This is a genomic window from Ruegeria sp. YTSA144, assembly GCF_059610125.1.
In genome coordinates, this window is sequence record NZ_JBXWNA010000006.1 from 1 (window position 1) to 111,625 (window position 111,625).

Genomic DNA, 111,625 nt, shown 5'->3' on the forward strand with positions numbered 1-111,625 from the left:
CCACCTGACCCACGGTGCGCGGCCCAACCAGTCGGGCAAGTGGTTCAACGCGGTGCAATACGGCGTGCGCCAGCAGGACAACATGCTGGACTATGATCAGGTCGAGGCGCTGGCGAAAGAGCACCAGCCCAAGCTGATCATCGCCGGTGGCTCGGCCATCCCGCGCCAGATCGACTTTGCCCGCATGCGTCAGATCGCCGATATGGTGGGCGCCTATCTGCACGTGGACATGGCGCATTTCGCCGGTCTGGTCGCGGCGGGTGAACATCCCAGCCCGTTCCCCCATGCGCATGTGGCGACCACGACGACCCACAAGACCCTGCGCGGCCCGCGCGGCGGCATGATCCTGACCAATGATGAAGATATCGCCAAGAAAGTGAACTCGGCCATCTTCCCCGGCATTCAGGGCGGCCCGCTGATGCATGTGATCGCGGCCAAGGCCGTGGCCTTTGGCGAGGCCCTGCGGCCCGAGTTCAAGGACTATGCCAAGCAGGTGATCGCCAACGCCCAAGCGCTGTCGGATCAGCTGATCAAGGGCGGTCTGGACACGGTGACCCACGGCACCGACACCCATGTGGTGCTGGTCGACCTGCGCCCCAAAGGGGTGAAAGGCAACGCCACCGAGAAGGCTCTGGGCCGGGCGCATATCACCTGCAACAAGAACGGCGTGCCGTTTGATCCCGAAAAGCCGACCATCACGTCGGGCATCCGTCTGGGGTCGCCCGCCGGCACCACCCGCGGCTTCGGCGAGGTCGAATTCCGCCAGATCGCCGACTGGATCATCGAAGTGGTCGACGGCCTGGCTGCCAATGGCGAAGACGGCAACGGCGCCGTCGAAGCCAAGGTCAAGGCCGAAGTCGCAGACCTCTGCGCCAAATTCCCGATCTATCCGAACCTGTAACTGGTCCACCTTCCAACACAGAACGGCGCCATGAGGCGCCGTTTTATTGCGTAAGATCTCTGAAAACGTTCTGGATCTCGCCCAGCGCAAATCCGGTGTTTTGGGCAAGGTCCCGGCCCCCAAAGTCGCCCGGGCCATTCTGGTCAATACGCGCTTTTTCCGCCTTGATCCGTTTTTCGTACAGCTGTTCACACCGGATCCGTGCATTCGATGTCATGACACCCACGGATTTGCGCCATGTTCAGACCTTGGCGCGTTGTCCAGAATCCATGGTCAGATCAAGCCGCGCCACCACAGAAAAACCAGCAAAAGTGTCGTCAGAGCCAGCATGTTGAAGGCCAGCCCCCCCAGCAGGCCAAGGAACCACCCCCATCTGCGATCCGCAAGATTGATGGACCCCAGATGTTCCTGCACCACGTCGGATGCCTTGATCAACCTGGGGTTATCCAGAACCAGCCTCAGTTTGGGATGAGACGCCATCGCCTCGGCCCGGGCCAGAATCAAGGCTTGGTTGTAGACGCGCCGCGGCAGTCGGCGCTTGGCCTTGCGGATCGATGCCTCGAGCGTCGTGTCGCGCACCCCGAGCTTTGCGCGCAGCAACACAACCGTTTCGGCGATCCGGGTCTGAATGTCTGGGTCCTGCGACATTGGTGGCCTCCTGCCGTGGCAATCTAACGGCAGCGTCAATGACCTACAATGGGGCTGGCCGTTTCCGGCGGTGACTTGTATCACGCGGTACATGCTGAACACCATCATACATGGCGAACCAACCGCCCGACCGCCCCTTGTCATTGCCCACGGCCTGTATGGATCGGCCCGAAATTGGGGCGTGATTGCCAGACGGTTGTCGGACGAGCGGCAAGTTGTGGCCGTCGACATGCGTAACCACGCCTACAGTGCGTGGGATTCTTGCCATGATTATCCTCACCTGGCGCAGGATATCGCCGAGGTCATCGAACGGATTGGCCGGACGGCGGACGTACTTGGGCATTCAATGGGCGGCAAGGCCGCGATGACACTTGCGCTGCAACACGGCGCGCTGGTGAACAAACTGGTGGTCGCAGATATTGCGCCGGTGAAATACACGCACAGCCAAATTCAGTTCATCGAGGCCATGCGTGCCGTGGATTTCTCGCGCATAGCGCGCCGCTCGGATGCCGAGCAGCAATTGGCCGAGCAAGGCGTTGAAAAAGCATTGCAAAGCTTCTTCACCCAATCGCTGGACATCAAGGGAAAGCGTTGGTTGCTGAACCTGGACGTGTTGGCGGACCAGATGCCAAATATCATGGGCTTTCCCGAGTTGGACGCCCAGTGGCAAGGCCCCGCGCTGTTCCTGTCAGGGGGCGAGTCAGATTATGTCTTGCCGGAACATCGAGCCAAAATCCGCGCACTGTTCCCCGGCGCGCGATTTGCCAAGATCCCCGGTGCCGGTCACTGGCTGCACGCCGAAAAACCGCGCGAGTTCGAAGCTGCCGTCAGGACCTTCCTGAACGCCTGATCAAGCGCCTTGATACAGCCGCTTGGCCACCATCCAAGATGCCGGGGCGGCGATTACGGCCCCCGCGGCCGCAGCGCCCACAATTGCGCTGACGGACATCATTCCAGCCGAAAGCACGGCGATTACGGCCGAACCGGACAGAGCAGTTGCAATCAGTGAATACAGCATAGCAGCAAGGCGAAACATGGCCGGGCTTTCCTTTTGATGGCTTCCGGCCAAATATTTCACGATTCGAATATGTTGCGCTTTGATTTGTGTCAGATGCAGACGGTTCCGAAGCTAGGATTTGGCGATTTCACCGCCCCCATTCACCCAGTCCGTCAATCCCCCAAGATTGTACACCCTCTGGTATCCCATATCCTTCAGAAGTTTTCCGGCCAAGGCCGCGCGCCCACCCGATGCGCAGTACAACACTATGGGGCGATCCTTGCGCAGTTCAGGGTCATGTGATTGCAATGTATCATCTGCCCGAAACTCCAGCATGCCACGAGGTATGTGATGCGCCCCGGCGGCGCGGCCCGTCTGTTCCAGCTCATTCGCATCGCGTATGTCCAACAGCAGCCCCCCCTGTTCGGTCATCGTCTTTGCCTGGGCTGCATCGACACGTTCGACCACAGCGTTGGCCGCCTCCATCATCTCTTTGACCGTCACCGTCATACGAGTTCTCCTTTACGTCACCGCGCAGAGGTTAACATGCGAATTCCGGAAGGTCCCGACATGGAGGGGAACGCAGGTGTTACTGCTCGCGAAACGCGCGCGACATGCTGTCTGATACCGGTTTGGCGATATAGGCCGCAAAGGTGCGTTCTTCGGTTTGGATCATGATTTCAGCGGGCATGCCCGGTGTCGGAACAAAGCCGCGCACGCGCTGCAACTCATCCGGGGTCAGTGAGACACGTGCCAGATAGACCTCCTGCGGAACACCGGTCGAATCCTCAAGCAGTGAATCGGCCGAGATATAGAAGACCTCGCCATACAAAACAGGCGTCGTGCGTTGGTTCAATGCGATCAGGCGGACTGTGGCGGTCTGCCCCGTGACAACACTGTCAATCTCGGTACGCGGAATCTGTGCCTCGATGATCAGGGGCGCATCCGCGGGCAGGATCTCGGCTATCGGTTCCCCGGTTTCAATCACACCGCCCGGCGTATGATAATGCAATCGCACGACCGTTCCTGTCACCGGTGCGCGCACCACGGCCCGATCAAGAACGCTGCGGGCCTGACGGGATTTTTCACGGACGCTTTCCAGATCGGCTTCGATCACGCCCAGTTCGTCCAGTGCGGCCTCACGATAGGCGGACCGCGTACGCGCAATCTGTTCGTCATATTTCAGCAGCATCTGGTTGATTTCAGCGGCTTCCGCCTGCAACCGGGCCTGCTGCCCTTCGGCTTCGGCCTGGACACGACGGATGGTGTTCAGCTCTCCTTTGCGGACAAGGCCCTTTTCGAACAGTTGGTTTTTGGCCTCAAACTCCTCCTGCAAAATCTCGGCACGCCGGGTCATGCTGTCCAATTGCGCCTCAAATCCACTGGATCGGATTTTCAGCGCTTCCATGTTGCGTTCCAGCAGCGCCAAGTCATTCAGCAGCGTCTTGCGCGACACATCGAAGCTGAGCTTTTGCCCATCCAGAATGGCCAATACTTCAGGATCTTCGGATGCTTCGACAAGCTCTTGCGAAAACACGAGGCGGTCGCGTTCCCCGTACTCGGCCAGCAACCGCTCGGTCATGGCCTGAAGGCGCAGCTTGCGAATAAACAGCTCACGCTCATTGGCCTGGGCCGAGGTCTGGTCCAGGGTCATCAGAACCTGACCAGCCTGAACCGCCTGACCTTCCACAACCTTGATGTCTTCGATGATGCCGCCTTCAAGATGTTGGACAATCTTGTTTCGGCCCGTGGCAACAAAGCTGCCTTGCGCGATGACCGCTGCGGCCAGCGGGGCACTGAAAGACCAGACCCCGAAACCACCGAAACACACGACAAGCATGACCAGCCCGATCACCATCAACCTGTTGATCGAGCGTGGAACCTCGGCATACCAGACTTCTGGATCATTGGCTGAGTTGTTCACAGGTACGAGGTTATTCATGGTCAGCCCCCCTGCTGGCCTTCAATTCCAGTCTGCCTGCGCGGCCCGTTGAGCTGCTGAAGAACCTGATCACGCTGACCGAACAGGGCCACGCGCCCGTCAGTCAAAAGCATGATCTTGTCGACAACACTCAACAACGTTGGCTTTTGCGTAATGACGACCACGGTGATCTTGCTTTGACGCGCCTGTTCGATCGCACATGCCAGCGCCTTGTCCCCCGCGACGTCGAGATTTGAATTCGGTTCATCCAGCACAACCATTCTGGGGTTGCCGAAGAACGCCCGTGCCAGTGCGATACGCTGCTTCTGACCACCGGACAAAGGCGAGCCATCAGCGGCCACCACGGTCTCATATCCCTGCGGCAGCGTTGCAATCATGTTATGAACATCGGCCAAAACGGCGGCATCATGGATCTGTTCGTCAGTGGCATCCGCCCGCATCCGGCCGATATTGTCCTTGATCGTGCCCGGGAACAGCTGAACATCCTGCGGCAGGTAGCCGATGCTTTCGCCAAACTGGCGCGGGTCCCAGTTTCGGATGTCCATCAGGTCAAGCCTAACGCTGCCCGATGTGGGCAGGATGGATCCCACCAGAGTTTTTCCAAGCGTGGTTTTCCCCGCACCGGAATTGCCGATGATGGCCAATGTTTCGCCGGGAACCAGTGAGAACGTGATGCCGTTCAGAACCACGCGCTTGGTTCCGCCCGGTACATAGAGCAGGCGTTCGACATCCAGACGACCTTCGGGGCGTGGCAGACGCAGTTTTTCGTATTGCAGGGCCGAAGTCGACAGCAGCGCCTTGATCCGGCCATAAGCTCCGCGCGTCAGCAGGTAGCTGTTCCATCCTTCAATCGAACCTTCGATTGGCGCAAAGGCACGCCCGGCAATGATCGAGGCCGCAATCACCATACCGCCCGTGATCTCTCCTTGCAGCGCCAGAAACGCGCCCCAACCCAGAATTCCGATCTGCGTCAAAAGGCGAACGGCGCGCGAGATCGAAGCGAAGATCACGTTGCGGTCCTGTGCCCGCACCTGCCAGGTCAGGGATTGGGCAGTGTCCCGCCCCCAGATCCGCACGGCCTCGGGGATCATTGCCAGGGCGTTGATGATCTGGCTGTTGCGAGACATCGAATCCAGATGCAGGTTTGCCATGGACTGTGCCTTGTTGGCCTCGGCAAACGGCTTGGCAGTCATTTTCTGGTTGATCAGCGCAATCGTCATCAGGATCAGCGCAGTAACCACCACGATCATGCCCAGTTCCGGATGCACCAGGAAAATCATCAGAATGAACAGCGGCGCAAACGGCACGTCCAGAAACGAAAGCAGCGTGCCCGAGACCAGAAAACCACGAAGCTGTTGCAGATCGCCCAATGTCTGATACTCGCGCCCGTTTCCATGCAGCGACGCATGGGCCGCCGCGCTCAGAACCGGTGCGCCCAGCCGGGCCGCCACTTCAACCCCCGTCCGCATGAGCATGAACCGCCGCACGGCATCAAAAGCTGACTGGAAGACCACTGCCCCTGCAACGATGGCCGTCAACATGATCAGCGTATCCAGCGACCGGCTGGTCAGAACCCGGTCACTGATCTGGAACAGATAGATCGGGATCGCCAGGATCAGGATGTTCGTAGCGCAGGTCAGGACCAGAACAAAAGCAAGATTGCGCCGGATCGCCCGCATCGAAACGCGCAATGTGCGCTGGAAGTCTTCGGGCGGGGTGCGTTTGTGGAAGGTTTGGGGTGGCCCGTTCCCATCACCGCCGCCGGAATTCGTTTGCAACAGTGGCTGGTTTGCCTTGGCCTCGATCGTGGTGCCTATGCCGTTCCCACCGGAAGCGCGCGCAGAGGGGGTCTTGCGCGCTGTCGAGTCCCCGGCAGATGCCGGATCCGGGCCGTCGGCGTCGGCCACCCCATTGCCGCCACCCGCCGGGTCTTCATTTTGCGCGGGTTGCGGTTGCGCACGCTGACGGGGAGGATCAGCGCGCCGTTGTTCGCGTGAGCGTTTTCGGTCTTCGGATTGCTGTGGTAGTTCGGTTTCAACCGGCGAATCTGGATCTGACACAGACACGCGCATCTCCTGCGTCAGGTGCAACCGGGCTTTGGCCCGTCGTGTCGCGGGATCTGCCACACCGTCTGCGCGCTGGCGCTTCGGGCCCAAACCGCCCTGCCTGTCCAGGGGACTGGATAAGAGTGGGCGGCGCGACGAAAAAACAATCGACATATACAAACCTTCTGGTCACTCGATAAAAACTTGGGGGGGGTCAGGCCAGCATGGATTGCAGGCCGTCATCTGGTGTCGTTGTGTCAGTGGATTGTGCGTGCAGTGCCAGGGCCGCATCCGGTTGCGGCACAGACATGTCCGCCATGATTGCGGCGATCGCCTCGTTGGTCATATCTGTGATTTCCTGGTTGTCTGGCACGTCGATCAGGCTGGCCTGATGAAGCAGCAGGTCGGAGTAAGATCCGTCAGCGGCCATTACCGTCGAATCCACGCCCATTTTGGTCAGATTGACCGAGTTCAACAGGGCGTTGCTGCCTGCAACGACCTCGGTATCGGCGGCACTGGGACCGGACAGGTCAATTTGATCCTGATCCAGCATCATGGTGACCTGTTCAACGATGTTCACCTGCAACAAGTCTCCGTCGATCTTGAGCACGCGCATCTGTTCCATCCCTGCGAACAGGGGATCGTTGAGCAGCGCGTTCTCCAACGCATCCATGTCCGTTTGATCAAGCGCCATGGCGTCGGACAGGTTCTGTTGCAGACCCTGATGTGTATCTTCGCCTATCGTTTTGACCGACGCGTCATTCATGATCACGTTGTCATCATCTCCGGCCATTGCGCCGGGCATACCGCCGCTGATGATATCGTCATCCATCAGGACGTTGGTCTGGTACAACATGTCCACGGAAATCATATTCCCGTCGATCATGATCAGGTCGTAAAAACTGCCCAGCTGCACGATGTCGGTGACATTGAACATTTCGTTGTCGCCCAACGCGTACAATGTCGATGCGGCCGAAATCTCGGTCTGTATGTTGTCGATATCCGTGCCGTCGATAACTTGTTTGACGAAGTTGGCCACAACCAGATCACCGTGGACCCAATCCACAACAATGAACTCAGGTTGTCCGGTTGTTCCGGCGCCATTGTCCAGCCAGGGGGCATCTCGGCCTTCGACTTCAATCTTCGAGGACTGAATCACGTTGGTGCCGCTGCCCGTTCCCGGCGCCCCCACATCCCAATCTGAAACAAGCGCAACCTGGCTGATGGCGGTCAGGCTGATCGCCTGTCCTCCGACGGCGATATAGGGGGCATCAACCCAACCCACAGATGCCGAAACGGCATTGATCGCAAGGTTTCCTCCGGTCACGACCAGATGTCCGTCATCAAAGTCAGGATCTTTCGACTGATCCCACTCGGCCGGAAGCATGGACTCGGCCTCATCCTCTCCGGCTTCCTCCGGTTGATGGAACGCAGGCAGGATGTCTGTCCATACCGGAGCGTCGTCAACGTACTTGCCGTTCACGATCACCCCCAACGCATCATCCCCATGAAACTGATGTACCGTGACCCCGTCGATATTCGCGTTTGCCGGGGCCGTCATCTGTTGGGCCAGCGCCTCGAGCATTTCGGTCGACTTGTAATCCGCGAGCGAAAGCGAAGGGGCTGCCACGGCATGAAGCGACAGCGCCATGTCCAGCATCTCTTCGCCTTGGGCGATCAGCGCCTCGGTATCACGAAAGTCCCCTTCCCCCACCGTGTCGTTGTCGCGCATGACCACCTTTTGCACGGTGAACGTCATTGCCGACCCCAATGGCACCGTATCCGGTCGAAGAATGATCAGTTCAGGTGCGGAAGACGGGCCGGATATGCTGTCTGGAACAAATCGCGCGGACTCCGCGCTGTCACCGTTGAGGATGATGACCGCCTCGTGCACCGGCCCGACAGGAGCTTTTGGCAACGGCAGCTCCGGCTGAGAGGGAAGAAAATTGAACGGCAGGGCTTTGTATTCGCCCGCCGGGATATCCAGATCAGCTTTGATGTGAATCGAGGTTGGCTCGTCAAGCCCGTCTATTTCAGCTTTCCGCCTCAGGGCGCTGAACTCCTCGTACTGATCCCGCAGGCGGGCTTGTTCTATCGTAAGCTCAAAAGTTCCAACAAAATGCGCTATCGTTTCCGTAATACCGTCAAGTGCCATGTCGGTTATCCTTTTTGCCCGCGGCGGCTCGTAATTACCGCTTTGGGTTCAGTTGGGCCGGGGCCGCGTTTTGCGGCCCCGGCATTTTTGAAAGGTAGCAAGGCCCGAAAATGCGAGCCCCGCCTTTTGACTTAAACGTCAGTGTCGTCGCTGGCGTGGGACATGGTCATCGAACCACCCACCATGGTCGTATCGACCGTGTTGCCCAGAACGTTGGCGCCCATGATGATCGACTGGTTGAACGCAGACGTATCAACGACAGCCGCAGCCGATGCATAGGACTCGCCGGTTACGATACCATCGCCACCATTGTTCGCGCCCCAGGCACCACCATTGCCGCCGGCACCACCGTCACCTGAATAGGCGCCGCCACCGTTACCACCGGTGATCATGCCACCCATGGTATCGCCTGACGTTGCAGTGCCCATCGAAGCCCCGCTGGTTCCGCCGTCCGCGGCGGATGCGCCACCGGCACCACCGTTACCCGAGTCGGCCGCACCAGCTGCATCGCCAGAGCCAGTCGATGTGGCATCATTGTCGGAACTGCCTTCGCCACCGTATCCGGCAATTGCTTCGGCCAGGCTGTCAGCCGCACCGTTTGTGTCGGCATCTCCGAAGATGTCGGCAGCTCCGCCGCCGCCTGCGGTATTGGCCGCGTCGGCAGACCCGGCTCCGTTGCCGGTAGACGATGATGTCGGCGTCGTGCTGCCGCCCGCGCCGCCGTCGCCGTCGGCAGCCGATGTTCCGGTACCGGCCGCATCCGCTGCGCCATCTGCTGCGTTCGACCCGCCGTCACCGCCGCTGCCGTCGGTGTCCTGCGAGTTGCTGGCCGCACCGTTCACGTCGCCTGGGCTCTGGTCGATGTCCGGCCCGCTTGCCGACTGATCGCCAACACCCTGAGCATCGGAATCCGCGTCAGCGGTCCCACCCGAACCGTCGCCGCCCGAGCCGTCGCCACCCGAACCGTCGCCGGCCGTGCCGTCGCCACCGGTGCCGTCACCGCCGGTTCCGTCGCCGCCTTCGCCTGCTTCGGCGTCAATCATGCCCAACTCTTCCTGAAGAGCCATGATTGCAGCTTCGACCATCGCGCCGAATCCACCTTCGCCGTCGCCGCCGGTGCCGTCGCCACCGGTGCCGTCACCGCCAGAGCCGTCACCGCCGGATCCGTCACCACCGGTTCCGGTTCCGCCAGAGCCGTCAGCCGAACTGTCCGCGCCGCTGTCAGCAGAGCCATCCGCAGTGTTGTCACCCGCAGTGGCATCATTTGCATCGGTGTTGCTGTCGCTGGTGTTCGAAGCCGAACCATCTGCCGCAGCATTACCGTCGCCACCGTCCGCGCCGGACGCGTCCGCGGCGTTATCTGCCGTTCCGGTACCCGTTCCCGTCGAGTCAGAGTCGCTGTCGCCGCCGTTTGCGTTACCGGATGCATTCGAACCGGACAGACCCAGGCCCAGGCCCAGACCAAACGAATCCGCGCTGCCGCCGGCTCCGCCGGTTCCGCTGCCATCGGCACTTGTGCTGCCATCGTTGTCAGATGACGCGGAACCATCCGCGGCACCGCCATCTCCTCCGGCACTGTCACCGTCGGATCCTGCGCCCGCCATACCAACACCGTTGCTGGCATTGCTTGCGTCACCGGTCGATCCGCCCCGGCCGCCGCTGGAATCGGCATCGGCACTGCCGGTATCGCCGCCGTCAGCCCACGCGTGGCTGCCCAGCGTCGATGAATCGGCCGCGCCGCCGTAACTGGTTCCACCGTCGCCCGATTTTCCACCGCCGGCATCCGAGCTGATACCTTCAGCCGCAGTAGCAGTACCACCATTGGCATCGCCGTTCTGGTAGAAGTCGGCATTGTTGGATACGCTTGGTGAGTCCAACGTGTCATCATCACTCAGACTGGCGACCTGGCTGTTCACGGATGACATCGCTGTTCCGGCGCCATCCATCGAGACATCCAGATTCATGTCATCGCCTGGATCATAGGTCAGATCGCGACCAGCAGTGATCACGTCACCCACTGTCGCCGAGTCGCCTAGGTCCAGATCAACCTGATCATCGTCGCGCGGAATCCACTCACCGCCGCCGAAATCGATGTTGATTGAGTTGCTGTTGGAGTTGTCGTTGGTGTTGTCGCCGGCATTAAGCGTCTGGTCCTGATCCTGACCCTGGTCCTGATCCTGACCCTGGTCCTGATCCTGACCCTGGTCTTGATCCTGACCCTGGTCCTGACCCTGATCCTGGCCTTGCTCGTTGGCGTTTTCTACATTTTGGTCCTGCTGCTGTTGCTGCGCAGTCACGTCGGCTTCGACAAGGGCCTCATCAACCTGAATTTCAACATCCACCGGAGCTTCGAGGTTTTCGACTACAATTTCGTCAACGGTCGTTACGTTTGTATTGTTTACATTACGTCTCATAACAAATTCCCATTACTGGAACGCCTGACCGCCATTCATCTACAAAGCGGCAACGGGCGTGATTGAAACTTAAATACCCGCACAGCGTTCAAGCACGCTGAATGCGGTCCACGATTGTTTTCCTGAGGCCACCTCCTTTCCCGGCTAAGCCGAATTCGCGGCCGTTCACAATCGATGCTGAAATACGCAAGGAACGGGCGCGGCAGGGACAGACGCTTTCACAATTAAAGCCTGACCATGTTTGCAGCGACGCACGCTTGCGACTAGCTAACTGAAAGTTCTGATATGGATAACATGTTGTATTTTATGTTTATTTTAAAAAACCGCGAAACTATTCCCGGCCTGGATCAAAAAGTTCTAAACAAGAAAAACAACAAAAAATAATGCAATTGTTTCCGCCAGTTACACAATGAAAAGCCGAAAAACCTAAACAATAGTTCTATATCTCGGGCACTTGAACTATACCGTCTGGTTGTAGAAAATCACGTTTTCAGCTACAATAAATCTTACGTAATTCTTTGATTAGTTAACTACTTTTGCACCGGCAATTCCATTTCGATAAAGCCATTTCCGGTTAACCCCGTTTTGTGAGGGAATATAATGAGTGAGTCTTTGAACAATGAATCTGGCAATCAGAGTCTTTATTCAGAAGATTTTTCGATTGTCTTCCTCGGGAAAGAACTATTCTATTCAAATCAAACCCTAAGAAGCGTTCAAACTGAATTTGGCGTCCGCGCTTTTCGCTTCGAAACACTCGAGGCCATGCGCTCACATGTTCCGGACAGCGGCAAGATCGTCGTCGTGGATCAGATGTTGATCGAGGACCTTTTGGCGCGCCCCGATGCATACTCCAAAAGTGCAGGTTCCGGCTGTCTTGCCTTCGCCTATCGCAAAGAGGATTCGGCCCGACACCTGTTCGAAGACTGGAACCGCGCGCAGTTTGGAGATGTAGGCTTTCTGCCGATGAATGTCGCGCCGGACGCGTGGCGTGCCATCCTCAGATTGCTGATGCACGAGGAACTGTATCTTCCCAGCTTCCTGGCTGACTGTGTCTCATCCCCTTGTCAGCGCGCGCCTGAAAGACCACGGCAACGGGAAGCCATTACATCCAACGGCGCGGATCGGCATGCACAATACTCCAAGCTGACACGCCGCGAAAAACAGGTTCTGCAACTGGTCTCAGAAGGCAAAAGCAACAAATTGATTGCGGCCAAGCTGGGCATCACGGAACACACGGTCAAGCTGCACATGCATAACGTTGTCGGAAAGATCGGCGTCAGCAACAGGACTGCGGCTGCTCATTTCTATTTCGAGGTAGCGCCTCACGAGGCGCAGCAGACCGCCCTTGACTGATCCGTTCGAAGCCCGGTTCGACCGCCTGATCCTTTTGGTCGGCAGGCTGAACTATATGTGGACAAATACCGAAAGCCTGCTGATCCACCTGATCGCCGGCCTGACCGGAACGTCCAAGGACGTGGCCGTAATCATCTTTTTGACTTTGAACACCACCCGCGCGCGAATAGATCTGGTTGAAAGACTTGCAAAAATGGAAGGGCGCCCTGCCCCGGTTCGCGATCCGATCCTTGAACACACGCAAAGGCTGGCCAAGCTTTCCGGCATCCGCAACAAGTACAACCATTGCATCTATTCCTTCGACCCAGAAAGCGGAAACCCGAAAACGATCCTCATGCGGATCGCTGACCGCAAAACCGACATAAAACTCGGCCGCGAGGATACCGTCGACGACGATGCTCTGCTCCAGATCGAAGCAGTCGTTGATCAGCTGTCAGCCGCAAACAGGGACATTTGGAAACTGATCCGACAATTGGGATTTCCGGTTTAGGGTCGGTTGCACAGCAGAGTTGAGCGGGGCCTTCGCAGCACGCGAGCATCCCCCACGGCGCGTCCTGCCACGCGCCCATAAGTCACGGCATTTTTTGAAAATTTTTGTGGTGCGGGCGGTGGGACTCGAACCCACACGGGCATACGCCCTTCAGATTTTAAGTCTGATATGTCTACCATTCCATCACGCCCGCACGGCGCAGCCCCTGGGGCCGTGCAATTTCCTTACAAGCACAGCGGGATGAGAACAATGCGCTTTGACGCAGATGGACCGGGATTTTTCGGTGCAAAGCTGCGTCTGCCGTCGCCGTCGTTCAGCGGCTGGGCCTCTCCCCTGTTTCGAGGTCACGTAACAATCGCCTTTCTGACATCATCTCTTCCTCGGCAAACCATCATGGCGCGGATTGCGCTGCACGTTCACTTTGCGCATGACCTTGGTGTCGTCTCCATTTACCACCACTGAAAACCGTTCTTCGCCCAATCGCAAAGAAGACCCGACCGGTTTTTCAGCGTCTTGGAATGATCCTTTGTTGGTACTTCCATCGTTTACAAATAATAATATTCAATTTAATGATTGCGTATGAATGGAATTTCTTTGTCCCGACGCAGTTTCCTGTTCAATGCCACGTGCCTCGCGGTACTTGGAGCTCAAACCAGGATCGTGCAGGCAGAGCTGCGGCTCGGCCCTTCAGCCCGAATTACAACCGTGTCAGACGGATACCTGTCATTGCCACCTGATGTTGTTTTCGGAGCCATGCCCAAAGAGGAGATCGAGCAAATCCTGAGCCGCAATCAAGCGGACGCGACCAAGTACGAGCCAGAGTGCAACGTCACGCTCTATCGAGATGATGAAAACACCGTACTATTCGATGTTGGCGCGGGGCCGGACTTCATGCCTACATCTGGCAAGCTTTTGGAGACCCTTGAAACAATCGACCTGTCGCCCGAGGATGTTACGCATGTGGTCTTCACCCATGCACACCCCGATCACATCTGGGGTGTTCTGGATGACTTCGACGACCTGCTTTTCCCAAATGCGACGCACCTCATTGGACGCAAAGAATGGGATTATTGGTGGAACCCCTCAACGGTGGACACGATTGGCGAAGATCGCACCGCGTTCGCGGCCGGTGCCAAACGGCGATTGGAAGCAATCGAGGATCAGGTCGCGTTCTTTGAGGATGGGCACGAGATCCTTCCCGGTATTGCCGCACGGGCAAGTTTTGGGCACACGCCCGGTCACATGGCCTTTGAGCTTCGAAATGGGGATGAGTCGGTGATGGTCGTCGGCGACGCGCTCGGAAATCCGCACGTTGCGTTTGAACACCCCGATTGGCACAGTGGAACGGATCAGGACCCCCAGGTCGCCGCAGCTGCGCGTTACTCACTTCTGGATCAGATTTCCGAAGAGAAAATGAGAATGATTGGCTTCCACCTGCCGAACGGTGGAATTGGCCGCGTCGAAAAGACCGGTTCGGCCTACAGGTTCATTGGAGAGGCGTCATGATACGATCATTCATGATTGCGGTTGCTTTCGCCACGCCAACTTGGGCAAGCGAGGATATTGCTGACCAGTATCCGCAAAGCGTTCTGTATTCCAAGCCGGTCGAGTTCATTCCTGGCGTCTATTCCGCCATTGGCGCAACCGCTCCACCGACCTACGAAAACTCTGGTCACAACAACAACCTGAGCTTCATCGTGACCGGTGAAGGCGTGGTCGTTGTCAACGGCGGTGCGGCCTATGTCCTTGCCGAGGCGCTGCACAAGGAAATTCAGGCGGTTACGGATCAGCCGGTCACGCTGGTCTTCAACGAAAACGGTCAGGGGCACGCGATGCTTGGTAATGCCTACTGGTCGGAAATCGGTGTTCCAATCGTCGCCCATTCGGATGCAGCTGCCGAGTTCGAGGAGTATGGCCCTCAGATTCTGGAAGGAATGAAACGATACAATCAGGACAAGGCAAAGGGTACGTTTCTGGCAGGCCCAACCGAGACATTCGATGATGAATACGTGCTTGAGATGGGCGACTTCCGGATCGAAGCAAAATACCTCGGACCGGCCCACAGCCCCGGCGATATCTCGATCTGGCTGCCGAACCAAGGCCTTGTCATCGCGGGTGACATGGCGTTCCACGAGCGCATGCTGCCGATCTTTCAGGATACCTATACCGCGGATTGGCTGGAAACCTGGGACAACGAGTTCGAGGCTTTGAATGCCACGTATGTCATTCCCGGGCACGGTCATCCCACGAATATGGATCAGGTGCGCCGCTATACACGCGATTACCTGGTGTACCTGCGAACCAGGATTCAAGAACATATGGATGCAGGCGGCGATCTGACCGAAGCCTACTATGTCGATCAATCCCCCTATGCCCATCTGGACACGTACGAGGAACTGGCAACAAAGAATGCCGGGCGCGTTTTCGAACAGATGGAGTTCGAATAAGTCAGGAATGCTGTAGTACCGGCAGCCGCATCAAAAACCTGTGCGTGCCTATCGCCCCAACCCACATGAAGAAAACGGCAAGCCAGGCTGTCAATGACAGGGCGGCCCCGCCTGAAAGCCCGGCGCCCACGGCGCAACCTCCGGCAAGCATCGCTCCGAACCCCATGAGGACAGCTCCGACCAGGTAACGTTCCATCGGTGTATCCGAGCCAAAACGTTCGATCTTCCACTCGCCGGAAAGGATGGCAGATCCTGCTGCGCCAATGGCCACGCCGGGAACAAGGCCGATACCGAAAGACAGCGCCACATTTCTCTCTGCAACCAACGCCATCAGCGTGTCTGTGGCCGGGCCGGTAAACGTCACTGAAGACACAGGCACGACTTCGAAAGAAGCTTGCGCGATGGAATATGTCATGAACCACCCAAGCGCCACTGCCCCGCCCACGCCTGCGGCTGTCACGATCTTTGCAGGTGCGACATTTCTATGAAACGCAAACACAATTGCCAGAACAAATCCAATTGCGGCAACGGCTGTATAGGCCGGTGGTGAAAGCCCGATTATTGCTGAAAGATCGCGCTGTGCGCCTCCTGAGATGGTCCACAGACCGGAAATCGCTTCACGGGCCGGGCTGAGAACACCTGTGTAGGCTGCCTGAGCCACCAAGGTCAAAATCAATCCTGTCACAAGTGCACGCAGGTTGCCGCACGAGGCCAAGACCAACAGGCGAGATGCACATCCGCGCGCAAGAACCATTCCGATGCCAAACATCGCTCCGCCGATAACCGCACCGCTAAGGCTGCCGGTTGACGCGATGGCGCGTGCTTCTGAAAGGTCCAGCAATTCAAGCGAGACAAGTGCCTGAACCAGCGTCAGTGCCGCGGTAAAGGCAATCAGCCAAACCGCCAAACGGGGGCCAAGCTTACCTTCGGCGACTTCGACAGTCGACGCGCGCAAACAAAAATGGGACTTCTGAGCCGTCACGCCGAACAAGATACCGACGAGCACTCCGGCAAATGCCAATGCGCCCGGGTCTCCCAGCAGATCGATGAGCCTCTCCATGGGCAGAAACTCTCACTTCGTTGCGTATGTGTCCTTGCCTTTGGTCAATTCGTCATCGTCATTGCGCGGCCATCGGCCGGCGCGCCAATTGGCATTGCGTCCATAACTCTCCCAATGCGGATACCAGCCGGTCGACATCTTCACAGGTGTGCACCGGCGACGGCGTAATCCGCAGGCGTTCCGTTCCTTTGGGGACAGTTGGATAGTTGATGGGCTGAATGTAGATCCCATAGTCACGCATCAGCACATCCGAAATGAAGCGACACTTGACCGGATCGCCGACCATGACCGGAATGATATGGCTTGGGTTCGGTGTATGGGGAATACCCAGATCGTCCAGCCTGTCCCGGACCTCGCGCACGCGCTTCTTGTGCTGTTGCCGCTCTGCATTGCTTTGCTTCAGGTGCTTCACCGAAGCCGCAGCACCTGCCGCCACGGCCGGAGGCAAAGCAGTGGTGAAAATAAACCCGCTGGCAAAGGATCGGACAAAGTCGACAAGCTCCTTCGACGCCGCGATGTATCCTCCGACCACGCCGAACGCCTTGCCCAAAGTCCCTTCAATCACGGTCAGGCGGTCCATCAGGCCCTCGCGCTCGGCAATGCCTCCGCCGCGCGGACCGTACAACCCGACCGCGTGAACCTCATCCAGATAGGTCATCGCACCGTAACGATCCGCCAGATCACAGATCCCGGCAATCGGTGCAATGTCGCCATCCATGGAATAGACGCTTTCAAACGCAATCAGCTTTGGCGCATTTGCTGGCAGGTCCGCAAGGTGTCTTTCAAGATCCGCAAGATCGTTGTGCTTCCAGATCCGCTTTTGGCAACGACTGTGACGAATCCCCTCGATCATCGAGGCATGATTCAATTCGTCGGACAAAACCGTGATGCCAGGAATGCGGGACGCCAAGGTTCCCAAGGCGGCCCAATTGGATACGTAACCAGACGTGAACAGCAATGCCGCGTCCTTGCCGTGAAGGTCCGCAAGCTCCTGCTCCAACAGCACGTGTTCGTGCGTGGTTCCCGAGATATTCCGCGTTCCCCCTGCCCCGGCACCACTTTTGTCAATCGCCCCATGCATGGCTGCGAGGACTTTTGGGTGCTGGCCCATTCCAAGATAGTCGTTCGAGCACCAGACAGTGACTTTTTCGGGACCATTCCCCGTGTAACTGCGCGCCTTTGGAAACGCGCCGCACTGACGTTCGAGGTCCGCGAAAACCCGGTAGTTTCCTTCGTCTTTCAGTAGACCAAGTTGATCACGAAAATACTGCTGGTAGTTCATTTCAATCCCCAACAGCCTCTTCAACGATTCCGGACAACAGGGTCTGGACCTTTTGCATTGGGCCGTCCGGATAGCTTCGGTATCCTACCTTCACCCCGTCATCGTCCTCGGTCACGAATATCCCGTATGGGCAATAGCCGATATTCATCGGATCTGCTTCCATCACCTCACGCGAAATCTTTGCCGAGCAAAAAATAAAGATGTCCGCCGCCGCGAATATCTGTTTGTCGCTGCCGACATCAGCGCCCGTTCGGTTCAACATTTCCCCAACGTGGCTCACATAGTCGATGACCAGCCCCTGCCCGACAATAGCGGATTCGACGGCAAAGGTGGCATCATCAAAACTTCCGTCAAAGGGAGTGGTGATGATATCCTCGGCGAGTCCCTGACCGGCGGAGACTGCAAAAAATGCGGCCGTAACGATAAAGTGTTTCATGGTTCTGATCCTCCTCCTGAGCCGCATTTTCTCGGATTGAACTTCCGGGGGCTTTGACCCGTGTCAAAACCCCCGAACTTCTATCCGAACATGTCCGAGGTGATCCCGGCATACCAACCCAGCGACTCTTCGTAGGTTGCTTTTCTCAGATCGGAATCTTCGCCGGTCTGGCTGATGAAGCCGTCCACCTTGGCGATTTTTTCCGGCGTCGCCTCGTAGGTTGCGCCAACCTTCACGCCATCATCCGTGTCGATCAGTGACCAGCAGGTGTTGGAGAACTTGGCCGGGAACACCTTGGATCCGGTCAACGCGCCCCGCACGGCATTCGCACAGACTTTCGCCTGACTGTTGGCCGAGAAACCCGATTTCGGCATGTCGCCCTGCTGGCTGGCGTCGCCAAGGACATAGATGTCCGGATCAGCCTTGGACGACATGTCCGCGGCGTTCACCGGCGCCCAATTGCCGTCGGTCACTCCGGCCATTTCTGCAATATGTCCGGCTCTCATCGCCGGGATCACGTTGCAGACGTCAACTTTGGTCTCTTCTCCGTCGATGGTCAGCGTCATCGCGTCCGGGTTTACCGAGACATTGCCGCCACCGAAGTCTTCGCCGATCCAGTCGACCATGCCTTCATAGTGGTTCGCCCAGCCTTCCTGGAACAATGCCATCTTCGAAAACTTCGGCTTTGGATCTGCCACGATGATTTTCGCAGTTGGGTTGTTTGCTTTCAGAACATGCGCAACCATCGAGACCCGTTCATAGGGCCCGGGCGGGCACCGGTACGGGTTTGGTGGTGCAACCATCGCAAAGGTACCGCCTTCTGGCATCGCCATGATCTGCGCCTTCAGAAGTTCCGTCTGAGAGCCCGCCTTGTACGCATGCGGCATCTTGTTCTGCGCCGAGACGTCCCAGCCTTCAACTGCCCCGTCGACAAAATCGATACCAGGGCTCAGGATCAGCTTGTCGTACGGGACCGAGCCACCACCCGCCAGCGAAACAGTCTTGGCATCGCGATCCACGCCGACGGCCCAATCGTGGACCACGTTGATCCCGTATTCAGCTGCAAGCGTGCCATAGCTGTGGGCGATATCCGAAAGTTCCTGAAACCCTCCCAGATACAGGTTCGAGAAGAAGCAGGTGTAGTAGGTCCGTGACGGCTCGATCAGCGTCACGTCGATCTCACCTTTGCTGTCCTTGGCGATGTAGCGGGCGGCCGTAGCGCCGCCTGCGCCGCCGCCGACAACAACGACCCGGGGTCTGCCCTGAGCCAGAACCATCGGCGCAGATAGTCCGGCTGCCACCACCCCGGCGGCTCCTAGAAATGTTCGTCTATTGAGTGTCATCGCGTTTCCTCCCCTTAGGCACAGTCACTCTGGATTATTGAAGTAGGCGGCCAAAGCCGCAATCTCGTCATTGCTCAGCCTTCCGGCGATCATTTGCATAACCGGATGTGGCCGCTGTCTGTCCTTGTATGCGTGCATGGCGACAACAAAATCCTCGTCGGGCCAATAGACGATCGATGGGATACCTTGGTCACCGCCTTCGATCTGGTGGCACGTCGTGCATTCGCTGCTGAGATATGCGCCGTATTCGGGATCTCCCTGAATCGCCAGGATCGCTGGATCGACGGAATGATCCGTACCTTTCGCGGTTGGGTCCGCTTCGGGAATATCACGGGGATTGTCTGAAAACGCCCGCAAATAGGCAATCACGTTGGCACGGTCTTCCGGGTCTTTCAGGCCGCGAAAGCTCATCCTTGTGCCCGACGCAAATGCACGTGGGTTTTCGATATAGGCCGACAAGGTGTCAGCGTGCCATTCCAAACCCGAATTTCCCGCGCGCACAAGGCTCTTGGAATAATTGAAACCATCGAGACCCGCAGCCTTGCGCCCAAAGACACCATTCAGATGCGGGCCGATTTTGTTTTTAGCGCCTTCGCCAACCTGATGGCAGCCTTTGCATTTGGCGAACACTGTTTTCCCGGCCTCGGCATCACCCAGGTTTTCGGTTGCGTAGGTCGATGACGCGAAAGCCGCCAGAACCGCTGCGCACGACAATAGGTTCGACCACCGCATGATCAACTTCCGAACGATTTAAGGTAGACAATCACGGCCTCAATGTCATCCGGCTTCCTGAGCCCCGCAAAAGACATTCGCGTGCCCTTCATGTAATCCTTGGGTTTCGTCAGGAAGGCCGCCATTTCCTCATCCGTCCAAACAAGGCCGGCCTCGGCTGCGGCCTTCATCGCCTTGGAGTATTTGAACCCCTCGACCGATCCTGCATTGGACCCGACAATCCCGTTCAATGCCGGCCCGGTACTGTGCTTTGCACCTTCACCCACCTGATGGCAGGCTTTGCACTTCTTGAAGACTTTTGCTCCGGCGGCAACCAGTTCCGTTGCCTCGTCAGTCTTTTCGGCCTCTTGAACGGCTGGTTCCGCAGCGGCTTCTTCCTCGGGCTTGGGTGCCGCTGCCGGAATGAACGACGGGCCGTCCGCAGTGAATGTCGGCAACCCGTCCACGGTGGCGTCATTCATCACCGAGTTCGACCCACCTTCGGGCGGCGTTTCGACCAGAAAAACAGAGCGCATCGTGACAGCGGCCTCTGCCTTGCAGTTTTCCATGCAAGGCTCTTTGCGCCATTCAGTGTACTCGGTCTCGGGTCGTGTATCGACGACAAAACCGTCTTTGTTGTACATCTCGAATTCGGCGAAGTTTTCGTTGCTCAATTCGAAATCGTCATCCACCAAATCATTTGAATACAGGATGTAGGCAACAATCGCATAGGTCTCATCCGCGGTCAAAGTGCCCGCCTCGCCAAATGGCATGGATCGGGAAATGTAGTCCCAGGCAGTAGACAAATGCGGCCAGTAGGACCCGACGGTCTTCACGGGATCTTCGTTTGCAAGCGTATCGAACCCACCGGCAAGAACAGGCCAGTTGTCCACACCTTCCGCGAATTCTCCGTGACAGGACGCGCAGCGGTCGGCAAAAACCTCTTCCCCGGTCCAAACGTCGCCCGATCCGACAGGCAAGCCCCGCCCGTCCGGCAGAACATCAACGTCCCAGGCCGCGATCTCTTCCTCCAGCGCAGGCCGTCCAAGCCCATAGGTACCCTCGCGGCTGGGCGCGGGTGCGGTCAGGTTCGCGCCATTCGCAACCCGTTCCGCGGCAGCAGCCTGAATTTCCTGAACTTTGAGCTCAAGCTGGGCTGCTCGTTCGGCTTCTGACTTCGCTTTTTCCTGTGCGGCTGCTGCGTGGGCCTCAACCTGGCCAATCCGGGTTTCCAAAGTTTCGATCTTCGATTGGCCGAAGTTTCGGTTGGCGAACACCAACGCCCCCGCAAGCACCAACGTTGTGCCGCCGAATACCGGCAGGAAAACATGACTAAGAGACTTCGACATTCTCGGCGATCCCTTCTGCGCTTACGTACCACGTCTGGATACAGTTGTTGTGATAGACCGAGTTTTCGCCGCGCTTTTCGCGCAGCTGGTCTTTGGTCGGCTGTACATAGCCGGTCTCATCCATTGCTCGGGCCTGTAGGAGCATGGGTGCCCCGTCCCAATTCGTGTCGAGATAGAAACGTGTCAAAGCCTTGGTGTCGCCCTGCTTGCCAAGGCGTGCCGTTTCCCACGTGATGCCGCCGTCCTTGGATACATCAACACGGGTAATCTGTCCGTGGCCTGACCATGCAAGCCCTGAAATCACCAGCGGCCCGGGCCCATGTTTGATCGGCATTTGCGGACTGGGCGAGGTTATGACGGATTTCGCATCCATCACCCAGGTCCATTTCTGGGCTGTGCCGTCGGCATAAACATCGGTGTATTTCGAAGTTTCTTCGCGGCTTTCCACCGCCCTGTCGACGACCTCGATCCGGCGCAGCCATTTGACCCACATGTTGCCTTCCCAGCCTGGCACGACCAGGCGCACAGGATAGCCATGCTCCATCCGCAGGGCTTCGCCATTTGCCTTGAAGGCCACCAGAACGTCATCCAGCGCTTTTTCCATCGGAATGGAGCGGCCATTGGACGACGCGTCCGCGCCCTCGACATAGACCCATTTGTCGGGCGAGATATCGGCGCCGGCCTCCTGCAACAGCGTGCGCAGCGGGACACCGGTATATTCCATGTTGTGGATCATACCATGGGTGAATTGCACACCGTTGAGTTGCGCGCCTGCCCACTCCATCCCGGTATTCGCCGCGCATTCGCAGAAATACACGTGGTTTTCGCGCGGGAACCGCTCGATGTCGTCATACGTAAAAACCAGCGGGCGATCGACCAGCCCGTTGATCATCAGCCGATAGTCTTCCTTGCGCAGTTCAATCGCGCCAGAGTGATGACGTTCAAAGGCGCAGCCCTGCGGCGTTATCGTCCCTTCGAGCGCATGGATCGGCGTGAAGTTGATCGACGAAATCGGAGAGGCGGTCAGCCATTCCACATTGCGTCGCACGACATGGGATTCATAGCTGATCGGCATGCCATAAGGTGTCTCGTCAACGCCTGCACCCGTGTACGATGCCCAATCCTGAAGCTCTGTTATCAGGGGGTCGGGCGTTTCTGCCACTGCCGCACCTGCAACTGACCCCGCGGCGACCGCGGCACTGCCTTTCAGGAAGGCCCGGCGCGACGGTTTGAACGCGTCATCCATATCTCTTAGGTCTCCATCTGTTTCTTAAGCGCCGACGACATCGACACTGGTGTTTTCTTGCACCGTTACGGTGCCTAGATTGCGAATGTGGTTTTCGACGACATCCCAGATCGGCGGACCCTCGGTGCCTTCGTTGACGCTGGCCCAGCCGGCCACGACATAGGTTTTCGACGGATCAATCGCTTCACCTGTCTTCAGCAAAGTCATTTCGCTGATCCGCTGCCCTTGTGGCTTGGTCACGTCGATGCGGTAGCCCAGCCCACCGACACGGACCATGTCGCCGCCCTGCTGGTAGTAAGGATCAGGGTTGAACAGGTTGTCGCCAACATCCTCGAGGATCACATGGATGAATTCACCCGTCATTTCCGTGCGATAGGCATTCGGGTAAGACATCGAGGTGACGTTCCAGATGTCCTCGCGCGTGATCTCCTGCCCCGGCAGGATCGACGGGCCCCATCGAACGCCAGGCGACATGGCAATGTCTGCCTCACGTTCTTTAAGCAGGGCGTCGCAGATCAGATCATCCCAAGTGCCGTTGAAATTGCCGCGACGATAGAGCAACGAGTCCGTTTTACCGATCACTTCGCTGAGCGTGGCCTCATACGGCGCGCGCTGCTCATCTATCAGAGCGGTAATCGCAGGATCAGGAGCGATAACATTAGAGAAAATCGGGATCAGCTTGTGCTTCAAGCCCATCAACTGCCCATCTCGTACATCCAGGTCCACGCGGCTGACGAATTTGCCGTTCGAGCCTGACGCGATGATGTGTGTTTTGCCCACCAGAACCGGCTCGGGCAGCGCGTCATGAGTGTGGCCGCTGAGGATCACGTCGATCCCCTGCACCCGGCCTGCCATTTTTTTATCTACGTCAAAGCCGTTGTGGCTGAGGACGACGACGACATCGGCACCGGCACCGCGAACCTCGTTAACCATTGCCTGCATGTTCTCATCCCGAATACCGAAAGAGTATTCAGGGAACATCCAGCCCGGGTTCGCGATTGGCATGTATGGGAATGCCTGCCCGATCACGGCAACTTTTGCACCGCCCCGGTCAAAGAACTTGTAGGGCTTGAACAATTCCGCGGGTTCATCCCATTCGGCATCAAAAATGTTCTGACCCAAGGCGGCAAAGGGCAGCCCTTCGACGATTTCGTTCACTCTGTCGCTGCCCAGCGTGAACTCCCAATGGAAGGTCATTGCATCGGGTTTCAGCGCGTTCATGACATTGACCATGTCCTGACCGGCTGTCTGGTAACAGGTGTAAGATCCGTGCCAGGTATCGCCGCCGTCCAAAAGCAGGGCATCGGGTCGGTCCGCACGGATGGCGTTGATGACTGTAGAAACCCGGTCCAAACCACCGACCCGACCGTAGGTTTTTGCCAGGGCTGCAAAGTCGTCATAGGTCAATGCATAGGCCGAGGGGCTGCCATCTTCGATCCCATAGGCCTTGCGGAACGCGGCCCCCGTAACGTGCGGCATCTGCCCTTTCGCTTCGCCGATACCCAGGTTTACCTCGGGTTCACGGAAGTAAATCGGTTTGAGTTGCGCGTGGATGTCGGTGACATGGATCAGGCTGATATTGCCAAAGGTTTCAAACTCCAGCAGCTGATCCTGCGTCAGACTTTGCTGCGCTGCAAGTCTGGCCCAATTGCCAAACCCGGACGCCCCGTACAGAGCCGATGCCGCCATTGAAACCTGCAAGAAGTCACGTCGAGAAATCATCTTTCAGCTTTCCTGTTACACATATAAATGTGTGAATGTTGCGTTCCTGAAAAACCCGCGCGGGACATCGCCCACGCGGGTCGTTCGTTATTGGCGCACAGCCGGGGTTTCGACTGAAAGCCCGTTGCCACGCGAGGCAACATAAAGCTCTAGCGCACGGAACTCGTCCGACCCTTCGGCAAAGGTTTCCGCCCGCGTATCACGAATACAACCGCGGAAACGATTGTGTCGCGAGATCAGCTTGGCCTGTTTCAAGCGGTAAGTCGGGAACCCGTTGATCATTCCCTGGCTCAGGTGATCTGCCCGGATCATGTTGCCCCAATTGTCTTCATGACAGTTGGCACAGCTCAGCTCCAGCTGACCATAGCGTGTGTAGTACATTTCCTTGCCCTGTTCCCAATACGGGGCTGCATCACCGTCAATGGCAACGTTCATGGGCATTCCGCGTGACTGAAGGCCGATCAAAGCGACCATGCCCTGCATATCGCCACCGGACCATTTCCAGGCATCGGCCTCCATACGCTCGGTTCGGCACTCGTTGATCAGATCTTCCATGACCACCAGCTTGCCGGTTTCGGCATCAACCTTCGGCATGGAAGCCTGCAATCCCTTGAAGCTTTCCACCCCGTCGTGGCACGAGGCACAGCTTTTGCCGGCAGCCCCATCAACCGTCTCATAAAGGTCGGCGGCCTGATCGACGAAGATCATCGCCGGATTGTCGAAATCATCGATCTGAAGGGCCTGGGTTTCATCCGTACGGAAATGCCAACCGGAATAGATCGTGTCCAGGTTTTCCAGATGCGCCGGCGCTTCGGTGACCGAGGTCATGTCCAGCTCGCCATTGATCACGAGATTGTCTTCGTCCGGTCCGGCCATTGCTGCCGCTGGGAAAACCAGAACTGCCGCGATCGCCGTTAATGCCTTTGTATTCATTACGTTCCTCCCTTGGTGGACCAGCGCCAAACGTCATGTCCGGCGCTGATCTGCCTTAGTGGTCGAGCCGTCAGGCGATCTCGATCGATTTCTTCTCGTCGTAGACAGAGCCGTCGTCATCGTACCAGGTGAACACGAACTCACCTGCCTCGGGCACGGTTGCCTCAAACTGAAAGTACGGATTGGTAGAAATTGCCGGCTCCATCGTCACATCGATCACCATTTCGCCGTTAAACTCGCAGGTGAAACGGTTGATGATCGACCGAGGTATGACGTTGCCTTCTTTGTCCTTGCGCTGTCCGCTTTCCATCTTGTGGCTGATCAGTGTCTTGATCGTGACGGCTTCGCCAGCAGCGGCTTTCTTCGGAACCTTGACGCGGGGTTTCACACCGGATGCCATTGGTTAGTCTCCTGTTCTTCGAGGCATGCGTGGCTATCAGCCGCCGCAGCCGCCGATTGTCACTTTTACGGTCGCGGATGCCTTGGCAAAGCTGCCATCTGCCATCTTCGCCACGGCAATCACGTCTTGCGTTCCCGCAAGGCGGATACGGGTCGAAGCGGCTTGTTCAGAAGCCAGCGGGCCGAAATTGAACGTTGCGACGCCCGGTTCGGGGTTGCCTGCTGCAACGATCAGAATCGACGCTGCACCCGGGGCGCTTACTTCGATCGGAACCGTGTTTCCGTTTTCGGCGATTTCAGGTGCCGTCAGTGTAACACCGCCGTCAGCCACATCCGCCCCACCTGTAAACGCGGCAATCGCATCCTCAGCGGCCGCATTTGCACGAAGCGGCATCATTGTCAGGAACGCGGCACCCAGCCCAAGGGCCAGAGTTTCGCGGCGAGAGAGTTCCATTTTCAATCTCCTTTGAATCTTCGACAATCACACTTTGGAAGCGCGACTATTGCTCTTTCAGGGTCGCAAGAAACGCGACCACGTCTTCGATTTCCTGAGCTGTCAGGATCGACGTCAGAGGCTCGGTCGGGGCTTTGCCGGTATAGGCGTCGCCCGGGCGGATATAGCCGTCATCCTTGTAGAATGCCGGCATCACCGTGCCTTCGAACGTCATTTTCGCGTTTGCAACCAGTCCGCGAAGCTCGGCCTCGGACCAACGATCACCGGCACCATCCAGCGTCGGGCCAACCTCGCCCTGGAATGGAATGTCGGCCAAAGCCGATACCGCGTGGCACGCCACGCAATTGCCTTTTGACTTGTCGCCAACGATCAGCGCGCCATTTGCCGCATCACCGGCGGTGCCGGTCAAAGACGCCTCTACCTCACCATATTCACCATAGGTTACGCTTTCCGGGTCTGTCTCCGCAGCAAAAGCGGCAGCCCCCGTCATTGCGCAGACCAATGTTAAGAGTCTCAGCTTCATGATCCCTCCCATTTGCTAATACGCCGACGGCGCCTTGCGACCCAAAGCATTTGTGTACCGTAGTCGACGAGTGCGGTCTGTCGCAACATTAAATTCATTACAATGAATTTTTTTATTTATAACTCCGACCCTCAGTCTTGCGAAACATTGTTTCGCTCCTGAATGCGTCGCGCGTGATATCGCTGAAAATCTTCACCATTATCAAGTTCGTACCGCTTCTCGTAGACCCAGGTGAAAAGGTCCAAAGTTGTTCCTTTGGCGAACGCTCCCGGCATTACTGCAACCGCAGCTTCAATGGCGGTGGCGTCCTCGGGAACTTCTTCCGGCAGAAATACAAGGGTCGGGGTAAACAGAATCCCCCATTTGCGCATCAGCGCTCTTTGCTCGCTCTCTTCCCCATCAAAGTCGGTGGCCGTGGTACTTCCGTGCAAATCCAGTTGGACGACAAAAAAGTTCTCTTCGATGAACGCCGCCAGGTCAGGCTGGGGGAAAACCTCTTCGTGCATTTTCTTGCAATAGATGCAGCCCTGTTGCTCGATAAACAAAACCAACCGCTTGCCTTCACCTGACGCCTCTTCAAGATCCTCGCGAAGGTCTTTGAACGTGTCGCGCATCCACGGTGTTTTATGCAACCCGTCGTCGCCAAGCTCGGCGGCGGAAACCGCCATGCCCAACAAGCATGCCATCAATACTGACAATGTTCGCTTCATATTTTCCTCCCGTATTATCCGATGGCCGCAAGCCAGGGCATGTGGTCCAGCATCCATTGGGCGACTTGATTGATCGAGTTGGTTGCGATCAGGACGCCGAACAGAATCAACAACGCGCCCATCCCCTTCTCGATCAGAGGCAAATGCTTTCTGAACCGCGCCATCCACTGCATGAAGGGGCGAACCAAGAAAGCCGCCAGAACAAACGGTGCGGTCATTCCTACCCCGTAGACGAACAAAAGAACCGCTCCACGCCAAGCCGTCTCGGTTCCGGCCGCTGTAAACAGGATTGCAGCAAGCACCGGCCCGACACAGGGCGTCCAGCCGAAAGCAAATGCCAGTCCAAGAACATATGCCCCGATCAGGCTCAGGTTTGATGTCTCGCCGACGTCTGCCCGAAACTGGCGATACAGAAACCCGATGCGAATCAGCCCAAGGAAATGCAAACCCATCGTCACGATGATGGCTGCCGCCATCCAACGAAGGATATCGAAGTATTCGCGAACAAGTTGTCCGAATATCGAAGCCGTGGCTCCGAGAGCCATAAAAATCGTTATGATCCCCGCTGAAAATGCGATTGCAGCAAGCGTTGCCCTGCGGCGAACGTTGCCGGAAATGGCGGAATTCGCGGAAATCTGCTCCATCCCGACACCCGCCAGATAGCTGAGGTAGAACGGCACAATCGGAAGGATGCAGGGGGACAGAAAGGACAACAGCCCAGCGACCAGAGCTCCTGCAAATGTAATGTCGAGCATGGTCAAACCTGTCCTGGCGCGCTATCATTCATACATTCAAAGTAATAAAGATATGTCGCCGCGGTCAATCGGAGCTTGAGATGCGCCACCTTTTCCTGCTTGTGCTTGCGGTCACGCTGCTTGTTTCGCCCCGGGTTTTACGGGCGGAAATGACACTTCTGATGGCCGAAGAAGATGGGTGCATGTGGTGTGCCCGATGGGATTCCGAAATCTCGGGGATCTACCCGAAAACACCGGAAGGAAATGCCGCCCCGCTTCAGCGCATAGACATCCATGCATCCATGCCGGATGGAATCGAACTGGGAAGACCTCTGTACTACACTCCAACCTTTGTTTTGCTGAACAACGGCCGCGAAGTCGGCCGGATCGAAGGGTACCCCGGCGAAGACTTTTTTTGGGGCATGTTGGGCGTGCTGCTACGTGACGCAGGGGTACAGATTGAGACTTCTGGATAAACGACGGTATAATACATAAACTGTTTTGAATGCGTGAAGCTGAGAAAGCGAGGCGATCTTGTTGGATAAACCATCGAAACTGCCAGTGTTCACAAAAGACATGTGCGCAGAAGATCTGGACCGAATGATGGAGAACGCGCAAACGGCATCAAACTTCCTTAAGGCCATCAGCCACGAGGGGCGCCTGATGATCTTGTGCTATCTGTCATCGGGTGAAAAGTCCGTCACCCAGATGGAAGAGATGCTGTCGGCGAGACAGGCCGCCGTATCCCAACAGTTGTCCCGACTGCGCTTTGAAGGCTTGGTCAAAACACGGCGCGAGGGTAAGACTATCTATTACAGACTGGCTGATGATCGTTCGACGCAAATACTGGAAGTCGTCTACGATCTTTTCTGCCGGGACACGTAGAAGCCGGTCAAGACGCCGCCAGCTTTGGGAGGAGACTGGCAATGCTCGAAGCATTGGGAGACGCAAATGCCGTTGCTCTGATCGGTTTGATTGGAGGCATCGCATTGGGGCTGGCCGCACGCATCGGGCGCTTTTGCACGTTGGGTGCCATCGAAGATTACCTTTACGCGGATGATGATCGGCGTCTTCGCATGTGGGCGGTTGCGATTGGCGTTGCGATTGTTGGAAGCCATACCGCCATGGCGTTCGGGTGGCTTGACCCTGTCGGGACACGCTACCTTGCCCAGACCTGGAACCCGATCGGTTCGATCGTGGGCGGCCTCATGTTCGGTTATGGAATGGCCATCAGCGGGAACTGCGGCTATGGCGCGTTGGCAAGACTGGGCGGTGGCGACCTTCGATCCTTCGTCATCGTTCTGATCATGGGTCTTTCGGCGTATGTCGTAATGTCGGGCCCCCTGGCATATCTTCGGGTTTGGCTGTTTCCGGTCGAAATGGATCTCAGCGCCCCCCAAAGCGTCAGCTTTCTTGCTGAACGGATGACTTCTGTTCCGGCGTGGCTCTTCGGTTCTGCCGTCGGTATTGTTTTGGTGGTCTTTGCTTTGGCGAACCAGCAGTTCCGCCGCACGCCAGCGCAAGTGTTCTGGGGATCTGTGGTTGGACTGGCGATCGTTTCGGGCTGGCTTGGCACGAACTGGGTAGCGACCCACGGTTTTGACGGTGAGCCGGTGCAAACCCACACCTTCGCTGCACCCTTGGGTGACACGATATTCTACTTGATGACAGCGTCCGGAAACACGTTGTCTTTTGCCGTCGGATCCGTCTCGGGCGTTCTGATCGGCGCGTTTTTGGGATCCTGGTCAAAGGGCCATTTTCGCTGGGAAGCCTGCGAAGATCCACGTGAACTGAAACGGCAAATGCTGGGCGCGGCGATCATGGGCCCCGGAGCGATCATCGCAGTCGGTTGCAGCGTCGGACAAGGCATATCTGCCTTTTCACTTCTGGCCTACAGCGCGCCCGTGACATTCGCCGCGATCTTTGCGGGCGCGGCGCTTGGACTGAAACAGCTCGTGTCCGGACTGTCCTTCATTACCGAGCGCTGAGTTCAAAACACTACCAAGCCCTATACCGAAAAGGTGTCGGTCGCGCCGATCAGCCCCACTTGAGTGGTCTGGCTTTGTTGGTTGGTGCATGACCGGCCTTTGGTTGACCGACAGGATGCTTTGCGGCGCTTGCGCCCTCAGTGGCGATCGAGGATTCTGCACAGCTCCGTCGCATGTGCCACACGGCTAAAATACGGATTAGGAATCTTCAACGATTTTCAATACCAAAAAAACCCAGCCCTTGAGCCGCATGCCTTCGGGCAATCACGAGGCAGGACTTGCCTCGGATAAACTATCAAAAAAGGCAACAAGGTCTTCAGCAACCGCAGCTTCGGCTTTCTGACACATTGAAGATCTGCCAACGAAAACGAGATTTGGTCGTCCGCAAGGACCCTGCAAACCCACAAGGCCACTGAGGCAAAAAGCAATCACCGGACAGCCAGCCAGGTCTTCGATTTTGAAATCTGCGCCCGGTCTGGCTGTACATGTTGCATTCTTGGCAAGTGACAAGCTTTTCCCTGCAAAGCTTTCGTCAGCCTGACTGAAAAAGCACTTTTGCCAAGAACCGGTCTTAGTTCATGCCCAAGGCTTCTTTGTACATCTCGATGACAGCCTCTTGCTCGGCAATATCATCCTTATCTCTTTTTCTGAGAGAAATGATGCTGCGAAGAGCCTTCACATCGTAGCCGCGTGATTTACTCTCTGCGTACACTTCCTTTATTTGATCCGCGATGTCTTTCTTTTCCAACTCCAGGCGCTCGATACGCTCAACAAATTGGCGCAGCTCCCCAGAGGTGACCTTGTAACTTGCTTCTGCTTCTTCCGACATGCTCATCCAATTCTTCCCAATTCTGGATCATCACCGCTAAGAGAATACAGTTCATACCCCGTGTATTCGTCTCAAGCTTTGGTTGCTACACACAAAACAGTTTTCTAGAGGCAGAAGCAACGACGTGCCCGGGCCTCGGCCATGGCTTCTTTCCGTTGTTCCACCAGGTTGTTTTCACCGCATCCAGACCCTCAAACCGTTCGATGAACTGGCACGTTTCATCAGCAGTCACGCGACAGTTGGGGGCAGCCTGATTGTTGATGATGCCTTCCATACGCGTCCGTCCCACGGGCTGAAATCTGATGCAGGATGCCGGATACAATGCCGCCGCCCGGGTCGCAAGCACCCAATCCCACCCAAACCCCAAGTGTGCTTGTACGGCGCGATCCGATCCGGTAAGCGCGGGGGGGGTAGTTCAAGAAGAGATGTAGGGCACCATGTTCGAATTCATCACCTGGGGCGGCGCAGCCCTTTCTCTGGCCGGACTCGCTGGCCTGATCTGGTGCATTCTTCGCGTGATGAAAGCGCGCAAAGCGGGTCTGTCAGACGACGAATTGCGCGCGACCGTTCAGGGCGTTTTGCCATGGAACCTGGCGTCTTTGTTCCTGTCCGTTCTTGGATTGATGCTGGTCATCCTCGGGATATCCTTTGGATGACCTCTTGTATCAAACCGGCAGGTTATCGAACTGCGCTTCCATAGCGTCTTCGCACAGGGCTGCATCCAGACGCCGCAGGCGGGACGGCACCTGCATCCCCTGCTGTCGCATACGGTCGACAACCTTGCTCACACTCGGCTGAAGCGCCAAACGCGTATCAAGGCTCGCATTTCTGAGCTCTTGCTCAAGCCGTTCTGCTTCGGAATAAAGACTTGTCGATGTCATAATACCCTCCCAAGTGTCGCCAGTATCCCAGATATAGGTAACGGGAATAAGACCCGCTGATGTTAACCTGAAATTGTGCGGGATATTGCCCAACACGTTCGCGTTTTCGGCAATCCGGCGCGGATGACCCAAATTTTAGGCTGTTTCAATCGCGAATGCCTTGACCCGCATCAAACACAGGTTCGATGTTGCATCACATTCCATTTTACATATATGATCGTGACAACCGATACGGAGGAAATCATGACACCCACAGTGAAAGCGTTTTTTGACGATCAAACCTTCACGGTGTCCTACGTTGTTCATGAACCGCAAGGGCGCGCCTGCGCCATCATCGACAGTGTCCTGGATTTCGATCACGCATCGGGGCGCACAGAGACAAAATCGGCTGACGCAATCATCGACTTTGTGCGCGCGCACGATCTAAAGGTCGAATGGATTCTGGAAAGCCACGTTCACGCCGATCACCTGTCCGCGGCCCCCTACCTGCAACAGGAACTGGGTGGCAAAATCGGAATAGGCGCTCAGATCGTCACCGTGCAGGACACGTTCGGCAAAGTCTTCAATGAAGGAACCGAGTTCCAGCGCGATGGCAGCCAGTTCGACGCCTTGTTCTCGGAGGGGGACAGTTTCCACATTGGGCAGATGCGGGGCGATGTTCTCCATACCCCGGGCCATACCCCGGCCTGCCTGACCTATGTGATAGGCGACGCCGCCTTTGTGGGCGACACGCTGTTCATGCCGGATTTCGGAACGGCGCGCTGCGATTTTCCCGGTGGCTCCTCAGCCACATTGTTTGGATCGATCCAGAAAATCCTGTCGCTGCCAGACGAAACGCGCATCTTCGTCGGACATGACTACAAAGCGCCGGGCCGCGATGAATATGCCTGGGAAACGACGGTAGGCGAACAGAAAGCGCTGAACGTCCATATCGGACAAGGGCGGAGCATCGAAGAATTCGTGGAAATGCGCGACGCAAGGGACGCCACCCTTGCCATGCCGCGCCTGATCCTGCCCTCTTTGCAGGTCAACATGCGGGCCGGGCAAATGCCGCCTGCTGATGAGCAAGGCGATGTATTCCTGAAGCTGCCGGTGAACAAAATCTGACGCAAGTCAAATCAATCGAAAAAGGATAAACCCACATGAACATCGAGTGGATCTGGGGGCTGTGCGGTGGCCTGCTGATTGGCCTGGGCGGAGCCGTGTACCTGCTTGGAAATGGCAGGATCATGGGTGCAAGCGGCATTTTGGGTGGCCTTGTCGATGGTGAGGCCGGCGACACCAAAGCCGAACGCCTGGCCTTCATCGCCGGGTTGATCGGAATGCCGCTTCTGCTGCGGCCACTGATCGCCCCCGAGGCCCAAACGCATCTTACCAACAATCTGGGCCTTGTTGTTGTGGCCGGGCTTCTGGTCGGTGTGGGAACGCGTATCGCCAATGGCTGCACGTCGGGTCACGGGGTCTGTGGCATCTCGCGATTTTCTCTGCGCGGCATCGTGGCCACCGTATTCTATATCCTTGCCGGCGGAATGACCCTCGTCCTGCTGCGCCATGTTTGGGGGTTGATCTGATGCGCCTTTTGATTGCTTTGCTCGCAGGATCCCTGTTCGGTGCCGGATTGTTGATTTCTGGCATGACGGACACGACCAAAGTTCAGGGTTGGCTGGATGTTTTCGGAAACTGGGACCCGACCCTGGCCTTTGTGATGGGTGGCGCCATCCTGCCGATGCTTCTGGCCTGGAGGCTGACCACCGGGCGCAAGGCCTTGACCGGAGGCGATTTTCCACCCCCTGCGAGGTCCGAGGTTGATCGCAGGCTCATCATTGGTTCCGTCCTGTTCGGAATGGGCTGGGGCTTGGCCGGGCTTTGCCCGGGACCGGCGATGGCCTCGCTGACATATGGTGGTTTGGGTGGGCTGGTCTTTCTGATCGCGATGATTGCAGGCATGTTCATTGCACCAACGCTAGGGGCTCAACTGGACAGAGCCGCAAACGCGGCCTAAGGATTTCGCATGGAGATTCGACCGATCACGCCCCGCTATGCTGTCTCGCCGCAGATCACGGTTGAAGACGTCCCGGCAATTGCCGAGGCAGGCTTCGTCAAGGTGATCTGCAACCGGCCCGATGTTGAGGTTCCCGCGATCATGCAATCCGACGCGATCGGTGAAGCCGTCCGTGCAGCGGGCATGGAATACGAGGTGTTGGAGCTGACCCACCAGACCATGACGCCCGAGATCGCAAAGCGGCAGCGTGACCTGGCAGAAAACTGCGATGGTCCGGTTCTGGCTTATTGCGCCTCGGGCACTCGGTGTTCGGTGGTCTGGGCCCTTGGTCAATGCGACCGCATGAGCACGGACGACATTCTGGCCGCCACGACAAATGCCGGGTATCAACTGGAAAACCTGCGCCCTGCCCTGGAACAACTCCGCAGCAAGGCAGATTAGGCCCTATTCTGCGTCGGGATTCGTGTCGGCGGCGTCAAGGCCAGCCAGTTGCGAAATCTCTGCGACCATCCGCTCGGAATCGTTCAATGACAGATCGGTGTCCGTCAGGTCCAAACCCTCGTCCCCTATTGCCGGCGGCATGACATCCACCGCGCTGGAATCTGGTTCGACCAGGTGGTCGTGCGGCTGCATTCTCCCGCGGCTCTCGATGAACTCCTGCGCGTCGTCCCCCGACAAGGCGGGTAAGGCTGCATGTTCGTTCAATCGAACGGCGCGCAACCCACCACATTGACCAAGGCGGCCAATACCCGTTGGCTTTCGGTCGATGGTCAATATCTCAGTTCTGTCCAGACGCGCCCCGCGCAATGGCAAAACACATCCAGGTTGAATTTCTGACAGATCGGACAATGGCAGCGACATCCGGCACAAGACGGCGTTCAGTTCCGCCCGCACAACACCCGATGCCTGCTCGAGTCGGGGACCGGCCGGGTCCGAGACCTCCTCTGCCTTTTCCGGGGTGGCAGGATGCTCTGGAAGAAAGATCGAGATCTGTCCCTGCTGCGCCCCGCCGGCCAAATCAACCGTCAGATCGAAGACGCGGTATTCATCTTCAGTCATGGCCAACGACAAGCCGCGCGAATCTTTCGCACGTGCCGCGAACTCATATCCCGTCAGGCAGACCTCCTCGGCCGCAGCGTCTATGGAGCCGGCGGACAAGGTCAGAGCGGTTTCGATAAATGGCACCACCATGGCGGCATCCGTGTCCGTGAAGGCCCTTGGGTCGGGATCACCGGGCAGTACGTGACCGATGGTCTGGGTTTGCACAACGGCGGACACCACATGCGGGCTCAGGCAAATCCCAGCGCGCGCCTCCGGCCCGTCAAACACCAGCATCAGCCAATCCTGAGCGACTGATTCCACCATGTCATCCTGCGTGCGGTTGGCCTGTTTTGCCCCGATGACGGCCAAGGGAAGGTTCAATCGCTCACTTGCTGCCCGCGCAAACCCCAAGCGCAGCGCCCGCAGAACCGAACGCGGGCGATCGCCCAGATCTTTTCGTCCAACAGACAGTTTGCGCGCCAAAGCAGCGCTGACAGTTTGTGACATGGCGCCCGATCACCAGTTGCTTCAATAACTGGCTATTGGTTTACCCTGCCGAGCGTTACGAAGTTCTTTATGGCCGTGTCATTGCGCGGCCTGCTGGAATGCCAAAGGCAGGCTGACCCGGAATGCCGCGCCGCCCTGCCCGGGCAAATATGTGATCTCACCGCCCAACCGTTGCATGATCTCGCGGCAAATGGCCAAGCCCAGACCTGCGCCCCCTGCCTTGTCGACCCCGACTCGGGCAAATTTCTCGAACACCATCGAACGCGCGCCGGGGGGAATGCCGCTGCCGTTGTCGATGAAATCGATGATGACCCTGCCGCCGACGTCGTGGGCTGAAATGACCAATACCGGATCTTCCGCGTCACAGTATTTCTGCGCGTTCGAGATCAGATTGATGAACACCTGCCCCAACCGGTCCAGATCCGTATGCAGGCGCATTCGCTCTGCCGTAAGAGTCCGCCGGACCATGATTTTCCGCTCTGCTCCGGCCAGTGCGCTGGACACCGCCCGGTCCAGAACCGAACGCAAACTGTCATCGCTGAGGTTCAGATTGACCTGCCCGTTTTCCAGCACGCTCAAGTCCAGCAGATCGTCGAGAAGCCGGGTCAGGCGCAAGGCCTCATCGTGAATGATTGCGGCATAGCGGGTCTGCTCCTCTCGGCTCAGGCCCTCTGTATCCCGCATGATCTCGGAAAACGCCCGGATCGAGGTCATCGGCGTGCGCAACTCGTGACTGACCTGGCTGAGGAAGCTATCTTTTTGCTCGGAAATCTGCGTCAGTTTGGTGTTTGCTTCACGCAGTTGGCGCGCCGTACGGGACAATTCGGACGACTTCTCTTCCAACCTCCCCGAATACTCCAGAAGCTGCGCCGATTCATCCGCCACCGCAAGGAGGTCTTCTACGGAAACTGAAGACCCACCGACGATCTGAGCGATCATCGCATGTGCCGTGGCGGTGCCAACCGACCCGCTCAACTCTCTCTCCAGACGGTTGAGGAAACCCGGGGTCGGTTCCGGCATATGCGACCGGCCACCCTGTTTTTCAGCCTCAGCCTGAAAGAACTCCTGCGCCGGGGCGGTGCCCAGAATACGCTGTGTCATGATCATCAGATCTTCGCTTTGCGCCACCGAACCGGACCAGCCACCCGGTGAAACCGAGTGATCGAAAACGTTGACGAACTGCGCGCCCTGCAAACGCTCCAGAGGGCTGGGAAAGCTCAGCAGGGACGCCACGCAAAAGGCAATGGTATTGAGGGACAGAGACCACATCACGGTATGGACCATCGGGTCGATCCCTTCGATCCCGAACAGCGCATGAGGACGCAACCAGGCAAGGCCGAACAGCCCATTCTGCATGACGGCCTCCGGCATCCACGGCGCGCCCATACCCGGCAACAACAGCGTATAAATCCACAATGAGAAACCGACGCTCAACCCGACAAGTGCCCCTGTGCGGGTTGCTCCGCGCCAGAACAATCCCCCGACCAAAGCAGGCAGGATCTGCGAGATGCCCGCAAAGGCGATCAATCCGATCGAGGCCAGTGCCGCACCCCCGCCGGACAACCGATAATAGAAGAAACCCAACGCCATGATCACGGCGATGGAAACACGGCGCGCTATCAAAACAATGCTGCGCACATCGCCCGAGACTGACCCTGTTCCTTCATGCGTGCTCAGCCAAATCGGCATGACCACATGGTTCGACACCATCGTCGACAAGGCCATTGCGCTGACGATGACCATCGACGTTGCGGACGAAAACCCGCCGATAAAGGACAGCATGGCCAACCAGTCATTGCCCTGCGACAGCGGTACCGTCAGCACGAACAGGTCGGGATTGGCCCCCTCTGGCAACAGGTCCAGACCAACGACGGCAATTGGCACGACAAAAAGGCTCATCAAAAGCAGATAGAGCGGAAACGCCCAAGCGGCGGTTCGCAGATGGCTTTCGTCATCGTTTTCGACCACCATCACCTGAAACATGCGCGGCAGGCAGATAAAGGCCGCGGCGGACAGGAATATGAAAGTTGTCCAGCGCCCGGCATCGACGTTCCACTGTCCGATTTCCGAGGCATCTATCCGCTCCATCATCGGGCCAACGCCACCGGCAATGCCCCACACCACGAAAACGCCCACGGCGATAAGAGCAAACAGCTTGACAACGGCTTCCACGGCAATGGCGGTGACCACACCGTGGTGACGCTCGTTTACGTCCAAATTGCGCGTACCGAAGAGAATTGCGAACACGGCCAGCCCCGCGGCGACCCAGAAAACACTGGCCCCTTCGCGATACAGACCTGATGGATCGGCTTCGGCGAATATCGAAAATGAAAGGGTAATCGATTGCAACTGGAGCGCGATGTAGGGTGTCCCGCCAAGCACGGCCAGAACGGTCACACACACGGCAAGCGTGTTCGACTTGCCATAGCGCGATGACAACAGGTCCGCGATCGAGGTCACCCGCTGACTGCGCCCGACCCTCACCAGTTTGCGCAGTCCCCACCACCAACTGACCATCACCAGGGTTGGGCCAAGGTAAATCGTTACAAACTCCAACCCGGACCGCGCGGCATTGCCCACCGCACCATAGAATGTCCATGCCGTGCAATAGATCGACAGCGACAAGGTATAGATCAGGGGCGACCGCAGCCACTTGCCCCGCCCTGCCGCAGCCATCCGGTCAGCGGCGAAAGCCACGGCGAACAAGAAAACGACATAGCCAAGGCAGACCAGGATCAGCGTGTTAATGGTTGCCATCACTCAGCGTCCGCGTCCTGATCCTCGCGCACGCCCAAACGGCGGGCGGCAATTCCAAAAAACAACCCAACCACGATCAGCGCGCCCCAGCAGACAAAGATGTAGTACATTGCTGAAGACAGGGGGACAGCCTCGCCCTTGCCGGGCTGATCGGGCCACAGCAACGGAAGCGCCAGCAGCGCCGCCCCCAAGAACGGCAGCAGCCGCGCCGCATCCGCCAGCCTACGTCGGCGATAGCTTTGACGTTCGAGAAAAAGCGAGGGGCGTGCGCCCTGTGGTGCGTCCTTTTTGCCCTCGCCAGACATCATATCCGTGTCGCCTGCGCGTGAAGATCGCGCACGGCCGTCAGAACTTCGGCATTGGAAAACGGTTTGGTCATGAAACGGCTGACGCCTGCGTTTTCCGCCATTTCCCTGTCGCGCGATTGACCGCGCGCCGTCAGCATCAAAACCGGCAAACCTGCCAGTTCCTCCATTTCTCGGATGTCCCGCAGGATATCCATGCCGCTCTTGCCCGGCAGCATGACGTCCAGAATGACCAGATCGGGCTGTGCCCTCTGAATCACCTGAACCGCATCCGTGCCATCGCCATGCGTGTCCACCTGCCATCCCTCGCGGGTCAACAGAAACCGGATTGCTTCGGCAATGTTCGGCTCGTCCTCGATCAACAGAACCTTACGGCTCATATTTTCAGTTCCTCCCCAAGACCGTTCCTCCATCCTCAGATCGGTCCCCGCCAGATTAAGCCTTCTGTCGGGAAAGTGTCAAAAGCCTTCGCTCAAAATCGACGGTTCGCGGCGGGCCTTGCAGGCATTGCTGGGACAGACGCGGCAGTTTGGCCCGACTTGCGTGACCGGAGCGCCGCCTGCCGCCTCGTTGCCCGAACGGACCAGCATAACCGAACGATAAACGGGATCCTGATCATACCCCAATACCGCATAAGGCCAAGCATAGGCGAAGCATTCGAATTCAGCCGGGGTCCGCCCCATCTGGACAACCTGCTTGCGCACCGGAACAAGTGGGCGGCTCAAAGCCGTGAACAACGGCCACAGCGGGCAAACCTCACCATGCCGCGCCAAAGCAAAGCCCGGAATCGGCTTGATGAACAATATGCTGCCGGATGCATCGCAAAGCACCATGCCAACCGGCTGCGGCAACACGTCATCGGGTATGAACGCCAGTCGTCGCAGAACGGTGGCGACGTCTACGGAAAAGCGATAAGCCAACGCGATGGGATCCGTGTCGCCTTTTTGCAGACGTGATCGAAGCGCATCCAGCGGCAAAGCGATTGCATCATCGCGATACATCTTCAGAACTTCACGCGCCACAGTTCGCGCAGCCGACGTGTTGAGACTGCTCAGATCAACGGCATCCACATCCTCGCCCTGTTCCAATTCCGAAAAACTGTACCTGCGGGATTCGAAGAACGCTTCGACCTCTTCAAGCGGAACACCGCGCGGATCGATTGACGAGTCGCTTTCGTCCAGAAAGGTTACAAGTGCCTTTGAACTGCCGGCCAGCCGCTCTGCATCCTGGTGCAGGTTTTTGTGAAATCGTTCCCGCCACTCTGCTTCGATGTCCTCTGTGTCTGCAAGAATTGCCGCCGTTGAACGAATCGCCGCCGCCGTTGACAGCACTTCGTGCATTGATGCCGCAAGATGCGGGTCATGAGTCAGCCGGTCTGACAGGATCTCGACATTCCGTTCAAGCGAAACAACACGGCGGTGCATCTGCGCAAGCACCCCGGCCCATCCGGGAAAGCGCCCGGCAAATTCCTCCAGCCCGTCCACTTCGGCCTGCTGCCCGACGGCGTCATCCGCCGCCTCCCGCAGGGCCGACACAAGGGTCGCCTCGATCCCCTGTGTCAGGACTGAGGATTCGACGGAAAGCGCAGACGCTATATCCACCAGCAATTTGCCACCGATCCGGCGGCGGTTATGTTCGATCAGGTTCAGGTAGGACGCGGATATCCCGGCAAGGCGGGCAAGTTCCGCCTGCCGAAGCCCGGCAATCTGCCGTCTTTCCCGAATGCGGCTTCCCGTCAACATATCACGCACGATCATATTCTCCTGACCAGGCTTCAGCCTCTTTTTTCAGAACATATCATGTGTTTCATCGGTTTACCCAGGGATTTTCAAACCGTATTTACAACCTTGACAAAAGCGGCAGCCGCCAATGCGCATCAATGGCCACAGGAAACCGCATCTCCCCTTCAATTCCGCGTGGTTTCCCGGCACGATAAGCGGATGAGTGACCCCGCCTTTGAATATGCACCGATCGGGCTTGTTGAGCTGGAGAACCGGATCATCAGACGCTGCAATCTGCAATTCGCCCGCACTTTCGGCGGGGAAGAGGCCGATTACCGCAACATGCCGCTGTTGCATCTCTATCCCTCGGTCGCGGATTGGGAGAGGATCGGGGAACGCAGCCTGCAAGTGATGCGAGACACCGGGTACTACACGGATGAACGCGTCATGCGGCGTCGCAATGGCGGTCTGTTCTGGTGCCGCGCCCGTGGCCGCTCTTTGACGCCCGATGACCCCTTCCGCCACGGAATCTGGAGCTTTTCCGACATCTCGGAAGAACGTCCCCTTGTCGAATTGACCGTGCGAGAACGCGAAGTGGCGATCCTGTCCTGCCGCGGCCTGTCCGCCAAGGAAATCGGCGTCGAACTGGGCCTGAGTTACCGCACAATCGAAGCCTATCGCGCCCGCTTGCTTGAGAAATTCGGCGCCCGCAAACTGCCCGAGCTTGTCGCCAAATTGTCGGGGATGCCTCTGTAACCTGTCCGCCCCTTTAAATTATACGGGATTCCCGCCTGTGATGGTGCGAGTCGGCGCTTTTCATGCACCGCCGCTTAGCCTATAACCCTGCGTAATTTGATCAGAGCCCGCAAGAAACAGACGGGCCAAAGGGGAACCGTCGAGGACACTCATGACAGACACCAAACACGAAGCGGATGTGGCATTCATCAAGGCTCTGGCCGAGTTGCTGCGTGACAACGACCTGACCGAATTGCAGGTCAAGCGCGAATATGGCGAGGAAGACAGCCTGAACGTGCGCGTTAGCCGCATGACACAGGCCGCAGCCGCACCAGTTCAGGTTGCCGTCCCTGCGGCGGCGCCAGCTCCTGCTGCTGCGGCTGCGCCTGCCGTGGCCGAAGCCCCTGCTGCCCAGGAAGATCCAGCCAGCCACCCCGGCGCTGTAACGTCGCCCATGGTTGGCACCGTCTACATGCAGCCCGAGCCCGGCGCCCCCGCATTTATCTCGGTCGGCGCCTCCGTGTCCGAAGGCGACACTCTGCTGATTGTCGAAGCGATGAAGACCATGAACCACATCCACGCGCCCAAGTCGGGTACCGTCAAGCGTGTTCTGGTCGGCGATGGCGACGCTGTGGAATTCGGCACTCCTCTGGTCATCATCGAGTAAGGCGGGCCCATGTTCGACAAGATCCTGATTGCCAACCGAGGCGAGATCGCCCTGCGCGTCATCCGCGCCGCCCGCGAGATGGGGATTAAGACGGTAGCCGTCCACTCCACCGCGGATAGCGACGCGATGCATGTGCGCATGGCGGACGAATCGGTCTGCATCGGCCCCCCGCCCAGCCCCCAGAGTTACCTGTCCGTGCCCGCGATCATTTCGGCCTGTGAAATCACCGGAGCGCAGGCGATCCACCCCGGCTATGGCTTCCTGTCCGAGAATGCCGAGTTCGTGCAGATCGTCGAAGATCACGGAATCACGTTCATCGGCCCCACTGCGGAACACATCCGCGTCATGGGCGACAAGATTACGGCCAAGGACACGATGAAGGCTCTGGGCGTACCTTGTGTGCCGGGATCAGACGGCGGCGTGCCTGATCTTGCGACGGCCAAGAAGATCGGTGAGGAATTCGGCTATCCGGTCATCATCAAGGCTACCGCAGGCGGCGGCGGTCGCGGCATGAAAGTTGCGATGAACGCTGACGAAATGGAAAGCGCCTTCATGACTGCACGGGCCGAAGGCAAGGCCGCCTTTGGCAATGACGAAGTCTATATCGAGAAATACCTGACCACGCCGCGCCACATCGAAATTCAGGTGTTTGGCGACGGGAAAGGCAAGGCAGTTCATCTGGGCGAACGGGATTGTTCGCTTCAGCGGCGCCACCAGAAGGTGTTCGAAGAGGCCCCCGGCCCCTGCATCACCCCCGAAGAACGCGCCAAGATCGGCAAGGTCTGCGCCGACGCGGTCGCCAAGATCAACTATATCGGCGCCGGCACCATCGAGTTCCTCTACGAAAATGGCGAGTTCTATTTCATCGAAATGAACACCCGCCTTCAGGTGGAACACCCGGTCACCGAAGGTATCTTTGGCGTCGACCTGGTGCGCGAGCAAATCCTTGTCGCCGCGGGTGAACCGATGTCGTTCGGTCAGGACGATCTGGAAATCAACGGCCACGCCATCGAGGTTCGGATCAACGCCGAAAAGCTGCCGAATTTCTCGCCCTGTCCCGGCAAGATCACCGCGTACCACGCACCGGGTGGCCTTGGCGTTCGGATGGACTCTGCTCTTTATGACGGGTATTCGATTCCACCCTATTATGACTCGCTGATCGCCAAGCTGATCGTGCAGGGCCGTGACCGGGCCGAAGCGCTGGCCCGACTGGAACGCGCATTGGGGGAGTTGATTGTCGACGGCATCGATACCACGGTCCCTCTGTTCCACGCACTGTTGCAGGAACCCGATCTGCGCAGCGGCGACTACAACATCCACTGGCTGGAGCGCTGGCTTGCGGAGAACATGGAATAATAGTCACCAAGGACCGGAGGGCCCATGCCCTCCGGTTGCCTCATACCTGACATGAGCCTGTCCCCCGAACTTTTGTTGCATGGCTATTCCATCGGTATCTTTCCGATGGCCGAGCATCGCGATGACCCCGAGCTGTTTTGGGTCGATCCCAAGTTCCGCGGCGTCTTTCCACTGGACGGATTCCACATTTCTCGAAGCCTGGCGCGCCGTATCCGAAACTGCGGGTTCGATATTTCGATCGACAAGGATTTTTCAGGCGTCGTCGACGGGTGTGCCGACAGGGCCGATACCTGGATCAACGCCCAGCTTCATAACCTGTACCGTCAGTTGCACCAAACCGGGCATGCGCATTCATTGGAAATCTGGGAAGACGATGCGCTGGTGGGGGGCGTCTATGGCGTGACCCTGGGCGCGGCATTCTTTGGCGAAAGCATGTTTTCAAGGCGCAAGGACGCTTCGAAAATCGCCCTCGCCTATCTTGTGGACCGCCTGCGGCAAACCGGCTTCCGCCTGTTTGACACGCAGTTTCTGACCGCGCACCTGGCCTCTTTGGGCGCAATCGAAATTCCGCGCGGTGCCTACAAGAAAGAACTGGAAGAGGCCTTGAACCACAGCGCCGATTTCTCGGCACCGCTGAATCAGTCGGCGGCGGGTGTGATACACCGTATGACCCAAACGTCATAACGCGCGTGATCCAGCGCATTCAACGCGGGGGAGGTTGCGATCATCCAACCGTCAAACAGCTGATCGGCCTTTCCGCTCTCCCAGATGGTCAGATAGGCGAATGCGTCACCGGTTGGATTGTCAACAGGATAACGGCAATCCCCCAGGGCAACATCCAGCCCAAAAACCGCTGCCGTCTCGCCGGTCTGCAATTCAACATCGACAGTCTGGCCGTTCACCTTGTCGAGGCCCCGCAACATTGCCCCGGGTCCAGATTGAACTTTCTGCTGCGCAGCCGCACCAGTGCCGGCCAGCAACAAGGCAAGAAACGCGGCGCGTATCATTCGCTGCCGTCTCCGGCTACGAACTTGACCAGTAGCGAAATCAGGCTGACCGCGCCCTGTGTATCCTCGATCTCATCGCCGGGATCAAAGTAGAATGGCGAGCCGCCGGGCATTACCTCGACGAAATTGCCCCCCAGCAGACCTTCTGACGAAATGACTATGGCACTGTCGTCCGGCACCAGAATCCCGTCTGCAATCGTGAAAGTCGTGTCAGCTCGATAGGTTTCAGGGTTCAGGGTGACGCCCGTCACGGTTCCGATCTTGACGCCGGCAAGGCGCACATCCGTGCCGACACCCACGCCCTCCAGTGATCTGAAAGACGCGCCCAGCTCATATCCAGCGGCCCCTTGCGACAAGCCCGTCGATTGGCTGGCATAGACACCAAACGCCACGGCACCGGCCAATACGACACCGCCGACAAGAACTTCGGTCCAGTTGTGGGTCGACATTATCGCCTCGTCTATTCCGGGCTCCAGGCCTCATAGTCCTTACGTTCAACCGGTTCCGCGCGACGCAGAGATCCGGCCGGAGCATAGGCCAGCGCGGTGCCGGTCAGGTTTTCCTGATGTGGTTTTTCCCAGGATTTATGCGGCAGCGGTTTATCCGTCGGAGGCTCGTCCCAAGTGCGATGCAACCAACCATGCCATTCAGGATCAACCCGGCTGGCTTCGGCCTCGCCATTGAAGATAACCCAACGCCTGCTGTCATCGGCATTGCGGTAAAACACGTTGCCTTCATTGTCTTCGCCCACTTTCACGCCCTTGCGTGCAGTGTAGATCTGAGTGTTCAAAGTCGACCCATTCCACCAGGTCACGGCTCGCAAAAGACTGTTCAGGATTCCCATCGGGTGCCTCCGGCATTTCGTCGAGGAAAGGTATGGACCAAAGGCCCGCCAAGGTCCAGTACCCCTGATACCACCTGCGTCACTCCGGCAGAAAGGCGGTCACTTCGATCTCGATCCTGTATTTCGGATCGATCAAACCGCATTCGATCATTGTCGCTGCCGGAGGATTGGCTCCGAAAATTTCGGCTAGGATCGGCCAGCACGGCTCGAACTCACTGCGATCGGGCAGCATGTATGTGACGCGAACCACATCGTGAAAGCCCGCGCCAGCCTCTGCCAAAGCCTTCTCGATCGTCGCCAGGGCTGATCGGCACTGTTCAACCGCGCCTTCACCCTGCCCGACAGTACCGGCGACGTGAACCCATCCGCCCGCGACCACCGCACGGCAGTACCCGACCTTGGCTTCGAACTCACCGCCCGAAGAAATGCGCTTCACTGCCATAATTCGTCACCTTTGTTGTTCGAAAACTTGCTTAAGCTTCCGCCGCCTAACTGCACCGACACTCATGTGCGAGCGACGGATCCACAGCTTCATCTGGCTAAAAATATCCCGGGGGGATGCCCGAAGGGCAGCGGGGGCAGAGCCCCCTGAACCGGTTCAAGTGAAGTCCCACCGTCGCGGCAAATAGCCCGATCTCAACCGGCCGATGCCGACTCCGGTGCAGCGTCGGTATAGATGAACAGAGGCTGCGAGTCAGACATGACCGCCTCTTCGTTCACCACAACTTCGCTGACATTCTTCATTCCAGGCAATTCGAACATCGTATCCAGCAGAATATCTTCCAGGATCGACCGCAGACCCCGCGCGCCGGTTTTGCGCTCGATGGCCTTTTTGGCGATTGCCTTCAAGGCATCATCCGTAAAGGCCAGCTCAACATCCTCTAGTTCGAACAGACGCTGGTATTGCTTGACCAATGCGTTCTTGGGCTTGGTCAGGATAGTCACCAGCGCGTCTTCATCCAGGTCCTCAAGCGTCGCCAGAACCGGCAGACGACCGACGAATTCCGGGATCAGGCCAAATTTCAGAAGATCCTCGGGTTCCAGTTCCTTGAATATCTCGCCGACACCGCGGTCATCATTGTCGCGTACATCGGCGCCAAAGCCCATGGCCGAACCTTTGCCGCGTTGCGCGATGATCTTGTCCAGACCCGCGAATGCACCGCCACAGATGAACAGAATGTTCGTTGTGTCCACTTGCAGGAATTCCTGCTGGGGATGCTTGCGGCCACCCTGTGGGGGGACGCTGGCCACTGTCCCCTCCATCAGTTTCAGCAATGCCTGCTGCACGCCCTCACCGGACACGTCACGCGTGATCGAGGGGTTTTCGGATTTGCGGGTAATCTTGTCGACCTCATCGATATAGACGATGCCGCGCTGCGCACGTTCGACGTTGTACTCACTCGCCTGCAACAGCTTTAGAATGATGTTTTCGACATCCTCACCCACATAGCCGGCTTCGGTCAGGGTGGTCGCGTCAGCCATGGTAAACGGCACGTCCAGAATACGCGCCAGCGTTTGCGCCAGCAGCGTTTTACCGCAACCGGTCGGGCCGATCAGCAGGATATTCGACTTTGCCAGTTCGATATCGCTGCCCGCTTTCTGAGCGTGGTTCAAACGCTTGTAATGGTTGTGAACGGCAACCGACAGAACCCGCTTTGCGGTGGCCTGACCGATTACATAATCGTCCAGCACTTCGCAGATATCCTTGGGCGTCGGAACACCGTCAGAAGACTTCAGCCCGCTGGCCTTGGTCTCTTCGCGGATGATGTCCATGCACAGCTCAACACATTCATCACAGATGAAAACCGTGGGGCCTGCGATCAGCTTCCGGACTTCATGCTGGCTTTTGCCACAGAAGCTGCAATAGAGCGTGTTTTTCCCATCGCCGCCTGAATTCGTCGCCATGATCTACCTTTCGGGCTTCGTCCCTGCACCCCTTTTCGGGGGCGCTTACACCTGTGTGTGCAGCTTAGGCCAGCACTCTGGCGGCTACAATCTCAAAATGACCCCCGCGCCGGTGACGCGGGGTATTGGCCTCAGGCCTCTTCCGTGTCCATTTTCGCTCGGTTTTCGACGATTTCGTCGATGTGACCCCATTCCTTGGCCTCTTCCGGGCTCATGAAATTGTCACGATCCAGCGCTTTTTCGACCGCCTTTTTCGTCTGTCCGGTATGACGCACGTAGATGTCATACAGGCGATCCTTCAGCTTTTGCGTCTCGGCCGCGTGAATCATGATGTCACTGGCCTGGCCCTGGTACCCGCCGCTGGGCTGGTGCACCATGATGCGGCTGTTGGGCAGCGAAAAGCGCATTCCCTTCTCGCCCCCGGCCAGCAGAACCGAGCCCATCGAGGCCGCCTGACCGATAACCAATGTGGAACATTTCGGCTTGATGTATTGCATTGTGTCGTAAATCGACAAACCGCTGGTCACCACACCACCGGGCGAGTTGATGTAGATCGAGATTTCCTTGTTCGGGTTTTCTGCCTCGAGGTGCAGCAATTGCGCCACAACAAGATGGCTCATCCCATCATGGATCGGTCCGTTGATGAATATGATCCGCTCTTTCAGCAGGCGGGAGAAAATATCATAGGCGCGCTCGCCCCGGCTGGTCTGCTCAACGACCATGGGGACAAGTGTATTCATGTAGGTTTCTACGGGATCGAACATTCGTAACCTGCCTGTTTAGCTATGGATCGGGACAATATCCCAACAAGTGTTACCTGAGTCTTAGTGTCGGCTAAGGGGGGCTGCAAGGGGGGGCAAGTGAGAACGCTGACCGAATGTCGATCATCATCAATCGTCAAAGCGAACCATCTGTTGTTTCCGGGGCCGATCCGCCAATCGCCATCATTTGAATTACACGCCCCTTGCGTTTCGGGAACATTCAATCCGAACTCGCCTTTCACACATCACGCTATTTTGATTCATACATATAGAAATGAATGTACGAAACATGTACTGAAGGGGCTCACACTCACGTCTCTTTACGTAACGGAAACAACGCCCGGCCAACGGGTTTGCAAGGAACTCAATCGATGGCACTTCCTCAGCTGTCCAATGACATGTCACAAGAAGATTTTGACCGCATGGTCACCAACGCGACACGCGCGTCCAATTTCCTCAAGGCTATAAGCCACGAAGGCAGATTGATGATCCTGTGCCACCTTGTGTCAGGTGAAAAATCCGTCACCGAACTGGAAGAGTTGCTGTCCGCCAGGCAAGCCGCTGTTTCACAGCAGCTTTCCCGTCTGCGACTTGAAGGGCTGGTGATACCTCGCAGGGAAGGTAAAGCCATCTATTATCGTCTGGCGGATGAACGTCCGCGCCGCATGCTCGAAGTCGTTTACGAGCTCTTCTGCGGCGAGGCCTCGGCCTAAGAACTGGTTCCGCCTGAAAAAAGGTGCTACCGAAAAAAAGATCGAGCACCAAGGAGACGAATATGATCCGCGTAATTCTGATTGGCCTGAGTCTGTTTGCACTGACCGCCTGCGAAACCGCAAAAGGCGCCGGCAAGGACATCGAAAAAGCCGGAGATGCCATTCAAGGCGCAGCAACCGACGTGCAGGAAAGCCTGTAAGACACTTTATTTTGCGGCGGGCGTAGAACAATCATCAATATATGGTTGAAAGACCTCGCATGCCGCGGTAGCTTGCCCTTACAGGTGCATAGACGCGGCATTGCATCATCTGACGCTAAATCGGGGCTCTTTTGCACACGCAGAAGAGCCCCGGTCCCTTTCGGCAGGGGTGAGTGGTAGCCTGTATGAAACCGAAATCGGCAAAGGAAAAGGCGTCAGGTGCGCAGACGCGGTCTTTGCATGCATCCTTTCGGACACTCCTGACGCCTTACCGGTTCGATGCGCCCCGAAGGGCACCCCGATCCAGTTGCCCCAGCCTCCTGAGAGACTGCGGCTGCCGCTTTGCCCCCGAAGGAACATCACAGCGTGCATCGGCCTTCTGAGAAGGTGGCCATCCGACTTGGGCACGAAACCCGCACTCGGCCGATCACCCACCGGTAAGCCATTGCAGTTCAACGCAAATCCTAAGATCCGGTCTCTCTGCCAAGACCCCCGGGCCTTTGCGCCCCACCTTCGGTTCCGAAGAACCTGTGTGGTGTTCAGACTGTTGCAGCACGCCTTGTATCTGACAAGAAAATAGCACCGCAGCATGAAAATTAGACGGGGATAAACTGTTGGTATCTGCCGGGAAATCTTTGTGGATAATCCGAGAAGTTTTGACTCCACGCATGTTTGTCCCGGGAAATTTTCAGGCCTGAACCTGACCCCGGTTTTTTGCCCAATGCTGCGGGCGCAAAGGCCACCGCACGCGCCGTTAGTTGAGAATTGCAGGATTTGTACAACCTTCGGACCACCAATCTTTCGAATCGTACATACGGAGATTCGCCGATGCGTTGCACCATTTCCCATGCGCGCGCCAATTTGGGCGCTCTGGTCACCCGTGCACAGGACCCGCGCGAAGTGATCATTCTGACCCGGCACGGCAAACCGCTGGCCGCTCTGGTCTCGGTCGCCGAGGCGAAGCGGATCTGGCATTTGCAGGATGATGACGAGATCGGGTGGAAACACCCGCTGTCGGGCATTCGCGGGATGTGGTCGCGGGGACGCAACATCCCCGGAATGGAACCGGGACCGGACGGCAGCTATGTCACCGCGCGCGAAGCCGCGCTGAAGGTTCGCGAAATCCAGATGGCCCGCGCCGAGGAACGCCGCATTCTTGCGCGGGGCGGTCTGGATCCTGTCGCAGGCGGTGAACTGGCCGCCCGGCCCGTCTCCTCGCTGTGGAGACGATTGTTCCGTTTTTGAGAAGCGGTCCGACCCGCGCGTGGCAACCTACTAACCTCCGCCGCAGTCAATATCGCAGCAGCGGTACTTACCCCCTACAATCGCCCGGGCCGGACACGCTTCAGTTCACCTGACGTTCCAGAACGGTGCTGTAGGTCGTTCCGGTCCGCAGGCTACGGAAATCGGCAAAAATCCTGCCATCTTCGTACCGCGCATCGATCAACGCATTCGCGCCGATCAGCAGAGGTGAGGTTTCGACGATGCCGATACTGCCCGTCCCATCGAGGCTGATGGTGCCGGTGGCCTCGTATTCATTCCAGTCGGTATCGCCATCGCGACGCCATTTGCTGTGCCCCCAGAAAACGTTGCCGTCCTGAAGCTGCACATCCAGCATCCATTCGGCCTGATTGAACCGGGGCTGATCGCCTTTGTAGTAATGGCTGGGCTGGACGGTCGTGTAGGACCCCAGCCATGTGCCGCGCAGGTCGGGCGTGGTATCGGCCAGCGCGGCCGTTCCAAGGGCGAGGGTCGTGGCCAAAGCGGCTGCTCCGGCAGTCATGTATCTGGTCATGGCTCTCTCCTGTTCGTCTGGTCAACAGATTGGGAGGGCACGTGGCGGTTGCAACTTACCTTAGGGAAACTTCATGATTGGTTCACCGGGGGCTTAGAATGGGGCTTCAGGCCCAGGCCAGAGCCGTCCCAACAATGACCAGCGCGATGCCGATCCCCTCGCGATAGGAAAAGTTCTCGCCAAACAGGAAATACGAGGCGATGGCGATCAGCACGACCTCGGCCCCCAGAATGCCGGTATAGATGATGCCCAATCGTTCGTTGCGCAGCGCGGCAAGTTCCAGCGTCGCGGCGGCCAGCAACGTGGCGACGATCAGAAGGGTCAGACCAACACCGGGAATCTTCCACCAGAACTTCATCGAGATCATGGCAACGGAATAGAGACCCGCCGACCCGAGGGCGATAAGGGGGATGAGCGATGTGGACATAAGGGCCTCCTGCCGAGGTTGCCGTTGCGTCAACATTAACAGGTGGGCGAAGTTGAAGCTGTGAGGTTGGTCACAGAGTCCGGTCAGAACACGATTGCGATGAGTTCGGACAGCCCAATCAGACCCAGCAACACATTCGAGGTCAGGATCAGCCCTTTCAGGTTACGCGCCTTCAATCCTTGGGCAAAGCTGGTCTGCGCAAACTCCTCGGTCATGTCGCCACGCAGGTTTTCAACATCTTCCAGCGCGGTCTTGCCCGCCAGAACGCCATAGGTGGTGATCACAAGCACCAGCACGATCAGCGGCAGAGCAACCCCTTCGGCCCCAAACCCGATGACCGCAGCAATGGCGACATAGGCAAAGATCGAGGTGCGCATGATGTCGTAATAATGGTCAAGACGGCGCATCGAAATCTCTGAACGTAATTGCGGGTCCATAACACTTCCCCCTTTGAAAAATCTGTTTGGAATGCGGGGAGTCTAGCACTTTTGGTTGGATTTCAGAAATTGTGCGATTGCCAAGCCGGAGGGAAGCGCCGGCCCGAGGGGGTGGGCGGCGTCTCGGAATTCGTCCAGTGGACGAATTCAGCCGCGAACGGGCAGAGTCCAAGGGCGCAAACGCGCCGCCCGGTTTTTCGAAGGTGAACCCTGTGGTTGACGCAGGAAGGTCATCCCAAAGGCGGGCATTCGTGCTAATACGTTACTGACGGAACTCACTTTAGGCCCACAAAACGAGAATACTTGTTTTTCGCTTCAAAGGTTTACTTTCCATCGCTTCAACAGTTTAACGAAAACCTCGCGTGTAATGGAACTAAAGGGTTTCGAGGAAAAGTACTGTGTCTTCCAACTTCCATCCTTCAGATTATGACGATCTCTTGTCCTCAGCACAGTGGAACGAAAACTTGCGCGACCTCAATCAGTATGTCGCACATTCGCTTGAACAAGTGGGTGAACCACCTGCGCTGAATGGCAATCTGTTCTATGAACACCGCGCGACGGGTTTTCAAACACAGCCATTTATTGAAAGATTCGAACCCAAACGAAGAAATTTCTTTGAGTTGGCCCGACGCTCGACACGTCTGTTCGAAATAGGCGTGAATGCGGGCCACAGCATGTTGTTGGCGCTTATGGCCAACCCTGAAATCAAGTGCGTCGGCGTGGATGTCTGCCAGAGATTGAACCGCCGCTGGGCCCGCGTGGACATTTACGTGCCAGCCGCATTCAACTGGCTAAGGTACAAGTTTCCCGACCGGGTTGAGCTGATCAAAGGAAACTCTCTGATCGAAGCTCCGGCATACGCCCTGAGGCACCCTGATGCGAAAATCGATTTCCTGCACCTGGACGGGGCCAAGGACACGCACCTCAGAGAGGTTCTGGCCCTCCACGCTCTCATGCCGTCCGGTGCATTCATCGTGCATGACGATTCCAACCTCAGACCGGTTCGAATTGCGGACAGACAGTTGAGGCGCCTGAACTTTTCCAAGCCGATTGATTACAGCGAATTCGGCCTGACGGACTGCGAATTCCATTTGGTGCGAGCCGCCACCTGATCAGGTGGCATCAAGCTCGAACCCAAAAAGCAAACCTGTCAGTGACTGTTCAAAACGGACAGCTTCAGCTGTCCATCTTCAAAGCAGAAATAAACGCCTCCTGCGGGATATCGACCTTCCCGAACTGGCGCATTTTCTTCTTACCCGCCTTCTGCTTGTCCAGCAGCTTGCGTTTCCGCGTGGCGTCGCCGCCGTAGCATTTCGCGGTCACGTCCTTGCGTAAGGCAGACAGGGTCTCGCGCGCGATGACCTTGCCTCCGATGGCGGCCTGGATCGGGATTTTGAACATGTGGCGCGGGATCAGGTCCTTGAGCTTTTCGCACATCGCCCGGCCCCGCATCTCGGCCCGGTCGCGATGAACCATGGTCGACAGCGCGTCAACGGGTTCATCATTCACCAGTACCGACATCTTGACCAGGTTGTCCTCGGTATAGCCTGTCATCTGATAGTCAAACGACGCATAGCCCTTGGTCACCGATTTCAGGCGGTCGTAGAAATCAAAAACGACCTCGTTCAGCGGCAGGTCATAGACGACCATGGCGCGGCTGCCCGCATAGGTCAGGTCCAGCTGGATGCCGCGGCGGTCCTGGCAGAGTTTCAGCACGTCGCCAAGGAATTCATCCGGAACCAGGATGGTCGCCTTGATGCGCGGTTCCTCGATATGGTCGACCTTCGACGGGTCGGGCATGTCGGCGGGGTTGTGCAGCTCGATCATCTCGCCGTCTTTCATGTAGACGTGATAAATCACCGACGGCGCGGTGGTGATGAGCTCGATATCATATTCACGTTCGATACGGTCGCGGATGACCTCGAGGTGCAGCAGGCCCAGGAAGCCGCAACGGAAGCCAAAGCCCAGCGCGGCCGAGGTTTCCATTTCGAACGAGAAAGAGGCATCGTTGAGCGCCAGTTTGTCGATCGCATCGCGCAGGTCTTCGAATTCGGCGCTGTCCACCGGGAACAGGCCGCAGAACACCACCGGCTGCGCGGGCTTGAAGCCCGGAAGCGCCTCTTCGGTGCCGTTGCGGTCATTGGTTATGGTGTCACCGACGCGGGTGTCGCGAACCTGCTTGATCGATGCGGTCAGGAACCCGATTTCGCCGGGGCCAAGGCTGTCGACCATCTCCATCTCGGGGCGGAAAACGCCGACGCGGTCGACATGGTGCAGGGTGCCGTTCGACATGAACTTGACCCGCATCCCCTTTTTCAGCGTGCCGTCCATGATGCGGACCAGAACGATGACGCCCAGATAGGCATCGTACCACGAATCCACCAACATCGCCTTGAGAGGCGCGTCCAGCTTGCCCTGCGGGGCGGGCAGTTGCTGCACGATGGCTTCGAGCGTTTCGTGGATGCCCTGCCCCGTCTTGGCGCTGACCTGAATGGCGTCGGTGGCGTCGATGCCGATCACATCCTCGATCTGTTCGGCCACGCGGTCACAGTCAGAGGCCGGCAGGTCGATCTTGTTCAGCACCGGCACGATCTCGTGATCGGCGTCGATGGCCTGATACACGTTTGCCAGCGTCTGCGCCTCGACCCCCTGGGTGGAGTCCACGACCAGCAGCGAACCCTCGACCGCGCGCATCGAGCGGCTGACCTCATAGGCAAAGTCCACATGGCCGGGGGTGTCGATCAGGTTCAGCACGTACTGCTCGCCATTGTCGGCGGTATAGTCGATGCGAACCGTGTTGGCCTTGATGGTGATGCCGCGCTCGCGCTCGATATCCATGCTGTCGAGCAGCTGTTCCTTCATGTCGCGATCCTTGACTGTTCCGGTCTCTTGGATGAGCCGGTCAGCAAGGGTGGATTTGCCATGGTCGATATGCGCGACGATGGAGAAATTGCGGATATGAGCGAGGTCTGTCATGGAGTGGGGATATGTAGGGGAATCGTGGGTTGGTCAATAGAAACGCGACAGAGTTTCTACGTCTTGTCCGCTAAACCACGTTGTCGCAGATTGAAACTATCAAACTGTTGGGAGTACGTGTGATCGATTACGGCTATGGGCAAGAGTTGCAGGAAAAACTGCCAACCCTGCCGCCGGCTGCGGTAAAGACAGTTGCGGCACGTGTGGCATTACAATGGCTTCCGATTATCTTTGGGTTCTTTGAGCAAGGCAGCAATAGAACAGACTATCAACAGTTTTTACTGTTATGTTTGAGAGCATGTGTTGTTTCCGGGCTCGAAGGGACGAGACCTAATCCGGAAGTCACTGCTCTCAATGCATATTTAAACTCCATTTTCATTTCAGGCAAAGACGCCGGAAGTATACTCGACTTCCTTCCCAAAGGCGCCAGTATCGCTTCTAACGCCCTCCGTATTGCCACCAACGAAGTCGGTATTATTATCTCAAGTCTTCCTTCTCACCTCACTGCCTATAAGGGCGAGGGTCTAAGAGAGCGAACCGCTGACACCGCTACGCTCACCGTCACACCTGAAGGCACCGAACAAGTGTTCGCAACCGAACTGTGGTATGGCGAAGTACCAGAGCCCTTCGCTGGAATGTCACGGCGGTTCTTTGAAAGCTCCGAAGGAACTCCTTGGGAGTTTTGGGCTGCATGGTATGAGGGGATGCTGAACGGCAGACCAATGGACTGGGAGCTTCAGCGGCGGATAGCATTGATTGATGAAAGTATTTGGAACACTGGGCCGGAAGCAGTTGCCAAAGAAATCGCGGAAGTTCAGGCCCGGTGGGATGTCGAGAAAACCTTATCGGACATTCAAAACAGCCTGACGGTTCGAACCTCAGCACGCCACGGCATCGGAGGGAACAACCCTCCTGAGAGCATTCACGATGAGCGTTTGTCCGGCGCGATAACCTTGATCTGGGAAGCCACCGAAGAACTCTCGACGGCTTTGGAAGAGGAACGCCCTGCTCGTGAGCGGATTGAAGCAATTCTGGGCAAACTCAAATCTGGATTGGCAGGATTTCTCAAATGGTGTGCAGGCAAAGGCGATCTTGCGGTCGATACTTTGATCAAGTGGGGTATTCCTGCGACAGGAGCAGGGTATGCTGCAAAGTATCCAGAGAAAATAGAAGCGTTGATCAAAGCCATCGAATACTGGCTGCCGTTCCTGTCCTGACCGGTGCCGGGCTGAAGCCCGGCCTACAAAGTGGGGTGTTTCCGACTCGTGCAATCACTTTTTCGCACCACCCGATTGATCCGAATTCCACTTTGATTCATACTCCGCCGCAGACCGAGAGGGGCATCAGACCCGTCCGGGCAGGCAAAAACGAGGCTCGAGTATGAAACAGTTTCTCCTTATCGCATTCTGTGCGGCATCGCTGACGGCGGTGGCCCAAGTCGCGGATGCGGCGCAGATCAAGCGGGCGTGTCTGGCGTCGGACCGGTCGGCGGCGACGCGGGATCGGTGCTCTTGCATCCAGCGCGTGGCGGATCAGGCGCTGACCCGCAGCGATCAGAAGACCGTGGCCAAATGGTTCACCGACCCGCATCAGGCGCAGGAGTTGAAGATGTCGCAGACCGCGCGCGACGATGCGCTGTGGGACCGGTATCAGAACTTTGGCCAGATGGCACAGGCGATCTGTAGCTAAGCCCTTCTGAAACCTTGACCTGATCCACGCTGCGCCCCAGAAAGGCGCAGCGAAAGGTGTATCTTATGGTGATGAAAGGGCTGACCCTGCGGGGCCTTGAAGTGTTCGAGGCTTTGGCGCGGACGGGATCGGTGGCACAGGCCGCCGAGATCACCGGGCTCAGCCAGCCGTCCGTTTCCCAGCAATTGCGCAATCTGGAAAAGGCGTTGGGCACCGAACTGGTCGATCACAGGCGGCGACCGATGCGCCTGACGCAGGCCGGGCGCAGCTTTCTGGCGCGGGCCGAGGCGGTTCTGGCCGAGCTGCAAATGGCACAAAGCGAATTGTCGGTCATGGATCTGGGGCATCTGACCACGCTGTCAATCGGGCTGATCGACGATTTCGACAATGATCTGACCCCACGACTGGCCACGCTGCTGGCAGACAGTCTGACCCGATCGAATTTCAAACTGATCACCTTGTCGAGCCTCGATCTGTTCGAGGCCCTGGCCGAACAACGCCTGCACATGGCCGTAACCGCCCATAGCGGAGAAGTTCTTGAGGGGGTGGTCGAGTACCCTCTGGTCCGGGATCCGTTCATTCTGGTTGCACCACAGGGGTCGGGCGGAGTGGAAGCGGTACAGAACAGCCTGCCGTATCTGCGCTATGCCCGCGAGCAACTGATCAGCCGGCAGATCGAGGCGCATATGGCGCGCGGCGCGCTAGAGTTCGAGGAACGGTTCGAGATCGGCTCGCACATGGCGCTGATGGCCATGGTTGCACGGGGCCTGGGTTGGGCGATCACGACGCCGCTGGGCTTCATGCGCGCGGCGCGGTTCCATGAAGGGCTGGAGGCCCACCCCGCCCCGTTCGGGGATTTCTCGCGCAGCATATCATTGCTGGCGCGAACAGGCTGGTCCGACCAGGTGCCGCAGGAGGTGGCGGGTATGACACGGCGCCTGATGCAGAACCAGATCGTGGACCCGGCTTTGGCCACACTGCCCTGGCTGAGCGGATCGCTGCGGGTGATCGGCGGTTAACTGTCCAGATGGGCGGCAAGCCCCTCGACTGCCGCTTCGATCAGGTCCAGAGCGCTATCGAAATCCCGTGTGTAATATGGGTCAGGCACATGATCCGCGCCGGTTTCAGGGGCGAAATCGGTCAGCAGGCGCACCGGGGTGTCACTGCCGGCGGGGCGCAGATCCTCGATATCCGCGATGTTGTTGGCGTCCATGCCGAGGATCAGATCGAAGCGGTCGAAATCGGCAGCCGTGAACTGACGGGCGCGCAGGTCACCCAGGTCAATTCCCCTGACCTTCGCAGCTGCCTGCATCGGGCCATAGGGCGGATTGCCCGCATGCCAGCCCATGGTTCCGGCACTATCGGTTACGTGGTGCGGCGCGCGGGCGCGAAAAACGCCCTCTGCCGCAGGTGAGCGGCAAATATTGCCCAGGCAGACAAAGAGGATACGGTGTGACATGCACCAAGCTGTACCGCGCGGAGGAGAAATGGAAAAGATCGTGATTCTGACCGGGGCCGGAATATCTGCCGAAAGCGGGTTGAGCACCTTTCGCGATGAGGGTGGGTTATGGGCCCAGCACCGGATCGAGGATGTCGCCACGCCGGAAGGATTCGCCCGCGACCCTGCACTGGTTCAGGGGTTTTACAATGCGCGGCGGGTTCAGGCCTCCAAGGTGCAACCCAATGCCGCTCATGAAGCACTGGCCCGGCTGCAACGGGACTGGCCCGGAGACGTCGTGATTGTCACCCAGAACGTGGACAGCCTGCACGAGGCGGGCGGCGCAAAAGATGTCATCCACATGCACGGAACTTTGGCGGGCGCGTTGTGTTCAGCCTGCGGCCATCGCTGGACCGCCCCGCCCGAAATGGCGGTTGGGGAATCCTGCCCCGCCTGCGCGCGGCCCACTGCCCGGCCCGATGTGGTCTGGTTTGGCGAGATGCCTTATTTCATGGACGAGATTTATGACCACCTGAGCAGCGCGTCACTTTTTGCCGCCATTGGCACCTCGGGTCAGGTTTATCCGGCAGCAGCCTTTGTGCACGAGGCACAAGCGGCGGGCGCACGGACGATCGAGATCAATCTGGAACCGTCGCCGGGCACATCCGGGTTTGACGAACGTTTGGTTGGCAAAGCGACTCAAACAGTTCCCCGATGGGTCGGGCACCTGCTTGCGCCGCACACTTAAGGTACAGACAACACGCGCTTAATTCGGTTAGACTGCCCCCGAAACGACTGGAGGACGAGAAATGGCTGATCAGGACCCCCGGACCGGTGAAATTCTGGATGAATGCAGCATGGCCGGGCGCGACATGCTGGGGGAGCAGCTTTCCAACCTGTGGTGGACCTTTCTGCTGCGCGGAGTGTTGGCCGGGCTTGTCGGCACTGCCGCACTGTTCTGGCCGTCGGGCAGCATCGCGTTGCTGCTGCGGCTGGTTGGTGTGCTGCTGATCCTCGATGGCGGCCTGACACTTTTGGGCGTTGGGCGGCGCGGGGTGATGGGTGGCGCTGCAATCGGTGCGCTTCTGATCGGGCTTGTCCTGCTGATCTGGCCGGAAGGGACCGTCAAACTGGCCTTTTTCCTGATGGGCGCCTGGGTGCTGATCATCGGGATCGGGTCGCTGGCGGCATCTGGGCAAATGCACGAAAGAGACCCGCAACGCGGCTCCATGCGCGTCTCGGGTTTCGTCGCGCTTGTCGTCGGGCTCGTATTGATGATCTGGCCAGCGGTCGCGCTTGTTGCACTGGGATGGGGTATCGCCTTTTCGGCACTCGCCATTGCCGCGGTCATGTTCTGGCTGGCGTCCCGATTCCGCCAGGCCGGTGACCGTGTTGGCCTGAAAACCATCAACAAATAGCACCAGCGGCAGCCACAAGGACAACAGGCCGGGCAATGCCCGGCCTGACGCATGGATGACGGCCGCAGCGCGGCCCGAAGACAGGCGTTGCCCTAGTTCGAATGTGATCCGTGCCCGCCCATGTCCTGACGCTCCAGATCGACCGGGATTTCGACTTCAACCTCGCCGGCCTTTTCGAAGATCAGCGTCACCGGAACCGTGGCACCCTGCTCGAACGGTGCCGTCAGCCCCATGAACATCACGTGGTCGCCACCGCGTTTCAGCATGTGGGTTTCACCTGCCGGAATGGCAAAGCCTTCCTCGACATGCACCATCTTGGCCACGCCATTTTCGTCGACTTTGTGGGTGTGCAGTTCAACCCGGGCAGCGGCATCCGAAGACGCGCCGACCAGACGGTCGTCCGCATCGCCCAGATTCTGGATCATCATGAACGCGGCTCCTGCCTTGGCGGTCTTTCCCGACGACCGGGCATAGGCGTCATCAACTTTGATGGTGCCTTCGGCAAAAGCGGGCAGGGCCAGGGTCACAGCGGCCAGGGTTGCAAACAGAGTAGTTTTGAGGGACATCGTGCCTCTCCTGTATTGTAGGTTTGAAAAAGGTTGGTTTTCAAACACGTACAGGCGGAGCGCGCGCCGGGGAGCCGGGGACCGGCAAGGCGATTTGATTGACCAGATGTCGCAGCGGCGCTATCCGCGCCCGCTCTGGCGCCATGGGCATGGGTGGTTGGGCAACGGCGACCGCGCCCATCAGGGACAACGCATAATCCGGACAGTAATGCGGTGGTGCGGTGGGCTGTCCGTCTTCGTCCATATAGACAACGACCGGACCGGTGCCTGTGCACAACACCATCTGACCCACGGCCCTGTCCATGCCGCGGGACACAGCAAGGCCCTGCCCGGTCAGAACCAAAAGCAGGGACAGAACATAAGGCAGGAATCGTGTTATGGCTGGTCTCATCCTGACCCGGGTATAGGTCAGTCGGCAGAGTAGCTTCAAGCGCCAAAGGGTCGCGCTTGAAGCTGGTTTCAGTAATCAATTCCCGGTCGTTTCACCTTGCTTGTATTGAAGCTGGTGTGGGAACGATTCACCCTGCGCTGCATCCGCGTACAAGCCGAAATTGCTTTGCGAAAAACCGCGGCCAGAAACAGGAAAAGGTAGAAACTTTTTAACGTCATAGTGAGGCCCCCGCCTGATGAATAACAGTGACGTTAGGTCAGATTCGTGAGTCCGTATGTGAAGCAATTCACCAATGGCGAAAAATAATTTCGAAATTGAAAACAATGCAAGGCGGCAGCGGGCGTCTCAAAACGAAAAAACCCTGCACCTCAGAGGTGCAGGGCCTGAAAACCGTAAGCGAAAAGGCTTAGGCCGTGGCTTGCGCCTTGGCAATTTCCTTCTTCACTTTCAGCGCGTTCGCCGACAGTTCTTCGTCCTTGGCTTTGGCCAGGAATGCGTCCAGGCCACCGCGGTGGTCAACCGAACGCAGAGCGGCTGCCGAGATGCGCAGCTTCACGCCGCGGCCCAGGGTCTCGGACTGCAAGGTAACGTCATTCAGGTTCGGCAGGAAACGACGACGAGTTCTGTTTTTGGCATGGCTGACATTGTTGCCAGTCATCGGGCCTTTTCCGGTCAGTTCGCAACGGCGCGACATGGTTTCTTCCTTTGTTTCTGGAGGCCGGGCACAAAGCCCTCGGCCAAATCACAAGGGGCACAACCCGAAGTCGCGCCCGAAAACTGGTTGGATGCGTGTAGTGGGAATCGCAGGAAGGGTCAAGACGGACCGGACGAATTCTTTCATTTTGCGCCCGCCTTTCAAACCTTGCCCCTTTCACCCCGTCAGCTCAGCGTGCCAAGCAGTTCCTCGGCCGCGCGGACCGGGTTCAGACGCCCGGCCGAGACTTCGGCGTTCAGGCGCTCCATCTCGGCCTTGGCCTGCGGCGTGTCGAGCCGGGCCAGAAGGGCATGGCGGACCTCCTGATCGAACCAGTATCGCGCCTGCGCCGCGCGGTTGGCCTCCCAGATACCGTTGTCGCGGCGCCATTGGATCAGGGATTGCATCTCGTCCCAGGCTTGCTCCAGCCCCTGTTCTTCGACCGCTGAAACGGTCATTGCCTTGGGGAAACCTTCGGGATCCTGCGGGCGTTTGCGCAGCAATCGCAGCGCGCCGGCATAATCTGCGCATGTCCGGGTCGCCGTGGCCTTCAGGTCACCATCCGCCTTGTTGATCAGGATGATGTCGGCCATCTCCATGATGCCACGTTTCACACCCTGCAATTCATCCCCGCCCGCCGGGGCCAACAGCAACAGGAACAGGTCCGACAATTCGGACACCACCGTTTCGGACTGCCCGACGCCCACGGTTTCAATCAGCACCACGTCATATCCCGCGGCCTCGCACAGGGCGATGGCCTCGCGGGTCCGCCGGGCAACGCCGCCGAGATGGCTCTGGCTGGGGGAGGGGCGGATAAAGGCGTTCTTCTCGCGGCTCAGGCGTTCCATCCGGGTTTTGTCACCCAGAATCGACCCCCCTGACCGAGCCGAACTTGGATCAACCGCCAGAACCGCGACACGCAGCCCCTGCCCCGTCAGCATCATGCCAAAGCTTTCGATGAAGGTGGACTTGCCCACCCCGGGCGTACCCGACAAACCGATCCGCAGCGCCTGACGCCCCGATCCTGCGAGCTGGGCCAACAGCTCGCTGGCCTGTGCGCGATGATCGGCGCGGTTGCTTTCCACCAGAGTGATCGCACGTGCCAGCGCCCGGCGCTCGCCCTTCAAAATCCTGTCGCTGAGGTTGTCTGTCTGCATTCTTGTCCCGATCCTAGAGGCAGGAATAGTTGCCGCGCTCCGGGGGCGTTTGTCCAGACCGGAGGTCTCTGGAAATGCGATCAAGGCAATAGCTGCGTCAATTCGTGCGCCGCGTGACACTTCCGGTTATGGTCTTGGCACCATGGGTTGCACCAAGGTGCTCGCACCCTGCGAGAACTGGACGCCACCTGCATGATGGCGGATAAGAGCCGGATGACGATACGCCTGCCCATCGACGACGCCATACCCGAACTGCTGGACACTTTACGTGCGCAGGGTCGCGCGGTGCTTCAGGCACCACCCGGTGCAGGCAAGACCACGCGGGTTCCTCTGGCAATGCTCGAGGCAGGTCTGTGCGACGGCAGGATCGTGATGCTGGAGCCCCGGCGGCTGGCGGCCCGGGCCGCAGCCGAACGGATGGCCGAGACCTTGGGAGAGCGCACAGGCCAGACCGTGGGTTACCGTGTGCGCGGCGAGGCGAAAGTGTCAAAAGACACCCGGATCGAAGTGGTGACCGAGGGCATCCTGACCCGGATGCTGCAATCTGACCCCGACCTGCCCGGCATCAGCGCGGTGATTTTCGATGAATTCCATGAACGGTCTCTGAACGCCGATCTGGGGCTGGCCTTGTGCCTCGAGGTGACGGGCGCATTGCGGGACGATCTGATCCTGCTGGCCATGTCAGCCACGCTGGATGCAGATCCCGTCGGCGCGTTGATGGCGGCCCCTCTGGTCACATCGGACGGGCGCAGCTTTCCGGTTGAGACGCGCTGGCTGGATCGGCCATTGGGACCGCAAGCGCGGCGGTTGGATGGGTTGGTCGATCTGGTGGTTCAGGCCGAGCGTGACACGCGCAAGTCAGGTGGTGGGATTCTGGTTTTCCTGCCGGGAGAGGGCGAAATCCGACGCGCTGAAAGCCTTTTGAACGGTCTGCTGCCCGACAGTTGCGTTGTGCGCCCGTTGTTCGGAGCCATGCCCTTTGCGGCCCAGCGTGCCGCGATTGCCCCGGTGGAACATGGGCGCAAAGTCGTGCTGGCGACGTCGATTGCCGAAACGTCGCTGACGATCCCCGATATCAAGGTTGTTGTGGACATGGGGCAGGCCCGACGAGCACGGTTCGATCCGGGATCGGGCATGTCACGGCTGGTGACCGAACGGGTGACCCGGGCCGAGGCCACACAGCGTGCGGGCCGGGCCGGACGTGTGGCCGAAGGGGTGTGTTACCGGCTCTGGTCGAAGGGGGAAGACGGTGCGCTGGCGGCCTACCCGCCTGCCGAGATCGAAGCGGCTGACCTGACCGGGCTGGCGCTGGAGCTGTCACTGTGGGGCGCCGACCCGGCCGATCTTGCCTTCCTGACTCCACCTCCCGAAGGGACGATGGCCGAGGCGCGGGCTTTGCTGACGATGCTGGGCGCACTCGACACCAATGGACGGATCACCGATCATGGGCGCGCCCTGGCGGCGCTGCCCTTGCATCCCCGGTTGGGGCATATGCTTGTGCGGGCCGGTCCGAACGCGGCCCCCTTGGCGGCGTTGATGGCAGAGCGTGACCCCCTTCGCGGTGCTCCGGTGGATATCACCCTGCGGCAAGAGGCGCTGCGCGATCCCCGGGCCTTTCAGCGCAACAGGGTCTGGCAGGTCAACATGGGCGCCGTGGATCGGATCAATGCCGAGACCAGACGGCTGCGGAAACAGGCCAAGGGCGACTCGGCCGATCTGAGCCCCGCCGCCATGGCTGCGCTGGCCTATCCTGACCGCATCGGACAGCGGCGCAAGGGTGACGCGCCGCGCTATGTGCTGTCAGGGGGAAAAGGCGTTGTTCTGGACAGTGCGGATCCACTGGCCAACGCTCCGTTTCTGGTCGTCATCGACACGGATGGCAACCCGCGCGAGGCGAAGGTCCGGATGGCCACGCAGATTTCGGAACGCGATATCCGCGATCTGTTCGCGGATCAGATCAATTGGGTCGAAACTTGCGCCTGGTCGAAACGCGAGCGGCGGGTCGTGTCGCGGCGGCAAGAGCGGTTCGGCGCGATCACGCTGGATGACCGCATCTGGAAGGACGTTCCAGACGACGCCGTGGCGCGCGCGATGCTGGACGGGATCCGCGATCTGGGCTTGCGGCTGGAAGGTGCCGCCGCGCGCCTGGCCGCCCGTGTCGAACTGGTGCGTGCCGATGGCGTTGATTTGCCCGATTTCTCTGTCGAGGGCCTGATGGCCGAGATGGACGACTGGTTGCTGCCCATGCTGTCAGGGGTCAAAAGCGCCGAAGACTGGAAGAAATTCGACCTTTTGCCCGCCCTGCGCGCGCGGTTGGACTGGGCACAGATGCAGGACCTGGACCGGCGCGCTCCGGGGTCATTTGAAACGCCCCTGGGGCGCAAGGTGCCAATTGATTACAGCGCTGCCGTGCCTGAAATCTCGGTCCGCTTGCAGGAAGTGTTTGGCGTGACCCGACACCCGGCAATCGGCGGCCAGCCTTTGAAGATCACCCTGCTGTCACCGGCGCAGCGCCCGATCCAGATAACGCGCGACCTGCCCGGTTTCTGGGCTGGCTCTTACGCGGATGTACGCAAGGACATGAGGGCGCAATATCCCAAACATCCCTGGCCCGAAGACCCGACCCGGGCTGATCCCACGCTGAGGGCGAAGCGCAGACGGGAATAGAACCGTCAGAAAAACCCGAGCTTTGCCCAAAATCCACGAAACAACCCGGCAAACCCTCAAAAACCGGCCAAAATTGGAAGGTCTATTTGAAACCCACCATTTCCGGTGTTAAGTCATGTCGGCTTTGAAGGCATAGAGTAGACAGACAAAAAAACTGATGAATGCATGGCTGCAAAATATCTGGGAAGAGGTCGGACGACCGCTGTTCCTGCGCCCCCGACGGGTGCAGTTTGCGGCGTTGTGCACCCGCGTTCATGACGGGCAGGACCAGGTCCTACTGATCACCAGCCGTGACACCAAACGCTGGATCATCCCGAAAGGCTGGCCCATCGATGGTTTGAGTGGCGCGGAAACAGCCCTTCAGGAGGCCTGGGAAGAGGCCGGGGTACGCGCGGATGCGGTTCACGATGAACCCATCGGTCAATTCACTTATGACAAGATCCTCAAAGACGGATCAGCGCAACCGGTATTGACCAATGTCTACAGGATTTCGGTACGTGCGCTGGCCGATGACTTTCCCGAGGCCGATCAGCGCGAGCGCAGCTGGTTTTCACCGGCTGAAGCGGCCACGCTGGTGCAGGAGCCCGAGCTTCAGGCCTTGTTGCGCAAACTGTAAGGAATTCGCAACATTTTGATGGCACCCAGCTTGCCTGAGCAGCCGGATACCGTTAGTGGCGCACGATCCCTCAATATTTGACCAAGTTCATGTCTGACACGAATCCGAAACCACGCTGGCAAACGTTGGACAGCGACCTGCACCGAATTTCGCGGGTCGAGACCGCCAACATCCATGTCGCGCGCCACCTGCTGGCACCGGGGGTCGCGCTGGCCTTCATGGCGCTGGCCGGGCTGACGGCGGTGGTCCTGTTCGGTCGGGCGGATGGCAGCCATATCGTGGTCGCGGCGGCCGCGTTCGGGGCCTATATGGCGATCAATGTCGGTGCCAATGACGTGGCCAACAACATGGGCCCCGCGGTCGGCGCGAATGTGCTTACCATGGGCGGCGCCATCGTGATTGCCGCCATTGCCGAAAGCGCAGGCGCTTTGCTTGCGGGGGGTGATGTGGTCTCGACCATCTCCAAGGAGATCATCGATCCGGCCTCGGTGCAAAACAACGAGGTGTTCATCTGGGCCATGATGGCGGCGCTGATATCGTCAGCCATGTGGGTCAACCTGGCAACCTGGATCGGTGCCCCTGTGTCCACCACGCATTCAGTCGTGGGTGGGGTCATGGGTGCAGGCATTGCCGCAGCGGGCCTGAGCGCGGTGAGCTGGGGCACAATGAGCGCAATTGCAGCCAGCTGGGTGATTTCGCCGATACTCGGGGGTGCGGTTGCGGCGGCTTTTCTGGCGCTGATCAGGTCGAAGATCCAGCATCAGGACGACAAGATTGCCGCCTCGCGCAAATGGGTGCCCATCCTTTTGGCGGTGATGGCAGGGGCCTTTGCCACGTATATGTCCGTCAAAGGGCTGAAGCGGATCGTGACAATCGACCTCAAGATGGCTTTGCTGATCGGGTTGGGTGTGGGGCTGCTGACCTGGTCCGTGACCGTCCCGTGGGTCAAACGCAAATCAGAAGGAATGGAGAACCGGACCCGGTCGCTGAAAACGCTGTTTGGCCTGCCGCTTGTGATCTCGGCCACGTTCCTGAGTTTCGCCCACGGCGCAAATGACGTGGCCAATGCGGTCGGCCCGTTGGCCGCGATTGTTCACGCGGCTGAATTCGAAGAGTTCGCCGCAACGGTTTCCATCCCGCTTTGGGTGATGATCATCGGAGCGTTCGGGATTTCCTTCGGTCTGTTCCTGTTCGGCCCCAGGCTGATCCGGATGGTGGGCCGCCAGATCACCAAGCTGAACCCGATACGCGCCTTTTGCGTCGCCCTGTCGGCGGCGATCACCGTGATTCTGGCCAGTTGGCTGGGCCTGCCGGTCAGTTCGACCCATATCGCCGTTGGTGCAGTCTTTGGCGTCGGCTTCTACCGCGAGTGGGATGCTGAGCGCCGGCGCAAACAGGGAAAGCTTCAGCGCACAGCGCAACACCTTGCCCCGGAAGAATACCGCCGTCGCAAGCTGGTACGAAGGTCGCATTTCATGACCATCGTGGCCGCATGGATTGTCACCGTGCCCGCCGCCGCAACCATGTCGGCCATCATTTACTGGGTGCTGACCGCATTCGCCTGAGCGATGACGTCAGAGCCTGATCTGTTCCGGCGACAACGGGTGATCGGGTGCATGTTTGATCAGGTCGGACACCTGCGTGCAGATGGGCGTTGGCACTCCGGTTTCGTGACCCATCCGGATGATATGCCCTTGCAGACTGTCAATTTCCGTTTGGCGTTCGGCCATGAGGTCATAGGCCATGGACGTTCGCGCATGCGGGTCGATCGTCAGCATCCGGGCCGCGATCCGGGTGAACAGCGGTGTCGGCAGCCGCAGAATATGCGGGGTCATCCATGCCGGAAGCGGTGTGGTCGAGGCCACGGGATGACCCGCCGCCTTGAGGACAGTCAGCGCCTCGGACATCTGATCCGCCATGAGATTGCGCCAGTCGCGGCTCATCAGCTGATCTACCAGCGCGAGGCCGGACAAAGCATTGAGCGCATTGTTCAGGTTGATCACCAGCTTGCCCCATTGCACGGCCTCGATCTGGTCGCTGGACGCAACGGGAAGGTCCGCGCTGCTCAGCTGCGCGGCCAGATCGCCGGCGCCGCTTTGGATGACAATCTCTCCGGACGTGGCCCGGTGATAGGTAGCGGGGCCGTTTGGCACCACGTTGAACGGAACCATTCCGGCGCGTATGTCGCGCCCGGGAAGGGCATTGCGCAGTGTTGTGGCGGCCTCGATCCCGTTCTGCCAGGACAGGACAGGCACGTCCCGGGGTGCAAAGGCACTTATCTGCTCGGCCATATCCGATGTTGCGCCAGATTTGACCGTTACAATGACAAGCTCGGCCTGGCCCAGGCAGGCCGGATCTTCGCTGAGCACGAGCGATTCCGGCGGGACCGTGTAATCAAGGCCGTCAAAATCCGTAACCCTGAGCCGGCGCTCACGGATCGGGTCCAGCACATGTGCGCGTCCCAACAGGGTCACGGAGTGCCCCGACCGGGCCAGCAAGGCTCCGCAGAAGCAGCCAATGCTGCCTGCGCCTGCAAGGACAAGTTTCATGATACCCCCTCCGGTACACCCGAAAAGGATCACCGCAAACGACCCGTGACACAAGCCCGCTTGCCCTCGACGTCGCACGCTAGCGGGCCAGCCGGGGTTTTGTGCGCTCAAGCTCTTTGGAAATAGGGATAAATTCCTGATCGTCACCCGGAGGCAGTTGAAACGCACCTTTGGCCCAATCGGCGCTTTTCCACTCACGGGTTGCGGTTTCGATCTTTTCCTTCGAAGACGAAACGAAATTCCACCAGATGTAGCGGTCTTCATTCAGGGTCGCTCCGCCCAGCAGCATCAGCCGCGCGCCCAGTGCGCCCGCCGTGACAGACAGCTTGTCCCCGGGCCGGAACACCATCATGCGGCCCTCGTCAAACCTGTCGCCCGCGATTTCGACCGAACCTTGCGTGACATAGACACCGCGGTCTTCATGGTCGTCAGGCAGAGGGAAGGACGCGCCGGGTTCCAATTGCACATCGAGATAGAAGGTTTCGGACAACATCGTGACCGGGCTGGTCTCACCATAGGCCGACCCCAGGATCAACCGGGCGCTGACGCCCGCATCCTGAAGATGCGGCAGCGCGGCCTGTTTGTGATGTTCGAAATCCGGGGCCATGTCCTCATGCGCTTCGGGCAAGGCGATCCAGGTCTGAATGCCGAACAGGCTGTGTTTCCTGCTTCGGGTCTCGTCGCTGGTGCGTTCTGAATGGGTCACACCACGGCCTGCGACCATCCAGTTGACCTCGCCGGGATAGATCATCTGATGTGTGCCAAGGCTGTCGCGGTGCTCGAACTCGCCCTGATACAGGTAAGTGACCGTGCCCAGACCGATATGCGGGTGGGGGCGCACGTCGATGCCGCCTTCGGTGATGAATTCAGCGGGCCCCATTTGATCGAAAAAGATGAACGGGCCCACCAACTGTCGTTTTACCGAAGGCAGCGCGCGGCGCACCTCGAACCCTCCGAGGTCACGGGCACGCGGGATGATCAACGTGTCCAGCGCCGGATTTTCCGAGATGCAGTCCGGATTGTGTGTCGGGTTCCAACTCATTTCAGCTCTCCCTTCGTTGCAGGTGGCCAAGCCGTCTGCGTTCACTCAGGTAAGAAATAGCCGCGCAAAGCCGCCTATAAAGTGCACGATTGCACAGATTAAGTGCGGCGCCGTTTCGATCAACGCGGCCAGAGTTGCGGGAAAAACGGTCCGTCAATCCGATCCCCCTGACCATAGCCTGCTGCCTCGAACTGCGCGCGCTCGTCCTTGGCCCAGTCGCCGCGATATCGGATGACACCATCAGGCGCCGTCATGCGAAGGGTGAAGCGCCGCACCGTTTCCGACGGCGTGGTCGAGGACAACCCGTCATGCAGCGTTCGCATGTCGAAGAAAATGCAATCCCCAAGCTCCAGATCCCATTGCAGCAAGTCATACGCGCCGGGGTCGGCATTGACATCAGGTGGCGGGTGATAGGTCTGCCCGGCAACTTCGGTGGGTTGATGGCTGGGATGACCATCGGCAAACCGCACCCGCATGAACAGCTTGTCCCACAGGTGTGAGCCCTTCACGAAAGCGATGCCGTTTTCCTTGGTCACGGGTTCCAGCGGCAACCAAAGGACACACATCGTGCCTTCGAAGTCGAAGTAAGACAGATCCTGATGGAAGGGCGGGCGCGAGGTCGAGCCGGCCTCGCGCAGGAACCAGTTGTCCATGACAAGGTTGATGGATGGCGCCCCCAGCAACCCGGCAGCAAGCGGTGCGCAGGGGGAATTGTGAACGAATTCCTTGAATTGCGGGATCTTGTTCCAGGCCCAGTAGTCTTCGAAATAGCCCGGGGCGTTCGGATCCCTGGTATGACGGGTGAAATTGTCCGTCGGAGTGTCAAGGTCGGCGTCGATACCTGCGCGTAGCAATGACAACCAGTCAGATGAAAACTTCGACCGCAGAACAACAGCCCCATCGCGTTGGAAGGCGGCAATGTCTTCCTGTGTAACCAGATCTGCTGTCGTCATGGAAGGATCATCCCGATGTGTTTTGGTGGCCCCGAGCATCGCACCGCACAGCACGAGAGGTCAAAGAGATTCGTTTCGACGCACGGAATCAAACACAGAACCGTGAGGGTGCAGGTTTCCAACCGCGCACGCCCTCGGATTTTGAAAGAAACATGCTATGTTTCGGAAGGAAGCCGCAGACTGACAAGATTGGATCGCGTATTGGAGGTTTCTCGATGACAGATGCGTTGCTGTCCCGTCGTTCCCTGATCACCCAAGGTGCTGCCATTGTCGCAACCGGGGCCGCGGGACTTTTGGTGCCTGCCCGCGCAGCCGGGCTTGCGCCGACGCCTTCGATGCGGGGGGGATCAAACAACTATCGCCCCGGCGCGCCAATCGTGGACCGGATCGGTGGCGGCGGGTTCTGGATGACCGGCACCGTACGACGGGCGGGCGACGGCGCACCCCTGCCCGGCCAGCGCATTCAGATCTGGGCCCATACCACAGAAGGCCACGAACGTGACCCGCAAAGCCATGGGGCGACTTTGACGAATGAAAAGGGTGAATTCCGGCTGGAAATGCCGCAGATCGTTCCCGCATTCGGTCAACCGCACGGGCATCTGGCCTATGACAGCGACGCGTTCGAAACCGTGTTCCTGCGGCCTGTGATGTCCAATTCCAAGGACAAGACGCTGGCTGCGCATTTCGTGTTGCAACCGCTCTGATCCCGGTGATCCCAACCGGTGTCATCTGGGCGACACTGATCGCCGCCCTTGCCGTTCCGCTGATCGCTGCGGCAGGCAGCCCCTACCTTGCATGGCGCGATCCTGTCTACATCCTCGGCGGGTTTGCCGGGATTCTGAGCCTGGATCTGCTGTTGCTGCAACCGCTTCTGGCCGGGAGATACCTTCCGGGATTGTCGGTAATGATGAGCCGCCACCTTCACCGCTGGATCGGCCTGTCCCTGGTGCTGGCGATCGTGGTCCATGTCGCGGGATTGTGGCTTACCAGCCCGCCGGATGTGGTGGATGCATTGTTGTTCGTCTCTCCGACACCGTTCTCGGCCTGGGGCGTCATTGCCATGTGGACAGCTTTCGGGGCGGCCCTGATGGGTGTCTTCCGCCAGAACCTGCGCCTGCGATTTCGTCTTTGGCGGCTGAGCCACACCGTGCTGGCCGGGGTGACGATTGTCGGCAGCGTTGTTCACGCCATGCTGATCGAGGGCACGATGGAGATCATGACCAAAACGGCGCTCTGCGCACTGGTCCTGCTGGCGAGCGCAAGCGCACTCGCCAAGCTGAAGGTGTGGGAGATCCGTCGGCGTCCTTAAACGCCCAGGCACCAGCGCATGACCGCCTTCTGCGCGTGCAGGCGGTTTTCGGCCTCATCGAAAATGACCGAGTTCGGTCCGTCCATAACCTCGGAGGTCGCTTCTTCCTCGCGGTGGGCCGGCAGGCAATGCATGAACAGCGCATCCGGTTTGGCATGCGACATGAGTTCAGCGTTGACCTGATAGGGACGCAGCATGTTGTGGCGGCGTTCCTTGGCCGACTGGGAATCATGCATCGAAACCCAGGTGTCTGCGACGACGAGGTCGGCGCCTTCCACCGCTTTGTGCGGATCCCTTTCGATCAGGATTTTCGACCCTTTCTGGCGGGCAAACCCTATGAACTCTTCTTCCGGGTCAAGCTGAGCGGGGCCGGTGAAGGTCAGATCGAAGCCGAATTGACCGGCGGCGTGCAGGAAGGAGGCGCAGACATTGTTGCCATCGCCGGTCCAGACCACCTTTTTGCCGGCGATGGAGCCGCGGTGTTCCTCGAATGTCAGAACATCAGCCATGATCTGGCAAGGATGGGTGCGGTCGGTCAGGCCGTTGATCACCGGCACGTCCGAATATTCGGCCATTTCGGTCAGGATGGTTTCATCAAAGGTGCGGATCATGATCATGTCGACATAGCGCGACAGCACGCGGGCGGTGTCGGCGATGGTTTCTCCGTGACCCAACTGCATGTCCTTGCCGGACAGCACCATGGTTTGCCCGCCCATCTGGCGCACGCCCACATCGAAAGACACGCGCGTCCGCGTCGAGGGCTTTTCGAAGATCAGTGCGACCATGCGGCCCGCCAGCGGCTGTTCGTCGTCGGGCGCGGCCTTGGGGCGGCCCAACCGGGCCTGTTTCATCGCTCCGGCCTGGTCGATCATGGACCGCAGCGCGGCGGCGTCGGTTTTGTGGATGTCGAGAAAATGATTCATGTCGGTTCGTTTCCTGGCTGTCGGTTGCCGGGGGCGCTGCCCCCGGACCCCCGGAGTATTTGGGAAAAAATGAAGATCAGGCGGTTTGGAGCTGGGTCTCGATCTGCTGAGCGGCCTTGTCGAGACGGATCATGGCCTGAGCGATATCGTCCTCGGTCAGGGTCAGCGGCGGCAGCAGACGGATCACGTTGTCGGCGGCGGGAACGGTGATAACTTCGTTGTCATACCCAGCGTTGACCACGTCGATATTTGTCGGCTTGCATTTCAGGCCGAGCATCAGGCCCGATCCGCGGACCTCTTCGAACACGTCGGGATGATCGGCGACGAGGCCTTCGAGTTTCTGGCGCAAGAGGCCCGCCTTGCGGTTGACGCCTTCGAGAAAGGCCGGGGTTGCGACCTGGTCGATCACCGCGCAGCCCACCGCGCAGCCCAACGGGTTGCCACCATATGTCGAGCCGTGGGTGCCTGCGGTCATACCGGATGCCGCGTCTTCTGTCGCCAGCACCGCCCCCAGCGGGAAGCCCCCGCCGATGCCCTTGGCGACCATCATGATATCAGGGGTGATCCCTGCCCACTCATGCGCGAACAGCTTGCCGGTGCGGCCAACGCCGCATTGGACTTCATCAAGGATCAGAAGCAGCCCGTTGTCGTCGCAGATCTGACGCAAGGCCCTGAGTTCAGCGTCGGGGACCGGGCGGATGCCGCCCTCGCCTTGGATGGGCTCGATCAGGATCGCGGCGGTCTCATCGGTGATGGCGTCGGTCACGCCGTCGAGATCGCCGAAGGCCACATGCACGAAACCCGGCAGAAGCGGGCCGAAGCCTTTGGTCATTTTCTCGGACCCGGCAGCCGCGATACCGGCTGACGACCGGCCGTGGAAGGAACCGTCGAAGGTGATGATCTCAACCCGCTCGGGCTGACCTTTGTCATAGAAATACTTGCGGGCCATTTTCACGGCCAGTTCGCAGGATTCCGTGCCGGAGTTCGTGAAGAAAACCGTATCGGCAAAACTGTGTTCCACCAGCTTGTCAGCCAACGCCTGTTGCTGAGGAATGTTGTACAGGTTCGAAACATGCCACAGCGCATGGGCCTGGTCAGTCAGCGCGGCCACCAAGGCCGGATGGGCGTGGCCCAGCGCGTTCACCGCGATCCCTGCGCCGAGGTCCAGAAAACGTCGGCCATCCGCCTCGGTCAGCCAGGCGCCTTCGCCCTTCACGAATGTCAGGGGCGCACGGTTGTAGGTCGGCAGAACGGACGGGATCATGGGATCATCCTTTTCAGGTGGTATGAGCCTCGTGAGTGATACACGAAGGCCCGGTTCGTCAACAATTTTGGTGAGGTCTGTGCCGATTTGCCGGGCACACGAGATCAAACCGGCCGGTTACGCAAAGATGCGTCGGCGTCGGAGCAGTTGGATATGCACATGTTTGATCATGGCCGTCCGTATAGCGATGCTTGCGCAGGTTGGGAAGCCGGTATTTTGAAGCGATCCAATTTTGCCCTTGCCAACGCCCGCGCAACCGCGCACCGCTTGGCCATGTTCGAACCCAAACACCATAATCCACCGCTTGCGGCCGCGCATATCTTTGTCGCCACCGCCTTTATCGCGGCCACGACGCTGCTGGCCAAGGCGCTGGGGACGGATGCGTTGGGCCCGCCCTTGCACGCCATGCAGATCAGTCACGGGCGGTTTCTGTTTGCCCTGCTGGCGATCCTGCTGGCGGTCGCAATTCTGCGGCCCCGGCTGGTGCGGCCCCATTGGGGTCTTCACGTCGGGCGGACCAGTTTCGGCTGGGCGGGGGTGACACTGATGTTCGCCTCGGTTGCTTTCATTCCGATGGCGGATGCGACGGCGATATCCTTTCTGAACCCTGTTTTCGGTATGGTGCTGGCCATTCCGCTGCTGCAAGAGCGGGTTGGTCCGTGGCGCTGGCTGGCGGCGGCTGTTGCCTTGACGGGCGCGATGATCCTGCTGCGTCCGACCCCCGCCAGTTTTCAGCCCGCTGCCCTTCTGGCGCTGGCGGCGGCTGCGCTGATCGGGATGGAACTGATTTTCATCAAGAAGCTTTCCGGGCGCGAGCCACCAATGCAGATCCTGCTGATCAACAACGCGATGGGGCTGGTGATCGCCACGATAGCCGTCAGCTTCGTCTTTCAGATGCCGACCCCGCAGCAGTGGGCAGCATTGTTGGGGATCGGCGTTCTGATGGCCTGCGCGCAGGCCTGTTTCGTCAACGGCATGGCGCGGGCGGACGCATCTTTTGTGGCCCCGATCAGCTATGCCACACTGATCTTTGCCGCCCTTTACGACTTTGCGGTCTTTGATGTGATCCCCGACTGGATCAGTCTGGTCGGGTCCGCAACCCTCCTGGCCGGCGGGCTGATCCTGGTCTGGCGAGAAGCCGTGCAACGCCGCGCCTGAGGGCCTGCCCAACACGACGGGAACGGGTGCGCCTGCATCCCGGCCCTTGCAACCGGCCGCGATGGCCGGGCCTCCTTAAGCCTTGAGGCGATATCCGGTGCGCAGCATCAGCCAGGTGATGGCTCCGATCACGAGTGTCGCAAACGTACAGACCGCCATTCCCAGCCACGGAGAGCTGTCGGACACCCCGATCATGCCATACCGCAAGCCATCGATCAGATAGAACACCGGGTTCAGATGGGTCAGGCGGTTCAGCAAGGGCGGCAATGCCTCGACCGAGTAGAACGTGCCCGACAGGAAGGCCAGCGGCGTGACGATAAAGTTGGTGATCGCGGCCATCTGGTCGAACTTGTTGGCAAAGATACCCGCAAACAGACCCAAGGCGCCCATGAACGCGCCGCCCAGAACGACAAAGGTCAGCGCGATCAACGGGTGCTGAGGCGCGATGGAGAGCAAGACCAGGAACGCAATCGAGATCACCAGTGCAATCATCACGCCGCGGGCAATGCCACCCGCGAGATAGCCCAGCAGAATCTCGAGCGGTGACAGCGGTGGCATCAATGTATCAACGATGTTGCCTTGCACCTTGGCGATCACCATCGAGGACGAGGTATTGGCAAAGGCGTTCTGGATCACCGTCATCATCATGATCCCCGGTGCCAGAAACATCACGAACGGCACGCCCATGACATCTGGTCGGCTGGGTCCAATGGCGATGGTGAAGATCAACAGGAACAACCCCGCCGTAACCAGAGGTGCAAGAACCGTCTGGGTCCAGACGGCCAGAAAGCGCAGGGTTTCGCGCTGCGCCAGCGTGTACAGGCCCATCCAGTTGACTGCTCCGAAGCGACGCGCGGTCTGATCTGCGGGATTCTGCATGTTTTGCCCTCAAACTGATTCGAAGACAGCTTGTAACTCGGGCAGCAGTGTTTAGAATAGGGGGCTGAGACGAATTCCCAAGGCGGCCCGAATCCGGGGCCGCTTTCCGCTTTTGAAAGGCTAACGATGTCCTGGACAGACGAGCGTGTAGAACTGCTGAAGAAGATGTGGGGCGAAGGCCAGTCGGCCAGCCAGATTGCCAAGGAACTGGGCGGCGTGACCCGCAATGCGGTGATCGGCAAGGTGCACCGCCTGGGCCTGTCCAACCGGACGGCAGGCGCATCCCCGGCCAAGGCGGAACCGAAAGAAAAACCGGCGCCCGCCCCCAAGGCCGAGGCCAAACCCAAACCTGCGCCCAAGACCGAACCGGCGCGTCCGGCCCCGGCCCCGACCGCCGAGGCGAAACCGGTCGTTCCGGCCCGCCGTCAGATTATCCCCGCCGGTCAGCCGCTGCCACCGCAGCCGTCGGCCAATGAGATCAGCCCCGAAGCGCTGGCCAAGGTCAACGAGATCGAAAAAAAGGCCAAGAAGCTGACTCTGATGGAATTGACCGAGAAAACCTGCAAGTGGCCCGTGGGCGACCCCGCGACCGAGGATTTCTGGTTCTGCGGCCTTCCGGTTGAGGCGGGCAAACCCTATTGCGAGGCGCATGTGGGCGTGGCCTTCCAGCCGATGAGCTCGCGCAGGGATCGTCGGCGGTAATTGCGAACACAAGAACCTAAATCATGTCTATGGAACGTGAAAAGGGCGCAGGCGTTTCGCCACGCCTCTTACCGGAGGCGTTGCATAGTCAAGAACGACGCAAGGCGTAACGGGTTCTTGCAAAGAAAACACCCTCGCTGAATGCTGCGAGGGTGTTTTAATTCGGAGCGTCAGCTTTGCGGACAAAGCAGAAGTATGAACTCGGCCGCGAGAAAACCTGCGTACACATCTGGCAAACAGGCTCAATGCTGTGATCAGAACCTGACCCTAAACGCCAGCCCAACCAATGGCGCTGTTTCATAGCTCTGACGACTAATTTCCGCTCCATTCGCATCATCTAGCGTCAGAAGGCCGTCAAATTCTGCGCCTGCAAATACGCTCAATGAAACCCCAGGATTCGGGTTGTACCCAACAGAAAGAACTACAGGGATACTCTTATCTTCACCTACTCCACCCGGGGCAAGGTCACTCCCATCCAACCTGAATCGAATCCTTTCCGACCGCGCGGTCAACGATAGGTCTATCGTGTCATTCAACGCATAACTCAGTGTCAATCCGGGACCTTGCGTCGCTCCTACACCAGAGCCAGTGTTCAAGTTCCAGCGATCATTTATGTCCCAGTCGATCAGCAAAGCCGGAAAAAAAATCTGCACTGCCATCGTCAAATTGAGAAAACGCACCAAAGGCCGGGCCTATCGTCAGGCGCTCGCTCAGTTGCCAAGCAATACCAGCAAAAACACCATAGGTTCTGCCGTCAGATGAGGAGGCCCCGCTTTGATAGTCCCACCTGATTTGTGGCGACACAAAAACCGTTGTAGTATCACCCACACGAAACCGGACAGGAACAGCAATACGAAGGTCACGGATGTTTTCCCAGGGCTGGTTGTTCGGTTGGCTGAAGTTATAGTCCAGCTTGCCAAAGCTGGTGGAAAGCCCAACGGAGTTTCCTTCTTCCAGATTGTAAAGTGCGGTGACACGTAGAAATGTTCGACTTGCAGAGAACTCGCCACCGTCACTCAACTCCGCGTCCCCTTGAAACGCGGCAAGCCCATCAATCTGATACGCCCAACCTAGCCGGGGCTGTGCAGCAGAGGGAAACGCTATGAACCCTAGGGAAACAGTTCCGAAGCAGCACGTTAGAATAAGGTTTTTCATAGGACATTTCCTACGTGACGCTGAATTTCCTTTGGGTCGACATTCCTGAACGAGCGGTTCGAGTCCTTTAAAGTCTGCTAGGCAGGACGAAGCAACCTTTCGCAATTCGTTGAACAAAACCCGAACATTCAGCGCCAATGACAGGCGCTTGGACTGCGCATTTTGTTTCGAAATTTCGCCTAGTTTCAACTCTCAACCAGCTCATAGTGCTTAATCGTTCTGGCTTCGACCAATTCGGCTTCTGCCGCATCGATATGTGGCGACTGGTAGTCTTCCCCAACAAAGGCTTTCAGAGAGGCAAGGTCTTTCCAGATCATCACGAAACTGAACTCTCTCGGACTATCTGAGCGAGATGCACCGGGAAGAACTTGTACGATACCCTTGGTCCCCCTCATTAATGGAACAGCGGTATTGTGAAAGAACTCACCGAACTCCTTTTCCTTACCTTCTCGAACCAATACCTGAAAAATGCGCATAATCATCTTACCACTCCTTTTGGTTTGGCGGGGTCTCCGTCTGCATGATCGCCTCAAGATCAACTCATAGCAGCACGGCTTAAAAATGTCGCCTATGGGCTCGATCCTGACATTGAGGTGTCGGTGATCTTGGAGTCACTGGCACATGGTAGCCTTTCACTGCGCGGGATGTGTCGGCAGGTTCGGCATCGCCACCCATCCGGGCAGTTCGTCCGGCGAAACGGAAACATGCAGGCGTTCTGACGGGTCCTGCCCGACCTTGCGGTGCTTTCGCAGCAGGAAAATCTTGCCCCAGCCGCGCCATGTGCCAACCGACGGCGCATGGGGATCAATTGGAAACCGATCGCGCCAGCCGTCGGGCAAGGGCAGACCGTGCAATTCCGCCTTGTCCAGCATCCAGATCAGGGAAATGTTGCTCAGCGGCCGCGCCTCTTCGTAGCCGTTCAATTGGCCACCTATGTCGCCGTGGGTTCCGCGGAACCAGACCTGTTCCACATGACCCTTGAACTCGGGCGTGCAGGTCCACAGAACTGGTTCGAACACTTCGCGCGTCTCATCCAGCGCCATGGCGTGATACCCATGACGGGTGGCCGGGCCCAGCTCATGGTTGTGAAAGGCGTGCTTATCCTCGGCCCAGCGCCACAGCAGCGGCAGACGCAATCCCAGCGCCTTGACCGTGTCCCAGACGCCGATCATCTCGATCTCGACCCCTTCGTGGCAGAAACGTCGGCGGAATTCGCTGGCGGCGATGCCGTCTGGATTGCATTCATAGTGGCGGTACGCTTGCAGTATGTTTCGTTCGGTGGCGTGTTCCGCCTTGAGCAGGCCGATCATGTCGATCACGCCGGCCAGACTGCGCACGCCATAGGCACCGCGCGAATAACCGATGAAAAAGATCTTGTCGCCCGGCTTGTAGCGGGACGCCAAATACCCATAGGCGCGGCGGATCTGGCGGTTGATGCCCCGGCCCATCATCACGTCCAGCGAGGACTTCCAGCTTTCCCACTGCACCCCTGCCTCGTAGAACACCGAAACCTTGCTGCCCATCTCACAGCACAGGCGAAATGTCTGACCGGCATGGGTTTCAAATCCGGGCTCGAGGGTGGACATGGTGCCATCAAGGATGATGACATGGCTGATCGGTTCGCGGTGCCGCGTCTCGGCGGAATGCTCGGACCGCAAAGGCCGCCCGAGCCATCCCAGAACCTTTCTACTCAGCCGCGACAGATTCATGCGTCAGCAATTCCCATACTCTTTGAGGTGTGAAAGGCATGTCCGCCTGCCGCACCCCGTGATCCCAGAGCGCATCCTGAACCGCGTTTGCCACAGCGGCCAGCGCGCCCACGGTGCCAGCCTCGCCACACCCTTTCATCCCCATCGGGTTTGAAGTTGACGGGACCGGCGCCGAGGTAAACTTAATCATGGGTATGTCGGTTGCACGGGGCAAGGCGTAATCCATAAACGAAGCCGTGAGCAGTTGCCCATGTGCATCGTGCACGACATGTTCGGTCAGGGCCTGCCCGATTCCCTGCACCACCCCGCCATGCACCTGCCCTTCGGCCAGCATCGGATTGATAAGATTGCCAAAATCGTCAACCACGGTGTAGCGGTCCACCCAGGTTTCGCCGGTGTAGGAATCGATCACGACTTCGGCAACATGCGCGCCGTTCGGGTAGCTGCGCGCATCCAGGTTGGCGCGGGCCTCATGTTGCAGCAGATCCGTTCGACCATCGGCACGCGCCATCTCGGCGGCTTCGGTCAGGGTCGGCGTCAGGTTGGAGCCCGGCGCGCGGAATGTCTCGTGGTCAAAACTCACATCACTTTCCTCGACCCCCATCTTATCGGCAAGATAAGGCGTGAATGCGGCGATCATTTTGTCAATCGTGACCAGGGTGGCGGTGCTTTGCACAGTGACCGAGCGGGACCCGCCAGTGCCGCCGCCATGGGCAAGCCGGTCGGTATCGCCCTGTATGACGGTGATCTTGTCCATGGGGATTCCCGTCTGATCCGACAGGAACTGGGCGTACACCGTCTCATGCCCCTGCCCGTTCGATTGTGTGCCGACGTAAAGATTCACCGTTCCATCCTCGCAAAACGCGACCTTCGCGTTTTCGGAAGGGTCCCCCAAAATGCTTTCGATATAGTAACAGAGACCCTGCCCCCGGATCAGCCCGCGTTCGGCATCCGCGGCCTTGCGGGCCTCGAACCCGGTAGTCTGGTCAGCCGCACGGGTGAGAACCATGTCGAAATCACCGACATCAAACGTCTCGCCGGTGGAGGAGGTGTAGGGGAAATCGCCGGGACGGATGAAATTCCTGCGCCGCAGCTCCCACGGGTCGACGCCCAGTTCGCGCGCGGCGCGATCCATCGCGCGTTCAAGCACGTAAATCGCCTCGGGCCGACCTGCACCGCGATACGCGTCGACCTGCGTCGTGTTCGTATAGAAGCCTTCAACCCGCAGATAAGTGGTCTGGACGTCATAGACACCCATCAACACCTTGCTGAACAGGCTGGTCTGGATCGCCTGACCGAAGTGGCTGTTATAGGCGCCAAGATTCACCTTGCTGTGGACCCGGTAGGCAATGATCTTGTGATCGGCGTCAAAGGCCAGCTCGGCCAGCGAGGTCAGATCCCGGCCATGATGATCAGACAGCATCGCCTCGGACCGGTCGGACATCCAGTGCACCGGCCGACCCAGCTTCATCGCCGCCACGGAGACGCAGAAATATTCAGGGTATGGCATCACTTTCATACCGAACCCGCCACCGACATCCGGGGTCGTGACGCGTATGTCTTCCGCATCCAGTTTCAGCTTTTGTGCCAGTTGGGCCTTCATCGCCCAGACGCCCTGACCTCCGTAAGAGAAATGCAGACGCCCCTCGGACCAATCGGCCTGGCAGCCACGCGGTTCAAGCGAACTGATGATGACCCTGTTGTCGACGACGTTCAGCGACACGGTATGCGCGGCGGCCTGAAAGGCAGCCTCGGTCGCGGTTTCGTCGCCCAATCCCCAATCAAAAGCACGGTTCTCGGGCGCTTCCGCGTGCAGGGTCTCTCCCCCTGCATCGACGTCCAGTTTGGCCGGGCGTTCTTCTGTATCCATCCAGATCAACTCGACCGCGTCTTGCGCCTGCGTCAGCGTATCCGCAATGACAACTGCCACCGGCTCGCCCACGAAACGCACGCGATCCTTGGCCAGCATGTGCCGGTCCGGCGCAGCCGCCTTGGACCCATCGCGGTTTTGCAGGACGGCCGCATTCAGCACCGTGTCGATGCCTGATGCGGCCAGGTCCTCCAGCGTCATGACCAGCCGAACGCCGTCGGCATTCCGCGCGGCCTCGACATCCAGAGACGTGATGTCACCATGCGCCACCGGGCTGCGGTAGAAAGCGGCAAACAAAGCGTTCCCGGGCACCGCATCATCCATGTAACGCCCCTGCCCGGTAAGGAACCGTTGATCCTCGGTCCGTTTCACCGGCTGGCTTCTGCCGAACTTTTCCATGGGTGGCCCTCCTGCGCGATCTCAGGGGCGAGCCTAGCCCGCGACCCGGCGATGTCCAGCGGGGTTCACCGAAATTCGTTTGCGCGCAAAGGATGTTCGGATAGCCTTGGGCCATGAACTGGGCGCATGATACCGTTTTTCCCTTCTCTGCCCCGATGACCACCGGGCAGACGACCACACATGACGTTTATGTCGGCGGTGAAGGCCCACCGATCCTGATCCTTCAGGAACTGCCAGGGATCGGGCCAGAAACGCTGGCGTTGTCCGCAAAGCTCAATACATCCGGCTTTCGCGTCTACCTGCCTCATTTGTTTGGAACCTATGGCAAAGTTGAAATGGCAAAGAACATGGCCCGGTTGTTCTGCGTGCGGCGCGAGTTCAGCATTTTCGCCCGTGGCAGGCAGAGCCCCATTGCAGGATGGATGCGCGCCTTGACCCGTGAAATCAAGCAGCGCGAAAACAGCGCCGGTGTGGGCGTCATCGGCATGTGCCTGACCGGCAGTTTCGCCCTTACCCTCATGGCCGAAGACGCCGTTCTGGGCGGGGTCGCCAGCCAACCTGCGCTGCCGATCCTCGGGGGCCGTCATCTGCACATGAGCGCTGAAGACATCGGCGCGGCCTCTGCGGGTATGGCCGCGAAAGGCCCCGGCCTGGCGATGCGGTATTCAGAAGACAGGCTTGCCCCCAAGAAACTGATGCGGGCGCTTGAACAGGCGTTCGGCGATCTGCTGGAAACGGTCGAATATCCCGGCAAGGATCATTCGCTGTTGACGCTGGATTTTCATGAACCCGCCTATCAACGCGTTGACGCCTATTTCAAAGCACGCTTTGGCGTGGCTTAGGCGCACTAGGCCTTCCCCTTGCCGCGCGCATTCGCTATTGCAGGCGCTGACCCGAATTTGTTGACGCAGGACGCATCCCATGGCGATGGAAAAGACATTCAACGCGGCCGAGGCCGAGGCCCGCATTTATGAGGCCTGGGAACAGGCCGGAGCCTTCAAGGCAGGCGCGAACAAATCGCGCGACGAGAGCTTTTGCATCATGATCCCGCCGCCGAACGTGACCGGTGCGCTGCATGTGGGCCATGCGTTCAACAACACTCTACAGGACATCCTGATCCGCTGGCACCGGATGCGTGGCTTTGACACGTTGTGGCAGCCCGGGCAGGACCACGCCGGCATCGCAACCCAGATGCAGGTCGAGAAGATGTTGGCCGCCACCCAACAACCCAGCCGCAACGAATTGGGCCGCGAAAAGTTTCTGGAGAAAGTCTGGGAATGGAAGGGTGAATACGGCGGCACCATCATCGAGCAGCTGAAGCGCCTCGGCTCTTCCTGTGACTGGTCGCGCAACGCATTTACCATGGCCGGTGCGGCGGGCGATCCGCGCACGGGCCACGAAAACAGCCCCAACTTCCACGACGCGGTGATCAAGGTTTTTGTCGACATGTACGACAAGGGCCTGATCTACCGCGGCAAGCGGCTGGTCAACTGGGACCCGCATTTCGAAACCGCGATATCGGACCTCGAGGTCGAGAATATCGAGGTTGCCGGGCATATGTGGCACTTCAAATACCCTTTGGCTGGCGGTGAGACATATGAGTATTTGGAAAAAGATGAAGATGGGAACGTGATCTTCCGCGAGGAGCGTGATTATATTTCCATTGCCACCACCCGCCCCGAGACCATGCTGGGCGACGGCGCGGTTGCGGTGCACCCCTCGGACGAACGCTATGCGCCGATTGTCGGCAAGCTGTGCGAAATCCCGGTTGGTCCGAAAGAGCATCGCCGCCAGATCCCGATCATCACCGATGACTACCCCGATCCGAATTTCGGCTCGGGCGCGGTGAAGATCACCGGCGCGCATGACTTCAACGACAACATGGTCGCCAAACGCGGCGGTATTCCGATGTATCGCCTGATGGACACCAAGGGCGCGATGCGAGCCGATGGAGCCCCTTACGCAGACGAGGCAGGCAAGGCACAGGAATACGCGCGCGGCCGCGCCTTCACCGAGAACGAAATCGACGCGATCAATCTGGTGCCGGATCATCTGCGCGGCCTCGACCGGTTCGAAGCGCGGGCCAAGGTGGTGGAAGAGATCACGGCTGATGGTCTGGCCGTGATGACCCGCGCGGATGATCCGCGTCTGGGCTCGACCGCTTTGAAGCCGGATCAGGAAGGGGCCGACAAATTGGTGCCGCTGGTCGAGAGCAAACCGATCATGCAGCCCTTCGGCGACCGGTCGAAGGTGGTGATCGAGCCGATGTTCACCGATCAGTGGTTCGTGGATGCCGAAAAGGTCGTCGGCCCCGCGCTGGACGCGGTCAAGGACGGCACGGTCAAGATCATCCCCGAGTCGGGCGAGAAGACCTATTACCACTGGCTGGAAAATATCGAGCCCTGGTGCATCAGCCGCCAGCTGTGGTGGGGACATCAGATTCCGGTGTGGTATGGGCTCGATCTGTCCGCGGAAGACTTCATTGACGACGAGAATGATGGCGACCTTGATCTGGTTGAATTGGGCCGGTTGCTGAACGAAGGCGGCATGCTGCACCGTGGCAATGTCATGGAATGTGCCGCGAGCTTTGAGGCCGTTACCGAAAAGTTCCTTGACGACAATGCGGACATTCCCAGCCCTCTGAGCCACGCGACCGTGATCGAAGTCGCCGACAAGCAGGAGGCGATCCATCGGTTCGCCGAAAGCCTGGCGCAGTACGCCGTTGATCAGGATCCGACCAAGCTGGTCTATCCGGTTTGGCGCGACCCGGATGTGCTGGATACCTGGTTCTCCTCCGGCCTCTGGCCCATCGGCACGCTGGGCTGGCCCGAACAGACCGAGGAGTTGCAGCGCTACTTCCCCACCGATGTCCTGATCACCGGTTTTGACATCCTGTTCTTCTGGGTCGCCCGGATGATGATGATGCAATTGGCCGTGGTCGATCAGGTCCCGTTCCACACCGTCTACCTGCACCAGCTCGTCCGCGACGAGAAGGGCAAGAAGATGTCCAAGACCACCGGCAACGTCATCGATCCGCTGGAAATCGTGGACGAGTTCGGCGCCGACGCGCTGCGCTTTACCAACGCTTCGATGGCGGCCATCGGCGGTGTGTTGAAACTGTCGCGCGAACGTATCACCGGTTATCGCAACTTTGGCACCAAGCTGTGGAACGCCGTCCGCTTTGCCGAAATGAACGAGGTCTTCACCGACGCAGTGCCGCAACTGGACGGGGCTGACCTGAACCCCAAAGCCGCCGTCAACCGCTGGATCATCGGCGAAACCGCCCGCGTGCGCGAAGAGGTCGATGCGGCGCTGGACAGCTATCGCTTCAACGATGCCGCCAACGGGCTCTATGCTTTCGTCTGGGGCAAGGTCTGTGACTGGTACGTGGAACTGTCCAAGCCACTGCTGCAAGGCGACGATGCCGAGGCCCAGGCCGAGACCCGCGCCACAATGCGCTGGGTTCTGGACCAGTGCATGGTCCTGCTGCACCCGATCATGCCCTTCATCACCGAGGAACTGTGGGGCCTGACGGGTAGCCGCGCCAAAATGCTGGTGCATGCCGACTGGCCAACCTATGCCGCCGCCGATCTGGTCGATGCCGACGCGGATCGCGAGATGAACTGGGTGATCTCGGTGATCGAGAACACCCGCTCGGCCCGCGCCCAGATGCGCGTTCCGGCTGGTCTTTATGTGCCGATGCTGGTGACCGAGATCGACGCCCACGGCCAGGCCGCCTGGGACCGAAACGAGGCGCTGATAAAGCGGTTGGCGCGGATCGACAGCCTGACCAAAGCGGATGAACTGCCCAAGGGCACGATCTCGATTGCCGCCCCCGGAGCCTCCTTTGGCCTGCCGCTGGCGGATATCATCGACATCGGCGCGGAAAAGGAACGGTTGGAAAAGGCCAGGGCCAAGCTGGCCAAGGAACTGGGCGGCCTGCGCGGCCGTCTGAACAACCCGAAATTCGTGGCCTCGGCGCCCGCAGAAGTCGTGGAAGAGGCCAAAGCCAACCTCGCCGCCCGCGAAGAGGAAGAAGCGAAACTGAACGAGGCGCTTGCTCGACTGACCGAAATCGCCTGATCTTCATCTTTTTCCAAATACTCAAATCCAGAACCCCGCCGCGACCACAACGGCGGGGTTTTGTTGTGCGCGATGAGACCTTGCCCGACCCTACCCCCGCTTGTTAGCAATCAGCGAACACATAATTCCGAGGCCGTCATGACGCACAAAGCCCCACCGCTCCAGACAGTCTCGACCGGGCTGGTTGTGGCAATCGTCGGCTTCTTCAGCTCTTTCCCGATTGTATTGCAGGGATTGGCGGCGATGGGGGCATCCCCGGCGCAGGCGGCGTCCGGATTGATGATGGCGGCGATCGCCATGGGCCTGACTGCCATCGTGCTGAGCCTGTGGTACCGACAGCCGATCAGCGTGGCCTGGTCCACGCCGGGTGCGGCCCTGCTGGCGGTTTCCGCCACACCCGCATTGGGGTTTGCCGAAGCGACCGGCGCGTTCCTTTGCGCAGGGGCTTTGACTGTGTTGGCCGGGCTCTGGCGACCTTTGGGGCGGTTGGCTGCGGCGATACCGACGACCTTGGCGCAGGCCATGTTGGGGGGCGTGTTGCTGCCGCTCTGTATCCTGCCCTTTCAGGCGGCGGTCGAGATGCCATGGCAAGCCTTGCCTGTGATCCTGACATGGTTCATCGCCGGCCGGATCAACCGCCTGTTTGCCGTTCCGGCTGCGGTTGTTGCTGCGGCCGTCGTCGTGGTTCTGAACGCCGGGGACGCGTCCCTGACACCGACGAAATGGATCGCGGCTCCGGTCTGGACCACGCCCGGCTTCTCTGTGGCTTCGGTCATCGGGATTGCCGTGCCGCTGTTCATCGTCACGATGGCGACCCAGAACATCCCCGGAATCGCGGTGATCCGCAGCTTTGGCTATGCGCCGCAGACAGGCAAGCTGTTCTCGGCCGTAGGCATTTCCAGCATCTTGTCCTCTCCGTTCGGTGCCCCTGCCACCTGCCTTGCGGCGATCACCGCTGCGATGTGTTCCAACGAAGACAGCCATCCAGACCCCGAACAACGCTACTGGTCCGCGGTAATGGGTGGGGTATTCTATTGCCTGTTCGGAGTGTTCGCCGTGGCAATCACTGGGTTCGCAATTCATGCCGATCCACTGTTGATGGGCACGCTGACCGGTGTTGCGCTGATCGGGGTGATGGCCAATGCCACATCCGCCGCGCTGGAAGTTCCGGCCGAACGCGAAGCGGCCATCCTGACCTTTGCCATCACCGCATCCGGCATTACCGCGTTTGGACTCGGCGCGGCTGTCTGGGGTCTGTTGGCGGGTGGCATCGCCTATCTGGTTGCGCAACGCGTCAGATAGCCGGTTTCAACCTCCCTGCGGGTCACGTATGATGGTGGCATGTTTGGTGCACTGGAAAAACTGGTCGAACGCCAGATCAAGAAAACCCAGGCCGAGGGTCAGTTGCAGGGCCTCGAGGGCGAAGGCCAACCGCTGCCTGACCGGTCATCCGAGGCATTGAGCGATCCGGCCACCGCCGCCGGCCATCGAATCATGGCGCAGGCAGGCGTGTTGCCGGAAGAATTCGCCATCAAAAAGCAGCTCGACACAGAGCGACAGAACTATGCGACCCTGACGGACCCCGCCGAGTGTAAGGCCGCCATGGCTCGTATCGCCGATCTGGAGATGCGCTACAACATGGCCCGCGACGCGCGGCGGTCTTTCATGCGGTGATCATTTGAACACGGGCTTGCGGCCCTGCATCTGCGCCATGACAACTTCCATCTGGTCGGGCTTGCCGATCAATTCCACCTGCTCGGCTGATTCCGCCATCAGAACGTCTGCGCGTGACTGAGTTTCGGCGACTTCGATCAATCGCTTGGCGGCACGGATGGCCGAAGGGCTTTGACCGGCGATGTTTTCGGCAATGGCCAACGCTTCGGTCAACGGGTCATCGGACAGCTGCGTGACAAGGCCCCAATCGGCCGCCTGCGGCGCACCGATCGGGCGGGCCGTATAGGTCAGCAGACGCAATACGTCCGACCGGACCAGACGAGGCAACAGAACCATACCACCCATGTCGGGGATGATGCCCCATTTCATCTCCATCACGGCCAGTTTCGCCTCGGGATGCGCGATACGGATATCCGCGCCCAGCGCGATTTGAAGGCCACCGCCATAGGCCACACCCTGAATTGCGCAGATCACCGGAACCGGAACGCGACGCCAGATCAGGGCAAGTTCCTGCATTTCGTTGGCGTCTTCATGACTGCGGGTCATCAGCCATTCCGTTGGGTCCATATGGGCCATCTTGGCAAAGCTTGCCATGTCGAGCCCGGCGCAAAAGCTTTTGCCTTCACCAGACAGGACCACGGCACGGGCATCCGATGCGGCGACCTCTTGCCCGGCGGACAGAAGCGCCTTGATCATCGCATCATCCAGCGCATTCATCTTGTCGCCTCGGGTCAGAGTGACATGGGCAACGTGGTCTTGATAGGCAACGGATACGCGTGACATGGGGGACCTCCGGTATTTCAATTGCTGCAAACATGCCCGGACAGAGTGCGGAATACCACTGCGACGTCAGGGCATTTCGCCGACAGGCATTCGTCCGAACCACGGGGAATCGAGGGTCATGACATAGAACTGATCACCCACGATCTTGCCCCCGGTCGTGATGCCCAAGCGACCTTGCGGGTCCTGTAGCGTGCGCAGAATCGCACCATCGCCGTCGAACTGCACCATCATGCCACGATGGATCGGCGCGGGGCGTACTGCCGGACCCAATCGCCAGATCACCTTACGCAGGAACGGGTACGGCATCAGTGCCTCGGACGGGACACGCGGGCTGGCGAAGGCCATCCAATAGGTGCCGTCGCCCTGAGCCTCGAGGTTGTCGGGATAGCCGGGCAGGTTTGCCAGCAGGATCTCTTGTTGCCCTGCTTTTGGTCCGGTCAGCCACAGCTTGTGCACGCGCGCGCGACCTGTTTCCGCGATCAGCAGAAAATCCTCGTCAGGTGAAAGCGCGACACCGTTGGTATAGACAAACCCCTCGGCGATCTTCTGGGTGCTGCCATCGGGAGTACGGCGCGCGACGTAACCTGTATCGGACTGTTCCCAGATGCTGAGGACAGAGGTCGGTTTGGTCCCGCCCATGGTTTCCGGGTCGAAGCGATCAGATGAATTCGAGAAGTAAATCGTGCCATCCTGCGCCACGTCCAACTGGTTGGCGTAGATCACCGGCGCGCCGTTGATGTCACTCACCACCCTGTCCAACGTGCCCGGACCGGTCCAGCGCATCACGCCCCGATAGCTGTCGGCGATGTAAAGCGCGCCATCCGGTCCGGCCTTGAGGCCCAGCGGACGCCCGCCAAGCTGGTCAACTGCAACCGGATCCGCCCCGTCGATGCGGTAAAGGGTACCTGACAGACTGGTCGTGTAGACCGTTCCATCGGGCATGACGGCGATGTCTTCAGGGCCGATCTCTTCCCCCGGCAGGCGGATCAGCTGCGCTGCGTCCAGTGCTGTATTTTCAACGAAATCCCCAGTGAATCCGGCATCTTCCGGCATCTCGACGGCAACAGGTTCAACCGGGACGGGCCAAAATAGAAGATAGGCGAGGCCCAGGAGAATAACGGCAACGAAAATGCGCATCTGCGCTCCTTTTTCAAATCTCTTTTACAGCGCGCCCAAACATGGTGCGTGCTTGCTCATTGATCGGGCTTGGGGTTATCTGCGGACATGACCGGACCTCGATACACCCCGCTTGCCCAAACCCTGCCCGCCACCGTGCCCTTTGTGGGCCCCGAAACGCAAGAGCGTCAACGTGGCACGCCATTTGTTGCGCGATTGGGAGCCAACGAGAGCATTTTCGGACCGTCCCCCCGCGCGATCGAGGCCATGGCACAAGCGGCGTCAGATATCTGGATGTATGGCGACCCCGAAAACCATGACCTGCGTCATGCCTTGGCCGACCATCATGGCATATCGCCGGAAAATATCGTCGTGGGCGAAGGGATTGATGGGCTTTTGGGCTATCTGGTGCGGCTGATCGTCGGGCCCGGGGATGCCGTTGTCACTTCGGATGGGGCCTATCCGACCTTCAACTATCATGTGGCCGGGTTCGGTGGGGTGATTCACAAGGTGCCGTATTCAGGTGACCACGAGGACCCCTCGGCCCTGTTTGCCAAGGCTGCTGAGGTTGGTGCCAAGCTGGTCTATCTGGCCAATCCGGACAATCCGATGGGCAGCTGGCATACCGGCGCGGACATCGTGGCCGCCATGGATGCCTTGCCTGATGGGTGCCTGCTGGTTCTGGATGAGGCCTATGTGGAATGTGCACCCGAGGGGACGGCTGCACCTGTGAGTGCTGGTGATCCGCGCGTGATCCGGATGCGAACCTTTTCGAAGGTATATGGCATGGCGGGTGCGCGGGTTGGCTATGCCATGGGCACGCCGGATCTGATCGCGGCCTTCAACAAGGTGCGCAACCATTTCGGCATGAACCGCGCTGCGCAGGCCGGGGCTTTGGCGGCTTTGCAGGATGGCGCGTGGCTGGAGCATATCCAAGCACAGATCGCAGAGGCGCGTGAGCGGATCGGCGCGATTGCCCGGGAAAACGGATTGGCGGTCCTGCCTTCGGCCACCAATTTCGTAGCGATTGACTGCGGGCGCGACGGGGTTTTTGCCAAGGCCGTGCTGGACGCCCTGGTGGCGCAGGGGATTTTTGCCCGAATGCCGTTCGCGGCACCGCAGAACAGGTGCATTCGGGTAAGTTGTGGCCCGGCGTCTGATCTGGACGCGTTCGCCGCCGCTTTGCCCAAGGCGCTTGCGGTTGCGCGGTTGGGCTGATTGATCCCTATCCGCCCGGCCGGACAGCAAAGGGGGGCTGTCTGCCCCCCATCGCGCCACGGCGCGATTCCCCCCGGGGATATTGTTGGCCAGATGAAGAGGCGGATCGGGCGGAGACGCCCGTAGAATGTCAGGCGGCCAGCACGGCGGCGGCGGCTTCGAGGGCCCCCTTGCCACGCGATATGTCAAGTGAAGCCATGCCCGTTTCCACACCGCCCAGAATCGCCATGACCATCTGCCCGTTGATATGCCCCATGTGGCCGAGACGGAAACAGCTGTCATAGTCCTCCATCCCAAGGCCGATGCCCAGTGTCAGACCCAACCGGGTTTCGGTGAACCCACGCAGGCCCGTGCCGCGACCTTCCGTCAACCGCAAAGCAGTGACGGCGTGGCTGCGAAAGGCACGGTCGGCGACGTTCAGGTGCAACATGCCGCCTTCGGCCCAGGTCTCACAGGCCGCCCAGATGGCATTGGCCAGGCGCTCATGGCGGGCCCAGACCTGTTCGATCCCCTCTGCATGGATCAGATCAAGCGCGGCGCGCAGGCCGTAGAGGTGGTGCGTGGGTGCGGTGCCGTTGAAATACTGATAGAACAGGTCCGGGTTAGCGCGCGGCTGCCAGTCCCAATACTGCGAAACGCGCGGCATGGTGGCCCGTTTGGCTTGTGCTTTCTGGTTGAAGAAAACAAAGCCGATGCCCGCCGGGGTCATCAGGCCTTTTTGGCAAGCGGCAACTGTGACATCCACGCCCCAGCCATCCATCTCGAACCTGTCACAGCCCAGCGAAGCAATGCAGTCTGCCATCAACAGCGCCGGGTGCTGCAAGTCGTCCAGAAGCCTGCGCAGCGCCGGGATGTCGTTCCGGATCGAACTGGATGTATCCACGTGCACCGCCAGAACCGCCTTGATCTGGTGACTTTGATCCGCACGCAACGCATCTGCGATCCGGTCGAAATCCCAGGCTGAAGAGGTGCCGAAATCGATCAACTGTACCTTTGCCCCGACCCCTTCGGCCATTTCGGCCCAGCCATGGGTAAACCTGCCCGAGGCCGGGGCCAGAACGGTTTCGCCGGGGGCGATCACGTTGGACAGCGCCGCCTCCCACGTGCCGTGGCCATTGGCGATATAGATGGCAACGTTGTGCTTTGTACCGGCAACCCGGCACAGATCGCGCGTCAGGCCGGGCATCATATCAATAAGTTCGCCATCATAGATGTTGGGCGACGGGCGGTGCATGGCTTGCAAAACCGCGTCCGGCATGACCGAAGGGCCCGGAATGGCCAAATATGCCCGCCCCTGGGAAAGGGAAACTGTCTGTGTCATGGGGTCAACCTGTATGAATTGACACCCACATTACCGAGGGGTCGCGCAGCGTCAATCCGCCAGCTTCGATGCCTCGCGCGCAAGTGTTTCGATCCCGGCCCAGTCGCCGGTTTCGACCATTTGCTTCGGCGCGACCCAACTGCCGCCGGCGCAGATCACGTTGGGCAATGACAGGTAGTCGCGGGCATTGGAGGCGGACACACCACCCGTAGGACAGAAGCTGATCTGTGGCAGCGGCGCGCCGATCGCCTTCAGCGCAGGTGCACCACCTGAGGCTTCGGCCGGGAAGAACTTCAGCATGTCATAGCCTTTTTCCAGCAACGCCATCGCTTCACTTGCCGTGGCGGCTCCGGGCAGCAGCGGCAGGCCTTCGGCTTCGCACGCCGCGATCAGGGCATCCGTGGCGCCGGGGGAAACCCCGAACAGCGCGCCGGCCTGTTTGGCAGCCCGGACATCATCGGGCGTGACCAGCGTGCCTGCACCGACCACGCCGCCGGGCACTTCGGACATGGCCTTGATTGCATCCAGCGCCGCCGGGGTGCGCAAGGTCACCTCAAGCGCAGGCAAGCCGCCGGCGACCAGCGCCTCGGCCAGAGGGCGGGCCTGTGCGGCGTCATCGACGACCAGCACGGGAACAATGGGCGCCAGGGCACAGATTTCGCGGGTGCGTTGAGTTTTGGACATCTTTTACGCTCCGAATATGCTGGCGCCAGTGTCGGCGGACCCGACATTCTGCCGGAACGCAGCGAAAAGATCGCGCCCGACACCGTGTTGATTGGCGGAAAGGTCGGCGGTGGCAGGGGACCGGTCCAAAACCCCATTGGTCAGGATTTCCAGTTCGCCGTTGACCGCATCGACACGCAGGATGTCACCGTCTTGCAGGCAGGCGATGGGCCCGCCGTCCAGTGCCTCGGGGCAGACATGGATGGCGGCGGGTACTTTGCCGGATGCACCCGACATGCGGCCATCTGTGACCAGTGCCACTTTCTGTCCACGGCCCTGCAAAATCGACAGGATAGGTGTCAGCGAATGCAGTTCAGGCATCCCATTGGCCTTTGGCCCCTGAAAGCGGACCACGACGATGACGTCATCAGTGAACTCTCCGGCCTTGAATGCGGCTTTGACTTCATCCTGACCGTGAAACACGCGCACGGGGGCTTCGACGACCTGATGTTCTGGCGCGACGGCTGATACTTTCATGACCCCGGTGCCCAGATTTCCTGTCAGGCGCGAGAGGCCACCTGTGGGTTGGAACGGGTCTTTGGCCGGGCGCAGGATCTTTTCGTTCAGGCTGTGACCCGCGCCGTCCTGCCAGATCAGCTCACCATCAATCAGCTTGGGTTCCTTGGTATAGTTGTGTAGCCCCTGCCCCGCGACGGTCAGCGTGTCAGGGTGCAGCAGGCCATCTTCAAGCAGCGTTCCGATCGTGTACCCTAGGCCGCCGGCCGCATGGTAATGGTTCACATCCGCCAGACCGTTGGGATAAACCCGCGCGACCAGCGGCACGACTGCGGATATGTCTGAAAAATCCTGCCAGTCCAGCACGATGCCACCGGCGCGCGCCATGGCGATCAGGTGGATCAGAAGATTGGTTGACCCACCGGTCGCCATAAGGCCCACGATACCGTTGACGAAGGCGCGTTCATCCAGAACCTGATAAACTGGTGTATAGCTGTTGCCCAACGCACTGAGCGACAGGGCACGCCGCGCGCCTTCCTCGGTCAGGGCATCGCGCAACGGGGTATTCGGATTGACGAAGCTGGAGCCCGGCAGGTGCAGGCCCATGAACTCCATCAGCATCTGGTTGGTATTGGCGGTGCCGTAGAAGGTACAGGTGCCGGGGCCGTGATAGGCTGCCATTTCGGCCGCCATCAGTTCTTCGCGGCCCACCTCTCCGGCGGCGAATTTCTGTCGGACCTTGGCTTTTTCGTCGTTCGGCAAGCCGCTGGTCATCGGTCCTGCGGGCAGGAACACGGCTGGCAGATGGCCAAAGGCCTGCGCGCCGATGATCAGACCGGGGACAATCTTGTCACAAACCCCGAGGAACACGGCCGCGTCGTACGTGTTATGGCTGAGCGCCACACCGGTCGCCAGTGCGATCACATCGCGTGAGAACAGCGACAGCTCCATCCCTGCTTCGCCCTGGGTGACACCATCGCACATGGCTGGCACACCGCCTGCCACCTGTGCCGTTCCTCCGGCGGCGCGGATCGCGTCGCGGATCAGGGCGGGATACCGTTCGAACGGCTGATGGGCCGAAAGCATGTCATTATAGGCGGTGACGATGCCCAGATTGCCGGCGGTACCGGTGGCCATCGATTGCTGATCTTCGCCTGCACCCGCATAGGCGTGGGCCTGACCGCTACAGGACAGATGCGCACGGGCAGGACCTTTGGATCTGGCCTGTTCCATCCGTTCAAGATGTGGGCCGCGCAGATCGGCGCTGCGGTCGATGATCCGTCTGGTGACATCGGAAATGACTGAGTGAACCATGATTACCCTCCGATCTGACGCCAGCGACGCCCATCGCGATGCATCAGCATCAATGCTTCTTCGGGGCCTGAACTGCCCTGATCATACCGGGATGGGCGGTCTCCGCGCTGCTCCCAGCCCTGAATGATGGGATCGACCCAGGCCCAGGCGGCCTCGGCCTCGTCCCCGCGCATGAACAATGTCTGATCGCCACGGATGACATCCATGATCAGCCGCTCATAAGCGTCGGGGGCTTGCGCTTCGTCCCCAAGCGCATCGGCGAAGCTCATGTCAAGCGCAACGTCCGACAGCCGGAAGCCTCCCGGCCCCGGGTCCTTTATCGTGGTGCGCAAGGTGATGCCTTCATCAGGTTGCAACCGGATCACCAATACGTTTCCGTGCAGCGGGCCGACATTGGGGAAAATCGTATGCGGTGGGTCACGAAAGAACACCGCAATTTCGGATTCGCGGGCCCGCAGGCGCTTGCCAGTGCGCAGATAGAACGGCACACCTGCCCAGCGCCAGTTGCCGATATGAACCTTGAGCGCAATGAAACTTTCGGTACGGCTGGCGGGGTTGCCGACATGATCGACATAACCGCCCTCGCCCTTTTCGGCCCGGTACTGGCCGCGCGCGATGTCGGATTGGGCGACGGGCTCCAGCGCTTCGATCACTTTGACCTTTTCATCTCGCACCGCGTTGGGCGAGAATTTCGACGGCGGCTCCATCGCGGTCAGACACAGCAACTGCACCAGATGGTTCTGGACCATGTCCCGCATCGCGCCGGACTGATCGTAATAGGCCCCGCGCCCTTCGACGCTTACGGTCTCGGCCACCGTGATCTGCACGTGATCGATATGGGTCGAATTCCAGAGCGGTTCGAACAGCGAGTTTGCAAAGCGCAGCGCCATCAGGTTCTGCACGGTCTCTTTGCCCAGATAATGGTCGATCCGGTAAATCTGATGTTCTTCGAAACAGGCACGTAAGCCCTCGTTCAGCGCCTTCGCCGAGGCCAGGTCGTGCCCAAAAGGTTTTTCGACGACGATGCGGCTGTCCGGTGTCGCAAGACCGGCGTCATGCAGCCGCTGCGCGATACCCGAAAACAGGCTTGGACCAACGGACAAGTAAAAGGCCCGCACGACGTCATCGCGCATCAGCTCTTTCAGGTCAGACCACCCGGCCTCACCCAGAGCGTCCACGGGCACGTATTCGACATGGGCAAGGAACCGATCCAATGTCTCTTGGGAAAAGCCGGGCGCGAACTGTTGCATCGATTTGCGAACCTGATCGCGAAACCCGTCATTGTCGATATCCGAGCGTGCCGTGCCGATGATCCGCGCGTCGTCGGGCATTTGCCCGACCTCGAAGCGATGGTACAGGCCCGGCAGGATTTTGCGCTGCGCCAGATCGCCGGTCGCACCGAAAAGCACCAGATCAAATGGCTCTACCGGAATTACGCGTGAAACCATCACAGGCTCCTTCTGAGGTTGCCGATATCAGCTTAGCACGGCGTGAAAACCCGCAAAACCTGATATGTTATCGCTAACATTGCAAGTCTATTAGAAAGCCGCTCATGAAAAATCAAGCACAGTTTGAAGAAACCGTGCCGTTTTGCGCATCAGGTCTGATGGCGCAGCCAGTCCATGACCGCGGGGCGCACCGATTGTTCTCCGCGGTGGCGCGCGTCAGCGATGATTTTGCGAACCTCCGTCAGATTGGACCGCAACAGAAGGCTTTTGACCGGGCCAATCGAGGCGGGACGCATCGACAGCGTCCGAATCCCCATCGCCGCTAGGCACAACGCCTCGACCGGGCGGCCCGCATCTTCACCACAGAAGCTGAGCGGGGTGTCCGAGATATCGCAGCGTTCGACGATGCGCTCCATCAGGCTCAGGAAGCTGACATTCAGTGTGTCATAACGACGGCGGACCAGTTCGTTTTCACGGTCAGCGGCAAAGAAGAACTGCTTGAGATCGTTCCCACCGATTGAAATGAAGTCCACCTCGTCAAAGAATTTCTGCGGCGCAAAGGCCAGCGACGGGGTTTCCAGCATCGCGCCCACTTCAAGCGTTTCGGGCAGGACATGGCCCAATCGCTTTTCCCGCTCGATGGTTTTGTTCACTTCCCAGCGGGCGTCACGATATTCCTCGGCCTGTGCGACAAAGGGGAACATGATGGTCAGCGGTCGGCCATTGGCGGCGCGCAGCAGGGCCTGCAACTGCATTCGCATGACGCCGCGCTTGTCCAGACCGACACGAATGGCGCGCCAGCCCAGCGCCGGGTTTGGTTCCGCCACGTGCTTCATATAGGGCAGAACCTTGTCCGACCCGATATCGAGTGTGCGGAATACCACCCTTTTGTCCCCCGCCGCGTCCAGAACGCGCTTATACTGGCTGACCAGTTCCGACCGTTTCGGCATCTGGTTGCGGATCAGGAATTGCAGTTCTGTGCGGAACAGGCCAACGCCTTCGGCGCCCGAGGTGCCAAGCGAAGGCAGGTCGGCCATCAGACCGGCATTCATCACCAGATTTATCCGCGATCCGTCCCGCGTCACGCAGGGAGTTTCGCGGATCGACGCATAACGTTCCTGCGCCTTGGCCTGCATCGCGATCTTGTCGCGGAAAGCACTGACCACGCTGTCTTCCGGGCGCAGATGCACAACACCCTGATCACCATCGACCAAAATGTGATCTCCGTTCAGGGCCTCGGTGGTGATCCGGCCCACATGCACGACCAAAGGAATAGCCAGCGCCCTTGCAACTATGGTGGCATGGCTGCCGACTGAACCTTCTTCAAGCACGATCCCCTTCAGCGCCCGTCCGTATTCCAGCAGGTCGCCGGGGCCGATATTGCGCGCGATCAGGATCGGATCGGGTGGCAGATCGGCACTGTCCGTCTTGCCTTGCCCGGTCAGGATGCGCAGCAGGCGATTGCTGAGATCGTCCAGATCCGCAAGACGTTCACGCAAGTAAGGATCTGTGACCTGCCCCATGCGCGCGCGGGCCTGGGATTGTTCCTTCTCCACCGCGGCTTCGGCGCTGAGCCCCAGGGCTATGTCTTCCTCCATCCGCCGCATCCAGCCTTTGGAATTGGCGAACATACGGTATGCTTCCAGAACCTTCAGCTGTTCCTTGTCGCCGCCCTGCGAAATTTCGAGCATCTTGTCGACACCGACGCGCAGTTCTTCCACCGCTTCGACCAGACGTTCGCGTTCCCGGTGCGGGTCTTCGGCAATTGGATTGGTCACAACCACGCGGGGTTCGTGCAGCCAGACATGCCCTTCGGCGGATCCTTCCTGTGCCGGACCGCCGCGCAGCAGAACCGATTGCTGGTGCAGGGGTGACAGGGCCGCACCCTCGCCGACAAAGGCGCCAAGCTCGGCCATTTCGGCCAGCACCATGGCGACCACTTCCAGCGCATAGACCTCATCGGCGGAAAATTCGCGCGCCTCGCGGGACTGGACGACCAGAACGCCCAGCTTTTCCCCAAGGCGTTGAACCGGCACACCCAGGAAAGAGGAATACCGTTCCTCGCCGGTTTCCGGCATGTAGCGGAAGCCCTTGGCCGACGGCGCGTCGGCGGTGTTGACGACCTTGCCGAACTTGGCAACCCGCCCCACAAGACCTTCGCCCATGCGCATCCGGGTTTTATGGACCGCTTCCGGAGACAGCCCCTCGGTCGCGCAAAGTTCCAGCGTGTCTTCATCGCGAAACAGGTAGATGGAACACACCTCGGCCCTGATACTGTCAGCGATCAGGTGCGTGATCCGGTCAAGACGTTCTTGACCGGCGGCTTCGCTCGCCATTTCTTCGCGCAACCGCCGCAGCAGCTTGCGGGATTCTGTTTCCGTGCCGTCTGACATGGCCCAACCGATTTAGTGTGTCAGGCGATACCTTTGGCCGATAAGCTCAGGCCGCCTTGTCCAGTTCAAAGGCATCATGCAGTGCCTGAACAGCAAGTTCCATGTATTTCCGATCCACAAGGACGGAAATTTTGATCTCGGAGGTTGTAATGACCTTGATGTTGATCCCCTCATCCGAGAGCACCTTGAACATCTTGGCCGCCACGCCCGATTGCGAGCGCATCCCGATTCCCACAACCGAAACCTTGCAGACATCGGTGTCTGCAACCAGTTCGGCATAGTTCAGCTCGCCCTTTTCCTTGATCGCCAGCAGCGCTTTTTCGGCGCGAGCAACCTGATCCGTGGGGCACGAGAACGTCATGTCCGTGCGACCCTCGTCCGAGATGTTCTGGACGATCATGTCGACATTCACGCTCTCTTCGCTGAGCGCCGAGAAGATGGTCGTGGCGATGCCCGGTCGGTCGGCCACGGAAACAACGGTCATCTTGGCTTCGTCGCGGGAATAGGCCACACCGGCCACAACATTGGATTCCATGATATCCTCCTCGTCACAGACCAGCGTGCCGGCCTCATCGGATTGTTCTTCAAAGCTTGACAGAACGCGCAGTTTGACTTTGTACCGCATCGCAAGTTCGACCGAGCGTGTTTGCAGCACCTTGGCACCAAGCGACGCCAGTTCAAGCATTTCCTCGAACGAAATGCGGTCCAGCTTGCGGGCCTTTTCGCAGATGCGCGGATCGGTGGTATAGACGCCATCAACGTCCGTATAGATGTCGCAGCGTTTGGCGTCGAAGGCTGCCGCAAAGGCAACGGCCGTTGTATCCGACCCACCCCGGCCCAATGTCGTGATCCGGCCTTCCGGGCTGATGCCCTGAAACCCGGCAACCACGGCCACGCGCATGCCTTCGCTGAATTTCTGGTTCAGGTTCTCGGTCGGAATTTCCTCGATCCGCGCCTGACTGTGCGCGCTGGTGGTCAGCAGCGGCACCTGCCAGCCCTGCCAGCTGCGCGCGGGGATGTCCATTTCCTGCAAGGTCAGGGCCATCAGGCCAGCGGTCACGTTCTCGCCCGAGGACACGACGGCATCGTATTCGCGCGCATCGAACAGTGGCGATGTCTCGTTCACCCAGCCCACAAGCTCGTTGGTTTTGCCCGACATGGCCGAGACGATGACGATCACGTCATAGCCCTTGGCGACTTCAACGCCGATCCGTTTGGCGGCGCGGCGGATGCGGTCCAGATTGGCGACCGATGTGCCGCCGAATTTCATTACGAGTACGGGCATGGGGGCAAAAGTCTCCGCGCCTTGGATTAGAAGTTCCGTGCCTCATAAGCGAGGGGCACCGCAAGGGCAAGAGCGCAAAGCGGTCGCCCCTGCGGCGCAGGGCCGCTTTACATTGCACTGGCGCGATGTCAGCCTAAGGACATCAACCAGATCAAGAGGTTCTTCATGTTTCGCCTAGCCCTTGCCTTTGCAGTAATGTCATCGCCGGCACTGGCCCAGGTCGCGAGTGTCGCCGGGACGGACGGCAAGAACGCGCTGGGCACAATTCCCTGCGCGGCAAATGCCGGTGATCCGGTACAAAGCTGCCACGCCGAACTGCGCCGCCATGATGACGGAAACATAACGGTCGCGGTGGCCCTGGGTGGCGGGCAAGTGCGCAATATCTATTTCAAGGATGGCGTGCCGGACTCCAGCAACTCGACCTCGAAAATCTCACATGAAACGCGCGGCGATATGATGGTGGTCTACATTGAGCCCGGAGAGGTCTTCGAAATCCCCAAAGCCGCATTGACCTCTCAATAGGCGTGCGGTTGCCCGTCATAGGTTTCAAAACAACCCGTGGTGCTTAGCGACAGGGCGTCAAATCGTTCGATCAGGCCGGATACGGCCTGATCCACATCGATATCGGCCGCTGCACCGCCCATATCCGTCTGAACCCAGCCCGGATGATAGATGCCGACGGCAATCCCGTCTTCTTTGAGATCCATCGCCAGGTTCCGTCCAAGGTTCAGAGCCGCCGCCTTGGACGCGCGGTAGATGTAACTGCCACCCGGCGCAAGCGTGTGCGACGCCATTTTCGACGAAAGGATCGCGATCTTGCCACCCGCCGCGCGCAGGTTGGGCAACAGTGTCTGTATCGTCAGAAAGACTCCCGTGACATTTACCGCAAAGCTGTGTGCCCACATGTCGGCCGGGTAGCCATCGATCGAATGCCCCTTGTCCAAATACACGCCAGCGTTGCAGACCAGCAGGTCGATGGGCTGGTCTTTCAACTGTTCTGCCATGGCTGATTGCTGCACGGGATCGGACACATCCAGACGCACCTGCATGCTGCCGTCGCGCGCCGTCCCGGTGACCTTGTCCCCTCGGTTGACGTAACGCTGTGCCAGGGCTTGCCCTATGCCGCGATTGGCGCCGGTGATCATGACGTGCATGATCAATTGGTCTTTCTGCTTGGAACAAACGGCAGCGGAGCCACCGGCACGCCATCTTCGATCAGGGATTTCGCCTCATCCAGCTTGGCTTCTCCGTAAATCGCACGTTCCGGAGCCTCGCCCAGATGAATCTTGCGCGCCTCGCTGGCGAAATCTTTCCCTACATAATCCGAGTTTTCTTCGACGTGGCGGCGCATTTCGGCCAAAACCTTCTCGATTTCAGGCGATGGGGTGGCCACGTCGATCTTTTCTTCAGGGGTGGAACGGATTTCACTTTTCTTACGTGCATTCCGCGCCGGGCGGACGCGTGGCGTCATGACCGCTTTCTCGACCTGCGTGCACCCGCAAACCGCGCAGGTGACCATACCCACAGAGGCCAGCTTGTCATAGGCTGCGGCGGATTGGAACCAGCTGTCGAAACTGTGGCCTTCGCTGCATTTCAACGCGTATTGAATCATGTTCAGTCCAAAAAAGAACGATTGGCGAATAGATACCGATCAAGATGACAATATCAAGCCTATCAGATGCTACTTTAATGTGAGTACGGCTTAAAGTCGCGCAACAATTCAGCAAGCTCATCAGAATCGACCTTTAGCGCCGCTTTTTTCGGCGAAAACCACTTGCGCCGACGCTCGGTCTTTTCCGGGTAGTCTGGCGACACAGCGCTTACATGCACTGGAAAAACATCCACCAGACACAAGGATGGGGGCCGGTTCGAATGGTGCTTGAGATGCAGGAACTGCCCCAGTCGCGCCCCGTTGATCCGTCCAGATACGCCCGCCTCTTCCCAAGCCTCTTGCAAAGCGGTTTCCTGCGGGCTCAGACCGGGGATGAGCCATCCTTTGGGTATGATCCATCGCCGTGACTTGCGTGTCGTGACCAACAAAATCTTGGGACGGCCGCGCTTGATCCGGAAACACAAAGCCGAGGATTGCCGCAAAACTGGCTGCCTTACAGCTTTTGGAAGGTCATGAAGCAACAATCCTGCATTCATCGAGCGACGCTCCCTTTCGGTCAAACGTCAGCCATCCAAACTCGCAAGCCCACCCGATCTAGAGGCCGACGCCTGCAACCATACCACATGATGTATCACGCGCCAAGTCACTCGCGTCGATCAGGATATCGCCTACATTCGGGCAGAAAGCCGCCGCGCCAGATCGTCATGGGGAATATCAGCGTCAATTGCCAGTCGGCGCAAACCGAAATGCACGCGCGCGATCTGTTGGTAATAGCGCGTGTAGACATAATTCGTGCCACCCCCGGCCAATGCCCCCAGCACAGGAACGGACTGGGCTGCAAGCTTTTGCCCCAGTACAATCGAAAAGCGCGGCGCAACGGCGGCAATCAGGCGTTGCATGGCCGGTCCGGTCAGCGTCAGCCGGACCGAGAAAAAACCCAGATCTGCCCCATCATCATGCGACAATGGTCCTGCCGCCGACAAAACGCGGACGCAATCGAACTTTACGTTTTCGGCAGAGGGATCAAACCCCTCGCGCGCGGCGGCCCCCTGAATGGCGCGTAGCAGCATCGCGGTTGTCGCGGGCAGCTCCATCAGGGCTGTCGAAACGCCGCCCAGCCCCCCGGCCGCACCCATGGCAGTCGTCACCGCGGTGTTGACCCAGGGCTGCTGATCAGGAACCGCGCGCCGCGAGCCCTCGGCCGCATGCATCGCCAGCCATAACGCCTGTTCGGTTGCGCCTGTCAGGCCATTCCGAACGGGTTCGGGCAATTGCTCCAGCAATGACTCGGCTGACCCCCCAAGTTTGTTGAGAAGTTTCACGCCAGCCCCTCCGGCGGATCGGTAGTGGTCCGCCAAACGATCCAGTTCGGCCTCGGTATCCACGTTTTCAACAAGAACAACGTTCTGCATTCACGCCCTCCTGCCTACCAACATCGGCGCTGCGCAGCATGGTTTCAATAGGTCAGCGGCCCCAACGCGTTACCGCACCCTGAACCCCGGACCAGGCGCCGGGCACCAGTTCCAGCCCCAAAACCCGGTCAGGGTTGGTGGGCGGAGGCATCTCGACCGCGTGCAATCGTGTGAAACCGAACCGGCTGTAATAGGGCTCATCCCCCACCAGCATGACCCTTTGCCAACCGCGTGTGCGCCCCGCCTCGACTCCTGCATGTATCAAATATCCGCCCAGGCCTTCACCTTGGTGGGTGGGGTGCACGGCAACCGGCCCCAACAGCAGAGCATCGTGATCACCGACATGAACCGGCCAGAACCGGATCGCACCGGCCAGAATCCCCTGACCGTCGCGCGCGACCATAGACAAGCCCGCAACCGGCGGCACGTCATCACGCAAGCGGTAGGACGACAAGGCCTCGCGACCCGGCGCAAAACACAGGTCATACAGGGCTTCGACCTCCCACCAGTCGTCCGGCTCTTCCGGCCTGATCCCGAATTGCTGCACCCTGCCCTCTTTTACTTGCTGGCAATCGCCCTAGCACTTCGCTACGCCTTGGGCAAACGCTTGGAGTTCAGATGTTCTATCGCCCCGAAGACGGCCACGGATTGCCGCACAACCCGTTCAACGCCATCATCACGCCACGCCCGATTGGCTGGATTTCGACACGGGATGCGGATGGGATCAACAATCTGGCGCCCTATTCCTTTTTCAACGGCGTCGCCTATACGCCACCGCAGGTCATGTTTGCCTCGACCGGCACCAAACAGGATCAGAGCGTCGGCAAGGACAGCATCGCCAATATCGCGGCTACGGGCGTGTTTTGCGTGAATGTCGTGGCCCATGCGCATCGGGACGCGATGAATGCAAGTTCCGCCGGGTTGCCGAAAGAAGTTGATGAGTTTTCGCATGCCGGGCTTTCACCCATAGAATGCGAAACCATACCCTGCGCACGGATCGAAGGGGTCCCGGCTGCGTTGGAATGCAAGCTGACGCAGATCGTCACGCTGCCCGGTGAAGCCAATCGGGTGGTGTTTGGCGAAGTGACAGGTGTACACCTGCACGACGATCATATTCGGGATGGCATGTTCGACGTGACCTCGTTCCAACCTTTGGCGCGGCTCGGGTATCGCGATTACTCTGTCGTTTCCGAGTTGTTCAGCCTTTCGAGACCGGATGACTGATGCCCCCGCCTGACGCTGCGCGCCGATATCCTGTCACTCTGCCTGACGGCACGGAACACAAAGGAACGGCCTTTCTGTCACGAGTGATCGACCACCCCAGAATTCAGGTGGGAGATTACACTTACGCATCAGATTTTGACGAACCCGAGGATTGGGCCAATCGGCTGGCCCCTTATCTGTTCGAGTTTTCGCGCGAAAAGCTGATTTTGGGGAAGTTTTGCCAAATTGCCCACGGCGTCCGCTTTGTGACAGCCTCGGCAAATCATGCGATGGATGGGATAACCTGCTTTCCCTTTCCAGTTTTCGATCCGGAACAGATGTTGGAATACCAGCCGGACTTTCGGGACACCGTGATAGGCAATGATGTCTGGATCGGCTATGGCGCGTTGATCCTGCCCGGAGCCAATATCGGTGACGGAGCGATAATCGGCGCGGGTTCAGTCGTGCGTGGAACCATCCCGCCTTATGCGATCGTCTCGGGCAATCCTGCCGAGGTACGGCGATACCGGTTTGACGCCGACACAATCGAGCGGCTGCTTTCTTTGAAGTGGTGGGACTGGCCAGTCGAACTGATCGCCGAAGCCGAAAGCGCTCTGCTGACGGGAGATATCGATAAGCTGGAGCGCTTGGGCCCTTGAAAAAGGTGGCCCGATTGGCCGCCTTTCGAAGTCAGTGCCCGCCCAGAATACCGGTGCGGACAGAGTAATCTACCGCCAGCTCGTAGTCCGGATCATCATCACTGTCGACCATGAGGTGTCCCGCTTTGTTCAGCAGTTTGTGACAGTCGCGGCTCAGGTGACGCAGCATGACCCGTTTGCCTGCCGCCTCGTATTTTGCGGCGATGTTTTCGATGGCTTGCAGGGCGGACTGATCCACCACGCGGCTTTCGGCGAAATCGATGATAACGGTTTCGGGATCGTTCGGGACGTCGAACAGTTCGATAAATCCGTCAGAGGATCCAAAGAACAGCGGCCCCTGAATTTCATAGACCTTCGCGCCTTTCTCAGTCTCGGATTCACGCGTAACCGCATGAATGCGCTTGGCATTGTTCCAGGCATAGGCCAGCGCCGAGACAATGACGCCGACCACGACGGCAACGGCCAAGTCCTCCATCACCGTTACGACGGTGACCAGAACGATGACGAAGGCATCGGTCATTGGCACTTTGCGCAGAATCTTGAACGAGTTCCACGCAAAGGTGCCGATCACAACCATGAACATCACGCCAACCAGCGCGGCCAGCGGGATTTGCTCGATCAGGGGTGACGCGAACAGGATGAAGACCAGCAGGAAAAGCGCTGCCGCGATACCGGCAATACGTGTACGCCCGCCGGATTTCACGTTGATCATCGACTGGCCAATCATCGCGCAACCGCCCATGCCACCGAAAAATCCGGTCACGATATTCGACGCGCCCTGTGCGATGCATTCCTGAGAGGCCCCGCCGCGCTTGCCTGTGATCTCACCCACAAGGTTCAGGGTCAGCAGGGATTCGATCAGGCCAATGGCGGCCAGAATGACCGCATAAGGCAGAATGATCTCAAAGGTTTCCCAGTTCAAAGGAACCATTGGAACATGGAACGCAGGCAGACCGCCTTCGATCGATGCCAGATCGCCGACGCGCGGCACATCAAGGCCAAATCCGATCACGATTGCCGCGACCACCAGAATACCGGCCAGAGGCGCTGGGATGATGCGCGTGATACGCGGCATGATCCAGATCACTGCCATGGTCAGCCCGACAAGACCCAGCATGGTGTAAAGCTGCATCCCGGACAACCATTCGCCGCCGCTCAGTCCATGACCGGTGTTTTCCATGGTTCCGGGCACTTTGAACTGTCCCATCTGGGCCAGAAAGATCACGATGGCCAGACCGTTCACAAAGCCCAGCATGACCGGATGCGGCACCAGACGAATGAAACGCCCCCAGTGCATGGCTCCGGCAATGACCTGAAGGATTCCCATAAGAACAACGGTCGCGAACAGGTATTCGACCCCGTGTTCGGCCACCAATGCCACCATGACAACCGCAAGCGCGCCGGTCGCGCCCGAGATCATGCCCGGTCGCCCACCGATCAATGCCGTGATCAGACCCACCAAAAACGCAGCGTAGAGACCGACCAACGGGTGCACGCCCGCCACAAAGGCAAAGGCCACCGCCTCGGGCACCAGTGCAAGGGCAACCGTCAGACCGGACAGCAGCTCAATCCGCAGGCGTGAGAAGGTCAGTCCCTCATCTGGCACCCAGCGCAGATCGGGAATGGCGAGGCGATTGGCAAAGCTTGCCAGCAAGGCTCGGGGCATCAGACAGTCCTATAGGATTATATGTTCGCGCGAAGGCGTTGTTGTAGCTGGCGCGCCGGCATTGAGCTACTGCATTATGTGGGATGCAGCCATGCGCAAAGCGCATACCTGGCGCTCACGGCAAGGTGATTTGAGGAGCCACTATGAAGCCACCACATGTGAGGCCATGCGTTGGATCCTCTTCTTACTGTTCTTACTGTTCCCGGCCCTTCCCGTCCTAGCACAGGATTTGGATGGCAATGACACGGCCGGCAACTGGCGGGTAACGCATCACGAAATTTTCGGCATCTGGAATTCGATCTGTGACGAGCGCGAAGAAAGCGGCGCGTTACAGCAGCGGTGCTACATCCGACGGGCAGAGGTGTTTTCCCTTCGGCCAAAATTCGCGGCACAGTTCGTTTTCATTACGCCGGAACCGGAAGGTTTCAAAATTGAATTCGGGATCGAGCCGGGTACTTTCTTCACCCCATCCGGATTTCGCATCGAAAAGGGCGAAGAAACCACATGGCGCACCCGGCGCCCCGGATGCCTGACCGGGCTTGGCTGTACTTTCGAAGGCCAACGCGCCAAGGCGCTATTGGACGCCATGCTGACCGGCGATGCGTTCCGCTTCGTGTTCCGGGACCGGCACGGGCAATCACAGGATCTGACCTGGTCTCTGGGCATGTTCGGCGCGGCCTGGGCCGATTTCACCGGGCAATCGCAACAGCGCAACCTGTTGACGATGCGGGAATAGGCCTCTTGTCAAATCCGGGCTGAACCCGCACAAATTCAACATCAGGTATTCAGGCGGAGCAGGACAGTGACCCAAACCAGGATAGCCGTCATCGGCGGATCAGGCATCTATGACATCGATGGGCTGGAGAACCCGGAATGGGTAGAGGTTGAGACCCCTTGGGGTACGCCGTCAGACCAGATCCTGACCGGGTCGCTTGACGGTATCGAAATGGCCTTTCTGCCGCGTCATGGGCGCGGTCATGTGCACTCGCCGACAGATGTACCCTATCGCGCCAATATCGACGCGCTGAAACGGTTGGGTGTGACGGACGTGATCTCGGTGTCGGCTTGCGGATCGTTCCGCGAGCATATGGCACCGGGTGACTTCGTGATTGTCGATCAGTTCATCGATCGCACTTTTGCACGGGACAAAAGCTTTTTCGGATCGGGCTGCGTTGCCCATGTCAGCGTCGCCCACCCCACCTGCCCACGCCTGTCGGACGCATGCGAGACGGCGGGCAAGGCCGCTGGTATCACCATCCACCGGGGCGGCACCTATCTGGCGATGGAGGGGCCTCAGTTTTCCAGTCTTGCGGAATCCAGGATGTATCGCGAGCAATGGGGCTGTGACGTGATCGGCATGACCAACATGCCCGAAGCGAAACTCGCCCGCGAGGCCGAGCTTTGTTACGCGTCGATCGCGATGGTCACCGACTATGACAGCTGGCACCCGGACCATGGCGAGGTGGACGTGTCCACGATCATCGCCACCCTGACCGGCAATGCCGAAAAAGGTCGCGCACTGGTCAAGGGCCTTCCATCCCTTCTGGGCGCAGAGCGGGCACCTTGCCCGCATGGCTGCGACCGGGCGCTGGAATACGCGATCCTGACCGCACCGGAAAAGCGCGACCCGGCGCTTCTGGCCAAGTTGGACGCGGTGGCCGGGCGTGTGATGTAAACGCCCGGTTTTTCTACAGATGGCTGAGGATCGCTCCGAAATCCGGTGTGGCTCCGAGCACTGGTACGGTTTGTCGTTCTGGCCGCGTGTCCGGGTGGCAAGTTCAACAGCTTTTTCTTTCGGAATATCCTGAAGAAAGCCCTGTCTGCATATTCTTCGGTTATGCGTGCAGTAGTGTTCGCCTTTTTTTGAGTCCTGAAACGGGAAATTTGACTCGGGTGCTGTCGACTTGAGCCCAATTCGTAGTATGGCTGAAAACTCGTGTGACTTGAGTTGGAAAAGGAACCGCATCATGCCACTTGAAGTCTGGCTGGCCTTTGTGGCTGCTTCCACGGCATTGCTGCTGATCCCCGGCCCGACGGTGTTGCTGGTGCTCAGCTATGCCCTGTCCAAGGGGCGCAGTGTCGCCGTCGCCTCGGCCACGGGGGTTGCAGTGGGCGATCTTGTGGCCATGACCGCATCTTTGTTGGGGCTTGGCGCGCTTGTTCTGGCTTCGGCCACGTTGTTTTCCGTTCTCAAATGGGTGGGCGCGGCCTATCTGATCTGGCTTGGGATCAAACTGTTGCGCAGCGCACCAGCCGGCGGATTGAGCACGGTCGACACTGGGCGGGATGTCACCGCGCGCAGCGTATTCGGTCACGCAGCCGCCGTCACTGCCCTGAACCCGAAATCCATCGCCTTCTTCATTGCCTTTGTGCCGCAGTTCATACGCCCTGCTGAACCGCTTGGACCTCAGTTCGTCATCCTGATTGCCACATTCGTCGGGCTGGCCTGGGTGAATGCGTTGGCCTACGCCCTTTTGGCAGACAGGTTGCGGCGGCTGATCGGGCGCGCCAGCGTCATTACGGCAATGACACGGTTTGGCGGCTTGACCTTGATCGGCATGGGTATGGCCACGGCGGTCCTGCGCCGACCGGCCTGACACCGCATCAGTCTTCGGCGTGTTCTTTCATGAATCCGCGGATGAACCTGCGGATTTCACGCGCAGCAGACGTGTCCAGCTCTTTGCAAAGCTCGACAAACGAGTCTCGTTCATCCCTGTCGAGGCGCAAGACCAACTGACTGTTTTTCTTGGTCGACCCTTTGCCTTCATTCCCGGCCACGTGCATTTTTTCCCAACGAAGTTATGCTCTATCTGGCGATGCTGTGTATATCCATAGCATAGATTTTGTCGTTATCGGGCACTTAACGGCAAGGATGGGAAACTGACAACGAACCGTGCAACCTTCAGGCAGTTCTTGAGCCAGATCCATTCAATTGAAGCCGACGACGCCTGAGACCCGGACATGTCGAATTGCAAACCAGACAGCTTGCTCATCGCGCTCCGGGAAATCCGAGCGCCGGGGCTGTTTGGAACAGGTGGCAGCAAGCAATCAAACGGGTCGGGCAATTGTCTTGGCCGGCGCAAAGGTTGCCCCGGTTTTTGTCCTGCTCAACGCTGAAACCTCGCACCCGTGCTGATCCGGCCGCGGAATTGTTCCTTGCATGGCCAACCCTCTTGGGCCAAACACAATATTGCTGTTTGACGCTAAAAGGTTGGCCCATGTCCAGAAACAAATCTGTCAAAGATTATATCCGAACCATTGTCGATTTCCCCCATGAAGGGATCATGTTTCGGGATGTGACAACCCTGTTTGCCGACCCCCGCGGGTTTCGAATGGCAATTGACCAGATGCTGCACCCCTATGCCGGTGAGCAGATCGACAAAGTAGTCGGGCTTGAAGCACGCGGCTTTATTCTGGGCGGCGCGATTGCACATCAGTTGAGCGTCGGTTTTGTCCCGATCCGCAAAAAAGGCAAACTGCCCGGCACAACAATCAGTCAGGACTACAAGTTGGAATACGGAGAGGCGATCGTCGAGATCCATGACGATGCCATCCAACCCGGCGAAAAGATTCTGGTGGTCGACGATCTGCTGGCTACGGGCGGAACTGCTGCGGCGGGTATCAAGCTGATCGAGCGGCTTGGGGGCGAAATCGTCTCTTGCGCCTTCATCATTGACCTGCCCGATCTTGGTGGCCGTAAAGTGTTGGAAGAGATGGGCATGGACGTGCATGTCCTGTGCGACTTCGAGGGGCTCTGACCAGGAGTTTTTCACAAAAACGTGATTGGAAACCGAAAACCGGGCAGGCTTAGCGCGGTTTTCGCGCCGATCAAGCCGCAAAACGGATCGACTCAAGTGATCTTGTGGTCAGGCTGCCCCGTATACTGGGTGATGCTGCTTGAAGCATTTCAACCCAGGGAGTTAAGCTCATGTTCCGCAAATTCGCCGCCGCCGGTGTCGCCTCGATCCTGTTCAGCACTGCTGCAATCGCCGATGGTCACGGCAAGGACATTGTCGACACGGCTGTCGCCGCTGGCAGCTTTGAAACACTCGTCGCGGCGGTTCAGGCCGCCGAACTGGTGGACACACTCAAGGGCGAAGGTCCTTTCACCGTTTTTGCCCCCACTGATGACGCGTTCGCGGCTTTGCCCGAAGGTACGGTCGAAGACTTGCTGAAGCCCGAAAACAAGGATCAGCTGGTTGCCATTCTGACCTACCATGTCGTGCCGGGCAAAGTGATGTCAGGTGATCTGAGCGACGACATGACCGCTGCAACCGTTCAAGGCGGTGATATCACGATCGACCTGGATTCAGGTGTGATGGTGAATGACGCCAACGTTGTTCAGGCCGACATCGAAACCAAGAACGGCGTGATCCATGTGATCGACAAGGTGATCCTGCCTGCATCGTAGGAAAACACCTGGACACGGCCCAAAGCCCGGGGCCGTGTTCACCCTTTCAGGACCGCGCCGGGGTTCATGATGCCCTGCGGATCCAATGCCAGTTTGATGGCCCGCATTGCGCCCAGCTTGGCCGGATCGCCATAGCGTTCCAGATCCTCGGTCTTGAGGCGCCCCACCCCATGTTCAGCACTGACCGAGCCGTCAAAGGCGTCAACCAGATCATGTATGGCCCGCTTGATCATGCCTCTTTGGTCCTCGAAATCCGATCGGCTCTGCCCTTTGGGCGGGAACACGTTGTAATGCAGATTGCCGTCACCAAGATGGCCAAAGCAATTGATCCGAAAGGGCCCGAGACCCGCAATCAAGTCTCTGCCATCGCAAATGAATTCGGGGATTCTGGAAATCGGGATCGAGATATCATGGCTCGACACTGACCCGATCAGACGATTGGCTTCGGGAATGCGTTCGCGCACCGCCCACAAATCGGCCCGCTGCGCTTCACTTTGGGCGATTACTCCGTCCTGAACCTGACCGAGTTCGTCAGCGCGAACAAAGAGTTCCTCCAACGCGGCAAATGGTGATTGCCCGTCAGCCAGACCCAGCTCGATCAATACGCTCCACTCCGGTGGCGAGGCGAACGGTTGGCGAACATCCGGCAGAACCTCGGCCAGAAAATCAAGCCCCTGCCGGTGGATCAGCTCAAACGTGCTGACCGCCTCACCCACCCTGTCCCGCGCCAAAGCCAGCAGGTCGATCGCCGCTTCGGGAGACGCCACCTGAAACACCGCCGTCCCGATACCGGCGGGTCGCGGGAACAGCTTGAGCGATGCGGCCGTGATGATCCCCAGCGTCCCCTCGGCCCCGATCAGCAGATTGCGCAGGTCATAGCCGGTATTGTCCTTTCGCAGCCGGCTGAGGCCGTGCCAGATCTCGCCACTGGGCAACACCGCCTCAAGCCCCAGGCACAGGTCGCGCGCGTTGCCATACCGCAAAACGTTGACGCCCCCTGCATTGGTCGACAGGTTGCCCCCGATCCGGCAGGATCCCTGTGCCGCCAACGACAGAGGAAACAACCGGTTTACCGCCTCGGCTGCGGCCTGAACGTCTTGAAGAATGGCCCCGGCTTCGGCGACCAGAACGTTCTCGGTCGCAAAGACTGACCGGATGGCGGTCATCCGTTCCAACGAGATCAGCAAAGGCGCCGGATCCTCTGACATAACCTGCCCGCCAACCAGACCGGTGCCGCCGCCATAAGGCACGATCGGGACCCGCGCTTGCGCAGCCAATCCTACCAGCACCGCCACCTCTTCGGTATTGCGCGGCAAGGCCAGCAGGCCGATCTGTCCGGCAAACCGACCGCGCGGTTCTTCCAAATACCGTTCTTCTACGGGGCGCAGCACACCGTCGCCCAGTTTCGAACGGACCAGCGCGGCAAAACGGTCATCAGCGGGGTTCAAACTCATACGCATTCAATGCCCAAGCGATGCGATTGCCGCAAGCCTTATTCAAGATCAATCAGATAGCGCGGCTCAAGCACCACTACCGTGGGTCGGTCCGGAAGGTTCCGCAATGAGACGGTGATTTCCGACACCCCTTCGCGCTCGACCGGAAATGTATCCCTGATATCCGCCAGGAAGCGATCCAGCGAAAACTGCGAGAACCAGTGCATCGGAATGATGACAGAACTTTTCAGCCGTTTAAGAACCGCAATCATCTCGGGCAGAGGCATGGTGGTCCCGCCATCAACGGCGGCCATGACCACATCCAGCCGCCCAAGCGCGGCAAACTGCTCATCCGACGGGACATGATGCAAATGCCCCAGATGACCGATGCACAACCCCTCAACCTCGAACACAAAAATCGAATTACCGCGCTCTTCGACCCCACCATAAACAGACCGGATATCGGTCGAGACATTGCGCACCAGCATCTCTCCCAGATCCAGATGATGCTCGATACCTTTCCCGAACTCTCCCCATCCCGGCAGAACATGCGGAATGGCCGGGTCGGGATGGGCCGTCCAATGCGTGCCGTGGGCATGGTTCATCGTCACCACGTCCGGGATCAGGTTTGCGCTGCCGATAAACCCGGTAAAGTCCGTCACCGCATTCAGCCCGCCGCGGGTCTGGATCATGAAGGACGCGTGCGCGATATAGCTGAT

Annotated in this window: 118 protein-coding genes and 1 tRNA gene (1 of these 119 cut by a window edge); 48 read left to right on the plus strand and 71 right to left on the minus strand. The window is 59.0% G+C overall.

Annotated elements, in window-relative coordinates; translation table 11 throughout:
- A partial coding sequence (glyA, locus tag AC2FF8_RS13375; protein WP_496879919.1) for a serine hydroxymethyltransferase occupies positions 1–901 on the plus strand: 901 nt, incomplete at its 5' end.
- Between the two features lie 273 nt (positions 902–1,174).
- Here glyA and AC2FF8_RS13380 read toward each other — a convergent pair.
- Entirely contained in the window at positions 1,175–1,549 is a 375-nt protein-coding gene (locus AC2FF8_RS13380; RefSeq protein ID WP_496879920.1) for a hypothetical protein, read from the minus strand.
- Positions 1,550–1,640: 91 nt separating this feature from the next.
- On the opposite strand from AC2FF8_RS13380, the gene AC2FF8_RS13385 reads away from it, so the two are divergent.
- Positions 1,641–2,399, plus strand: a complete 759-nt coding sequence (locus AC2FF8_RS13385; protein WP_171638111.1) for an alpha/beta fold hydrolase — start codon at positions 1,641–1,643, stop codon at positions 2,397–2,399.
- Here AC2FF8_RS13385 and AC2FF8_RS13390 read toward each other — a convergent pair whose 3' ends face one another.
- From AC2FF8_RS13390 to AC2FF8_RS13415, 6 genes are all read right to left on the minus strand, one after another.
- A complete protein-coding gene (locus tag AC2FF8_RS13390) occupies positions 2,400–2,585 on the minus strand; it encodes a hypothetical protein (protein ID WP_496879921.1) in 186 nt (61 codons plus the stop codon).
- Positions 2,586–2,678: 93 nt separating this feature from the next.
- Entirely contained in the window at positions 2,679–3,056 is a 378-nt protein-coding gene (locus tag AC2FF8_RS13395; protein ID WP_257600286.1) for a rhodanese-like domain-containing protein, read from the minus strand.
- 79 nt (positions 3,057–3,135) lie between these two features.
- Positions 3,136–4,488 carry an HlyD family type I secretion periplasmic adaptor subunit gene (locus tag AC2FF8_RS13400; protein ID WP_170345107.1) on the minus strand — a complete coding sequence of 451 codons (1,353 nt, stop codon included), beginning with the start codon at positions 4,486–4,488 and terminating at the stop codon, positions 3,136–3,138.
- 2 nt (positions 4,489–4,490) lie between these two features.
- Positions 4,491–6,554 carry a type I secretion system permease/ATPase gene (locus AC2FF8_RS13405; RefSeq protein WP_496879922.1) on the minus strand — a complete coding sequence of 688 codons (2,064 nt, stop codon included), beginning with the start codon at positions 6,552–6,554 and terminating at the stop codon, positions 4,491–4,493.
- A 193-nt stretch (positions 6,555–6,747) separates the two neighbouring features.
- Positions 6,748–8,688 (minus strand): type I secretion protein, encoded by a 1,941-nt coding sequence (locus tag AC2FF8_RS13410; protein WP_480685467.1) that lies wholly within the window; start codon positions 8,686–8,688, stop codon positions 6,748–6,750.
- Between the two features lie 131 nt (positions 8,689–8,819).
- Entirely contained in the window at positions 8,820–11,102 is a 2,283-nt protein-coding gene (locus tag AC2FF8_RS13415) for a hypothetical protein (RefSeq protein WP_172978466.1), read from the minus strand.
- A gap of 762 nt (positions 11,103–11,864) precedes the next feature.
- On the opposite strand from AC2FF8_RS13415, the gene AC2FF8_RS13420 reads away from it, so the two are divergent.
- Both AC2FF8_RS13420 and AC2FF8_RS13425 read left to right on the plus strand, forming a co-directional pair.
- Positions 11,865–12,455 carry a helix-turn-helix transcriptional regulator gene (locus tag AC2FF8_RS13420; RefSeq protein WP_496879923.1) on the plus strand — a complete coding sequence of 197 codons (591 nt, stop codon included), beginning with the start codon at positions 11,865–11,867 and terminating at the stop codon, positions 12,453–12,455.
- Positions 12,448–12,945: a hypothetical protein gene (locus AC2FF8_RS13425; protein ID WP_170345102.1), complete on the plus strand. Its 498-nt coding sequence runs from the start codon at positions 12,448–12,450 to the stop codon at positions 12,943–12,945. Before AC2FF8_RS13420 ends, AC2FF8_RS13425 begins: the two co-directional genes overlap by 8 nt.
- Before the next feature lie 107 nt (positions 12,946–13,052).
- Here the strand turns inward: AC2FF8_RS13425 and AC2FF8_RS13430 are convergent.
- Positions 13,053–13,138 (minus strand) — tRNA-Leu (locus AC2FF8_RS13430).
- A gap of 56 nt (positions 13,139–13,194) precedes the next feature.
- On the opposite strand from AC2FF8_RS13430, the gene AC2FF8_RS13435 reads away from it, so the two are divergent.
- The 3 genes from AC2FF8_RS13435 (at position 13,195) to AC2FF8_RS13445 (ending at position 15,392) form a co-directional block, all read left to right on the plus strand.
- Positions 13,195–13,407 carry a hypothetical protein gene (locus tag AC2FF8_RS13435; RefSeq protein ID WP_496872763.1) on the plus strand — a complete coding sequence of 71 codons (213 nt, stop codon included), beginning with the start codon at positions 13,195–13,197 and terminating at the stop codon, positions 13,405–13,407.
- A 117-nt stretch (positions 13,408–13,524) separates the two neighbouring features.
- Positions 13,525–14,451 (plus strand): MBL fold metallo-hydrolase, encoded by a 927-nt coding sequence (locus AC2FF8_RS13440; protein ID WP_496879924.1) that lies wholly within the window; start codon positions 13,525–13,527, stop codon positions 14,449–14,451.
- Positions 14,448–15,392 carry an MBL fold metallo-hydrolase gene (locus AC2FF8_RS13445; RefSeq protein ID WP_496879925.1) on the plus strand — a complete coding sequence of 315 codons (945 nt, stop codon included), beginning with the start codon at positions 14,448–14,450 and terminating at the stop codon, positions 15,390–15,392. The genes AC2FF8_RS13440 and AC2FF8_RS13445 overlap by 4 nt, the downstream gene beginning before the upstream one ends.
- Before the next feature lies 1 nt (position 15,393).
- Here the strand turns inward: AC2FF8_RS13445 and AC2FF8_RS13450 are convergent, their stop codons facing one another.
- From AC2FF8_RS13450 to AC2FF8_RS13515, 14 genes are all read right to left on the minus strand, one after another.
- Entirely contained in the window at positions 15,394–16,452 is a 1,059-nt protein-coding gene (locus AC2FF8_RS13450) for a YeeE/YedE family protein (protein ID WP_257600282.1), read from the minus strand.
- Positions 16,453–16,510: 58 nt separating this feature from the next.
- Positions 16,511–17,734: a 5-aminolevulinate synthase gene (hemA, locus tag AC2FF8_RS13455; RefSeq protein WP_496879926.1), complete on the minus strand. Its 1,224-nt coding sequence runs from the start codon at positions 17,732–17,734 to the stop codon at positions 16,511–16,513.
- Between the two features lies 1 nt (position 17,735).
- Complete coding sequence (locus tag AC2FF8_RS13460; RefSeq protein WP_170345096.1) at positions 17,736–18,170, minus strand: DUF302 domain-containing protein; 435 nt, start codon at positions 18,168–18,170, stop codon at positions 17,736–17,738.
- An 80-nt stretch (positions 18,171–18,250) separates the two neighbouring features.
- Complete coding sequence (locus AC2FF8_RS13465; protein WP_496879927.1) at positions 18,251–19,513, minus strand: FCSD flavin-binding domain-containing protein; 1,263 nt, start codon at positions 19,511–19,513, stop codon at positions 18,251–18,253.
- A 24-nt stretch (positions 19,514–19,537) separates the two neighbouring features.
- Positions 19,538–20,245 carry a c-type cytochrome gene (locus tag AC2FF8_RS13470; protein WP_170345094.1) on the minus strand — a complete coding sequence of 236 codons (708 nt, stop codon included), beginning with the start codon at positions 20,243–20,245 and terminating at the stop codon, positions 19,538–19,540.
- A gap of 2 nt (positions 20,246–20,247) precedes the next feature.
- On the minus strand, positions 20,248–21,573 hold the full coding sequence (locus AC2FF8_RS13475) for a c-type cytochrome (protein WP_496879928.1): 1,326 nt from the start codon (positions 21,571–21,573) through the stop codon (positions 20,248–20,250).
- Entirely contained in the window at positions 21,557–22,819 is a 1,263-nt protein-coding gene (soxC, locus tag AC2FF8_RS13480) for a sulfite dehydrogenase (RefSeq protein WP_170345092.1), read from the minus strand. Before soxC ends, AC2FF8_RS13475 begins: the two co-directional genes overlap by 17 nt.
- A gap of 24 nt (positions 22,820–22,843) precedes the next feature.
- The gene (gene soxB, locus AC2FF8_RS13485) at positions 22,844–24,541 is read right to left on the minus strand and encodes a thiosulfohydrolase SoxB (RefSeq protein WP_496879929.1); all 1,698 of its coding nucleotides are present in this window, start codon (positions 24,539–24,541) and stop codon (positions 22,844–22,846) included.
- 87 nt (positions 24,542–24,628) lie between these two features.
- On the minus strand, positions 24,629–25,474 hold the full coding sequence (gene soxA, locus AC2FF8_RS13490) for a sulfur oxidation c-type cytochrome SoxA (protein WP_170345090.1): 846 nt from the start codon (positions 25,472–25,474) through the stop codon (positions 24,629–24,631).
- A 70-nt stretch (positions 25,475–25,544) separates the two neighbouring features.
- A complete protein-coding gene (gene soxZ / locus AC2FF8_RS13495; RefSeq protein WP_170345089.1) occupies positions 25,545–25,874 on the minus strand; it encodes a thiosulfate oxidation carrier complex protein SoxZ in 330 nt (109 codons plus the stop codon).
- Between the two features lie 36 nt (positions 25,875–25,910).
- Entirely contained in the window at positions 25,911–26,327 is a 417-nt protein-coding gene (gene soxY / locus AC2FF8_RS13500) for a thiosulfate oxidation carrier protein SoxY (protein WP_496879930.1), read from the minus strand.
- Between the two features lie 46 nt (positions 26,328–26,373).
- Positions 26,374–26,850, minus strand: a complete 477-nt coding sequence (gene soxX / locus AC2FF8_RS13505) for a sulfur oxidation c-type cytochrome SoxX (RefSeq protein ID WP_170345087.1) — start codon at positions 26,848–26,850, stop codon at positions 26,374–26,376.
- A 131-nt stretch (positions 26,851–26,981) separates the two neighbouring features.
- Positions 26,982–27,560: a thioredoxin family protein gene (locus tag AC2FF8_RS13510; RefSeq protein ID WP_425079729.1), complete on the minus strand. Its 579-nt coding sequence runs from the start codon at positions 27,558–27,560 to the stop codon at positions 26,982–26,984.
- A 14-nt stretch (positions 27,561–27,574) separates the two neighbouring features.
- On the minus strand, positions 27,575–28,315 hold the full coding sequence (locus tag AC2FF8_RS13515) for a cytochrome c biogenesis CcdA family protein (RefSeq protein ID WP_480685427.1): 741 nt from the start codon (positions 28,313–28,315) through the stop codon (positions 27,575–27,577).
- 80 nt (positions 28,316–28,395) lie between these two features.
- Between AC2FF8_RS13515 and AC2FF8_RS13520 the strand changes: the two genes are divergently transcribed.
- From AC2FF8_RS13520 to AC2FF8_RS13530, 3 genes are all read left to right on the plus strand, one after another.
- Positions 28,396–28,770, plus strand: coding sequence for a thioredoxin domain-containing protein (locus AC2FF8_RS13520; protein ID WP_170345084.1), 375 nt, complete (start codon positions 28,396–28,398; stop codon positions 28,768–28,770).
- Positions 28,771–28,870: 100 nt separating this feature from the next.
- On the plus strand, positions 28,871–29,179 hold the full coding sequence (locus AC2FF8_RS13525; RefSeq protein ID WP_170345129.1) for an ArsR/SmtB family transcription factor: 309 nt from the start codon (positions 28,871–28,873) through the stop codon (positions 29,177–29,179).
- Positions 29,180–29,220: 41 nt separating this feature from the next.
- Positions 29,221–30,282 (plus strand): YeeE/YedE family protein, encoded by a 1,062-nt coding sequence (locus AC2FF8_RS13530; RefSeq protein ID WP_170345083.1) that lies wholly within the window; start codon positions 29,221–29,223, stop codon positions 30,280–30,282.
- Positions 30,283–30,853: 571 nt separating this feature from the next.
- On the opposite strand, the gene AC2FF8_RS13535 is transcribed toward AC2FF8_RS13530, so the two are convergent.
- Positions 30,854–31,117: a DUF2312 domain-containing protein gene (locus AC2FF8_RS13535; RefSeq protein WP_152457363.1), complete on the minus strand. Its 264-nt coding sequence runs from the start codon at positions 31,115–31,117 to the stop codon at positions 30,854–30,856.
- 431 nt (positions 31,118–31,548) lie between these two features.
- Between AC2FF8_RS13535 and AC2FF8_RS13540 the strand changes: the two genes are divergently transcribed.
- Positions 31,549–31,767, plus strand: a complete 219-nt coding sequence (locus tag AC2FF8_RS13540; RefSeq protein WP_170345082.1) for a hypothetical protein — start codon at positions 31,549–31,551, stop codon at positions 31,765–31,767.
- A 9-nt stretch (positions 31,768–31,776) separates the two neighbouring features.
- Here AC2FF8_RS13540 and AC2FF8_RS13545 read toward each other — a convergent pair whose 3' ends face one another.
- The gene (locus AC2FF8_RS13545) at positions 31,777–31,992 is read right to left on the minus strand and encodes a hypothetical protein (protein WP_170345081.1); all 216 of its coding nucleotides are present in this window, start codon (positions 31,990–31,992) and stop codon (positions 31,777–31,779) included.
- A 243-nt stretch (positions 31,993–32,235) separates the two neighbouring features.
- Between AC2FF8_RS13545 and AC2FF8_RS13550 the strand changes: the two genes are divergently transcribed.
- The 4 genes from AC2FF8_RS13550 to AC2FF8_RS13565 are packed head-to-tail and all read left to right on the plus strand — an operon-like array spanning position 32,236 to position 34,435.
- Positions 32,236–33,099, plus strand: coding sequence for an MBL fold metallo-hydrolase (locus AC2FF8_RS13550; RefSeq protein WP_496879931.1), 864 nt, complete (start codon positions 32,236–32,238; stop codon positions 33,097–33,099).
- 35 nt (positions 33,100–33,134) lie between these two features.
- Positions 33,135–33,563: a YeeE/YedE family protein gene (locus tag AC2FF8_RS13555; RefSeq protein WP_170345079.1), complete on the plus strand. Its 429-nt coding sequence runs from the start codon at positions 33,135–33,137 to the stop codon at positions 33,561–33,563.
- Positions 33,563–33,994, plus strand: a complete 432-nt coding sequence (locus AC2FF8_RS13560; protein ID WP_170345078.1) for a DUF6691 family protein — start codon at positions 33,563–33,565, stop codon at positions 33,992–33,994. Before AC2FF8_RS13555 ends, AC2FF8_RS13560 begins: the two co-directional genes overlap by 1 nt.
- A gap of 9 nt (positions 33,995–34,003) precedes the next feature.
- Positions 34,004–34,435: a protein tyrosine phosphatase family protein gene (locus tag AC2FF8_RS13565; protein WP_170345077.1), complete on the plus strand. Its 432-nt coding sequence runs from the start codon at positions 34,004–34,006 to the stop codon at positions 34,433–34,435.
- A gap of 3 nt (positions 34,436–34,438) precedes the next feature.
- On the opposite strand, the gene AC2FF8_RS13570 is transcribed toward AC2FF8_RS13565, so the two are convergent.
- The 5 genes from AC2FF8_RS13570 to AC2FF8_RS13590 form a co-directional block, all read right to left on the minus strand.
- Positions 34,439–35,542, minus strand: coding sequence for a FliM/FliN family flagellar motor C-terminal domain-containing protein (locus tag AC2FF8_RS13570; RefSeq protein ID WP_170345076.1), 1,104 nt, complete (start codon positions 35,540–35,542; stop codon positions 34,439–34,441).
- Between the two features lie 78 nt (positions 35,543–35,620).
- Positions 35,621–38,299, minus strand: a complete 2,679-nt coding sequence (locus AC2FF8_RS13575) for an ATP-binding protein (protein ID WP_496879932.1) — start codon at positions 38,297–38,299, stop codon at positions 35,621–35,623.
- A complete protein-coding gene (locus AC2FF8_RS13580; protein ID WP_254439984.1) occupies positions 38,299–38,607 on the minus strand; it encodes a hypothetical protein in 309 nt (102 codons plus the stop codon). The genes AC2FF8_RS13575 and AC2FF8_RS13580 overlap by 1 nt, the downstream gene beginning before the upstream one ends.
- A complete protein-coding gene (locus AC2FF8_RS13585; protein ID WP_152457354.1) occupies positions 38,604–38,984 on the minus strand; it encodes a response regulator transcription factor in 381 nt (126 codons plus the stop codon). The genes AC2FF8_RS13580 and AC2FF8_RS13585 overlap by 4 nt, the downstream gene beginning before the upstream one ends.
- Positions 38,985–39,062: 78 nt before the next feature.
- Complete coding sequence (locus AC2FF8_RS13590; protein WP_496879933.1) at positions 39,063–40,355, minus strand: helix-turn-helix domain-containing protein; 1,293 nt, start codon at positions 40,353–40,355, stop codon at positions 39,063–39,065.
- A 189-nt stretch (positions 40,356–40,544) separates the two neighbouring features.
- Here AC2FF8_RS13590 and AC2FF8_RS13595 point away from each other — a divergent pair, with 189 nt between their 5' ends.
- The 4 genes from AC2FF8_RS13595 to aat all read left to right on the plus strand — a co-directional run bounded on the left by AC2FF8_RS13595 (position 40,545) and on the right by aat (position 43,767).
- Positions 40,545–41,081 carry a LuxR C-terminal-related transcriptional regulator gene (locus AC2FF8_RS13595; RefSeq protein WP_496879934.1) on the plus strand — a complete coding sequence of 179 codons (537 nt, stop codon included), beginning with the start codon at positions 40,545–40,547 and terminating at the stop codon, positions 41,079–41,081.
- A 151-nt stretch (positions 41,082–41,232) separates the two neighbouring features.
- Positions 41,233–41,727, plus strand: a complete 495-nt coding sequence (gene accB, locus AC2FF8_RS13600; RefSeq protein ID WP_170345072.1) for an acetyl-CoA carboxylase biotin carboxyl carrier protein — start codon at positions 41,233–41,235, stop codon at positions 41,725–41,727.
- A 9-nt stretch (positions 41,728–41,736) separates the two neighbouring features.
- The gene (gene accC, locus AC2FF8_RS13605) at positions 41,737–43,083 is read left to right on the plus strand and encodes an acetyl-CoA carboxylase biotin carboxylase subunit (RefSeq protein ID WP_480685425.1); all 1,347 of its coding nucleotides are present in this window, start codon (positions 41,737–41,739) and stop codon (positions 43,081–43,083) included.
- Positions 43,084–43,134: 51 nt separating this feature from the next.
- Complete coding sequence (aat, locus tag AC2FF8_RS13610) at positions 43,135–43,767, plus strand: leucyl/phenylalanyl-tRNA--protein transferase (protein WP_496880053.1); 633 nt, start codon at positions 43,135–43,137, stop codon at positions 43,765–43,767.
- Here aat and AC2FF8_RS13615 read toward each other — a convergent pair.
- The 6 genes from AC2FF8_RS13615 to AC2FF8_RS13640 form a co-directional block, all read right to left on the minus strand.
- A complete protein-coding gene (locus tag AC2FF8_RS13615; RefSeq protein ID WP_496872776.1) occupies positions 43,722–44,090 on the minus strand; it encodes a DUF2155 domain-containing protein in 369 nt (122 codons plus the stop codon). The two genes, aat and AC2FF8_RS13615, sit on opposite strands and share 46 nt — an antisense overlap.
- Positions 44,087–44,539, minus strand: a complete 453-nt coding sequence (gene mlaD / locus AC2FF8_RS13620; RefSeq protein ID WP_170345068.1) for an outer membrane lipid asymmetry maintenance protein MlaD — start codon at positions 44,537–44,539, stop codon at positions 44,087–44,089. Before mlaD ends, AC2FF8_RS13615 begins: the two co-directional genes overlap by 4 nt.
- 11 nt (positions 44,540–44,550) lie before the next feature.
- Complete coding sequence (locus AC2FF8_RS13625) at positions 44,551–44,934, minus strand: NADH:ubiquinone oxidoreductase subunit NDUFA12 (RefSeq protein ID WP_170345067.1); 384 nt, start codon at positions 44,932–44,934, stop codon at positions 44,551–44,553.
- 79 nt (positions 44,935–45,013) lie between these two features.
- The gene (locus AC2FF8_RS13630) at positions 45,014–45,376 is read right to left on the minus strand and encodes a RidA family protein (RefSeq protein ID WP_496879935.1); all 363 of its coding nucleotides are present in this window, start codon (positions 45,374–45,376) and stop codon (positions 45,014–45,016) included.
- 194 nt (positions 45,377–45,570) lie between these two features.
- On the minus strand, positions 45,571–46,839 hold the full coding sequence (clpX, locus tag AC2FF8_RS13635; protein WP_257600269.1) for an ATP-dependent Clp protease ATP-binding subunit ClpX: 1,269 nt from the start codon (positions 46,837–46,839) through the stop codon (positions 45,571–45,573).
- 131 nt (positions 46,840–46,970) lie between these two features.
- Positions 46,971–47,603: an ATP-dependent Clp protease proteolytic subunit gene (locus tag AC2FF8_RS13640; RefSeq protein ID WP_117869644.1), complete on the minus strand. Its 633-nt coding sequence runs from the start codon at positions 47,601–47,603 to the stop codon at positions 46,971–46,973.
- Positions 47,604–47,971: 368 nt separating this feature from the next.
- Here AC2FF8_RS13640 and AC2FF8_RS13645 point away from each other — a divergent pair, with 368 nt between their 5' ends.
- The 3 genes from AC2FF8_RS13645 to AC2FF8_RS13655 all read left to right on the plus strand — a co-directional run bounded on the left by AC2FF8_RS13645 (position 47,972) and on the right by AC2FF8_RS13655 (position 49,758).
- The gene (locus AC2FF8_RS13645; protein WP_257600268.1) at positions 47,972–48,313 is read left to right on the plus strand and encodes an ArsR/SmtB family transcription factor; all 342 of its coding nucleotides are present in this window, start codon (positions 47,972–47,974) and stop codon (positions 48,311–48,313) included.
- Between the two features lie 62 nt (positions 48,314–48,375).
- Positions 48,376–48,513, plus strand: coding sequence for an entericidin A/B family lipoprotein (locus AC2FF8_RS13650; RefSeq protein WP_117869646.1), 138 nt, complete (start codon positions 48,376–48,378; stop codon positions 48,511–48,513).
- 828 nt (positions 48,514–49,341) lie between these two features.
- Entirely contained in the window at positions 49,342–49,758 is a 417-nt protein-coding gene (locus AC2FF8_RS13655) for a type II toxin-antitoxin system Phd/YefM family antitoxin (protein WP_496872777.1), read from the plus strand.
- Positions 49,759–49,858: 100 nt separating this feature from the next.
- Here the strand turns inward: AC2FF8_RS13655 and AC2FF8_RS13660 are convergent, their stop codons facing one another.
- The 3 genes from AC2FF8_RS13660 to AC2FF8_RS13670 form a co-directional block, all read right to left on the minus strand.
- Positions 49,859–50,308 carry a hypothetical protein gene (locus tag AC2FF8_RS13660; RefSeq protein ID WP_170345062.1) on the minus strand — a complete coding sequence of 150 codons (450 nt, stop codon included), beginning with the start codon at positions 50,306–50,308 and terminating at the stop codon, positions 49,859–49,861.
- 106 nt (positions 50,309–50,414) lie between these two features.
- The gene (locus tag AC2FF8_RS13665; RefSeq protein ID WP_170345061.1) at positions 50,415–50,735 is read right to left on the minus strand and encodes a hypothetical protein; all 321 of its coding nucleotides are present in this window, start codon (positions 50,733–50,735) and stop codon (positions 50,415–50,417) included.
- Positions 50,736–50,818: 83 nt separating this feature from the next.
- The gene (locus AC2FF8_RS13670; protein ID WP_496879936.1) at positions 50,819–51,142 is read right to left on the minus strand and encodes a hypothetical protein; all 324 of its coding nucleotides are present in this window, start codon (positions 51,140–51,142) and stop codon (positions 50,819–50,821) included.
- A 428-nt stretch (positions 51,143–51,570) separates the two neighbouring features.
- On the opposite strand from AC2FF8_RS13670, the gene AC2FF8_RS13675 reads away from it, so the two are divergent.
- The gene (locus AC2FF8_RS13675; protein ID WP_117869650.1) at positions 51,571–52,284 is read left to right on the plus strand and encodes a class I SAM-dependent methyltransferase; all 714 of its coding nucleotides are present in this window, start codon (positions 51,571–51,573) and stop codon (positions 52,282–52,284) included.
- A 64-nt stretch (positions 52,285–52,348) separates the two neighbouring features.
- Here AC2FF8_RS13675 and lepA read toward each other — a convergent pair whose 3' ends face one another.
- Positions 52,349–54,148: a translation elongation factor 4 gene (gene lepA / locus AC2FF8_RS13680; RefSeq protein WP_425079743.1), complete on the minus strand. Its 1,800-nt coding sequence runs from the start codon at positions 54,146–54,148 to the stop codon at positions 52,349–52,351.
- A 119-nt stretch (positions 54,149–54,267) separates the two neighbouring features.
- Here lepA and AC2FF8_RS13685 point away from each other — a divergent pair, with 119 nt between their 5' ends.
- The 3 genes from AC2FF8_RS13685 (at position 54,268) to AC2FF8_RS13695 (ending at position 56,856) form a co-directional block, all read left to right on the plus strand.
- Complete coding sequence (locus tag AC2FF8_RS13685) at positions 54,268–55,365, plus strand: hypothetical protein (protein WP_496879937.1); 1,098 nt, start codon at positions 54,268–54,270, stop codon at positions 55,363–55,365.
- A 163-nt stretch (positions 55,366–55,528) separates the two neighbouring features.
- Positions 55,529–55,837 carry a hypothetical protein gene (locus tag AC2FF8_RS13690; protein WP_170345056.1) on the plus strand — a complete coding sequence of 103 codons (309 nt, stop codon included), beginning with the start codon at positions 55,529–55,531 and terminating at the stop codon, positions 55,835–55,837.
- Between the two features lie 65 nt (positions 55,838–55,902).
- Positions 55,903–56,856 carry a LysR family transcriptional regulator gene (locus AC2FF8_RS13695; RefSeq protein WP_496879938.1) on the plus strand — a complete coding sequence of 318 codons (954 nt, stop codon included), beginning with the start codon at positions 55,903–55,905 and terminating at the stop codon, positions 56,854–56,856.
- Here the strand turns inward: AC2FF8_RS13695 and AC2FF8_RS13700 are convergent.
- On the minus strand, positions 56,853–57,296 hold the full coding sequence (locus AC2FF8_RS13700; RefSeq protein ID WP_496879939.1) for a low molecular weight protein-tyrosine-phosphatase: 444 nt from the start codon (positions 57,294–57,296) through the stop codon (positions 56,853–56,855). The two genes, AC2FF8_RS13695 and AC2FF8_RS13700, sit on opposite strands and share 4 nt — an antisense overlap.
- Before the next feature lie 28 nt (positions 57,297–57,324).
- Between AC2FF8_RS13700 and AC2FF8_RS13705 the strand changes: the two genes are divergently transcribed.
- Positions 57,325–58,023: an NAD-dependent deacylase gene (locus AC2FF8_RS13705; protein WP_496880054.1), complete on the plus strand. Its 699-nt coding sequence runs from the start codon at positions 57,325–57,327 to the stop codon at positions 58,021–58,023.
- A 61-nt stretch (positions 58,024–58,084) separates the two neighbouring features.
- Positions 58,085–58,693, plus strand: coding sequence for an HdeD family acid-resistance protein (locus AC2FF8_RS13710; RefSeq protein ID WP_496879940.1), 609 nt, complete (start codon positions 58,085–58,087; stop codon positions 58,691–58,693).
- 92 nt (positions 58,694–58,785) lie between these two features.
- Here AC2FF8_RS13710 and AC2FF8_RS13715 read toward each other — a convergent pair whose 3' ends face one another.
- The 4 genes from AC2FF8_RS13715 to meaB all read right to left on the minus strand — a co-directional run bounded on the left by AC2FF8_RS13715 (position 58,786) and on the right by meaB (position 61,501).
- Positions 58,786–59,259 carry a copper chaperone PCu(A)C gene (locus tag AC2FF8_RS13715; protein ID WP_170345052.1) on the minus strand — a complete coding sequence of 158 codons (474 nt, stop codon included), beginning with the start codon at positions 59,257–59,259 and terminating at the stop codon, positions 58,786–58,788.
- 40 nt (positions 59,260–59,299) lie between these two features.
- Positions 59,300–59,650, minus strand: coding sequence for a hypothetical protein (locus AC2FF8_RS13720; protein ID WP_496879941.1), 351 nt, complete (start codon positions 59,648–59,650; stop codon positions 59,300–59,302).
- A gap of 406 nt (positions 59,651–60,056) precedes the next feature.
- Positions 60,057–60,344, minus strand: coding sequence for a 50S ribosomal protein L28 (gene rpmB, locus AC2FF8_RS13725; protein WP_050603240.1), 288 nt, complete (start codon positions 60,342–60,344; stop codon positions 60,057–60,059).
- Between the two features lie 185 nt (positions 60,345–60,529).
- On the minus strand, positions 60,530–61,501 hold the full coding sequence (gene meaB, locus AC2FF8_RS13730; protein ID WP_425079750.1) for a methylmalonyl Co-A mutase-associated GTPase MeaB: 972 nt from the start codon (positions 61,499–61,501) through the stop codon (positions 60,530–60,532).
- Between the two features lie 213 nt (positions 61,502–61,714).
- Here meaB and hrpB point away from each other — a divergent pair, with 213 nt between their 5' ends.
- The 3 genes from hrpB to AC2FF8_RS13745 all read left to right on the plus strand — a co-directional run bounded on the left by hrpB (position 61,715) and on the right by AC2FF8_RS13745 (position 66,349).
- Entirely contained in the window at positions 61,715–64,168 is a 2,454-nt protein-coding gene (gene hrpB / locus AC2FF8_RS13735; RefSeq protein ID WP_496879942.1) for an ATP-dependent helicase HrpB, read from the plus strand.
- 157 nt (positions 64,169–64,325) lie between these two features.
- A complete protein-coding gene (locus AC2FF8_RS13740; protein WP_257600259.1) occupies positions 64,326–64,784 on the plus strand; it encodes an NUDIX hydrolase in 459 nt (152 codons plus the stop codon).
- A gap of 89 nt (positions 64,785–64,873) precedes the next feature.
- On the plus strand, positions 64,874–66,349 hold the full coding sequence (locus tag AC2FF8_RS13745) for an inorganic phosphate transporter (protein ID WP_480685409.1): 1,476 nt from the start codon (positions 64,874–64,876) through the stop codon (positions 66,347–66,349).
- Positions 66,350–66,358: 9 nt separating this feature from the next.
- On the opposite strand, the gene AC2FF8_RS13750 is transcribed toward AC2FF8_RS13745, so the two are convergent.
- The 3 genes from AC2FF8_RS13750 to AC2FF8_RS13760 all read right to left on the minus strand — a co-directional run bounded on the left by AC2FF8_RS13750 (position 66,359) and on the right by AC2FF8_RS13760 (position 69,328).
- Positions 66,359–67,333 carry a 2-dehydropantoate 2-reductase gene (locus AC2FF8_RS13750; RefSeq protein WP_170345046.1) on the minus strand — a complete coding sequence of 325 codons (975 nt, stop codon included), beginning with the start codon at positions 67,331–67,333 and terminating at the stop codon, positions 66,359–66,361.
- 79 nt (positions 67,334–67,412) lie between these two features.
- Entirely contained in the window at positions 67,413–68,375 is a 963-nt protein-coding gene (locus AC2FF8_RS13755; protein ID WP_496879943.1) for a pirin family protein, read from the minus strand.
- A 119-nt stretch (positions 68,376–68,494) separates the two neighbouring features.
- The gene (locus tag AC2FF8_RS13760) at positions 68,495–69,328 is read right to left on the minus strand and encodes a phytanoyl-CoA dioxygenase family protein (RefSeq protein ID WP_496879944.1); all 834 of its coding nucleotides are present in this window, start codon (positions 69,326–69,328) and stop codon (positions 68,495–68,497) included.
- 215 nt (positions 69,329–69,543) lie between these two features.
- On the opposite strand from AC2FF8_RS13760, the gene AC2FF8_RS13765 reads away from it, so the two are divergent.
- A complete protein-coding gene (locus AC2FF8_RS13765) occupies positions 69,544–70,032 on the plus strand; it encodes a twin-arginine translocation pathway signal (protein WP_496879945.1) in 489 nt (162 codons plus the stop codon).
- A 5-nt stretch (positions 70,033–70,037) separates the two neighbouring features.
- On the plus strand, positions 70,038–70,637 hold the full coding sequence (locus AC2FF8_RS13770; RefSeq protein WP_496879946.1) for a ferric reductase-like transmembrane domain-containing protein: 600 nt from the start codon (positions 70,038–70,040) through the stop codon (positions 70,635–70,637).
- Here AC2FF8_RS13770 and argF read toward each other — a convergent pair.
- Together argF and AC2FF8_RS13780 are read right to left on the minus strand one after the other, a co-directional pair.
- Positions 70,634–71,560, minus strand: coding sequence for an ornithine carbamoyltransferase (gene argF / locus AC2FF8_RS13775; protein ID WP_496879947.1), 927 nt, complete (start codon positions 71,558–71,560; stop codon positions 70,634–70,636). The genes AC2FF8_RS13770 and argF overlap by 4 nt on opposite strands.
- 76 nt (positions 71,561–71,636) lie before the next feature.
- On the minus strand, positions 71,637–72,824 hold the full coding sequence (locus AC2FF8_RS13780) for an aspartate aminotransferase family protein (protein ID WP_496879948.1): 1,188 nt from the start codon (positions 72,822–72,824) through the stop codon (positions 71,637–71,639).
- 273 nt (positions 72,825–73,097) lie between these two features.
- Here AC2FF8_RS13780 and AC2FF8_RS13785 point away from each other — a divergent pair, with 273 nt between their 5' ends.
- On the plus strand, positions 73,098–73,982 hold the full coding sequence (locus tag AC2FF8_RS13785; RefSeq protein ID WP_496880055.1) for a DMT family transporter: 885 nt from the start codon (positions 73,098–73,100) through the stop codon (positions 73,980–73,982).
- Between the two features lie 75 nt (positions 73,983–74,057).
- Here the strand turns inward: AC2FF8_RS13785 and AC2FF8_RS13790 are convergent, their stop codons facing one another.
- Entirely contained in the window at positions 74,058–74,861 is an 804-nt protein-coding gene (locus tag AC2FF8_RS13790; RefSeq protein WP_170345040.1) for an ABC transporter permease, read from the minus strand.
- A gap of 126 nt (positions 74,862–74,987) precedes the next feature.
- Here AC2FF8_RS13790 and AC2FF8_RS13795 point away from each other — a divergent pair, with 126 nt between their 5' ends.
- Entirely contained in the window at positions 74,988–75,563 is a 576-nt protein-coding gene (locus tag AC2FF8_RS13795) for a GcrA family cell cycle regulator (protein WP_170345039.1), read from the plus strand.
- Positions 75,564–76,169: 606 nt separating this feature from the next.
- Here AC2FF8_RS13795 and AC2FF8_RS13800 read toward each other — a convergent pair.
- The 4 genes from AC2FF8_RS13800 to AC2FF8_RS13815 all read right to left on the minus strand — a co-directional run bounded on the left by AC2FF8_RS13800 (position 76,170) and on the right by AC2FF8_RS13815 (position 80,696).
- Positions 76,170–76,718 (minus strand): hypothetical protein, encoded by a 549-nt coding sequence (locus tag AC2FF8_RS13800; RefSeq protein WP_496879949.1) that lies wholly within the window; start codon positions 76,716–76,718, stop codon positions 76,170–76,172.
- Positions 76,719–76,903: 185 nt separating this feature from the next.
- Positions 76,904–77,200 (minus strand): antibiotic biosynthesis monooxygenase family protein, encoded by a 297-nt coding sequence (locus AC2FF8_RS13805; protein WP_496879950.1) that lies wholly within the window; start codon positions 77,198–77,200, stop codon positions 76,904–76,906.
- 150 nt (positions 77,201–77,350) lie between these two features.
- Positions 77,351–78,427 (minus strand): T6SS phospholipase effector Tle1-like catalytic domain-containing protein, encoded by a 1,077-nt coding sequence (locus AC2FF8_RS13810; protein ID WP_496879951.1) that lies wholly within the window; start codon positions 78,425–78,427, stop codon positions 77,351–77,353.
- On the minus strand, positions 78,405–80,696 hold the full coding sequence (locus tag AC2FF8_RS13815) for a xanthine dehydrogenase family protein molybdopterin-binding subunit (RefSeq protein ID WP_496879952.1): 2,292 nt from the start codon (positions 80,694–80,696) through the stop codon (positions 78,405–78,407). The genes AC2FF8_RS13810 and AC2FF8_RS13815 overlap by 23 nt, the downstream gene beginning before the upstream one ends.
- Positions 80,697–80,809: 113 nt before the next feature.
- On the opposite strand from AC2FF8_RS13815, the gene AC2FF8_RS13820 reads away from it, so the two are divergent.
- The 4 genes from AC2FF8_RS13820 to AC2FF8_RS13835 all read left to right on the plus strand — a co-directional run bounded on the left by AC2FF8_RS13820 (position 80,810) and on the right by AC2FF8_RS13835 (position 86,453).
- On the plus strand, positions 80,810–81,538 hold the full coding sequence (locus AC2FF8_RS13820) for a dienelactone hydrolase family protein (protein WP_496879953.1): 729 nt from the start codon (positions 80,810–80,812) through the stop codon (positions 81,536–81,538).
- Positions 81,539–81,617: 79 nt separating this feature from the next.
- Positions 81,618–84,779, plus strand: coding sequence for a valine--tRNA ligase (locus AC2FF8_RS13825; protein WP_496879954.1), 3,162 nt, complete (start codon positions 81,618–81,620; stop codon positions 84,777–84,779).
- A gap of 138 nt (positions 84,780–84,917) precedes the next feature.
- Entirely contained in the window at positions 84,918–86,081 is a 1,164-nt protein-coding gene (locus AC2FF8_RS13830; RefSeq protein WP_496879955.1) for a benzoate/H(+) symporter BenE family transporter, read from the plus strand.
- Positions 86,082–86,120: 39 nt separating this feature from the next.
- Positions 86,121–86,453 (plus strand): DnaJ family domain-containing protein, encoded by a 333-nt coding sequence (locus tag AC2FF8_RS13835; protein ID WP_496879956.1) that lies wholly within the window; start codon positions 86,121–86,123, stop codon positions 86,451–86,453.
- Here the strand turns inward: AC2FF8_RS13835 and AC2FF8_RS13840 are convergent, their stop codons facing one another.
- Positions 86,454–87,236 (minus strand): crotonase/enoyl-CoA hydratase family protein, encoded by a 783-nt coding sequence (locus AC2FF8_RS13840; RefSeq protein WP_257600245.1) that lies wholly within the window; start codon positions 87,234–87,236, stop codon positions 86,454–86,456.
- A gap of 66 nt (positions 87,237–87,302) precedes the next feature.
- Positions 87,303–88,373 (minus strand): SMP-30/gluconolactonase/LRE family protein, encoded by a 1,071-nt coding sequence (locus AC2FF8_RS13845; protein ID WP_496879957.1) that lies wholly within the window; start codon positions 88,371–88,373, stop codon positions 87,303–87,305.
- 87 nt (positions 88,374–88,460) lie between these two features.
- Between AC2FF8_RS13845 and AC2FF8_RS13850 the strand changes: the two genes are divergently transcribed.
- A complete protein-coding gene (locus tag AC2FF8_RS13850) occupies positions 88,461–89,570 on the plus strand; it encodes a pyridoxal phosphate-dependent aminotransferase (RefSeq protein ID WP_496879958.1) in 1,110 nt (369 codons plus the stop codon).
- A gap of 130 nt (positions 89,571–89,700) precedes the next feature.
- Here the strand turns inward: AC2FF8_RS13850 and AC2FF8_RS13855 are convergent, their stop codons facing one another.
- The 6 genes from AC2FF8_RS13855 to AC2FF8_RS13880 all read right to left on the minus strand — a co-directional run bounded on the left by AC2FF8_RS13855 (position 89,701) and on the right by AC2FF8_RS13880 (position 98,510).
- Entirely contained in the window at positions 89,701–90,891 is a 1,191-nt protein-coding gene (locus AC2FF8_RS13855) for a pyridoxal-phosphate-dependent aminotransferase family protein (protein WP_496879959.1), read from the minus strand.
- Between the two features lie 51 nt (positions 90,892–90,942).
- Positions 90,943–91,575, minus strand: a complete 633-nt coding sequence (eda, locus tag AC2FF8_RS13860) for a bifunctional 4-hydroxy-2-oxoglutarate aldolase/2-dehydro-3-deoxy-phosphogluconate aldolase (RefSeq protein WP_496879960.1) — start codon at positions 91,573–91,575, stop codon at positions 90,943–90,945.
- A 3-nt stretch (positions 91,576–91,578) separates the two neighbouring features.
- Positions 91,579–93,384: a phosphogluconate dehydratase gene (gene edd, locus AC2FF8_RS13865; RefSeq protein ID WP_174818384.1), complete on the minus strand. Its 1,806-nt coding sequence runs from the start codon at positions 93,382–93,384 to the stop codon at positions 91,579–91,581.
- A 2-nt stretch (positions 93,385–93,386) separates the two neighbouring features.
- On the minus strand, positions 93,387–94,832 hold the full coding sequence (gene zwf, locus AC2FF8_RS13870; protein WP_170345026.1) for a glucose-6-phosphate dehydrogenase: 1,446 nt from the start codon (positions 94,830–94,832) through the stop codon (positions 93,387–93,389).
- 149 nt (positions 94,833–94,981) lie between these two features.
- On the minus strand, positions 94,982–97,225 hold the full coding sequence (ptsP, locus tag AC2FF8_RS13875) for a phosphoenolpyruvate--protein phosphotransferase (RefSeq protein WP_170345025.1): 2,244 nt from the start codon (positions 97,223–97,225) through the stop codon (positions 94,982–94,984).
- A 46-nt stretch (positions 97,226–97,271) separates the two neighbouring features.
- A complete protein-coding gene (locus AC2FF8_RS13880; RefSeq protein ID WP_496879961.1) occupies positions 97,272–98,510 on the minus strand; it encodes an aspartate kinase in 1,239 nt (412 codons plus the stop codon).
- Positions 98,511–98,675: 165 nt separating this feature from the next.
- Between AC2FF8_RS13880 and AC2FF8_RS13885 the strand changes: the two genes are divergently transcribed.
- Positions 98,676–99,032 (plus strand): hypothetical protein, encoded by a 357-nt coding sequence (locus AC2FF8_RS13885; protein ID WP_170345024.1) that lies wholly within the window; start codon positions 98,676–98,678, stop codon positions 99,030–99,032.
- Here the strand turns inward: AC2FF8_RS13885 and AC2FF8_RS13890 are convergent.
- The 5 genes from AC2FF8_RS13890 to AC2FF8_RS13910 form a co-directional block, all read right to left on the minus strand.
- Positions 99,026–99,664, minus strand: a complete 639-nt coding sequence (locus tag AC2FF8_RS13890) for an SDR family NAD(P)-dependent oxidoreductase (protein ID WP_496879962.1) — start codon at positions 99,662–99,664, stop codon at positions 99,026–99,028. The genes AC2FF8_RS13885 and AC2FF8_RS13890 overlap by 7 nt on opposite strands.
- Before the next feature lie 2 nt (positions 99,665–99,666).
- Positions 99,667–100,122 (minus strand): DUF1178 family protein, encoded by a 456-nt coding sequence (locus AC2FF8_RS13895; RefSeq protein WP_257600239.1) that lies wholly within the window; start codon positions 100,120–100,122, stop codon positions 99,667–99,669.
- A 74-nt stretch (positions 100,123–100,196) separates the two neighbouring features.
- Complete coding sequence (locus AC2FF8_RS13900) at positions 100,197–100,658, minus strand: NUDIX hydrolase (protein ID WP_496879963.1); 462 nt, start codon at positions 100,656–100,658, stop codon at positions 100,197–100,199.
- Between the two features lie 132 nt (positions 100,659–100,790).
- Positions 100,791–101,534 (minus strand): EcsC family protein, encoded by a 744-nt coding sequence (locus AC2FF8_RS13905; protein ID WP_170345020.1) that lies wholly within the window; start codon positions 101,532–101,534, stop codon positions 100,791–100,793.
- A gap of 52 nt (positions 101,535–101,586) precedes the next feature.
- Positions 101,587–102,081, minus strand: coding sequence for a GNAT family N-acetyltransferase (locus AC2FF8_RS13910; protein ID WP_257600237.1), 495 nt, complete (start codon positions 102,079–102,081; stop codon positions 101,587–101,589).
- Between the two features lie 71 nt (positions 102,082–102,152).
- Here AC2FF8_RS13910 and AC2FF8_RS13915 point away from each other — a divergent pair, with 71 nt between their 5' ends.
- The gene (locus AC2FF8_RS13915) at positions 102,153–102,758 is read left to right on the plus strand and encodes a flavin reductase family protein (protein ID WP_170345018.1); all 606 of its coding nucleotides are present in this window, start codon (positions 102,153–102,155) and stop codon (positions 102,756–102,758) included.
- Positions 102,758–103,396 carry a CatB-related O-acetyltransferase gene (locus AC2FF8_RS13920; RefSeq protein WP_496879964.1) on the plus strand — a complete coding sequence of 213 codons (639 nt, stop codon included), beginning with the start codon at positions 102,758–102,760 and terminating at the stop codon, positions 103,394–103,396. The genes AC2FF8_RS13915 and AC2FF8_RS13920 overlap by 1 nt, the downstream gene beginning before the upstream one ends.
- A gap of 31 nt (positions 103,397–103,427) precedes the next feature.
- Here the strand turns inward: AC2FF8_RS13920 and AC2FF8_RS13925 are convergent, their stop codons facing one another.
- The gene (locus tag AC2FF8_RS13925; RefSeq protein ID WP_257600236.1) at positions 103,428–105,062 is read right to left on the minus strand and encodes a SulP family inorganic anion transporter; all 1,635 of its coding nucleotides are present in this window, start codon (positions 105,060–105,062) and stop codon (positions 103,428–103,430) included.
- 166 nt (positions 105,063–105,228) lie between these two features.
- Here AC2FF8_RS13925 and AC2FF8_RS13930 point away from each other — a divergent pair, with 166 nt between their 5' ends.
- The 3 genes from AC2FF8_RS13930 to AC2FF8_RS13940 all read left to right on the plus strand — a co-directional run bounded on the left by AC2FF8_RS13930 (position 105,229) and on the right by AC2FF8_RS13940 (position 107,659).
- Positions 105,229–105,798: an invasion associated locus B family protein gene (locus AC2FF8_RS13930; protein ID WP_170345015.1), complete on the plus strand. Its 570-nt coding sequence runs from the start codon at positions 105,229–105,231 to the stop codon at positions 105,796–105,798.
- A 66-nt stretch (positions 105,799–105,864) separates the two neighbouring features.
- Entirely contained in the window at positions 105,865–106,737 is an 873-nt protein-coding gene (locus tag AC2FF8_RS13935; RefSeq protein WP_170345014.1) for an S-methyl-5'-thioadenosine phosphorylase, read from the plus strand.
- Between the two features lie 292 nt (positions 106,738–107,029).
- Positions 107,030–107,659 carry a LysE family translocator gene (locus AC2FF8_RS13940; protein ID WP_170345013.1) on the plus strand — a complete coding sequence of 210 codons (630 nt, stop codon included), beginning with the start codon at positions 107,030–107,032 and terminating at the stop codon, positions 107,657–107,659.
- Positions 107,660–107,666: 7 nt separating this feature from the next.
- Here AC2FF8_RS13940 and AC2FF8_RS13945 read toward each other — a convergent pair whose 3' ends face one another.
- A complete protein-coding gene (locus tag AC2FF8_RS13945; RefSeq protein ID WP_170345012.1) occupies positions 107,667–107,840 on the minus strand; it encodes a hypothetical protein in 174 nt (57 codons plus the stop codon).
- A 440-nt stretch (positions 107,841–108,280) separates the two neighbouring features.
- Here AC2FF8_RS13945 and AC2FF8_RS13950 point away from each other — a divergent pair, with 440 nt between their 5' ends.
- Both AC2FF8_RS13950 and AC2FF8_RS13955 read left to right on the plus strand, forming a co-directional pair.
- Entirely contained in the window at positions 108,281–108,820 is a 540-nt protein-coding gene (locus tag AC2FF8_RS13950) for an adenine phosphoribosyltransferase (RefSeq protein ID WP_496879965.1), read from the plus strand.
- 170 nt (positions 108,821–108,990) lie between these two features.
- On the plus strand, positions 108,991–109,473 hold the full coding sequence (locus AC2FF8_RS13955) for a fasciclin domain-containing protein (RefSeq protein WP_170345010.1): 483 nt from the start codon (positions 108,991–108,993) through the stop codon (positions 109,471–109,473).
- A 38-nt stretch (positions 109,474–109,511) separates the two neighbouring features.
- On the opposite strand, the gene AC2FF8_RS13960 is transcribed toward AC2FF8_RS13955, so the two are convergent.
- Positions 109,512–110,927 carry an FAD-binding oxidoreductase gene (locus AC2FF8_RS13960; RefSeq protein ID WP_496879966.1) on the minus strand — a complete coding sequence of 472 codons (1,416 nt, stop codon included), beginning with the start codon at positions 110,925–110,927 and terminating at the stop codon, positions 109,512–109,514.
- Between the two features lie 38 nt (positions 110,928–110,965).
- On the minus strand, positions 110,966–111,625 hold the 3' portion of the coding sequence (locus AC2FF8_RS13965; protein ID WP_170345124.1) for an MBL fold metallo-hydrolase. The gene runs 159 nt beyond the window's last position; the window shows 660 of its 819 coding nt (coding positions 160–819); its start codon lies beyond the right edge, outside the window; its stop codon occupies positions 110,966–110,968.

Coding starts and splice junctions, on each gene's coding strand:
- AC2FF8_RS13380 (WP_496879920.1), bottom strand. CDS start 1,549: ATGTCGCAGGACCCAGACATTCAGACCCGGATCGCCGAAACGGTTGTG.
- AC2FF8_RS13385 (WP_171638111.1), top strand. CDS start 1,641: ATGCTGAACACCATCATACATGGCGAACCAACCGCCCGACCGCCCCTT.
- AC2FF8_RS13390 (WP_496879921.1), bottom strand. CDS start 2,585: ATGTTTCGCCTTGCTGCTATGCTGTATTCACTGATTGCAACTGCTCTG.
- AC2FF8_RS13395 (WP_257600286.1), bottom strand. CDS start 3,056: ATGACGGTGACGGTCAAAGAGATGATGGAGGCGGCCAACGCTGTGGTC.
- AC2FF8_RS13400 (WP_170345107.1), bottom strand. CDS start 4,488: ATGAATAACCTCGTACCTGTGAACAACTCAGCCAATGATCCAGAAGTC.
- AC2FF8_RS13410 (WP_480685467.1), bottom strand. CDS start 8,688: ATGGCACTTGACGGTATTACGGAAACGATAGCGCATTTTGTTGGAACT.
- AC2FF8_RS13415 (WP_172978466.1), bottom strand. CDS start 11,102: ATGAGACGTAATGTAAACAATACAAACGTAACGACCGTTGACGAAATT.
- AC2FF8_RS13420 (WP_496879923.1), top strand. CDS start 11,865: ATGCGCTCACATGTTCCGGACAGCGGCAAGATCGTCGTCGTGGATCAG.
- AC2FF8_RS13435 (WP_496872763.1), top strand. CDS start 13,195: ATGCGCTTTGACGCAGATGGACCGGGATTTTTCGGTGCAAAGCTGCGT.
- AC2FF8_RS13440 (WP_496879924.1), top strand. CDS start 13,525: ATGAATGGAATTTCTTTGTCCCGACGCAGTTTCCTGTTCAATGCCACG.
- AC2FF8_RS13445 (WP_496879925.1), top strand. CDS start 14,448: ATGATACGATCATTCATGATTGCGGTTGCTTTCGCCACGCCAACTTGG.
- AC2FF8_RS13450 (WP_257600282.1), bottom strand. CDS start 16,452: ATGGAGAGGCTCATCGATCTGCTGGGAGACCCGGGCGCATTGGCATTT.
- hemA (WP_496879926.1), bottom strand. CDS start 17,734: ATGAACTACCAGCAGTATTTTCGTGATCAACTTGGTCTACTGAAAGAC.
- AC2FF8_RS13460 (WP_170345096.1), bottom strand. CDS start 18,170: ATGAAACACTTTATCGTTACGGCCGCATTTTTTGCAGTCTCCGCCGGT.
- AC2FF8_RS13465 (WP_496879927.1), bottom strand. CDS start 19,513: ATGACACTCAATAGACGAACATTTCTAGGAGCCGCCGGGGTGGTGGCA.
- AC2FF8_RS13470 (WP_170345094.1), bottom strand. CDS start 20,245: ATGCGGTGGTCGAACCTATTGTCGTGCGCAGCGGTTCTGGCGGCTTTC.
- AC2FF8_RS13475 (WP_496879928.1), bottom strand. CDS start 21,573: ATGTCGAAGTCTCTTAGTCATGTTTTCCTGCCGGTATTCGGCGGCACA.
- soxC (WP_170345092.1), bottom strand. CDS start 22,819: ATGGATGACGCGTTCAAACCGTCGCGCCGGGCCTTCCTGAAAGGCAGT.
- soxB (WP_496879929.1), bottom strand. CDS start 24,541: ATGATTTCTCGACGTGACTTCTTGCAGGTTTCAATGGCGGCATCGGCT.
- soxA (WP_170345090.1), bottom strand. CDS start 25,474: ATGAATACAAAGGCATTAACGGCGATCGCGGCAGTTCTGGTTTTCCCA.
- soxZ (WP_170345089.1), bottom strand. CDS start 25,874: ATGGCATCCGGTGTGAAACCCCGCGTCAAGGTTCCGAAGAAAGCCGCT.
- soxY (WP_496879930.1), bottom strand. CDS start 26,327: ATGGAACTCTCTCGCCGCGAAACTCTGGCCCTTGGGCTGGGTGCCGCG.
- soxX (WP_170345087.1), bottom strand. CDS start 26,850: ATGAAGCTGAGACTCTTAACATTGGTCTGCGCAATGACGGGGGCTGCC.
- AC2FF8_RS13510 (WP_425079729.1), bottom strand. CDS start 27,560: ATGAAGCGAACATTGTCAGTATTGATGGCATGCTTGTTGGGCATGGCG.
- AC2FF8_RS13515 (WP_480685427.1), bottom strand. CDS start 28,315: ATGCTCGACATTACATTTGCAGGAGCTCTGGTCGCTGGGCTGTTGTCC.
- AC2FF8_RS13520 (WP_170345084.1), top strand. CDS start 28,396: ATGCGCCACCTTTTCCTGCTTGTGCTTGCGGTCACGCTGCTTGTTTCG.
- AC2FF8_RS13525 (WP_170345129.1), top strand. CDS start 28,871: ATGTGCGCAGAAGATCTGGACCGAATGATGGAGAACGCGCAAACGGCA.
- AC2FF8_RS13530 (WP_170345083.1), top strand. CDS start 29,221: ATGCTCGAAGCATTGGGAGACGCAAATGCCGTTGCTCTGATCGGTTTG.
- AC2FF8_RS13535 (WP_152457363.1), bottom strand. CDS start 31,117: ATGAGCATGTCGGAAGAAGCAGAAGCAAGTTACAAGGTCACCTCTGGG.
- AC2FF8_RS13540 (WP_170345082.1), top strand. CDS start 31,549: ATGTTCGAATTCATCACCTGGGGCGGCGCAGCCCTTTCTCTGGCCGGA.
- AC2FF8_RS13545 (WP_170345081.1), bottom strand. CDS start 31,992: ATGACATCGACAAGTCTTTATTCCGAAGCAGAACGGCTTGAGCAAGAG.
- AC2FF8_RS13550 (WP_496879931.1), top strand. CDS start 32,236: ATGACACCCACAGTGAAAGCGTTTTTTGACGATCAAACCTTCACGGTG.
- AC2FF8_RS13555 (WP_170345079.1), top strand. CDS start 33,135: ATGAACATCGAGTGGATCTGGGGGCTGTGCGGTGGCCTGCTGATTGGC.
- AC2FF8_RS13560 (WP_170345078.1), top strand. CDS start 33,563: ATGCGCCTTTTGATTGCTTTGCTCGCAGGATCCCTGTTCGGTGCCGGA.
- AC2FF8_RS13565 (WP_170345077.1), top strand. CDS start 34,004: ATGGAGATTCGACCGATCACGCCCCGCTATGCTGTCTCGCCGCAGATC.
- AC2FF8_RS13570 (WP_170345076.1), bottom strand. CDS start 35,542: ATGTCACAAACTGTCAGCGCTGCTTTGGCGCGCAAACTGTCTGTTGGA.
- AC2FF8_RS13575 (WP_496879932.1), bottom strand. CDS start 38,299: ATGGCAACCATTAACACGCTGATCCTGGTCTGCCTTGGCTATGTCGTT.
- AC2FF8_RS13580 (WP_254439984.1), bottom strand. CDS start 38,607: ATGATGTCTGGCGAGGGCAAAAAGGACGCACCACAGGGCGCACGCCCC.
- AC2FF8_RS13585 (WP_152457354.1), bottom strand. CDS start 38,984: ATGAGCCGTAAGGTTCTGTTGATCGAGGACGAGCCGAACATTGCCGAA.
- AC2FF8_RS13595 (WP_496879934.1), top strand. CDS start 40,545: ATGAGTGACCCCGCCTTTGAATATGCACCGATCGGGCTTGTTGAGCTG.
- accB (WP_170345072.1), top strand. CDS start 41,233: ATGACAGACACCAAACACGAAGCGGATGTGGCATTCATCAAGGCTCTG.
- accC (WP_480685425.1), top strand. CDS start 41,737: ATGTTCGACAAGATCCTGATTGCCAACCGAGGCGAGATCGCCCTGCGC.
- aat (WP_496880053.1), top strand. CDS start 43,135: ATGAGCCTGTCCCCCGAACTTTTGTTGCATGGCTATTCCATCGGTATC.
- AC2FF8_RS13615 (WP_496872776.1), bottom strand. CDS start 44,090: ATGATACGCGCCGCGTTTCTTGCCTTGTTGCTGGCCGGCACTGGTGCG.
- mlaD (WP_170345068.1), bottom strand. CDS start 44,539: ATGTCGACCCACAACTGGACCGAAGTTCTTGTCGGCGGTGTCGTATTG.
- AC2FF8_RS13625 (WP_170345067.1), bottom strand. CDS start 44,934: ATGGGAATCCTGAACAGTCTTTTGCGAGCCGTGACCTGGTGGAATGGG.
- AC2FF8_RS13630 (WP_496879935.1), bottom strand. CDS start 45,376: ATGGCAGTGAAGCGCATTTCTTCGGGCGGTGAGTTCGAAGCCAAGGTC.
- clpX (WP_257600269.1), bottom strand. CDS start 46,839: ATGGCGACGAATTCAGGCGGCGATGGGAAAAACACGCTCTATTGCAGC.
- AC2FF8_RS13640 (WP_117869644.1), bottom strand. CDS start 47,603: ATGTTCGATCCCGTAGAAACCTACATGAATACACTTGTCCCCATGGTC.
- AC2FF8_RS13645 (WP_257600268.1), top strand. CDS start 47,972: ATGGCACTTCCTCAGCTGTCCAATGACATGTCACAAGAAGATTTTGAC.
- AC2FF8_RS13650 (WP_117869646.1), top strand. CDS start 48,376: ATGATCCGCGTAATTCTGATTGGCCTGAGTCTGTTTGCACTGACCGCC.
- AC2FF8_RS13655 (WP_496872777.1), top strand. CDS start 49,342: ATGCGTTGCACCATTTCCCATGCGCGCGCCAATTTGGGCGCTCTGGTC.
- AC2FF8_RS13660 (WP_170345062.1), bottom strand. CDS start 50,308: ATGACCAGATACATGACTGCCGGAGCAGCCGCTTTGGCCACGACCCTC.
- AC2FF8_RS13665 (WP_170345061.1), bottom strand. CDS start 50,735: ATGTCCACATCGCTCATCCCCCTTATCGCCCTCGGGTCGGCGGGTCTC.
- AC2FF8_RS13670 (WP_496879936.1), bottom strand. CDS start 51,142: ATGCGCCGTCTTGACCATTATTACGACATCATGCGCACCTCGATCTTT.
- lepA (WP_425079743.1), bottom strand. CDS start 54,148: ATGACAGACCTCGCTCATATCCGCAATTTCTCCATCGTCGCGCATATC.
- AC2FF8_RS13690 (WP_170345056.1), top strand. CDS start 55,529: ATGAAACAGTTTCTCCTTATCGCATTCTGTGCGGCATCGCTGACGGCG.
- AC2FF8_RS13695 (WP_496879938.1), top strand. CDS start 55,903: ATGGTGATGAAAGGGCTGACCCTGCGGGGCCTTGAAGTGTTCGAGGCT.
- AC2FF8_RS13700 (WP_496879939.1), bottom strand. CDS start 57,296: ATGTCACACCGTATCCTCTTTGTCTGCCTGGGCAATATTTGCCGCTCA.
- AC2FF8_RS13705 (WP_496880054.1), top strand. CDS start 57,325: ATGGAAAAGATCGTGATTCTGACCGGGGCCGGAATATCTGCCGAAAGC.
- AC2FF8_RS13710 (WP_496879940.1), top strand. CDS start 58,085: ATGGCTGATCAGGACCCCCGGACCGGTGAAATTCTGGATGAATGCAGC.
- AC2FF8_RS13715 (WP_170345052.1), bottom strand. CDS start 59,259: ATGTCCCTCAAAACTACTCTGTTTGCAACCCTGGCCGCTGTGACCCTG.
- AC2FF8_RS13720 (WP_496879941.1), bottom strand. CDS start 59,650: ATGAGACCAGCCATAACACGATTCCTGCCTTATGTTCTGTCCCTGCTT.
- rpmB (WP_050603240.1), bottom strand. CDS start 60,344: ATGTCGCGCCGTTGCGAACTGACCGGAAAAGGCCCGATGACTGGCAAC.
- meaB (WP_425079750.1), bottom strand. CDS start 61,501: ATGCAGACAGACAACCTCAGCGACAGGATTTTGAAGGGCGAGCGCCGG.
- hrpB (WP_496879942.1), top strand. CDS start 61,715: ATGACGATACGCCTGCCCATCGACGACGCCATACCCGAACTGCTGGAC.
- AC2FF8_RS13740 (WP_257600259.1), top strand. CDS start 64,326: ATGAATGCATGGCTGCAAAATATCTGGGAAGAGGTCGGACGACCGCTG.
- AC2FF8_RS13745 (WP_480685409.1), top strand. CDS start 64,874: ATGTCTGACACGAATCCGAAACCACGCTGGCAAACGTTGGACAGCGAC.
- AC2FF8_RS13750 (WP_170345046.1), bottom strand. CDS start 67,333: ATGAAACTTGTCCTTGCAGGCGCAGGCAGCATTGGCTGCTTCTGCGGA.
- AC2FF8_RS13755 (WP_496879943.1), bottom strand. CDS start 68,375: ATGAGTTGGAACCCGACACACAATCCGGACTGCATCTCGGAAAATCCG.
- AC2FF8_RS13760 (WP_496879944.1), bottom strand. CDS start 69,328: ATGACGACAGCAGATCTGGTTACACAGGAAGACATTGCCGCCTTCCAA.
- AC2FF8_RS13765 (WP_496879945.1), top strand. CDS start 69,544: ATGACAGATGCGTTGCTGTCCCGTCGTTCCCTGATCACCCAAGGTGCT.
- argF (WP_496879947.1), bottom strand. CDS start 71,560: ATGAATCATTTTCTCGACATCCACAAAACCGACGCCGCCGCGCTGCGG.
- AC2FF8_RS13780 (WP_496879948.1), bottom strand. CDS start 72,824: ATGATCCCGTCCGTTCTGCCGACCTACAACCGTGCGCCCCTGACATTC.
- AC2FF8_RS13785 (WP_496880055.1), top strand. CDS start 73,098: ATGTTCGAACCCAAACACCATAATCCACCGCTTGCGGCCGCGCATATC.
- AC2FF8_RS13790 (WP_170345040.1), bottom strand. CDS start 74,861: ATGCAGAATCCCGCAGATCAGACCGCGCGTCGCTTCGGAGCAGTCAAC.
- AC2FF8_RS13795 (WP_170345039.1), top strand. CDS start 74,988: ATGTCCTGGACAGACGAGCGTGTAGAACTGCTGAAGAAGATGTGGGGC.
- AC2FF8_RS13800 (WP_496879949.1), bottom strand. CDS start 76,718: ATGAAAAACCTTATTCTAACGTGCTGCTTCGGAACTGTTTCCCTAGGG.
- AC2FF8_RS13805 (WP_496879950.1), bottom strand. CDS start 77,200: ATGATTATGCGCATTTTTCAGGTATTGGTTCGAGAAGGTAAGGAAAAG.
- AC2FF8_RS13810 (WP_496879951.1), bottom strand. CDS start 78,427: ATGAATCTGTCGCGGCTGAGTAGAAAGGTTCTGGGATGGCTCGGGCGG.
- AC2FF8_RS13815 (WP_496879952.1), bottom strand. CDS start 80,696: ATGGAAAAGTTCGGCAGAAGCCAGCCGGTGAAACGGACCGAGGATCAA.
- AC2FF8_RS13820 (WP_496879953.1), top strand. CDS start 80,810: ATGAACTGGGCGCATGATACCGTTTTTCCCTTCTCTGCCCCGATGACC.
- AC2FF8_RS13825 (WP_496879954.1), top strand. CDS start 81,618: ATGGCGATGGAAAAGACATTCAACGCGGCCGAGGCCGAGGCCCGCATT.
- AC2FF8_RS13830 (WP_496879955.1), top strand. CDS start 84,918: ATGACGCACAAAGCCCCACCGCTCCAGACAGTCTCGACCGGGCTGGTT.
- AC2FF8_RS13835 (WP_496879956.1), top strand. CDS start 86,121: ATGTTTGGTGCACTGGAAAAACTGGTCGAACGCCAGATCAAGAAAACC.
- AC2FF8_RS13840 (WP_257600245.1), bottom strand. CDS start 87,236: ATGTCACGCGTATCCGTTGCCTATCAAGACCACGTTGCCCATGTCACT.
- AC2FF8_RS13845 (WP_496879957.1), bottom strand. CDS start 88,373: ATGCGCATTTTCGTTGCCGTTATTCTCCTGGGCCTCGCCTATCTTCTA.
- AC2FF8_RS13850 (WP_496879958.1), top strand. CDS start 88,461: ATGACCGGACCTCGATACACCCCGCTTGCCCAAACCCTGCCCGCCACC.
- AC2FF8_RS13855 (WP_496879959.1), bottom strand. CDS start 90,891: ATGACACAGACAGTTTCCCTTTCCCAGGGGCGGGCATATTTGGCCATT.
- eda (WP_496879960.1), bottom strand. CDS start 91,575: ATGTCCAAAACTCAACGCACCCGCGAAATCTGTGCCCTGGCGCCCATT.
- edd (WP_174818384.1), bottom strand. CDS start 93,384: ATGGTTCACTCAGTCATTTCCGATGTCACCAGACGGATCATCGACCGC.
- zwf (WP_170345026.1), bottom strand. CDS start 94,832: ATGGTTTCACGCGTAATTCCGGTAGAGCCATTTGATCTGGTGCTTTTC.
- ptsP (WP_170345025.1), bottom strand. CDS start 97,225: ATGTCAGACGGCACGGAAACAGAATCCCGCAAGCTGCTGCGGCGGTTG.
- AC2FF8_RS13880 (WP_496879961.1), bottom strand. CDS start 98,510: ATGCCCGTACTCGTAATGAAATTCGGCGGCACATCGGTCGCCAATCTG.
- AC2FF8_RS13885 (WP_170345024.1), top strand. CDS start 98,676: ATGTTTCGCCTAGCCCTTGCCTTTGCAGTAATGTCATCGCCGGCACTG.
- AC2FF8_RS13890 (WP_496879962.1), bottom strand. CDS start 99,664: ATGCACGTCATGATCACCGGCGCCAATCGCGGCATAGGGCAAGCCCTG.
- AC2FF8_RS13895 (WP_257600239.1), bottom strand. CDS start 100,122: ATGATTCAATACGCGTTGAAATGCAGCGAAGGCCACAGTTTCGACAGC.
- AC2FF8_RS13900 (WP_496879963.1), bottom strand. CDS start 100,658: ATGAATGCAGGATTGTTGCTTCATGACCTTCCAAAAGCTGTAAGGCAG.
- AC2FF8_RS13905 (WP_170345020.1), bottom strand. CDS start 101,534: ATGCAGAACGTTGTTCTTGTTGAAAACGTGGATACCGAGGCCGAACTG.
- AC2FF8_RS13915 (WP_170345018.1), top strand. CDS start 102,153: ATGTTCTATCGCCCCGAAGACGGCCACGGATTGCCGCACAACCCGTTC.
- AC2FF8_RS13920 (WP_496879964.1), top strand. CDS start 102,758: ATGCCCCCGCCTGACGCTGCGCGCCGATATCCTGTCACTCTGCCTGAC.
- AC2FF8_RS13925 (WP_257600236.1), bottom strand. CDS start 105,062: ATGCCCCGAGCCTTGCTGGCAAGCTTTGCCAATCGCCTCGCCATTCCC.
- AC2FF8_RS13930 (WP_170345015.1), top strand. CDS start 105,229: ATGCGTTGGATCCTCTTCTTACTGTTCTTACTGTTCCCGGCCCTTCCC.
- AC2FF8_RS13940 (WP_170345013.1), top strand. CDS start 107,030: ATGCCACTTGAAGTCTGGCTGGCCTTTGTGGCTGCTTCCACGGCATTG.
- AC2FF8_RS13950 (WP_496879965.1), top strand. CDS start 108,281: ATGTCCAGAAACAAATCTGTCAAAGATTATATCCGAACCATTGTCGAT.
- AC2FF8_RS13955 (WP_170345010.1), top strand. CDS start 108,991: ATGTTCCGCAAATTCGCCGCCGCCGGTGTCGCCTCGATCCTGTTCAGC.
- AC2FF8_RS13960 (WP_496879966.1), bottom strand. CDS start 110,927: ATGAGTTTGAACCCCGCTGATGACCGTTTTGCCGCGCTGGTCCGTTCG.